The 113,671-nt window shown below is 59.2% G+C and carries 103 protein-coding genes and 1 pseudogene (2 of these 104 running past the window's edge); 42 read left to right on the forward strand and 62 right to left on the reverse strand.

What is annotated here, in order from left to right:
- From QRN38_RS09330 to QRN38_RS09340, 3 genes are all read left to right on the forward strand, one after another.
- On the forward strand, positions 1 to 173 hold the 3' portion of the coding sequence (locus QRN38_RS09330; RefSeq protein ID WP_005736521.1) for an FKBP-type peptidyl-prolyl cis-trans isomerase. 313 nt of this gene lie to the left of the window's left edge; the window shows 173 of its 486 coding nt (coding positions 314–486); its start codon lies off the left edge, out of view; its stop codon occupies positions 171 to 173.
- A 129-nt stretch (positions 174 to 302) separates the two neighbouring features.
- Positions 303 to 791: a glutathione peroxidase gene (locus tag QRN38_RS09335; protein WP_057415940.1), complete on the forward strand. Its 489-nt coding sequence runs from the start codon at positions 303 to 305 to the stop codon at positions 789 to 791.
- Between the two features lie 182 nt (positions 792 to 973).
- On the forward strand, positions 974 to 2,077 hold the full coding sequence (locus tag QRN38_RS09340; RefSeq protein WP_007244087.1) for an NADH:flavin oxidoreductase: 1,104 nt from the start codon (positions 974 to 976) through the stop codon (positions 2,075 to 2,077).
- Here the strand turns inward: QRN38_RS09340 and QRN38_RS09345 are convergent.
- Positions 2,046 to 3,257 carry a glycosyltransferase family 4 protein gene (locus tag QRN38_RS09345; RefSeq protein ID WP_054090860.1) on the reverse strand — a complete coding sequence of 404 codons (1,212 nt, stop codon included), beginning with the start codon at positions 3,255 to 3,257 and terminating at the stop codon, positions 2,046 to 2,048. The genes QRN38_RS09340 and QRN38_RS09345 overlap by 32 nt on opposite strands.
- 79 nt (positions 3,258 to 3,336) lie before the next feature.
- Entirely contained in the window at positions 3,337 to 3,636 is a 300-nt protein-coding gene (locus tag QRN38_RS09350) for a hypothetical protein (protein WP_007244085.1), read from the reverse strand.
- A 318-nt stretch (positions 3,637 to 3,954) separates the two neighbouring features.
- Between QRN38_RS09350 and QRN38_RS09355 the strand changes: the two genes are divergently transcribed.
- Positions 3,955 to 4,551, forward strand: a complete 597-nt coding sequence (locus tag QRN38_RS09355; RefSeq protein ID WP_007244084.1) for a hypothetical protein — start codon at positions 3,955 to 3,957, stop codon at positions 4,549 to 4,551.
- Between the two features lie 97 nt (positions 4,552 to 4,648).
- Here the strand turns inward: QRN38_RS09355 and QRN38_RS09360 are convergent, their stop codons facing one another.
- Positions 4,649 to 4,993 carry a hypothetical protein gene (locus QRN38_RS09360; protein WP_007244083.1) on the reverse strand — a complete coding sequence of 115 codons (345 nt, stop codon included), beginning with the start codon at positions 4,991 to 4,993 and terminating at the stop codon, positions 4,649 to 4,651.
- Between the two features lie 185 nt (positions 4,994 to 5,178).
- Positions 5,179 to 5,940 (reverse strand): sulfate transporter CysZ, encoded by a 762-nt coding sequence (gene cysZ / locus QRN38_RS09365; RefSeq protein WP_007244082.1) that lies wholly within the window; start codon positions 5,938 to 5,940, stop codon positions 5,179 to 5,181.
- Positions 5,941 to 6,297: 357 nt separating this feature from the next.
- Between cysZ and trxB the strand changes: the two genes are divergently transcribed.
- On the forward strand, positions 6,298 to 7,260 hold the full coding sequence (gene trxB / locus QRN38_RS09370) for a thioredoxin-disulfide reductase (protein ID WP_005736511.1): 963 nt from the start codon (positions 6,298 to 6,300) through the stop codon (positions 7,258 to 7,260).
- A 230-nt stretch (positions 7,261 to 7,490) separates the two neighbouring features.
- Here the strand turns inward: trxB and QRN38_RS09375 are convergent, their stop codons facing one another.
- From QRN38_RS09375 to QRN38_RS09405, 7 genes are all read right to left on the reverse strand, one after another.
- Positions 7,491 to 7,832, reverse strand: a complete 342-nt coding sequence (locus QRN38_RS09375; RefSeq protein ID WP_010203359.1) for a HopJ type III effector protein — start codon at positions 7,830 to 7,832, stop codon at positions 7,491 to 7,493.
- Positions 7,825 to 8,121: a DUF1244 domain-containing protein gene (locus tag QRN38_RS09380; RefSeq protein WP_010203361.1), complete on the reverse strand. Its 297-nt coding sequence runs from the start codon at positions 8,119 to 8,121 to the stop codon at positions 7,825 to 7,827. Before QRN38_RS09380 ends, QRN38_RS09375 begins: the two co-directional genes overlap by 8 nt.
- A gap of 43 nt (positions 8,122 to 8,164) precedes the next feature.
- Positions 8,165 to 8,536: a dihydroneopterin triphosphate 2'-epimerase gene (folX, locus tag QRN38_RS09385; RefSeq protein WP_003379302.1), complete on the reverse strand. Its 372-nt coding sequence runs from the start codon at positions 8,534 to 8,536 to the stop codon at positions 8,165 to 8,167.
- Complete coding sequence (folE, locus tag QRN38_RS09390) at positions 8,536 to 9,099, reverse strand: GTP cyclohydrolase I FolE (RefSeq protein ID WP_005768747.1); 564 nt, start codon at positions 9,097 to 9,099, stop codon at positions 8,536 to 8,538. The genes folX and folE overlap by 1 nt, the downstream gene beginning before the upstream one ends.
- A gap of 21 nt (positions 9,100 to 9,120) precedes the next feature.
- The gene (gene folM, locus QRN38_RS09395) at positions 9,121 to 9,831 is read right to left on the reverse strand and encodes a dihydromonapterin reductase (protein ID WP_005768743.1); all 711 of its coding nucleotides are present in this window, start codon (positions 9,829 to 9,831) and stop codon (positions 9,121 to 9,123) included.
- Between the two features lie 234 nt (positions 9,832 to 10,065).
- Positions 10,066 to 10,638 carry a putative antibiotic biosynthesis monooxygenase gene (locus QRN38_RS09400; RefSeq protein WP_007244080.1) on the reverse strand — a complete coding sequence of 191 codons (573 nt, stop codon included), beginning with the start codon at positions 10,636 to 10,638 and terminating at the stop codon, positions 10,066 to 10,068.
- A gap of 151 nt (positions 10,639 to 10,789) precedes the next feature.
- Entirely contained in the window at positions 10,790 to 11,395 is a 606-nt protein-coding gene (locus QRN38_RS09405; RefSeq protein WP_007244079.1) for a hypothetical protein, read from the reverse strand.
- A 187-nt stretch (positions 11,396 to 11,582) separates the two neighbouring features.
- On the opposite strand from QRN38_RS09405, the gene QRN38_RS09410 reads away from it, so the two are divergent.
- From QRN38_RS09410 to QRN38_RS09420, 3 genes are all read left to right on the forward strand, one after another.
- Entirely contained in the window at positions 11,583 to 12,035 is a 453-nt protein-coding gene (locus QRN38_RS09410; RefSeq protein WP_057419190.1) for a flavodoxin, read from the forward strand.
- 112 nt (positions 12,036 to 12,147) lie between these two features.
- The gene (locus tag QRN38_RS09415; RefSeq protein ID WP_024666609.1) at positions 12,148 to 13,059 is read left to right on the forward strand and encodes an SDR family oxidoreductase; all 912 of its coding nucleotides are present in this window, start codon (positions 12,148 to 12,150) and stop codon (positions 13,057 to 13,059) included.
- A 207-nt stretch (positions 13,060 to 13,266) separates the two neighbouring features.
- Positions 13,267 to 13,812 (forward strand): hypothetical protein, encoded by a 546-nt coding sequence (locus QRN38_RS09420; protein WP_057419189.1) that lies wholly within the window; start codon positions 13,267 to 13,269, stop codon positions 13,810 to 13,812.
- Between the two features lie 211 nt (positions 13,813 to 14,023).
- Here QRN38_RS09420 and QRN38_RS09425 read toward each other — a convergent pair whose 3' ends face one another.
- From QRN38_RS09425 to QRN38_RS09455, 7 genes are all read right to left on the reverse strand, one after another.
- Positions 14,024 to 14,827 (reverse strand): SirB1 family protein, encoded by an 804-nt coding sequence (locus QRN38_RS09425; RefSeq protein ID WP_057419188.1) that lies wholly within the window; start codon positions 14,825 to 14,827, stop codon positions 14,024 to 14,026.
- Positions 14,828 to 14,909: 82 nt separating this feature from the next.
- Entirely contained in the window at positions 14,910 to 15,782 is an 873-nt protein-coding gene (locus QRN38_RS09430; RefSeq protein ID WP_005764231.1) for an alpha-amylase family protein, read from the reverse strand.
- A gap of 31 nt (positions 15,783 to 15,813) precedes the next feature.
- Positions 15,814 to 17,778, reverse strand: a complete 1,965-nt coding sequence (locus tag QRN38_RS09435) for a bacteriophage N4 adsorption protein A (RefSeq protein WP_057419187.1) — start codon at positions 17,776 to 17,778, stop codon at positions 15,814 to 15,816.
- Positions 17,775 to 19,895 (reverse strand): glycosyl transferase family protein, encoded by a 2,121-nt coding sequence (locus tag QRN38_RS09440; protein WP_007244075.1) that lies wholly within the window; start codon positions 19,893 to 19,895, stop codon positions 17,775 to 17,777. The genes QRN38_RS09435 and QRN38_RS09440 overlap by 4 nt, the downstream gene beginning before the upstream one ends.
- Positions 19,896 to 19,907: 12 nt before the next feature.
- Positions 19,908 to 22,121, reverse strand: coding sequence for a cellulose biosynthesis cyclic di-GMP-binding regulatory protein BcsB (locus QRN38_RS09445; protein ID WP_057416324.1), 2,214 nt, complete (start codon positions 22,119 to 22,121; stop codon positions 19,908 to 19,910).
- 167 nt (positions 22,122 to 22,288) lie between these two features.
- Positions 22,289 to 23,539, reverse strand: coding sequence for a non-hydrolyzing UDP-N-acetylglucosamine 2-epimerase (gene wecB / locus QRN38_RS09450; protein WP_024666614.1), 1,251 nt, complete (start codon positions 23,537 to 23,539; stop codon positions 22,289 to 22,291).
- Positions 23,540 to 24,242: 703 nt separating this feature from the next.
- Entirely contained in the window at positions 24,243 to 24,509 is a 267-nt protein-coding gene (locus QRN38_RS09455; protein ID WP_005764221.1) for a YebG family protein, read from the reverse strand.
- Positions 24,510 to 24,936: 427 nt separating this feature from the next.
- Here QRN38_RS09455 and QRN38_RS09460 point away from each other — a divergent pair, with 427 nt between their 5' ends.
- On the forward strand, positions 24,937 to 25,425 hold the full coding sequence (locus tag QRN38_RS09460) for a phosphate-starvation-inducible protein PsiE (RefSeq protein ID WP_010437603.1): 489 nt from the start codon (positions 24,937 to 24,939) through the stop codon (positions 25,423 to 25,425).
- A 68-nt stretch (positions 25,426 to 25,493) separates the two neighbouring features.
- Here the strand turns inward: QRN38_RS09460 and QRN38_RS09465 are convergent, their stop codons facing one another.
- Both QRN38_RS09465 and QRN38_RS09470 read right to left on the reverse strand, forming a co-directional pair.
- Positions 25,494 to 25,826: a YXWGXW repeat-containing protein gene (locus tag QRN38_RS09465; protein ID WP_007244070.1), complete on the reverse strand. Its 333-nt coding sequence runs from the start codon at positions 25,824 to 25,826 to the stop codon at positions 25,494 to 25,496.
- A gap of 244 nt (positions 25,827 to 26,070) precedes the next feature.
- Positions 26,071 to 26,403 (reverse strand): DUF3509 domain-containing protein, encoded by a 333-nt coding sequence (locus QRN38_RS09470; RefSeq protein ID WP_024666616.1) that lies wholly within the window; start codon positions 26,401 to 26,403, stop codon positions 26,071 to 26,073.
- 164 nt (positions 26,404 to 26,567) lie between these two features.
- Between QRN38_RS09470 and QRN38_RS09475 the strand changes: the two genes are divergently transcribed.
- Positions 26,568 to 27,110, forward strand: coding sequence for a sigma-70 family RNA polymerase sigma factor (locus QRN38_RS09475; RefSeq protein ID WP_007244069.1), 543 nt, complete (start codon positions 26,568 to 26,570; stop codon positions 27,108 to 27,110).
- Positions 27,107 to 28,069, forward strand: coding sequence for a FecR family protein (locus tag QRN38_RS09480; protein ID WP_057419186.1), 963 nt, complete (start codon positions 27,107 to 27,109; stop codon positions 28,067 to 28,069). Before QRN38_RS09475 ends, QRN38_RS09480 begins: the two co-directional genes overlap by 4 nt.
- 91 nt (positions 28,070 to 28,160) lie before the next feature.
- On the opposite strand, the gene QRN38_RS09485 is transcribed toward QRN38_RS09480, so the two are convergent.
- Positions 28,161 to 28,589: an HPF/RaiA family ribosome-associated protein gene (locus QRN38_RS09485; protein ID WP_005764200.1), complete on the reverse strand. Its 429-nt coding sequence runs from the start codon at positions 28,587 to 28,589 to the stop codon at positions 28,161 to 28,163.
- 248 nt (positions 28,590 to 28,837) lie between these two features.
- Here QRN38_RS09485 and QRN38_RS09490 point away from each other — a divergent pair, with 248 nt between their 5' ends.
- Positions 28,838 to 31,339 (forward strand): TonB-dependent siderophore receptor, encoded by a 2,502-nt coding sequence (locus QRN38_RS09490; protein WP_057419185.1) that lies wholly within the window; start codon positions 28,838 to 28,840, stop codon positions 31,337 to 31,339.
- A 149-nt stretch (positions 31,340 to 31,488) separates the two neighbouring features.
- On the opposite strand, the gene fecA is transcribed toward QRN38_RS09490, so the two are convergent.
- The 3 genes from fecA to QRN38_RS09505 form a co-directional block, all read right to left on the reverse strand.
- Positions 31,489 to 33,837, reverse strand: a complete 2,349-nt coding sequence (gene fecA, locus QRN38_RS09495) for a TonB-dependent Fe(3+) dicitrate receptor FecA (RefSeq protein ID WP_057419184.1) — start codon at positions 33,835 to 33,837, stop codon at positions 31,489 to 31,491.
- Between the two features lie 527 nt (positions 33,838 to 34,364).
- The gene (locus QRN38_RS09500; RefSeq protein WP_054090874.1) at positions 34,365 to 35,342 is read right to left on the reverse strand and encodes a FecR domain-containing protein; all 978 of its coding nucleotides are present in this window, start codon (positions 35,340 to 35,342) and stop codon (positions 34,365 to 34,367) included.
- Entirely contained in the window at positions 35,339 to 35,842 is a 504-nt protein-coding gene (locus QRN38_RS09505; protein WP_010205787.1) for a sigma-70 family RNA polymerase sigma factor, read from the reverse strand. The genes QRN38_RS09500 and QRN38_RS09505 overlap by 4 nt, the downstream gene beginning before the upstream one ends.
- A 201-nt stretch (positions 35,843 to 36,043) precedes the next feature.
- On the opposite strand from QRN38_RS09505, the gene QRN38_RS09510 reads away from it, so the two are divergent.
- From QRN38_RS09510 to QRN38_RS09520, 3 genes are read left to right on the forward strand one after another with little or no spacing between them, the layout of a single operon-like run.
- Positions 36,044 to 36,388, forward strand: coding sequence for a DUF3649 domain-containing protein (locus QRN38_RS09510; protein ID WP_057419183.1), 345 nt, complete (start codon positions 36,044 to 36,046; stop codon positions 36,386 to 36,388).
- A 20-nt stretch (positions 36,389 to 36,408) separates the two neighbouring features.
- Complete coding sequence (locus QRN38_RS09515) at positions 36,409 to 37,950, forward strand: PepSY-associated TM helix domain-containing protein (protein WP_057419182.1); 1,542 nt, start codon at positions 36,409 to 36,411, stop codon at positions 37,948 to 37,950.
- A complete protein-coding gene (locus tag QRN38_RS09520; protein WP_057419181.1) occupies positions 37,950 to 38,282 on the forward strand; it encodes a DUF3325 domain-containing protein in 333 nt (110 codons plus the stop codon). The genes QRN38_RS09515 and QRN38_RS09520 overlap by 1 nt, the downstream gene beginning before the upstream one ends.
- Here the strand turns inward: QRN38_RS09520 and QRN38_RS09525 are convergent.
- The gene (locus QRN38_RS09525; protein WP_005764184.1) at positions 38,271 to 39,146 is read right to left on the reverse strand and encodes a helix-turn-helix domain-containing protein; all 876 of its coding nucleotides are present in this window, start codon (positions 39,144 to 39,146) and stop codon (positions 38,271 to 38,273) included. The two genes, QRN38_RS09520 and QRN38_RS09525, sit on opposite strands and share 12 nt — an antisense overlap.
- A gap of 136 nt (positions 39,147 to 39,282) precedes the next feature.
- Here QRN38_RS09525 and QRN38_RS09530 point away from each other — a divergent pair, with 136 nt between their 5' ends.
- Positions 39,283 to 40,185, forward strand: a complete 903-nt coding sequence (locus tag QRN38_RS09530) for a DMT family transporter (protein ID WP_057419180.1) — start codon at positions 39,283 to 39,285, stop codon at positions 40,183 to 40,185.
- 51 nt (positions 40,186 to 40,236) lie between these two features.
- On the opposite strand, the gene QRN38_RS09535 is transcribed toward QRN38_RS09530, so the two are convergent.
- Positions 40,237 to 41,211 (reverse strand): 2-hydroxyacid dehydrogenase, encoded by a 975-nt coding sequence (locus QRN38_RS09535; protein WP_057419179.1) that lies wholly within the window; start codon positions 41,209 to 41,211, stop codon positions 40,237 to 40,239.
- Positions 41,212 to 41,298: 87 nt separating this feature from the next.
- The gene (locus tag QRN38_RS09540) at positions 41,299 to 42,246 is read right to left on the reverse strand and encodes a LysR family transcriptional regulator (RefSeq protein ID WP_005615366.1); all 948 of its coding nucleotides are present in this window, start codon (positions 42,244 to 42,246) and stop codon (positions 41,299 to 41,301) included.
- Positions 42,247 to 42,430: 184 nt separating this feature from the next.
- On the opposite strand from QRN38_RS09540, the gene QRN38_RS09545 reads away from it, so the two are divergent.
- The 4 genes from QRN38_RS09545 to QRN38_RS09560 are packed head-to-tail and all read left to right on the forward strand — an operon-like array spanning position 42,431 to position 47,186.
- On the forward strand, positions 42,431 to 43,927 hold the full coding sequence (locus tag QRN38_RS09545; RefSeq protein WP_057419178.1) for an efflux transporter outer membrane subunit: 1,497 nt from the start codon (positions 42,431 to 42,433) through the stop codon (positions 43,925 to 43,927).
- On the forward strand, positions 43,924 to 46,110 hold the full coding sequence (locus tag QRN38_RS09550) for an FUSC family protein (protein ID WP_057419177.1): 2,187 nt from the start codon (positions 43,924 to 43,926) through the stop codon (positions 46,108 to 46,110). The genes QRN38_RS09545 and QRN38_RS09550 overlap by 4 nt, the downstream gene beginning before the upstream one ends.
- Positions 46,100 to 46,300 carry a DUF1656 domain-containing protein gene (locus QRN38_RS09555; protein ID WP_003376065.1) on the forward strand — a complete coding sequence of 67 codons (201 nt, stop codon included), beginning with the start codon at positions 46,100 to 46,102 and terminating at the stop codon, positions 46,298 to 46,300. The genes QRN38_RS09550 and QRN38_RS09555 overlap by 11 nt, the downstream gene beginning before the upstream one ends.
- Before the next feature lie 25 nt (positions 46,301 to 46,325).
- Positions 46,326 to 47,186, forward strand: a complete 861-nt coding sequence (locus tag QRN38_RS09560; RefSeq protein ID WP_057419176.1) for an efflux RND transporter periplasmic adaptor subunit — start codon at positions 46,326 to 46,328, stop codon at positions 47,184 to 47,186.
- 71 nt (positions 47,187 to 47,257) lie between these two features.
- Here QRN38_RS09560 and QRN38_RS09565 read toward each other — a convergent pair whose 3' ends face one another.
- Both QRN38_RS09565 and QRN38_RS09570 read right to left on the reverse strand, forming a co-directional pair.
- Positions 47,258 to 48,076, reverse strand: coding sequence for an SDR family oxidoreductase (locus tag QRN38_RS09565; protein ID WP_057419175.1), 819 nt, complete (start codon positions 48,074 to 48,076; stop codon positions 47,258 to 47,260).
- Between the two features lie 16 nt (positions 48,077 to 48,092).
- The gene (locus QRN38_RS09570) at positions 48,093 to 48,557 is read right to left on the reverse strand and encodes a hypothetical protein (RefSeq protein ID WP_005764169.1); all 465 of its coding nucleotides are present in this window, start codon (positions 48,555 to 48,557) and stop codon (positions 48,093 to 48,095) included.
- Positions 48,558 to 48,761: 204 nt separating this feature from the next.
- On the opposite strand from QRN38_RS09570, the gene QRN38_RS09575 reads away from it, so the two are divergent.
- The gene (locus QRN38_RS09575; RefSeq protein ID WP_057419174.1) at positions 48,762 to 51,482 is read left to right on the forward strand and encodes an RHS repeat-associated core domain-containing protein; all 2,721 of its coding nucleotides are present in this window, start codon (positions 48,762 to 48,764) and stop codon (positions 51,480 to 51,482) included.
- 68 nt (positions 51,483 to 51,550) lie between these two features.
- Here the strand turns inward: QRN38_RS09575 and QRN38_RS09580 are convergent.
- Positions 51,551 to 51,694 (reverse strand): annotated as a pseudogene (locus QRN38_RS09580) (hypothetical protein); the annotation flags it as partial.
- A 91-nt stretch (positions 51,695 to 51,785) separates the two neighbouring features.
- Here QRN38_RS09580 and QRN38_RS09585 point away from each other — a divergent pair.
- Complete coding sequence (locus QRN38_RS09585; RefSeq protein ID WP_057419173.1) at positions 51,786 to 54,554, forward strand: RHS repeat domain-containing protein; 2,769 nt, start codon at positions 51,786 to 51,788, stop codon at positions 54,552 to 54,554.
- 105 nt (positions 54,555 to 54,659) lie between these two features.
- Here the strand turns inward: QRN38_RS09585 and QRN38_RS09590 are convergent, their stop codons facing one another.
- The 13 genes from QRN38_RS09590 to yaaA all read right to left on the reverse strand — a co-directional run bounded on the left by QRN38_RS09590 (position 54,660) and on the right by yaaA (position 72,681).
- Entirely contained in the window at positions 54,660 to 56,111 is a 1,452-nt protein-coding gene (locus QRN38_RS09590; RefSeq protein WP_007244046.1) for a mannose-1-phosphate guanylyltransferase/mannose-6-phosphate isomerase, read from the reverse strand.
- 127 nt (positions 56,112 to 56,238) lie between these two features.
- Entirely contained in the window at positions 56,239 to 56,907 is a 669-nt protein-coding gene (locus QRN38_RS09595; RefSeq protein WP_003376052.1) for an alginate O-acetyltransferase AlgF, read from the reverse strand.
- A 12-nt stretch (positions 56,908 to 56,919) separates the two neighbouring features.
- On the reverse strand, positions 56,920 to 58,095 hold the full coding sequence (locus QRN38_RS09600; protein WP_057419172.1) for an alginate O-acetyltransferase: 1,176 nt from the start codon (positions 58,093 to 58,095) through the stop codon (positions 56,920 to 56,922).
- A gap of 10 nt (positions 58,096 to 58,105) precedes the next feature.
- On the reverse strand, positions 58,106 to 59,662 hold the full coding sequence (locus QRN38_RS09605; RefSeq protein ID WP_005764153.1) for an MBOAT family O-acyltransferase: 1,557 nt from the start codon (positions 59,660 to 59,662) through the stop codon (positions 58,106 to 58,108).
- Between the two features lie 186 nt (positions 59,663 to 59,848).
- Entirely contained in the window at positions 59,849 to 60,985 is a 1,137-nt protein-coding gene (locus tag QRN38_RS09610; RefSeq protein ID WP_005764151.1) for a mannuronate-specific alginate lyase, read from the reverse strand.
- Positions 60,986 to 60,993: 8 nt separating this feature from the next.
- Positions 60,994 to 62,433 carry an alginate O-acetyltransferase AlgX-related protein gene (locus QRN38_RS09615; protein WP_011103482.1) on the reverse strand — a complete coding sequence of 480 codons (1,440 nt, stop codon included), beginning with the start codon at positions 62,431 to 62,433 and terminating at the stop codon, positions 60,994 to 60,996.
- A 14-nt stretch (positions 62,434 to 62,447) separates the two neighbouring features.
- Positions 62,448 to 64,058, reverse strand: coding sequence for a mannuronan 5-epimerase AlgG (gene algG, locus QRN38_RS09620; RefSeq protein ID WP_005764147.1), 1,611 nt, complete (start codon positions 64,056 to 64,058; stop codon positions 62,448 to 62,450).
- Between the two features lie 26 nt (positions 64,059 to 64,084).
- A complete protein-coding gene (locus QRN38_RS09625) occupies positions 64,085 to 65,566 on the reverse strand; it encodes an alginate export family protein (protein ID WP_005615404.1) in 1,482 nt (493 codons plus the stop codon).
- A complete protein-coding gene (algK, locus tag QRN38_RS09630; RefSeq protein ID WP_057419171.1) occupies positions 65,563 to 66,975 on the reverse strand; it encodes an alginate biosynthesis TPR repeat lipoprotein AlgK in 1,413 nt (470 codons plus the stop codon). Before algK ends, QRN38_RS09625 begins: the two co-directional genes overlap by 4 nt.
- 2 nt (positions 66,976 to 66,977) lie before the next feature.
- Positions 66,978 to 68,150: an alginate biosynthesis protein Alg44 gene (locus tag QRN38_RS09635; RefSeq protein WP_057419170.1), complete on the reverse strand. Its 1,173-nt coding sequence runs from the start codon at positions 68,148 to 68,150 to the stop codon at positions 66,978 to 66,980.
- 40 nt (positions 68,151 to 68,190) lie between these two features.
- A complete protein-coding gene (alg8, locus tag QRN38_RS09640; protein WP_005764142.1) occupies positions 68,191 to 69,672 on the reverse strand; it encodes a mannuronan synthase in 1,482 nt (493 codons plus the stop codon).
- Between the two features lie 102 nt (positions 69,673 to 69,774).
- Positions 69,775 to 71,091 (reverse strand): nucleotide sugar dehydrogenase, encoded by a 1,317-nt coding sequence (locus QRN38_RS09645; RefSeq protein WP_005764140.1) that lies wholly within the window; start codon positions 71,089 to 71,091, stop codon positions 69,775 to 69,777.
- 810 nt (positions 71,092 to 71,901) lie between these two features.
- Positions 71,902 to 72,681 carry a peroxide stress protein YaaA gene (gene yaaA / locus QRN38_RS09650; protein ID WP_005764136.1) on the reverse strand — a complete coding sequence of 260 codons (780 nt, stop codon included), beginning with the start codon at positions 72,679 to 72,681 and terminating at the stop codon, positions 71,902 to 71,904.
- A 190-nt stretch (positions 72,682 to 72,871) separates the two neighbouring features.
- On the opposite strand from yaaA, the gene QRN38_RS09655 reads away from it, so the two are divergent.
- The 8 genes from QRN38_RS09655 to QRN38_RS09690 all read left to right on the forward strand — a co-directional run bounded on the left by QRN38_RS09655 (position 72,872) and on the right by QRN38_RS09690 (position 79,021).
- Positions 72,872 to 74,050: a polysaccharide deacetylase family protein gene (locus tag QRN38_RS09655; RefSeq protein ID WP_057419191.1), complete on the forward strand. Its 1,179-nt coding sequence runs from the start codon at positions 72,872 to 72,874 to the stop codon at positions 74,048 to 74,050.
- 294 nt (positions 74,051 to 74,344) lie between these two features.
- Positions 74,345 to 75,739 (forward strand): PhoH family protein, encoded by a 1,395-nt coding sequence (locus QRN38_RS09660; protein WP_003376021.1) that lies wholly within the window; start codon positions 74,345 to 74,347, stop codon positions 75,737 to 75,739.
- 141 nt (positions 75,740 to 75,880) lie between these two features.
- Positions 75,881 to 76,366 (forward strand): cyclic pyranopterin monophosphate synthase MoaC, encoded by a 486-nt coding sequence (moaC, locus tag QRN38_RS09665; RefSeq protein WP_005764132.1) that lies wholly within the window; start codon positions 75,881 to 75,883, stop codon positions 76,364 to 76,366.
- Positions 76,363 to 76,608, forward strand: a complete 246-nt coding sequence (moaD, locus tag QRN38_RS09670; protein WP_057416090.1) for a molybdopterin converting factor subunit 1 — start codon at positions 76,363 to 76,365, stop codon at positions 76,606 to 76,608. The genes moaC and moaD overlap by 4 nt, the downstream gene beginning before the upstream one ends.
- 2 nt (positions 76,609 to 76,610) lie before the next feature.
- Positions 76,611 to 77,057: a molybdopterin synthase catalytic subunit MoaE gene (moaE, locus tag QRN38_RS09675; RefSeq protein WP_005736458.1), complete on the forward strand. Its 447-nt coding sequence runs from the start codon at positions 76,611 to 76,613 to the stop codon at positions 77,055 to 77,057.
- Positions 77,058 to 77,312: 255 nt separating this feature from the next.
- A complete protein-coding gene (locus tag QRN38_RS09680) occupies positions 77,313 to 77,963 on the forward strand; it encodes a CsgG/HfaB family protein (RefSeq protein ID WP_020343607.1) in 651 nt (216 codons plus the stop codon).
- A gap of 27 nt (positions 77,964 to 77,990) precedes the next feature.
- Positions 77,991 to 78,362, forward strand: coding sequence for a DUF4810 domain-containing protein (locus tag QRN38_RS09685; protein WP_005764124.1), 372 nt, complete (start codon positions 77,991 to 77,993; stop codon positions 78,360 to 78,362).
- Positions 78,359 to 79,021 (forward strand): DUF799 domain-containing protein, encoded by a 663-nt coding sequence (locus tag QRN38_RS09690; RefSeq protein ID WP_044391521.1) that lies wholly within the window; start codon positions 78,359 to 78,361, stop codon positions 79,019 to 79,021. The genes QRN38_RS09685 and QRN38_RS09690 overlap by 4 nt, the downstream gene beginning before the upstream one ends.
- 80 nt (positions 79,022 to 79,101) lie before the next feature.
- Here QRN38_RS09690 and rhlB read toward each other — a convergent pair whose 3' ends face one another.
- Both rhlB and QRN38_RS09700 read right to left on the reverse strand, forming a co-directional pair.
- Positions 79,102 to 80,562, reverse strand: a complete 1,461-nt coding sequence (rhlB, locus tag QRN38_RS09695) for an ATP-dependent RNA helicase RhlB (protein WP_032621675.1) — start codon at positions 80,560 to 80,562, stop codon at positions 79,102 to 79,104.
- 115 nt (positions 80,563 to 80,677) lie between these two features.
- Positions 80,678 to 81,337: an alpha/beta hydrolase gene (locus QRN38_RS09700; protein ID WP_007244032.1), complete on the reverse strand. Its 660-nt coding sequence runs from the start codon at positions 81,335 to 81,337 to the stop codon at positions 80,678 to 80,680.
- A 484-nt stretch (positions 81,338 to 81,821) separates the two neighbouring features.
- Between QRN38_RS09700 and QRN38_RS09705 the strand changes: the two genes are divergently transcribed.
- The 8 genes from QRN38_RS09705 to QRN38_RS09740 all read left to right on the forward strand — a co-directional run bounded on the left by QRN38_RS09705 (position 81,822) and on the right by QRN38_RS09740 (position 89,255).
- Positions 81,822 to 82,850, forward strand: coding sequence for an amino acid ABC transporter substrate-binding protein (locus QRN38_RS09705; protein WP_005764116.1), 1,029 nt, complete (start codon positions 81,822 to 81,824; stop codon positions 82,848 to 82,850).
- 70 nt (positions 82,851 to 82,920) lie between these two features.
- On the forward strand, positions 82,921 to 84,102 hold the full coding sequence (locus tag QRN38_RS09710; protein WP_007244031.1) for an amino acid ABC transporter permease: 1,182 nt from the start codon (positions 82,921 to 82,923) through the stop codon (positions 84,100 to 84,102).
- Between the two features lie 10 nt (positions 84,103 to 84,112).
- Positions 84,113 to 85,210 (forward strand): amino acid ABC transporter permease, encoded by a 1,098-nt coding sequence (locus QRN38_RS09715; protein ID WP_057419169.1) that lies wholly within the window; start codon positions 84,113 to 84,115, stop codon positions 85,208 to 85,210.
- Positions 85,211 to 85,220: 10 nt separating this feature from the next.
- Positions 85,221 to 85,985 (forward strand): amino acid ABC transporter ATP-binding protein, encoded by a 765-nt coding sequence (locus tag QRN38_RS09720; RefSeq protein WP_003408905.1) that lies wholly within the window; start codon positions 85,221 to 85,223, stop codon positions 85,983 to 85,985.
- A 168-nt stretch (positions 85,986 to 86,153) separates the two neighbouring features.
- On the forward strand, positions 86,154 to 87,383 hold the full coding sequence (locus QRN38_RS09725; RefSeq protein ID WP_057419168.1) for an MFS transporter: 1,230 nt from the start codon (positions 86,154 to 86,156) through the stop codon (positions 87,381 to 87,383).
- A gap of 73 nt (positions 87,384 to 87,456) precedes the next feature.
- Positions 87,457 to 87,948 carry a nuclear transport factor 2 family protein gene (locus tag QRN38_RS09730; RefSeq protein WP_005764110.1) on the forward strand — a complete coding sequence of 164 codons (492 nt, stop codon included), beginning with the start codon at positions 87,457 to 87,459 and terminating at the stop codon, positions 87,946 to 87,948.
- A complete protein-coding gene (locus tag QRN38_RS09735; RefSeq protein WP_005764108.1) occupies positions 87,941 to 88,258 on the forward strand; it encodes a GIY-YIG nuclease family protein in 318 nt (105 codons plus the stop codon). The genes QRN38_RS09730 and QRN38_RS09735 overlap by 8 nt, the downstream gene beginning before the upstream one ends.
- Before the next feature lie 64 nt (positions 88,259 to 88,322).
- Positions 88,323 to 89,255, forward strand: coding sequence for a glutathione S-transferase family protein (locus tag QRN38_RS09740; RefSeq protein ID WP_057418847.1), 933 nt, complete (start codon positions 88,323 to 88,325; stop codon positions 89,253 to 89,255).
- Positions 89,256 to 89,437: 182 nt separating this feature from the next.
- Here QRN38_RS09740 and QRN38_RS09745 read toward each other — a convergent pair whose 3' ends face one another.
- Both QRN38_RS09745 and yejK read right to left on the reverse strand, forming a co-directional pair.
- Positions 89,438 to 89,788: a glutaredoxin family protein gene (locus tag QRN38_RS09745; protein WP_024666932.1), complete on the reverse strand. Its 351-nt coding sequence runs from the start codon at positions 89,786 to 89,788 to the stop codon at positions 89,438 to 89,440.
- 6 nt (positions 89,789 to 89,794) lie between these two features.
- A complete protein-coding gene (yejK, locus tag QRN38_RS09750; RefSeq protein ID WP_005764101.1) occupies positions 89,795 to 90,796 on the reverse strand; it encodes a nucleoid-associated protein YejK in 1,002 nt (333 codons plus the stop codon).
- A gap of 392 nt (positions 90,797 to 91,188) precedes the next feature.
- Between yejK and QRN38_RS09755 the strand changes: the two genes are divergently transcribed.
- Positions 91,189 to 91,470 (forward strand): HU family DNA-binding protein, encoded by a 282-nt coding sequence (locus QRN38_RS09755; RefSeq protein ID WP_002552279.1) that lies wholly within the window; start codon positions 91,189 to 91,191, stop codon positions 91,468 to 91,470.
- A 435-nt stretch (positions 91,471 to 91,905) separates the two neighbouring features.
- On the opposite strand, the gene rlmF is transcribed toward QRN38_RS09755, so the two are convergent.
- Together rlmF and QRN38_RS09765 are read right to left on the reverse strand one after the other, a co-directional pair.
- Positions 91,906 to 92,892: a 23S rRNA (adenine(1618)-N(6))-methyltransferase RlmF gene (rlmF, locus tag QRN38_RS09760; RefSeq protein ID WP_057418846.1), complete on the reverse strand. Its 987-nt coding sequence runs from the start codon at positions 92,890 to 92,892 to the stop codon at positions 91,906 to 91,908.
- Positions 92,893 to 92,994: 102 nt separating this feature from the next.
- Positions 92,995 to 95,841, reverse strand: a complete 2,847-nt coding sequence (locus QRN38_RS09765) for a valine--tRNA ligase (protein WP_024666931.1) — start codon at positions 95,839 to 95,841, stop codon at positions 92,995 to 92,997.
- 168 nt (positions 95,842 to 96,009) lie between these two features.
- Here QRN38_RS09765 and QRN38_RS28255 point away from each other — a divergent pair, with 168 nt between their 5' ends.
- Entirely contained in the window at positions 96,010 to 96,192 is a 183-nt protein-coding gene (locus tag QRN38_RS28255; protein WP_080395261.1) for a hypothetical protein, read from the forward strand.
- Between the two features lie 8 nt (positions 96,193 to 96,200).
- Here QRN38_RS28255 and QRN38_RS09775 read toward each other — a convergent pair whose 3' ends face one another.
- From QRN38_RS09775 to QRN38_RS09785, 3 genes are read right to left on the reverse strand one after another with little or no spacing between them, the layout of a single operon-like run.
- On the reverse strand, positions 96,201 to 96,626 hold the full coding sequence (locus QRN38_RS09775) for a hypothetical protein (protein ID WP_057415770.1): 426 nt from the start codon (positions 96,624 to 96,626) through the stop codon (positions 96,201 to 96,203).
- Positions 96,627 to 96,633: 7 nt separating this feature from the next.
- Complete coding sequence (locus tag QRN38_RS09780; protein WP_005764092.1) at positions 96,634 to 97,062, reverse strand: DNA polymerase III subunit chi; 429 nt, start codon at positions 97,060 to 97,062, stop codon at positions 96,634 to 96,636.
- Positions 97,063 to 97,119: 57 nt separating this feature from the next.
- Entirely contained in the window at positions 97,120 to 98,610 is a 1,491-nt protein-coding gene (locus tag QRN38_RS09785) for a leucyl aminopeptidase (RefSeq protein WP_011103494.1), read from the reverse strand.
- Between the two features lie 318 nt (positions 98,611 to 98,928).
- Here QRN38_RS09785 and lptF point away from each other — a divergent pair, with 318 nt between their 5' ends.
- Positions 98,929 to 100,056 (forward strand): LPS export ABC transporter permease LptF, encoded by a 1,128-nt coding sequence (lptF, locus tag QRN38_RS09790; RefSeq protein ID WP_003375972.1) that lies wholly within the window; start codon positions 98,929 to 98,931, stop codon positions 100,054 to 100,056.
- Positions 100,043 to 101,104, forward strand: a complete 1,062-nt coding sequence (gene lptG / locus QRN38_RS09795; RefSeq protein WP_005764084.1) for an LPS export ABC transporter permease LptG — start codon at positions 100,043 to 100,045, stop codon at positions 101,102 to 101,104. The genes lptF and lptG overlap by 14 nt, the downstream gene beginning before the upstream one ends.
- Before the next feature lie 126 nt (positions 101,105 to 101,230).
- Here lptG and QRN38_RS09800 read toward each other — a convergent pair whose 3' ends face one another.
- From QRN38_RS09800 to QRN38_RS09845, 10 genes are all read right to left on the reverse strand, one after another.
- On the reverse strand, positions 101,231 to 101,443 hold the full coding sequence (locus QRN38_RS09800; protein ID WP_044390967.1) for a cold-shock protein: 213 nt from the start codon (positions 101,441 to 101,443) through the stop codon (positions 101,231 to 101,233).
- Between the two features lie 403 nt (positions 101,444 to 101,846).
- Positions 101,847 to 102,971: a glycine cleavage system aminomethyltransferase GcvT gene (gene gcvT, locus QRN38_RS09805; RefSeq protein WP_285362403.1), complete on the reverse strand. Its 1,125-nt coding sequence runs from the start codon at positions 102,969 to 102,971 to the stop codon at positions 101,847 to 101,849.
- A gap of 67 nt (positions 102,972 to 103,038) precedes the next feature.
- The gene (gcvP, locus tag QRN38_RS09810; protein ID WP_057418844.1) at positions 103,039 to 105,903 is read right to left on the reverse strand and encodes an aminomethyl-transferring glycine dehydrogenase; all 2,865 of its coding nucleotides are present in this window, start codon (positions 105,901 to 105,903) and stop codon (positions 103,039 to 103,041) included.
- Between the two features lie 10 nt (positions 105,904 to 105,913).
- Positions 105,914 to 106,297 carry a glycine cleavage system protein GcvH gene (gcvH, locus tag QRN38_RS09815; protein WP_007244906.1) on the reverse strand — a complete coding sequence of 128 codons (384 nt, stop codon included), beginning with the start codon at positions 106,295 to 106,297 and terminating at the stop codon, positions 105,914 to 105,916.
- Positions 106,298 to 106,601: 304 nt separating this feature from the next.
- Entirely contained in the window at positions 106,602 to 108,719 is a 2,118-nt protein-coding gene (locus tag QRN38_RS09820; RefSeq protein WP_057418843.1) for a putative bifunctional diguanylate cyclase/phosphodiesterase, read from the reverse strand.
- 9 nt (positions 108,720 to 108,728) lie between these two features.
- Positions 108,729 to 109,118 carry a response regulator gene (locus QRN38_RS09825; protein WP_005615457.1) on the reverse strand — a complete coding sequence of 130 codons (390 nt, stop codon included), beginning with the start codon at positions 109,116 to 109,118 and terminating at the stop codon, positions 108,729 to 108,731.
- Positions 109,103 to 110,833, reverse strand: a complete 1,731-nt coding sequence (locus QRN38_RS09830; protein WP_005764071.1) for a PAS domain-containing sensor histidine kinase — start codon at positions 110,831 to 110,833, stop codon at positions 109,103 to 109,105. Before QRN38_RS09830 ends, QRN38_RS09825 begins: the two co-directional genes overlap by 16 nt.
- 171 nt (positions 110,834 to 111,004) lie before the next feature.
- Entirely contained in the window at positions 111,005 to 112,513 is a 1,509-nt protein-coding gene (gene gcsR, locus QRN38_RS09835; protein ID WP_007244904.1) for a transcriptional regulator GcsR, read from the reverse strand.
- Positions 112,514 to 112,823: 310 nt separating this feature from the next.
- Positions 112,824 to 113,180 (reverse strand): DUF5064 family protein, encoded by a 357-nt coding sequence (locus QRN38_RS09840; protein ID WP_007244903.1) that lies wholly within the window; start codon positions 113,178 to 113,180, stop codon positions 112,824 to 112,826.
- A gap of 104 nt (positions 113,181 to 113,284) precedes the next feature.
- On the reverse strand, positions 113,285 to 113,671 hold the 3' portion of the coding sequence (locus tag QRN38_RS09845) for a YbaN family protein (RefSeq protein WP_003375928.1). Its footprint extends 72 nt past the window's final position; only the last 387 of its 459 coding nucleotides appear in the window; its start codon lies beyond the right edge, outside the window; it ends in the stop codon at positions 113,285 to 113,287.

Below are 113,671 nucleotides of genomic sequence, written 5' to 3' on the forward strand. Positions count from 1 at the left end.
TGCAGATCGTGACCATCCGCGATCTGGATGGCGATGACGTGACTGTTGACGGCAACCACCCGCTCGCAGGTCAGCGCCTGAACTTCGACGTGAAAGTTGTGGCTATTCGCGACGCCAGTGAAGAAGAAATGGCTCACGGCCATGTTCACGGTGAAGGCGGTCATCAACACTGATTTGTGCTGCTAGGCTCAGGTCACTGAAAAGGCGCCCTGGCTGTTCTGCGATGACGACTTTCGTTGCGCGTTCGGTCATGGTGCCTTTTCAGGTTGTGGCCAGGGTTATTTGTTTCAAAAGGGGTTCTCATGAGTGCTTTTCACGACATCAGATTGAAAGCGCTGGGTGGTCAGGAACTGCCGCTGGCGGATTTCAAGAACAAGGTGGTTCTGGTCGTCAACGTCGCCTCCAAATGCGGGCTCACACCGCAGTACGCAGCACTTGAAAACCTGTATCAGCAATACCGGGACAAGGGGCTGGTGATATTGGGCCTGCCCTGCAACCAGTTTGCTGGCCAGGAACCCGGCACCGAGCAGGAAATCGCCGAATTCTGCCAGCTCAATTACGGCGTGACTTTCCCGTTGGGCGAAAAACTCGACGTAAACGGGCCGAACCGTCATTCGCTTTATCGCTTGCTGGCGGGCGAGGGCGCGGAGTTTCCAGGGGACATCACCTGGAATTTCGAAAAGTTTCTGGTGGGCAAAAACGGTGGGGTCAGCGCACGGTTCTCACCGCGTACTGCACCGGACGATCCTGCAGTGATCCAGGCCATCGAAAAGGCTCTGTCGCACAACTGATCGCATGGCCTGGGCAGCCTGTATCGCCTGCCCGGCTATCTTGCGCTGAACCCAACGCTTCTTGACTCAAATAAGCAGGATGAATAGTGCTGGGCTCTGACTGACGCCCGGCGATATTCTGCGCGCCTGATCTGGCGCATGTCGCCGTACAGCCATCGACCCTTTTTCCCTTGGAGTCCCGCATGTCGGCTGCAGCCTTGTTCACACCTTTTCGTCTGGGCGGTCTGGAACTGTCGTCGCGCGTGGTCATGGCACCCATGACCCGTTCGTTCTCGCCGGGTCATGTGCCCAACTCGAAAGTCATCGAGTATTACCGTCGCCGGGCGGCGGCCGGTGTAGGGCTGATCATTACCGAAGGCACGACGGTCAATCACCCGGCGTCCAACGGCTACCCCAACGTTCCGCAGTTTTTCGGCGATGCGCCGCTGGCCGGCTGGAAGAAAGTAGTGGATGCAGTGCACGCCGAGGGCGGCAAGATCGCCCCGCAGCTCTGGCATGTGGGTGCTGTCCGTCGTCTGGGCACCGAACCCGACGGCAGCATCCCGGCGTATGGCCCGATGGAGAAGGTCAAGGACGGCCAGGTGCTGGTGCACGGTATGAGCAAACAGGATATCGACGAGGTCGTCGCAGCCTTTGCCCAGGCCGCAGCCGACGCAAAGGCGATTGGCATGGACGGCGTCGAAATTCACGGGGCTCACGGTTATCTGGTCGATCAGTTCTTCTGGGAGGGCAGCAATCAGCGCAGTGACGAGTACGGTGGCAGCCTGGCCAATCGTTCACGATTTGCTATCGAACTGATCAAGGCCGTACGCGCTGCTGTTGGGCCGGACTACCCGATCATCTTCCGTTTCTCACAATGGAAACAGCAGGATTACAGCGCACGGCTGGTGCAGACGCCTGAGGCGTTGGGCGAATTTTTGCAACCGCTGTCCGATGCAGGCGTGGACATCTTTCACTGTTCTACCCGGCGTTTCTGGGAGCCTGAGTTCGAAGGCTCCGAGCTGAACCTGGCGGGCTGGACGCGCAAGCTGACCGGCAAACCGACGATCACAGTCGGCAGCGTAGGGCTGGATGGCGAGTTTCTGCAGTTCATGGTCAATACCGAAAAAGTCGCACAACCTGCCAGCCTCGAAAACCTGCTGGAGCGGCTGGGCAACGACGAATTTGATCTGGTGGCGGTAGGGCGTGCGCTGCTGGTCGACCCGGACTGGGCGGTGAAAGTCCGCGAAGGCCGTGAGCAGGACATCCTGCCTTTCAGTCGAGAGGCACTGACGACACTGGTCTGATGGTTTTGTCGTTTGTCTGCCTGAGCGTTTTGCTGCTTTCGTTCGGGCAGGCGTCACGCAACTGTCGCTCGAACTGATCGATGATAGCCGTCCAGCCTTGGCGGCTGGCGTGCTGCCTGGCGTTCAAGCGCACTCGTCGCAGGTTTTCACTGTCTTCAAGCAGCCAGCGTGCCGCATCAACAAAAGCCGTTTCGTCGCCCGGCATCGCCAGCGCGCCGTTGTGGCCATGGCGAATATGCTGGCCGGCAGCGGCTTCGTCATAAGCAACGACGCCCAGCCCTGACGCCAATGCTTCCAGCACCACATTGCCAAAGGTTTCGGTCAGGCTCGGGAACAGAAACATATCGGCCGAGGCGTAGTGCGTCGCCAGCACTTCACCGCGCAGTGTGCCGCAGAAGATCGCGTCCGGAATCTGCTGTTCAAGCTCGCTGCGCTGAGGCCCATCGCCGACGACGATCAGCTTGATGGTGCGTTGCGGATAACTGCTCTTGAGCGCCTCGAAACCAGTCTTGAGCAGCCCGAGGTTTTTTTCCGGCGCAAGGCGGCCGACATGGATGACCCCGATATCCCCTGTTTGCAGGCCCCAGCTTTCGCGTAATGCCTGCGAACACCGGGAGGGGTTGAACAGTTGGCTGTCGACGCCGCGAGACAGCAGCTCGATCCTTTCAAAGCCACGCCGCTCCAGCTCGACCTTCTGGCTGACGCTCGGCACCAGCGTGACGCGCGAACGGTTGTGAAACCAGCGCAGGTAGTGGGTCAGCAGGCGGGTGATGAACCCCATGCCGTATTGCTGCGTGTATTGCGGAAAATTGGTATGAAAGCCGCTGATCACCGCAATCCCCAAGCGCCGCGCTGCCCGCAGCGCCGACAGCCCCAGCGGGCCTTCGGTGGCGATATACAACACGTCAGGCCTGCGCCGCTGCCAGCGTCGCAAAAGCTTGTGCATCGAAGACTGACCCCACTGCAGCCCCGGATAACCCGGTATAGGCCAGCCACGGCACAGCATCAGGTCATCGGCAGCCCCGGAGTTGATCTCGTCGTTCTGGCGCGGCCGAACCAGCTCGACCCGATGCCCGCGCAACCGCAACCCGTCACAAAGCCGCCCCAGGGTATTGGCAACGCCGTTGATCTCGGGAGTAAAGGTTTCAGTGATCAGGGTGACATTAAGAATCTGGCTCATGAGAGCAGTTTCGGCGGGTAATATTTCGATTATGTGGCGGTTGTGTGAACTTCAATGGCTTCACCGCAACCGCGAAGGTTTATTTCAACCGGCGACTTTGCGGGTCGGCGATTCGCTCCATCGCCGCTGGTCTCGGAAGAAAGTCCTTGTCGTCGATGACAGAGGTGCGTTGTTCAAGGCTCATGTTGTTCATAAAAAAGGTCGAGCGCGGCAGGGCCTGTTTGCCCAGCGTTGCAGATTCGCTCGCCGTAAGGTCTCCGACCCTTTGGCTCAATATCTGAGCAAACCTGTCTGATCGAGATTGCGGGAGGGTCTCGAGACCGGCAGGTCGGGTGGTGTTGATTGCTCTGGCTGTTGCGGTATTTACGGTGTTTTCCATTGCTCTACAGCTCCTGTTGTTTAGAGGCAATAGAGCAAGCGCAATGCCAATATGGATAATTGGTTTGGTCCTACACACTTGAGTCAAGCGAGCGGGGTGCTGATTTAGTTAGCCTACAGAAACGGACTACATTACACTTTTTGAAACGCTCAACGTTTGGTTTTTAGCGGCAACGGTTTGCCGCCAGCCAGTTAGATGCTTTTTGGCTTTGATTGTAAGGCTTGGAGTTTTCTTTTGTAGGAAGCGTCTTTATGTTTGTCTTTTTTGCAGGGTTTCTGTTGGTCTGATAGTATTGGCCCCTTTTCAGAAGGACGTGAAATGTCAGGTTTAATATATGCGCCCCCGAAAGCCAGCCTGGATAAGGATGAGTCAGACAGTGGCGGCCCGGAGTTTTATGTCGTGTCGTTACAGAAGTTTTTCATTCTGTATTTTTTGACGTCGGGTTTTTTCGCGACTTACTGGTTTTATCGAAACTGGTCGCTGAACAAGAAGTTTTCGGGCAGCAATGTGTGGCCTGTTGCGCGCGTGATCTTTGCCGTTATTTACGCTTTTCCACTGTTTCTTACGGTGGATAAAAGTCTGCGGCGGCAGGGTCTTGGTCACATGGCGTACTGGGCGGTTAGCGCCTCGGTGCTGCTGGCATTGACCATTGCGGGAATCCTGCTGGCGCAGGGTGTGTCAGGGAATTTGCGATTCGAACTGGTCGGTGGCTGGCTGGTATGGGTTGTTCTGCTGGCCACTGCGCAGACGCTTAATATGATGCTGGTACAGTCGAAGATAAATGCCGCCGCGCATGACCCGGACGGGAGCACCAACTCAAGGTTGACGCTTGCCAATGGCTTGTGGATTGTTATCGGATGTGCCATGTGGTTGGTCAGTATACCGACCTATCTTTCCGCTTCTGCTTTAGGCTAGACAGTTTTGATACCAGAAGAAGTACCAGACAGCTAATCCATTAGCTGTCCGGTGCTCTTTCAGGCGTTGTCGTCACTCGGCCTGTCAATCAGAACGATCAGCCCAAGTCATTGACCAGTTGGCCGATCACTTCGCCTACCTTGGCCAGATCCGGTGCAGCCAGGCGATGTTCATCGGCATACGAATAAGCCACGGTGAACAGACCTGCGGTGCGTGTGGAGTAAGACGGAGCGTCTTTCTCAAAAACACGGTTGATTGCTTCGGCAGTCAGGGAGTTGGAGTCGATGACCATGCGTTCTTCAGGATCGTTTACGCCGTTGATGTAAACGTTATCCGGGTCGATCGACCATTCGTCCAATTCACTGACCAGGAAAGCACGGATTTTTTCTTTAGTTGTAGCGTTTTCGGCGGCAAATACAGCTGGGTTTACTGGAGTATTCATGATTTAACTTCCTTGTTAAGTTCATGTGTCGCATGTTCCATGGAAGCGGGCTTCACATGAACGGGTTGGTTGAGGCCCCATTTAACCTCGGCCGAGAGGGGCGGGTGCGGTAGATATATATAGTGAGTGATTTTTTTCGTTTTTCAGGTCTACCGGGCCGTACTGCGCGGCCCGGCATGAAAGGGTCAGTCTCTGGCGTGCGCGATCGGCAAGGCATCCGCCCCGCGCTCACGCACCCAGAACAGCGTTGCGGCGGCTACGGCGGCAGGCATCATCAGCAGGTTGACCACCGGGATCAACAAGGCAACATAGACGATGCCGCCGAAGCTCAGGCTCTGCCAGCGTTTGCTTTTCAGCCAGCCGAGCATCTCGTTCCAGCCCAGTTTATGGTTGTCGGCAGGGTAGTCTATGTACTGGATCGCCATCATCCATACCCCGAACAGCAGCCACAGGGGCGCTGCGATGATGTTGGCCACCGGAATAAAGGACAGGATGAACAGCCCGAGCATGCGTGGCAGCATGTAGCCCAGCTTGCGCGCTTCGCGGGCCAGCGTACGCGGGACCATTGCGACCAGTTCGGCCCAGCTGAAATCCGGCGATTCATCCACGCCGCGAATCACGGCTTCGACTTTTTCGGAGAGGAACCCGTTGAACGGCGCAGCGATGATATTGGCAACCACGGTGAAGGTGAAAAACACCATCAGCAGCACCAGCGCGACAAACAGTGGCCAGAGGATATAGCTGAGAAAGCTCAGCCAGTGAGGCAGGGTGGGCATGAATGTGTCGACCCACAGCTCGAACTGATGCACCGCCAGGTAGATCAGGCCGCAGAACAACACGATGTTGATGCTCAGCGGCAGCAGAACAAACAGGCGCAGGCCAGGGCTGAGGATCAGTTTCAGGCCTTCCCTCAGGTATTGCGGGCCGGTCAGGGCAGGAGCGGGCATGGCAGCCTCCGAATGCTTGAAAGGCGTGACCTTACCGGCTTTGTGATAGCCGTGAAAGGGCTGATGGATGTCAGCGTTCAGGACCGTTTGCTGCGCTCGCCAAGGCTGAGTATTGATGCGAGTACAGCGCTGTGGCTCGGTCACCTTATAGAAGTGACCTATGGGGTGGATTGTGAAACGATATTTCCTTAACCTCTGCTACCCCGATAGGCTTGGCACCAATTTCAGGACCTGTCTCAGGAGTCAGAACTTTCAGGATCCGCCGAGTAGAATGGCACTTCCCCAAGTGTTTCGGCGGTCCTTTTTTATCCAGCTGTTTCGATTGCGGCTTGAACAGTCGGTCGATAGGAGCGTGTCATGTCAGACGTACGTCATTCCCGAGTGATTATTCTCGGCTCCGGCCCTGCCGGCTACAGCGCTGCGGTCTATGCCGCCCGCGCCAACCTCAAGCCACTGTTGATCACCGGCATGCAGGCTGGCGGTCAATTGACCACGACCACCGAAGTCGACAACTGGCCCGGCGACCCTCACGGTCTGACCGGCCCGGCACTGATGGAGCGCATGCGCGAGCACGCCGAGCGTTTCGAGACTGAAATCGTTTTCGACCACATCAATTCCGTCGATCTGGCTGGCAAGCCGTTCAGCCTGCAGGGCGACAGCGCGACCTACACCTGCGACGCACTGATCATCGCCACTGGCGCCAGCGCTCGTTATCTGGGCCTGCCTTCGGAAGAAGCGTTCATGGGCAAAGGTGTTTCGGCCTGTGCGACCTGCGACGGTTTCTTCTATCGCAATCGCGAAGTTGCGGTTGTGGGTGGCGGCAATACTGCTGTGGAAGAGGCGTTGTACCTGGCCAACATCGCCAGCAAAGTGACCTTGGTTCACCGTCGCGAAACCTTCCGCGCCGAGAAGATCCTGATCGACAAGCTGCACGCACGTGTCGCTGAAGGCAAAATCGTTCTCAAGCTAAATGCCACACTGGACGAAGTGCTGGGCGACAACATGGGCGTGACCGGTGCGCGTCTGAAGAACAACGACGGCAGCAGCGACGAGCTGAAAGTCGACGGTGTGTTCATTGCGATCGGCCACACGCCGAACACTTCGCTGTTTGAAGGTCAGTTGGCGTTGAAGGACGGCTACATGGTCGTACACGGCGGCCGTGAAGGCAATGCAACTGCCACCAGCGTTGAAGGTGTATTCGCGGCCGGTGATGTGGCTGACCACGTTTACCGCCAGGCAATCACCTCGGCAGGCGCAGGCTGCATGGCTGCACTGGACGTCGAGCGCTACCTGGACGGTCTGGCAAACGCCACGTTCTGATTGGCATTATGAGCGCGGACCGGGCAATGCTTCGCCCGTCCGCGATCTTCAGAAATGTGGGAGCGGACTTGTCCGCAAGCTGCCGGGAACCGGCAGAAAAACCAGCCGCCTCGGTGTGCCAGACATAGCCGAGGTAGCCTGTTTCAGGACCGCTCCGCGGCCCATCGCAGCCGTCGTAACCTCCGAAAGCTCCCACGCCCTCCGGGCAGAAGCCCTGATTTCCAGTGCCTTCAAACCTTGCGCTTGAGTGGCTCGCCTTCGAATGTCACACCTGCCAGCCCATGCTTGATCAGCGCACGGATATTGCCGTGGTCGCTGCCTTCGGGCGCGGCTTGCACCGAGCGGTAGTGCTCGCCAAATGCCAAGAGCGCCTCTTCATCGCTCAAACCTTCCAGCAGCGCCAGGCCAAGTGTCTTGCAAGACCCTTCGTTCTGCCCGGCAGCATTGTCGACGTTGCCGTTTCTGAACGGCTGAGGCTGATAATCGTAACCGTCTGCGATAAAAGCCAGGGTGTCGGCGAACGCATGTTCGCCGCTGCGCAGGCTGGTGCGCAGGGAATTGATATCAGTCATGTTTGCTTTCCTTGACGAACGCCGCCTGTTGCTCGGCGCTGGCTTCTTTCTGGTAGTTGGCTTTCCACTCGCTGTACGGCATGCCGTAAACCACTTCGCGGGCATCATCCAGGCTGATGTCGATGTGCTTTTCATCAGCGGCGGCCTTGTACCATTTGGACAGGCAGTTGCGGCAGAAGCCGGACAGGTTCATCAGGTCGATGTTCTGGACATCCTTGCGGCTGTCCAGATGCGCGACCAGTCGGCGAAAGGCGGCGGCTTCGAGTTCGAGGCGTTCTTGCTCGGTCATGACGGGCTCTATTCAGGCAATAAGTCGCGCCATGATAAGAGTTTCAGCGTTGACCGGCGAGTGTGATCGACACCGATTCTGCGAAACGCAGCGCATGCGGCTTGTCGACTTCCACTTCGGCGTAGGTCACCGCCTCGTGGCTCATCACCAGGTCCAGCACTTCCTGGGTCAGTCGCTCCAGCAATGCAAAACGATTGCCTTCAACGTGCTGAATGATTGCCTTGGTGATGGTGCGGTAGTTGAGCGCGTGCCCGATATCGTTATCGCGAACAGCCTCCTGCGCCGGGTAGAGAATCGTCAGGTTGATCAGCACATCCTGTTTGTTGACGATCTCGTCCTCGTTGATACCGATGAAGGTGCGCAACCGCAAGTCCTTGACGCGAATGCGCGCGGTACCAGGTTCGAGTCTTGCCATTACGTTCTGCTCCGTCCGATCAATTGCAGAAACTCCATGCGGGTAGTGCTCGACTCACGAAACGCGCCCAGCATGACCGAAGTGTTCATGGTCGAATTCTGCTTTTCGACACCGCGCATCATCATGCACATGTGCTGTGCCTCGATGACCACTGCCACGCCGGCTGCGCCAGTCACCTGCTGAATCGAGTCGGCAATCTGTTTGGTCAGATTTTCCTGAATCTGCAGGCGACGGGCGAACATGTCCACGATGCGGGCGATTTTCGAAAGGCCCAGCACCTTGCCGGTCGGGATATAGGCTACGTGCGCCTTACCGATGAACGGCAGCAGGTGATGCTCGCAAAGCGAATAAAGCTCGATGTTCTGGACGATGACCATTTCATCGTTGTCAGAGGCGAACAGCGCGCCGTTGACAATTTCTTCGACGGTCTGGGTGTAGCCGTGACATAAATACTGCATCGCTTTGGAGGCGCGTTTCGGGGTGTCCAGAAGACCTTCACGCTCTGGGTTTTCACCCAGTTCGAGCAGAATGTCTCGATAGTGCTGTGGCAGGGATGAACTCATCAGAAGGGTCCTCGGGGCGGCTTACTTGACGTGCCGTCCGCCGTTTACGGTCAGTGTTGTGCCGGTGACATAGGTGCTGTCCAGAAGGTAGCGCAGGCTCTGGTAGATCACTTCTGCACCAGGCTCTATGCCCATAGCCGACTTGGCCAGGGCGTTGGCGCGGTAGGCCGCATCGTCCTTGGGTTGAAACATCAACAGCGCCGGTGCTATGCCGTTGACTTTGACAAGCGGGGCGAACCTTGCGGCGAACGACAGGGTGAGGCTTTCCAGCCCGGCCTTGGTTGCGCAATAGGCAATGTGCTTGCTGCTGCCCTTGCGGGTCACGTCATCGCTGATGTGCACGATGTCGGCGACGTCGCTGGCGTGTAACAGTGCCTCGCAATGCAGGTTGATGAGGTACGGGGCGAGCATGTGCACGCTGAACATGCGCGTGAAGTTTTCGGCTTCGTCGCCTGGCGTTTCGGCCAGCCATTCGGACGCGTTGTGCACAATGGCACGCAGGCTTGAGGTATGGGATTTCAACTGCTCGATGAACGCCATGATCGAGGCTTCGCTCGAAAAATCGCCGTGCAGGGTATGCGCACCGGCCTGGCGCAGTTGGGCCACACTGGCGTGTTCGGTTCGGTAACTGATGATGACCTGATGCCCGTGTTCAAGCAGGCGCAGCGCGCAATGCAGGCCCACGCGCTGGCTGGCGCCGGTAATCAGGATCGGTGCAGAAGATAATGCCATCGACAGCTCACGTATCAGGTGTCCGTAATGGACGAGGATTCTACGGTCGATTGTTTCTTCCGGTTTACGTGCAAAGTTATACCAGAGAATTTTTTTGTACAACCCTGGGCCACATGAAAATCGCGCCATGCCGCGTGAGCTGGCGCTTAGGGCCGATACGTTGAAGAGGTGAGCGGGTCTGAACGGGACGAAGACCTGTACCGAGTCGTCAGGGGTGTACAGGTCTTTCTGAAACTATCGCGGGGATGTCGACTGTGTCGGTCGTGCAGGAGGCGTTGCAGGCGTGGTCTGCAGCCAGGTGGCCAGCAGGCGCGTGGACAGCGGAATGAACAGGTAGACCATCAACGGGGTCAGCACCGCTGTGCTGATCATGATCCGCGGCAGCAGATCCAGAGGGTTGAGCAGCGGGCCGAGCAGAAAGTTGAAAATCAGTGACACCGGAAAGAACGCCAGCCAGATGGCCACAGCCTGCTTCCAGCGCGGCGGGCGCTGATCGATTGCGCCGAACCAGCCGTCTATGCCACTGACACGATGCTCGGAGGGTTGCGCGAATAGACCGCTGCCGCGCACCAGCCAGGAGCGTCGGGAGGCAGAATGCTCCCAGGCGTGCATGGTGTGCTCGTCGGCAAAGCGGAAAATAATCTGGAATTCATCGTCCCCGGGTGGGGGAGCCAGCACGCCTGAGCCCAGATAACCCGTAAAGTCCGTGGCCAACAGTTCGCCTTCGTGCAGCCAGGCCATCATTTCATGGTAGCGACCCTGCGCCACGCGGCGGGCAACCATCAGGGTGACGGGTGAGGTAGACATTGTGTATCTCCGGTAGAGGCGTGAGATTCCCGGGTAGGGAGGTCACATGCCGCGATCCGGGGTGATGGGTCGCGACAGCTTCACTGAGAAGCAAGCAAGGATTATTCCTGAAACAGTGCCAGACCGGTAGAAATTTGCAGCCGTTGAAGCATTACTTGTGCAGAGCAGGATGCTTGCGCCGATGCTCTTGCAGGATGTATTGCCGCAGACGCTCGGCATCGTCCTTGCCGTGTTTGCTGAAATGATAAGCGCCAAAATTGTGCTCGGTCATTCGTTCCAGCTTGCCGCGCATCGGAATCGGGGCCTGGCCTGCAGGATTGAACCAGGCTGAAAAGTTTCTCGGCAGCTTGCCTTCCTTGCGGTACTCAAGCAGCACGCCTTTGAACGACAGCTCGTGAACCCAAAGCGCAGTCAGTGTGCCTTTCTCGGTTTCGAGCGGGATCGGGTCTTCAAGCACCAATCGCCATGGACGGATGCGCGGGCCTTCTTCAAAGATGCTCGGCGCGCCCAATTCCAGGTGCAGGGCATGGAATTCGTCCTCGACCAGATGCAGCGGGAAATTCATCTGCTGATTTTCAAACTGGGCATGAATCGTGACCTGCTCATGCGCAGCCAGACGCGTCAGCAAATCCTGGATCTGAATGCCGCCATTGACCAGCAAGCTACGCGTACTGTCGCGCACATTCAGCTTGGGATTACGCTGCATGCCCTGGATAAAATCCAGCTCTGCCTGTGTGAGGAGTGAATCAGGTTGCATGACGGGACTCGGGCTAACCGGTTATTGAGAACAAAGACCATTAATTCTAAGGACTGTTCTGACCATTCATCATATTTTTGCATTTCAGTGTTTCAACTTTCCTGCGCGTCACTCAAAGGCAGGCGAAAAATCAGACGCTGTTTTGGGGCATAATGTTTCACTTTTTCAGGCTGCCACAGGAATAACCATGAAAGTCGCCATCGTGTGTGGATCGGTCTACGGATCGGCCGAAGAAGTTGCCAGACACGCAGCCACGCTGTTGCAAGCTTCAGGCCACGACACCCTCGTCAACCCCAGGCTTGCGCTGCCAGACCTGTTGGCGTTCGAGCCACAGGCACTGCTGGCGGTCACGTCGACCACCGGTATGGGCGAGCTGCCCGATAACCTCATGCCACTCTACTCACAATTGCGTGACCTGCTGCCCGCAGCCCTGCGCGGTTTGCCGGGGGGCGTAATCGCGCTGGGTGATGCCAGCTACGGCGACACCTTTTGTGCAGGTGGCGAGCAGATGCGCGAGCTGTTTGCCGAACTGGGTATTGTCGAAGTGCAGGACATGCTGCGTCTGGACGGCAGTGAAAGCGTCACCCCTGAAACCGATGCCGAGCCTTGGCTGGCGACGTTCATGACCCGACTGGGCTGAAATCATCCTGCACTTTTATCGGACATGATTCAGCACAGCGCGTGTTGATTGTGACGGACGAGGGCATGGACGACACTTATCGCAACGTTTCCCTGTATTCACGGAGCCTGCGATGAACGAGTCAGTACGTTTTGAAGATAAAGTCGTGATTGTGACGGGCGCAGGCGGCGGGCTTGGACGAGCCCACGCGCTGCTCTTCGCGAAACATGGCGCGCGGGTGGTGGTCAACGATCTGGGTGGTTCGGCGCAGGGCGAAGGGGCCAGTGCCTCTGCTGCCGATCAGGTTGTCGCCGAGATTCGCGAGGCGGGCGGCACCGCTGTGGCCAACCATGACTCGGTGACCGATGGCGGGCGAATCGTGCAACACGCGCTTGACGCCTTCGGTCGCATCGATGTGGTGGTCAACAACGCTGGCATCCTGCGCGACAAGACCTTCGCCAAAATGCAGGATGCCGACTGGGACCTCGTCTATCGCGTTCATGTAGAGGGCGCCTACAAGGTGACCCATGCCGCCTGGCCGCACCTGCGTGAGCAGAATTACGGACGGGTGATCTTCACCTCATCGACCTCCGGCATCTATGGCAACTTCGGCCAGTCCAATTACGCAGCGGCCAAGCTCGGGCTTTACGGACTGACTCGCACCCTTGCACTGGAAGGCCGCAAGAACGGAATTTTGGTCAACGCCATCGCGCCCACCGGCGGCACACGAATGACCGAGGGCCTGATCCCTGCCAGCGTGTTCGAGCTGCTCAAACCTGAACTGGTCAGCCCGCTGGTGGTGTACCTGGGCAGTGAACAGTGCCAGGACAGCGGTGCGCTGTTTGAAGTAGGCGGCGGATGGATCGGCAAAGTCCGCTGGGAGCGCAGCCTGGGTGCGTGCTTCGATCCACAGGCGGGCTTCAGCCCGGAAGACGTCGCTGCGCAGTGGCAGACGATTGGTGATTTCGACGGCGCGGCGCACCCTGCTGACAGTACCGAGGCGCTGAAGGAAATGATGGCCAATCTGCAGGGGGCTCTCAGATAAGTACACTAACAATCTGTGTACGTGTATTTAAAGCGGATTAGGTCAAATAACACAGGCATTTATAAGAGACTTTACCAATCGATGTAAGATCGGTCCTAGGACTATGTAGTTCAAGTACGGATTTTCCCCCAGCCATCAACTCAGCTCTTCCGGCTCCGATATGAAGTTTGAACACATTCATATAAGGAGTATCACGTGGGAAGAACAATGTGGGGTGACCTGCCACCGGTAACCATCGCTGCACCGCCTGAAAGGCTCAAGTTCAAGAAGGCTGCAGAGCAGGTGGGTCAGGTGTTGCAGGAGGTCGGTGAGAATGCGGTTGCGCTAAATTCGCTGGCGATGGAGAAGCGCAGGATGAAGCCGCTGTTCAAGGGGTTCAACCCCGAACAGATTACTCCCAAGGACCTCAATAGAGCCGGAATGATCCTGTTCAAGTTTGGCATGATCGACAATCTTACTGCCGAGCTCATGAGCCGAGCGGGTGATGAGTTCGACAAGAAAGGCAAACTTGTCGATCCGAGCAAGGAAATCAATGCACTGGAGTTCTTTGCCAACCGGATCATTGAAATGAAGGAAAAGGCCATGGGCGGAGACCCTTACGCCAAAGTGTTATTGCCTGATTACATCAGAACGATCCATATCATGCAGAATCTTCAGACATTTGCCGAGTCGGGCGACAGTTACGATATGCGCAAGATCAAGGATATGGAAAACAAGGGGCTGATCAAACGAACGCCGAATGCCAAGGCGTGAGAGTGCTCAGGGGATAAAAAAGGCCGCTGTGTTCATACACACGCAGCGGCCAAACAAAACGCAGGATCAAGGGAGCTTGCAAATCCACGTCGATTCAACGCGCGCAGGTTACCTGTCGTCACGACCCTGAAACATCCCTGTGCGGGATATGCAGCATTACCCTGCAGGTAACAATGCCAAGCAACAATGAACCGAAAAAATGGCCGCGCCGTCAGTGGACGCTGCGGTTCGATGGCATTTGACTCAGGCGCTCGGTGAGCCTGATGCGCTGAATCGGGTCTTCGCTGAGCAGCAACGCGTGCTCCAGGTCGAAGCGTTCGGCCTGCGGGCATTCCAGGAATTGATACAGGCTGGCGCGGGCCAGGTGATCGCTGCTGGTCGCCTGGCCCAGCTCGATGATTCGATTGGCGTCTTTGAGCGCAGCAATGTAGTCATCGTTGAGCTGATGCAGGTGGCGCAGATTGCGCGACAAGCGCTGCAGCATATGGGTCGGTGTGGCGCGCTTCATGTGTTCGACGTGCAGTTGCAGGGTCGGGCCGAACTGGCGGATCAGCAGCTCGCGGCAGTCTTTGGGGTACAGCCTGCGCCCGCCGCAAGGGTCGAGCACATGGTCGGCACCCGGCACGCGGAGCAGAAAGTGGCCGGGAAAGTTGACGCCCTCCAGTGCGATGTCCAGCCGTCGTGCGATCTCCATTGCAATCAATGCCAGGCCCAATGGCTGCCCGCGTCGTTGCTGCACGATTTTGTGCAGCAGTGCGGAGTCAGGTTTCGGAGGGTTCCAGTCATCCTGTTGAAAGCCCAGGGCGCTGAGTTGTCGCAACAGCGGTTGTGCGAGTTCGGCAGCGGGCAGGACCGGCAGGGCTGCGCCGACCTGACGCTGCAACTGGTCCATCTCGCTCATCACCTCATGGCGCGCAAAGTGCGCGTCGTGTTCTACCGATACCCACAAGGCCGCTTCAAACACCGAGGGCGGCGTCTGTTGCAGGCAGGTCAGGCAATGCTGACGTGGAGTCATTGGCCACCCCGTGCGGCTCAGGCATTCAGTACGAAGACTCTTTGTAGCCCCGCCCGGGAGTTTCGTCCAGCCCCGCTTGTTTCTACTTGTTTAACGCCTCTATCAGTTCGGGCGTCACGTAGTGCGGACCGTCGAACAGGTACAGCGGATACCCGTCAAAAGCAGCAATCTGCGGTTTCAATTCGGCAGCGGTTGCCGAGCGGAAGCCACCACCGAACTGCGGGCGAAACGCTTCGACGATGATCCTTACGCGGTCTTTGCCCAGCCGTTTGCGCAAGGCATCGGCGTAGGTTCGGGCCACTGGCGCGGTGCGTGCGTAAACGCCGACACCGTCCTGAAAGAACACGCCGATGTCGTCCGGCAGCCAGGTTTTCAGCCAGTCGGCGGTGGCGGCGGGGCCGATGTTGGCGCCGTCGTAGACGCTTATCCACAAGGGTCTTGGCAGGTTTGCCAGCAGTGCGGGCAACTCCTTGGCACGGCTCCAGCTGGGATCGACCTCGGCCGGGAAATACCAGCCGGTGACATTGAGCGGGGTTTTGACCTTGGCCATCTGCGCCGAGAGCACCGCCAATTGTTCGATGTTGTCCCGTGAGCGATTCTCGCTGAAGTAGCCGGCCAGCCCGAGGATCACCTCTTGCGCCCAGGGCTGCTGGCCGATACGCGACCAGTCGGGCAGCACCGGCACATTCGGCAGGTCGGTGCCGGGTATGAACGACTGGTCATCGACCGCCGTCCACTGCACGAGCAATTGCCGCGCGCCGAGCTTGTCCCAGTCACCGCTGATACCGACCGTGGCGTTATCCGGCTGCCAGACTATGCCGACCACTCCCGGCCCCTTGGGCTGTATCAATTGATACAGCTCGCTGGAGGCGAAGGTCAGCGCAGCCACCAGCATGGCTGCCAGCGAAGTCTTGACCAGTGTTGTCTGGCGTAGCAGTGCGGCCAAAGCCTTCAAACATTACTCCCTGGTAGATGACTCGCGGTGATCACCACGAGAATGTCATGCGTGCGAATACGCCTTCTGCGCGGTCATCGCCAAAGACTTTCTCGCGGTATTGCACCGAGAAGTCGACATACGACTGAGGCGCCTTGTACGTGTCCTCGCGGAACCAGTAGCGCACACCGGTGCCCACGCCGATGCCGCCAGCGTTGCCGGACGATGTGCTGCTGCGGCCGAGGCTATCAACTTCGCTGCGCATCTTCGAATCGTAGTCCACTGCGGCGACCACGTGAGGGAATACCACCAATCGCGGGCTGATGCTGTCCAGGCGAAAGCTGCGCCCGACCTGCCATTCAGTGTTGAAGTAGTTGCGCTTGTCCTGCAGATAACGCCCGCCTTCAGCGTACAGCTGCGAGGTCCACCAGCTGGGCACATCGACCCGCAGATCAGTGCCGATGCTTGAGCCGTAGCCCAGACGCACCAGCCAGTCGCCGTCGGCGTTGGAGTTGCCCAAGGGAAAGGTGCGCTCAAACGCACCGATGACGTTGACCGCGCTGAACGGTTTGACGCGGATACCCAGCGCGCCCTGAAGTGCGTCCGCGCCGGTGTCGGAGTCGCCATCCTTGCTCCACAGCGTGTCGGTCACCCGGCCATAAAGCTCGACGAAACGCGCATTGCGGTAGCCCAATGGCCGCCAGAACACTTCGGTGCTGTTCTGTACACTGTCGTTCGTGCTGCTCGGCGCGCCGTTAAGACCACTGCTGGTGCTGGCGCCGCGATAGGTCGTGGTGTTGGTCAGGCCCCATTCGCGAGACAGGTCGGAGACGGCGCGCCGGGTGTCGAACACCTGTTGATCGGGCATCTGCAAATCGCCGGCCTGCTGGTATTCGAGCACGCGCTTGAAGTACGTGATGGCCTGCGCGTCGTCCGATGAGCGCATGGCGCTGTAAGCCGCATCCTGAACTTCACGGGGTTTGAGCCCGCTGCTGCGGTCAACCCGTTTGAATTCGGCAAGTGCTCCGCGATCATCGCCCGCCTGGCTGAGGAAGTAGGCAATCTGCACTTCATCGCCCGGCTGCAGTTGACCGGCATCGCGGGCCTTTTGCAGACGTTGCAACGCCTCTTTCGGCTGGCCCATCGCGGCGTACAGCGAAGCCTGCTCGCGCAGCGGCAGATTACCCACAGCGAGTGCCTGAGCGAAGTCCTGACGCGCGCCGTCCTGATCGCCGAGGCGTTGGCGCAGTTGCCCGCGTTGTGCGAGCAGGGTGGCATCGTTGCCGTTGAGCGCCAGCGCCTCGGTGGCGGCAGAGCGCGCTTCGGCATATTGCCCTTGGGCGATCAAAGCGCTGACCAGCAGTTTCCGATACGCCATTTGTTTCGGGAAGCTACGCACTGCGTCACGCGCTTCGCTGACCGCGGTTTCATTGTCACCGCGCGCCAGTGCCTTGTAGCCAGCGGCAGCCTTGTTGACCGCCACCTGTTCCTGAATCGCTTGCCGACGACGAGTCAGCACTGGCTGTGGACCGACTGCCAGCTCGGCATCGTTGATCGCTACCTGTGCTTGGTCCAGACGCTGCTGACGCTGCAGCGCCTCAATCAGCATCATGCGGTAATCGAGATTTTTTGGCGCCTGTGCAATGGCTTTGCGCGCATGGTTTGCCGAGCCATCGTAATCACGCCTGGCATAAGCGCGCAGCGCCTGATTGCCTTCCACATAGCCCGGCTTTACGCGGGCCTTGGGGAACCGCTGGGGGTGGTCGCGACGGTATTTGTCGCGCTCGGCCAGGGCAATCAAATCGTGCAACTGCTCGGCATCGCCCCGCTGGCGCAACGCTTCGCGCGCCTTGGCGATGGCGAGGTCGTAGTCCTTGCGGTTGTAGGCCATGTAGGCCTCGTTGGCGATGGCATACGCAGGACCGGTCAACGGCAACGGCAGTGTTTCTGCCTGACTGAGCGGCGCAACAAGGCTCAGGCCGCTCACCAGCAGCGACAGGATGAAGGGGCGCTTCATAGTGGCTGCTCCGTTTGATCGTCAGCGTGGTAGTGGTTGTGCTGACGTGCCACAGCCTGTTCGATGGTTTCTCTGGGTAGCACGCCGATGTCGACCAGGTAGTCGCCGATCCGGCCGTGCACATGCGGGCGATAACCAAGCATGGCTTTACGGAACACTTCGCGGTCCAGCAGCCCTTGCTCGATCAGCAGGTCGCCCAACAGCGGCGTAGCGGACGGCAACGGCTGACCTTCGACCACCTGAAGCTGGCGCAACTGCGTGACGATGTCGCTTTCACGCGCAATCAGCTGCACCGGTTCGGCACCCAACTGTTCGGTAATCTGTTGCAGGCCTTCTTCCGGGAGCGGGCTGGCGACCGCTATTTCCTGGCGACCCAGTGCATTCATTTGCAGCGGCACGACACGCCAGCGCAGGCAGAACTCATCCGCCAGCGGATTACTCGCGCTACGTTTGCCGGCAATGTCGAACACCCGTGGCAGATCGTTCTGGAACGCAATGGCCTCCGCCAGGGTTTCATCGTCGAGCCAGCCGTGGCTGAGTAGAATCCGGCCCAGCGGCACTTGGCGAGTCTGTTGCTCGGCCAGTGCGGTCTGAAGTTTCTCGTCGTTGATGGCCTGCCACGAGATCAGCACGCTGCCCAGACGTCGCGGCGCGGCGGCCACCAGGTCGGTGGACGGGAAGTCGTGCATGGTCTTGTCCCAGACCAGTTTGCGATTGAGCACCTTGCCGACCAGAAACATCCGCCAGGCGCGCGCCGCAGCCATGAAGTTGACGAAGTTGCCGACCACCATGCGCGGTATGGACAGCAAGCCATGCTGCCAGCCATACAGAACCGTAGTGAAGTAGCAGCGGTGCAAAATCCGCCACAGCAATGCGATGCCGTTGGCCACCAGCAGGTACTGAATGAGGCCGTTGGTTTCAAACGGTGTCGGGAAGCTGGTGTTCCAAAGCCCGCTGGAACGCAGGACGATCAACGCCAGCAACTGCACGAGAATCAGGTAAGCAATGATGCTGACAAACGAGGTCACCACGCCTTTACGGTCGCGAAACAGCAGGTAACGGTTCGCCAGCGAACCGGTCCAGCCCATTTGCTCCCAGCCTTGCAGGCCGATGCCCAGTGTCCAGCGGGCCTTCTGGCGAAAAGCGGTGCGGAAGGTGTCCGGGAAAAATTCCCGGACACACAGTGGCATCTCCAGCGTCGACTCGTATGGCTTGCGGAACCACGATTTGCGCAGCACCCGGAACTGCACCGGAAAACGCACAAAGATCGCCTGCATGCCGTACTTCGCCAACCGCGCGCCTACGTCATAGTCTTCGGTCAGGCTTTCGGTGTTGAACGGCTGGTTCTGGTTTTCATCGGCCAGCACCATCAAGGCACGCCGCGAGAAACACGTGCCGACGCCGGCCGAGGGCACGGTGTCGGTCATGCTTTCGCGAACCACCAGGTCCTTGCCGTGCCATTCGGCGAACTCATCCATGTAGGTCCCGGCCACCCATTCGTACCAGTTGCGCTCCAGCGACACGACTGGCAACTGGATCATGTCCTTGCGCGGCAACAGGTAGTTGAACAGACGCAGCTCAAGCGGGTGCAGCACGTCTTCGCTGTCGTGCAGGATGGTTCCGGCGAACTGCACGGCATGGGTCTGCTCGTACAGGAAAATCGCCTGGATCACCCAGTTCAGACAGTCGGCCTTGCAGGTCGGGCCATTGTGCGGCACCTCCACGCGGTGCAACTGCTTGTAGCGGCGGCGCATGCGCTCCACTTCATCGATGGTGCGCTGGTCGTTGATGTAAGTGCCGACAAAAACCACGTAGTTCTGGTAGTCGAGCGTTGACACCATGTTTTCGATCATCGGCGCGATGACGTCGTATTCCAGCCACGCCGGAACCATGATCGCCAGCGGCTGCTCGTCGCGGGCAATCAACTGCTCGGCGGTAAGCGGCCGGTAGCGGCGCTCGGCGGTGAACTTGCGGTACAGCCGTCTGGCCCAGTACCAGAGGTCGATGAACAGGTCATCGATGCTCGATACCAGAATGATCAGCCCGACAATGATCGTCGCGACTTCCAGCATGCTGTAGTAATGGGCCAGCCAGTAAGGCCAATAGAGCGACGTCATTGCGGCGTCCTGTTACGAGCGATTGCGACGGGCGTTACGGCCAGCCAGCAACAGGATGAGAAACAGTACGATGCCGGCCGGAATCAGCCACAGCAGCGAAGGTTTGCGCCAGGCGTCGATGCCGGTGCTTTCCTCGTCCTCAATCATCTGGCTGCCGGTCGGATCCTTGGCGTCAAAGGTGGTGAGTGAGCCGCTGTCGGCCAATACCGTGGCATTGCCGCGCTCCAGCAGCACTGGACGCTCGAACACCGGGGCCTGACCGCCGAGGGTGCGATAGACCATGCCGTGCTGACCGCCCGCTTCGATCACTTGCAGCGAAGCCAGGTGGTTGAGGGACTTGAGGTCGAGCAGCGTCTGTTCTTTATGGTTGATCAGCAGATGGCCGTCGTTGCTGACCCTGACCGACTCGGCAGCGTCCTTGACGGGCAGCTCGAAGGCCAGAAACGCCTTGGCCGGGGTCACGGCAACGCTGGCGTCATCGCTGACGCTCAGTTGGGCGCGCAACGGCGAGACGCCGGAGGCGCTGGCGATGCGGATGACCTGCGGCAGGCTGCTGGCCGGGCGCTCAAGGTAGCCTTTAGGCACCATCACCTGAGTGTCGGTGGCGAATCGCGCCGCCATGCCCGAGAAATTCTCGTCCGGTGTCACCTTGTCCAGCACCACGTGACTGGTTGGCAGTACCGAGATCGGGAAAGCCTGCGGCGTTTCAAGGCACTGGTTGCTCACCGGCTGACGCTGGAAAGACACACGCAGGACGTTCTGCGCTGCCAGTGCGTATTGTGGGATCCGTGCTTCGATGCGCTCTTTCTTGCCATCGGCGGTCAGTTGCATCGCACCGATCAGGTAATCGTTGAGGAACAGCGTGGCCACCGGCGGCGTTCCCGACGCGCCCGGTGCAGCGGCCACGTCGATCATCGCGGTCACCGGCACACGACCGTCATAGGCCACGCTGCCCAGCGGGAAAGAAGCGCTCCAGTCGGTTTTCGCCAGCACATCCACGGTGCCAGGCTTGCCGCCCAGACGCGTCAGCGCTACACGGCCGTCTTCACTGAGCGGCATGGCGGTCTCTTCGCCAATGGTCAACTGGCGATTGCGCGCCAGTGTGTTCCACGCCGAACTGAACAGGCCGATGGCTTTGCTGGCCGACTCTGGCTTGATCATCAACAGCGCGCGATTGCCCAGCAGGGCCAGGCTCACGTCTTCGGTGCTGTTGGCGAGCGGTTGCTTGATATGCCGTGCACGCCACTGGGTCAGCGCAGCGCCGGCCGAGGCATCAAGGCCTTGTACCTGCGCCTGAAGAGCGTTCAGGGAATCATCGATGGCCTTGAGCAATGGCGCGTCGCTGAGCGCAAGGTCTGCCTGCAACGCAGGTGTCTGGCCGAGCATCAGCAATGCGCCGATCTCTGCCGGGTCGCGCAGGGTGTACTGCCCCTTGCCGTCGAGGCTGGCGAACGCCGGGATCTGCTTGAGCTCTGCCGGAATGTTCAGGTTGCTCAGGTCCACGCTGTCCTGCACGGCTGGAAACGGCAGAATGCGTGCCTGTTTACCGATCCGCTCCAGCGCCACGCCCATACGCCAGGCCGCATCGTAGCTGGCGCTGGACAAGGTGCCCGGCGCAACCAGTAAGCCAGGTTTGCCGGGCAGCGCATTCCATGCCGCACCGACATCCTGCAACTGGCTGGCGTCATAGCTGTACGTCAGGCGCGTGTGCGGGTCGATGCGCAATACATTGCCGATGGCGCGCTGGTCTTCGCAGAGCACCTTGGAGATCACCGAGGACCAGGCGATCCCCAGACGCACCGAGCCGCTTTCGCGCGCGGCCTTGTCGACGCCCAGGGTCGCGCTGGCGTTGCCCTGTTCTTCGTTGAGGCCCAGTGCACGCACCGGATAACCGTCCAGCGACAGCAGCAGCGTATTGCGGCCGGCTTCGCCATTCAGATAGCTGGCGTCAAAGTTCAGCGTCGCATCAGTCAGCGGCACATTGGCCGGCACCGGCAGGTAGAGCTCGCGGCGCGCATCTGTAGCATTGAGGATGATCGGGCGATCAATGCCCAGCTCCCTCAACTCGATCACGCGTTCCTGACGGCTGTCAGCCGTGATCCGGTTGATCGCCTGGGTCAACGGGCTCTCGGCAGCGAGGGCAAAGGCAGGCATCAGAGCCAACAGGCTCATCCCGCAGGCAAGGACATTCAACGCGCCCATGTTTACGGCAACGGAAGATTTCATCAGGCAGATCTCGGTGAGGGCTCAAGGCCATTGGGTCTTGATGCAGAGTGCCGGTGCGTTACAACGTTTTACGGGCACTCGGTTGGAACCGAGTGCCCTTGTCGCTTGCGGACTGCATCCTGCGGAATTGTTCAGGTGTTGGTGTGCGCTACCTGCGCGTTTTTTCGTTAACCGGCCATCGAGCGCATCCGGGAATGGTGCGGCTGAGGCTTGATTCGGGTGTCGCGTTGCGCGTCCATCGAATCAGGTCGGTGGCGCGGCAGTTCGGCGACAAACTCATCCACCGGGCGGCCCATCAGTGCATCGACAATGCGTGCACTGGCTTTGCCGTCGCCATAAGGGTTGGCCGAACGGGAGGCGTTCTGCCAGAGAATTTCGTCATCAAACAGAGCGTTCACGCCGTTGATGATTGCATCCGTCTCGGTGCCCACCAGGCGTACGGTGCCTGCAGCAACGGCTTCCGGACGCTCGGTGACATCGCGCATCACCAGCACCGGCTTGCCCAGCGAGGGCGCTTCTTCCTGCACGCCGCCTGAGTCAGTGAGGATGACGTGGGCACGTTGCATCAGGCGCACGAACGACAGGTAGTCCAGCGGCTTGATCAGGTGCACGTTGGGCAATTCGCCCAGGTGCTCGGTCACCGGCCCCAGCACATTGGGGTTCAGGTGTACCGGATAGACAATTTGCATATCGTCGCGTTTGGCCAGCTCGGCCAGCGCCTTGCAGATATTCAGGAAGCCATCGCCGAAATTCTCGCGACGATGCCCTGTGACCACCAGAACCTTGCGCTCAGGCACCAGAAAAGAGAACTGGCGATCAAGTGCGTGGCGCAACTGGCGGTTGCTGTCGATTCGCTCAGCGGTCAGTTGCAGCGCGTCGATCACGGTGTTGCCGGTCACAAACGACACGCCTTGCAGGCGTTCGCCCAGCACGTTGCGGCGGGACTCGGCAGTGGGTGCAAACAGGTGATCGGAGATCAGGTCGATGCAACGACGGTTCATCTCTTCAGGCCAGGGCTGACGGATGTCGCCAGTACGCAGGCCCGCTTCGACGTGGCCGATGGGTATGCGCCTGTGAAACGCCGACATGGCCGCAACCATCGCCGACGTGGTGTCACCGTGAACCAGAACCTTGTCCGGCTTCATGTCATCCAGAATCGGGTCGATGGCGGCGTAAAGCGCTGCCGTCAGGGAGTTCAGGGTCTGCTCGGGGCGCATCACGTCGAGGCTGTAATCAGCCTTGAGCTCGAACATGTCCAGCACCTGTTGCAGCATGCTCTGGTGTTGCCCGGTGATGCAGATTCTCGAATCGATACCCGGCTCTGCGGCCAGTGCTCTGACCAGAGGTGCCATCTTGATGGCTTCTGGACGAGTGCCGAAAATTGAAAGGACCTTCATTCTGGGGTGTTGACCAGCCATTTATTTCCTCCCGCGCTTTGAGCGCGCCGCACAGCAGCAAAACCAGGCTGCAACCAGCTTGGTTAGCTTGTGAGTTGATGAGTTTCTCGGGCGGGAATAATCGGAGTGGATGACTCGATGTTCACTTCAATGTGATGTAGCGAGGTGCCTTGTTACCCGGAATTGTCAGGATTATTAGCAGAAGAACTTAATAAAGCCAAATTTTTTATTAACTATTTTTCAAAGTAACAGCTTGTCGGAACTTTCATTTTTTAATACGGTCTGTAAATGGTTAAAACTTTTAAAAGTCAGGTTTTGGCCAATGAATACGGGGTGTTGAGGCCCTGATAGTAGCGCGGTTGCGACAGTTTTCATAGGCTGTACATGTGCTGTAACTGGGCGTGATGGCAAAAAGTTCCAACAAAAAAACAGCGGCGTCGGTCCGGGTCACTACAGCAGATTCCTGACGCCTGTTAAATGACAATAATAGAGAAGGGGTTCACAAAACTGGCGCTGAGATTATGACGGTGTGGAACTTTAATTATGCAATGAGTTTGCAGGAAGGGCGAGCAGGGGGTTGTTGTGAGCCGGGTTACATATGATCAAGTTGTCAGGCGCAGGCACTATCAAATCAAAGGCAATCAGGTCAAACGCAGTTGCTTGAATCAACAGGTGAGCAATCAGCGACCTCCTCGGGTGAGGAGGATCGCAGGGCAGGCCGCAATCAGCCTTCTGACTCGGCAGGCTCCGAGAGCTCGCTCAACGCTGTTGCGTTGTTTTTGAACGCCGCTGCAAACACGGCCCGATTCTTCGCCATATAGATGCTCGCATCCTCAGCATGCTTCTCCGAGAGCCCCGGTACGTTCTTGATCAGGACGTCGGTGAGAAGCTCGGCCAGCTCGAGCATTTGGTCGTGCGCATCGGCGAGTTTACGGTCCACGAAAGTAGTCTCCAGATCGCGGGTACTGCGGTAAAGGGTTTCAACAGCCATGTTGGCCTCGTCGTCTTATCCAGTGTTTAAGGGGCTAGACCCGGACGCTCAGCGCTTCACGCTCTGACCAGCGGGTTGATGCAAAAGCTGTGATCGTGCATGACCAGCATGCCGGTCAGGTATCGCGAGCGGTGCACCGCATCGGGTGCGCCACATTGAAGGCCAATCAACTCACGCACGCATCTGCGTTGCGGTGATTCTCGATTACTGTGTTTTTATACAGTAAAAGCCGTGTGCCAATCAACCCCTGCCTGACTGATGGCGTTTGAGCATCTTTTTGCCCGATAAATGTGCCTTGCGACAACCCGTCGCGCTCTCAACCATAGCCTATGGCCCTGTTCCTGCTTTAAAAAGCAGGCCACAACGAGCGTCATGAGTACCCGGCATCATCCGGTTGGCATAAACCAAGGTTCAGAGGTAAAGCGTCATGGGAAACAAATGGGCAGTAAAGATAAGGCATCGTGTGCATGCGCAGGCCGAATCACTGGGCAACCTCTGCGTCGAGAGCTTCCACTTTCTTGCGCTGTTCGCCATCGGCGCAATCACCGCCTGGGCGTCAGTGGTCGCATTCCTGGGCATGGTCGAGAAAGGCAACGTCACTGTCGATGACATTCTGTTGCTGTTCATTTACCTGGAACTGGGGGCGATGACGGGGATTTATTTCAAGACCAACCACATGCCCGTGCGCTTTTTGATCTACGTCGCGATCACGGCCCTGACTCGCTTGCTGATTTCCGACGTGTCCCACCACAACCCGCCGGACATTGGCATCATCTACCTGTGTGGCGGCATTCTGTTGCTGGCGTTCGCGATTCTGGTCGTGCGCTACGCGTCGTACAAATACCCGTCGGCGAAGATTCCCGATTCATCCAGCGCGGTCAAAGGCGCCGTGACCGAGGAGAAAGGCGAGATCTGATGCGGCAATGGCGGCATCCGGGAACGATGCCGCCATGAAGTTGCTAGACAGGCATTGCTATAAAGGTATCAGTTAGCCCAGACCCCGGCGTGCCAGTGCCAGCCATCCCCTGCGCTTTCCCAGTGCGGATGCACATAGCGATAGCCAGGCCGTTCCGCCTCCCAGTGGCCGTGAACCGGCACGTAGCGCTCACCATTCCAGTGCCAGTAACCACGCGCCCACACATAGCCGGGACGCGCAGCCGGTTCGACTTCGATCACCCGCTCGGGCGGCGCTTGCGGCGCGATGACTTCTTCGACGTATTCATGATGCGCGTGCGATCGCTCATGCACGACTCGCTCCTCGACACAACCTGACGCTATCGCAAGTGATGCGATCAATACCCCGTAACGTAAGAACATGTTGCCTCCTCGGAATTATCCGGCGGTGCAGTGGCGCTGAACGCAATGCCCAGTCGCTCGAATGTTTCTGCGCAAGGAATGTTGTAGCAGGTTGTATCTGTACTTTTGCTGAACCTGGGGGAGGGGCTGAAGCGTTCAAAATCCTGACTTCATCAACGACGCCAGGGCTTTGTGAATGGGCAGGATTGAAAATTGACAGGCTATGAAGCGGGGAGTGGCGGATCCACCCCCGAAATAAATGTCGTCAGATGGCGGCGGTTGTATTCGTCTGGCCTGAGGCCCAAAGACCATTCGCAGGCCTCGGCGCTTTCTGCAGCGTAACACCGTCGGTCATCGCCGCGAGAATCTTGATAGCGCTCTCGCCACGCTCGATGGCGATACCGAATTGCACGCTTTCGATGAGCTTGCGCAGGCGTAGCGGATCGTTACGTTGCGCGGCGCTGATCAGGCGCTTGGCAACGACCCCGCGTTCGTTGGACAAGGTCAGCATGATGCTGCCTTCCAGCCCCTGAATGCTCAGATTCACCCGATAGTCGGGGTGAAATGTGTCCGTGATCATCTGAAAAGGATTGTCCATATCATTCACCTGCTCAATGGTTCTGCATAAGTTGACCGGGTATTTGTCCTTTTGGTTCTCGATGACTGATCAGCGGTTGCTTTACTCCTGTGCTTGCTGCTGACAGATTTTGATGTCATCTTTCGCGTTAATGATAATTTTTCGTGTTTGAGAAGCTTTGACGTATGCGCGACTTTTCCGCCGTTGATGATGACGCCAGTCGTCGCCAACAAATGACCGAGCTCTACGTCGACCACCACTCGTGGTTGCAGAACTGGCTGCGGAAAAAACTGGGCTGCTCGCAGCGTGCAGCCGATCTTGCTCATGATGCTTTCGTTCGAATTCTTACCTTGACCGAGCCGCTCAACCTCAAGGAACCGCGCGCTTTTCTGGCGACCACGGCCACCCGTCTGCTGATTGACGGTGCCCGCCGCCGCAAGGTCGAACGCGCTTATCTGGATGCGTTGGCGCTGCATGCCGACGAGGCGAGCATTCCCAGCCCTGAAGCCATTCACGCCGCGCTGCAGATACTCGAGCGAATCGCCCGGTTGCTTGAAGGTCTGCCCGAAAAACCGCGGCAGGCCTTCTTGCTCCACCGTCTCGATGGTCTGACGTACAGCGAAATCGCCACTCATTTGGGGGTGTCCTCCAGCATGGTCAAACAGTACATGGCCAGCGTCATGGTGCATTGCTACAAGGCACTGCATGGTTCGGGCCATTTTGCATGAGCGACCAGCGTGAACCCTCCGAACGAATGATCACCGAGGCCGCTTCCTGGCTGGCCTTGCTTCAGGATGAGCCGGTCAGCGCGGCCGACAGACATGCATTCGAACGCTGGCGAAAGGCTGATCCGGGGCATCAGCTTGCGCTGTCGCGGATGCAGTCTCTGTGGGGCAGTTTTGACGAATTGTCCGACACTCCGGCGCGCATCGCCCTTCGTCAGACGTTCGCACCTGCGGGGTCGAAACCGACCTCGCGTACTGTTCAGGCGCTGGCCTTGGTGGGGGTGCTGGTGTGCGGCTGGATGAGTGTCGAGCGCCTGCCGGTGTGGATGGCAGACCGGCACACCGACGTGGGCGAGCGAAGCGAATTTTCCCTTGCCGATGGCAGCCAGGTGCAGCTCAACAGTGGCTCTGCGCTGGATGTTAAATTCGATGGACGGCAACGCGTGATCGAATTGTTACAAGGCGAATTGTGGGTCGAGGTGGCCAAAGATGTGCAGCGACCATTTGTGGTGCGCACAGACCAGGGCACCATCACCGCGCTGGGCACACGTTTTGTGGTTCGTCGCGGCGAGGAGGGCACCACGGTCAGCGTGCTGGAATCGGCCATTGCCGCCCAGGCCAACACGGCAGATGTGATAAATGTGGCTACCGGTCAGCAGGCGCTGCTCAAGGATGGACGCGTGCAGACGCCGCACGCATTGGGCAGTGATGACCCGGCAGACTGGACGCGCGGCGTGCTCAAGGTCGATGACCGGCCGTTGAGTGAAGTGCTGCAAACCCTGGCGACCTATCGCCACGGCCTGTTGCGCTACGATACGCAAGCGCTTGCAGGCCTGCGCGTGTCGGGCGTGTTCCGGCTGGATGACACCGATGCGGCATTGGCCACACTGGCTGACAACTTGCCGATCAAGGTCGAGCGGTTTACCGACCTGCTGGTCATCGTCAAGCCTGACGCTCGATGACACAGCGCTGATAAAAGACAAAAAGGGCGAACCGTTGCCGGTTCGCCCTTTGTTTGCAAAACGTGTCTGTTTTGCGAGATGTGTCAGATTATCAGCCCAAACGAGCGGCCTCTTTCTCCTGCTCTTTTTCCAGAAATTCTTCTTCGAGCAGCGCATCCGGGCTGATCGGGTCGTCGTCCTGCTCGGCAATAACCGGCGCAGCACTGCGTTTGCCACGCAGTTTGCCAAACAGATGCTCCAGAGCGTGATCAAGCTTCACGGCTGCGCCGTCCACCGCCTGATCGACCGTATCGGCCTTGTGGGAAACAGAAATGGGTTGGTGTCCTTTTGGCCGGGCTTCCATCTGGCATTTGATGTCATGCGGGCCGGGCTTGTCGCCGTTTTCATCGCGGATATGGACTTCCACGCGAGTCAGGTCTTCATCGTAGTGTTCGAGCGTGCTTTCAACGGTGGTACGAACCCACTCCTCCAGTCGGATACTGCTTTCGATGTGATTATCGCTATTGACCTGGATTTGCATAGTTAATCCTTATTAGGGCTTGCTCGTGCGAGGCTGGACTGCGTGATTCCTTGCGGAATCGATTTCGTTTGCGCTCATTCACAGTGTTGGCGGCAATGGCCCAACAATTCAACCCCAATATGGAAGAAATATTTCGCAGTAAAAAAATTATTCGTGATTTATTGAATGAAAATCCATCTCATTCGCTGTCTGTTTTGCGATCGTGTGCGTCATGGCTAAGGAACCCCAATCTATACCAAGGATCTGTCATGCCCCGTCCCGCCCGTTCGCTGCACCCCTTGGCACTTGCCGTACTCATGGCCTGTGCAGCGATGCCGTCGCACGCCGCCCAGCCTTCGTCGCCGAATGCAGACGTCAGTGCGGCGCGCAGTTTCTCGATACCGGCTGGGGATTTGAGCCAGGTGCTCAATACGTTTTCGGAGCAGGCGGGCCTTGCGCTGGCGTTCGACCCGGCGCTTACCCGGGGTAAACGCAGCCCCGGTTTGCAGGGGCAGTACGGCACCGACGAGGCGATTGCCCGCTTGCTGAGCGGCAGCGGTTTGCGCGCCACGGCATTGTCGGCCAACCGTTATCGCATCGAGACCGCGCCCGAGGCGGTGGAGGGGTCGCTGGAATTGCAGGCGACCACCATCAGCGGCGCGTCCCGGCTGGAGACCGCTACGGGGCCTGTAACCGGTTATGTGGCGACGCGTGGCCTCTCGGCGACCAAGACCGACACTGCGCTGATCGAAACCCCGCAGTCGATCTCGGTGGTGACCAAAGACCAGATGAAAGCCCAGGGCGCCGAGAACCTCAGCCAGATGTTGCGCTATAGCGCCGCCGTGGTGCCCGAGACACGTGGCTCGACGGCTTCGCGTCTGGACATGCTGAGCATCCGCGGTTTTTCGCCTGCGCTGTATCTGGACGGGCTGCGCATGCCGGACAACCGTGATGCCGCGCCACAGAAAGACGTGTTCGATCTGGAGCGTGTGGAAGTGCTGCGTGGTCCTGCGTCGGTGCTGTACGGTCAGGCCAGCCCCAGTGGTGTGGTGAACATGGTCAGCAAATTGCCCACCGAGACGCCGTTCCATGAGATCGGTCTGACGTATGGCACCTTCAACAAGAAGCGCACCACGTTCGATTTTGGCGGGCCGATTGATGATCAGGGTGTTTATTCCTATCGCCTGTCCGGGCTGTACGACGATGCCGACGGCCAGATCGAACACACCGAAACCCGTCGCCAGTCACTGGCCTCGGCGTTCACCTGGCGGCCCGACGAGGACACTTCGCTGACCCTGCTGGCCAATCTGCAGAGCGATCCCAAGGGGGCTTCCTACGGATCGATGCCGGCCTATGGTTCGGTGGTGAAAAGCCCGACCGGGCGGCACATCGATTTCGATTTCTATGATGGCGAGAAGAATTTCGAGAAGAGCGACCGTGAATATCACGCCGTCGGTTACCTGTTCGAGCACCATCTGAACGACGTCTGGACCTTGCGCCAGAACGCCCGCTATCTGCGCAGCGAAGGGGTTTACCGAAGCATCTACAACGGCTGGGGCACATTGCAGCCTGACTATCGCACCTCCGAACGCGCCACCATCGCCACCGATGTGAATCTGGACTCCTACACCATCGATAACCAGATGCAGGCCAATTTCGACACCGGCCCGTTGCAGCACACGCTATTGCTGGGTGCGGATTATCAGAACACCAGCACTGATACCAAAGCGGGTTACGGCATAGGGCCAACGCTGGACATTTTCGACCCGGTCTATGGCTCGCCTGTCGAGGTTCCAGCCTTTACCGAGTCGAGCACACAGCGTGATCAGCAGAAGGGCCTGTACCTGCAAGAGCAGTTGAAGTGGGACAAATGGGTGCTGTTGATGGGCGGCCGCTACGACTGGGCCGAGAGCAGCAACAGTTCTACCAACCTGACTTCAGGCACCAAGACCCGGTCTTCGGCTGACAGCGAAGCGTTCACCGGGCGTCTGGGTCTGGTTTACCTGTTTGATAACGGCCTGGCGCCTTACATCAGTTATTCGGAATCCTTCGAGCCACAAAGCGGCACGGGGCTGGGCGGTGCGTTGTTCGATCCGACCGAAGGCACCCAATACGAGCTGGGTATCAAGTATCAGCCGCCAGGCAGCAACAGCTTCATCACGGCGGCGATTTTCGACCTGCGTCGTTCCAATGTGCTGAGCCAGGACCCCAATGGCAACCTGTGCAACGGCGCGGTCTGTCAGGTGCAGACCGGTGAAGTGCAGTCGCGTGGTTTCGAGCTGGAAGGTAAGGCCAGTTTGAATGACAACCTGGACATCACTGCGGCGTACGCCTATCTCGACAACCGGGTGACCAAGTCCAGCAACGTGGTCAATGTCACGTCCGGCATCATCGGCGATGCGCCAGGTCCTGATCTGACCACCAAAGGCACCACGGCACCGGCCATTCCACGCCACACCGCCTCGGCGTGGGTGGATTACACGGTTCATGACGGGCAGTTGAAAGGCGCTGGTGTGGGTGGCGGCGCACGTTATGTGGGCGCGAGTTGGGGGGATGAAGCCAACACCCTGAAAGTGCCGGGTTATACGCTGTTCGATGCCGCCGTGCATTACGACATTCCGAACATCAGCAACGCGATGGACAACCTGCGCCTGGCGCTGAATGTCACCAATCTCGCCAACAAGGAGTACGTTGCGTCGTGCTACACCTACTCATGGTGCTGGTACGGCTCGCAACGCACCGTGCAGGCGAGTGCTACGTATCGGTGGTGAGACAGGCTGAAAAGCGTGAATCGGTCGTGCCTGACGTAGCGCACGGCCATAGATCGGTGACGCAGAGCGTCACGAACTGCATGCCGACGCAGAGCGTCGGCACGATAAGCGGGTCTGCGGACACCTCTCGTTCCTCACGCTCCCGCAAACTAGAACGCAACCGACGTCTGCACATACACCGTGCGCGGCTCGCCGACGTATTTTCCGCGATTATTGTCGTCGAACGAGCGGGTGTAGTACTGGCGGTTGAAAATGTTCTTCATCCCGACCGCTACGTTGAGGTCCGACAGTTGCGGGCCGAAATCGTAGTTGGCGCGGGTGCTGAACAGCATGTAGCCAGGGATTTTGCCGGTGCTGCCGTCGGCGCTTTCCGCTGCTGTGTTGGCGTTGTCGGCGAACTGGTCGCTCTGGAATGAACTGTCAAAATTCAGCTTCCACGGCCCTTCGGTGTAGCTGACGCCCATCGTGCCTTTATGTTTTGACGAGAACGGCACACGATTGCCCTTGTTCGGCCCGTCTTCGCGGATGGTCGCGTCAACAAACGCATACGTTGCGTAAACATCGTAACCGGCCAGTATCGGGTTCAGACCTTCCAGCGCGTAGTTGACGCTGGTCTCGATCCCTTGATGACGTGTCTCGCCGCGTGCGATCACCGTGTCGTTGGTCTGGTTGCTGTCGTACTGGTTATCGAAGTTGATCAGGAACGCGCCGATTTCAGCCCGCAGGTTGCCGTTGTCGTAGCGCGTGCCCAGCTCCCAGGTGCGTGCTTTTTCCGGTTTGACTTCATCCCCGGTGACGCGATTGGGCATCTGGCTGTATTGCACGCTGCCGAACGAACCTTCGGTGTTGGCGTACAGGTTCCAGGTGTCGGTCAGGTGATAGAGAACGTTCAACGCAGGCAGCGCAGTGCTGTAGTCACCCTGATATCTGGCATTGGTCAGGTTGTTGTTCTGCGCGGTGTCGATCATCTCGTAGCGAACGCCGGGCGTGATGGTCCACTTGCCGATGTCGATACGGTCATCGATGTAGAACGCATGGGCTTCGGTAGCACCGCGCGTGTCGCGGTCGTTGCGGCTGGCGGTGGTCGGCAGGTTGCCGGTCACTGGCTCGCGATAGCGCAGTTCGTGACCGGCCTCGTTGACGTAGCGGTAGCCGACGCCCACTTCATGCCAGGTTTCGCCCAGGGCAAAGCCTTGTGAAAAGCGTGTTTCCAGGCCGCGCACCCAGTATTCGCGCGGCGACAGGGAAACGAAGCTGCCCTGGTCGAGATAACCGCTGCGCAAGGTCTTGGTAAAGAACGTGTTGGCGGTGAATACGCGCGCATCCTCTTCATAGCGATAGCCGAAGTTGAACAGGGTGCGGCGGCCCCAGAACTTGTCCTTCAGGCGCGTCGACTGATACGGATCGGCATCGTAATCCTTGACGCTCAGGCCGCCGGGCATCTGTGCTTCGCCCTCGTAATACTGCGCCGTTGCATTAAGGCTGTTGGCCTCGTCGATCTGGTATTTGCCCTTGAGAATCAAGTCGTCGATCTGGGTGTCGCTGTGCTCGCGCCAGTCACCGCCGCGCACGCCGGAATACAGAATCGCGCCGCCCAGACCGTTATCCGCAGTGCCGCCTGCCAGCAGGTTGCCGGTGGTCTTGAAGCCATCGTGGCTGGACGATGGACTGGTTTCGGTCTGTATGCCGCCTTTGAGGGTTGGCGCGTCAGGGATGGCGCGGGTCACGAAGTTGACGATACCGCCCACGTTCTGCGGGCCATAACGCACGGCGCCGCCGCCACGTACCACGTCCACTGCGTCCATGTTGCCCATACTGATCGGCGCGAAAGACAGCTGCGGCTGGCCATAAGGCGCAAACGGCACCGGGATGCCGTCCATCAATACCGTGGAGCGTGACGCCAGACGCGGGTTGAGGCCACGAATGCCGAAGTTCAGCGCCATGTCATGGCTGCCCGTTCCGTTGTTGTCCGGAGCGTTGACGCCGGGGATACGATTGAGCACTTCACGCGCCGAGGTTGCGCCGACCCGCTCGAATTCTTCGCGACGAATCACGTCACGTGCGCCGGGGTGCTCGAAGACATTGGTCTGCTGCGCTTCACCCAGCCAGTCACCGACCACCGTGGATGCGCCCAGCTCGATCGGTGCGCCAGCGGCACTGGCCGATTGCAGGGTGAAACCGTTATTACCGTCGGCCATCGCCTGCAAGCCCGTACCTTCGAGCAAGGCATTGAGGCCCTGCTCGGGCGTGTATTGCCCTTCCAGCCCACGGCTTTTCAGACCGCTGGTGATCTGCGAACCGTAGGAAATCAGCACGCCGGACTCTCGACCGAACTGGCTCAGCGCCGCTTCAAGCTCGCTCGGCGCGATGTGATACACCTTGGGTGCCACGTCGGCAGCATAAGCCATCGAAAGGCTGCCGACCGAAAGGCTGGCGCCGAAAATGACATGGCGCAACGTGCGCACCAGCGGTGAGAGTTGGGTAGGGCGGGCTGACATGCAGGAGTCCTTTGACCGGAAGGTTGAGAGATGCTTTCCCTGTCTGTCACGTGAGCGGCAGAAAACGGCTCACGTTTTTTGAAATTATTTTCCGAGGGCCGCCCATTTTTCTGCAGGCCCTTAATGGGAATGCTCTTTGTGACGCTCCGCGTCAAATTCTTGCTGCAGCGCAACGTCATGCCTGGCCCGCAATCACTGCACATAAACGAAAGCGCTCTTTTATCGCGATGGTACTGACGACGCAGAGTGCGACGTAAGTGACAGGGCGAAGGAACCCGACGAAGTCGGGCCGGAAACGGAGCTGGGATTTTGGTTACTTTGATCCTTCAAAGTCACTCGCCGAGGGGCGAAAAGGTGCCTTGAGCCTTAACCGAACATCACTGACATCGCAAAACCGCTGTGTGACGCAGAGCGTCACGAAATGCATTACCACGCGGAGCGTGGGAACGATCATCAGCGTAGTTTCAGTACCGTATTCCGGGCTTTTCAGGACGTGGATAACGCTACGTGCTTGAGCATGGGGACAGTCAAACCCGTGCCTGCACGTTCACCCAGTACCGGGTGAAGCGCTGCACGCGCACGGGAAGGGCGAGCTGGAGCATGTCGAGGATGCGCTCGCTGTCGGCCAGCGGGTAGCTGCCGGAAATCAGCAGGTCGGCCACGTTCGCGTCGCAGTTCAGACGGCCGCGTCGATAACGCCCCAGCTCTGCCAGAAAGTCGGACAGCTTCATGCGCGACGCCACCAGCATGCCGTCGGCCCACGCGCCGCTGCTCGCATCCACCGTGCGCACGCTGTCCCAGGCATCACGGCTGAACGTGACCTGCTGGCTGGCGCGCAGCATCAAGCCGGGTCCGCTTTTGTTCGCCGGTGCGACTTCGATGGCGCCGGCAAACACGGCCAGTTGCGTGCGCCCGTCCAGTTGGCGCAGGTTGAAGCGGCTGCTGCCTGTCGACGCCCTGACAGTCCCCTGGGCGCTCAACAGGTTCAGCGGGCGAGCGTCTGCCGAGGCGCTCATGAGCAGTTCGCCCTGTAGCAGCTTGATCAAACGCTGCTGCGCATCGAAGCGCACATCCACGGCACTGGCGGTATTCAACTGCACCCGACTGCCATCGCTCAACGCCACGTTGCGTTGTTCGCCCACGCCGCTGTTGTAGTCAGCCAGCAACGGTTGCAGGGCAATCTGCTCGCGCAGGCTCCAGCCCGCCATCGAGCCTGCACCCAGCAGCAACAGCAGTTTCAAGGCATGCCGACGCCCGGCGGATTTCGGTGCGCCGAGCGCCGCATGGGCCAGCGGCGAGGACAGGCCGCTGAGGCGCTGATTGACCCGCTGCATATGCGCCCAGGCCCGCTGATGCTCGGAATTGCCATTAAGCCATGACTGCCACGCGTGCTGGCGGCGGGCGTCCAGCGCGCCCTCCTGCATTTCCAGCAGCCAGCCGACCGCTTGCTGCGCCACGGCAGGCGAAATGTCGGATTTGTTCAGGGAATCGTTGCTCAGGTTCATAAGGCGAAGTAGCAGCGCAGCGCGGCCTTGTTCAGGTGGCGTTTGACCGTCGCGATGGAAATATCCAGCTCGGCGGCGATCTGGCCGTGGCTCAGGCCATCGACCTGCGACATCAGAAACGCACGTTTGACCAGCGCTGGCAGGCCGTCCAGCAACTGATCCAGCTCCACCAGCGTTTCAAGAATGATCGCCCGCTCTTCTTCCGAAGGCGCTGCACACTCGGGCAGCTCTGCCAGTGCCTGATAGTACGCACGCTCCAGGTCCTGACGCCGGTAGTGGTTGCACAACACGCGTTTGGCGATGGTCGTCAGAAAGGCGCGAGGCTCGATGATCTGCGCGGTATCGCGTGCGCCCAGCACTTTGACGAAGGTGTCCTGCGCCAGGTCCGCTGCGCTGTGGGGGCAGCCGAGCCTGCGCCGCAACCAGGTCGTCAGCCAGACGTTATGCGCCCGATACAGGCCTTCGACAGTGTGATTGGGAGCGGAGTGGGCGATGTGCATCACGGAGAACAATCCACGGGGACTCATTGATGGCGTGGATTCTGGCAGACTCTTTTGCGTATGAGAATATTTATCATTAATATTGCGCTTTATTCGTTCTGACAGGGACGAGCGGCTGGTCCTGCAGGGATTTATCACAACGTTTGCCATTGCGTTGTGATCCTGCCCCTTTGGTTTTAATCACCCAGTGAATATTTTCTGATGGACGTCACCACCGCAGGCAGGGCTGTGCCAGAAAAGCGCGCGCCGAAAACTACAGGCAAAAGGCTTACGGTCGCTTATCGGCTGGCCGTCACCTCGCGTTCGCTGGCGGCGATCCTTGGCGGCTACCTGCTGGCGTCGGTGGCCAGTATTTGCATCGCGCAGTGGTTGCCGGTTCCGCGCGCCGAAGCGGTGGTGACGGGCATGATGCTGTCGTTCCTCTTTTATCTGGTCGCGGTGCTCTGGTGTTTTGCCTGCCGCACGGCACTACAGGCCTGGGTTGGTGTGCTCACGCCGTGTGCATTGCTCGGGGCCGCATACGCTGGCGTTCGGTGGCTGCTGTGAAGGACGGTTTCCGTCAGGCAATGGCCTGGCTGCACACGTGGGTCGGGCTGCTGTTTGGCTGGCTGCTGTTCGCGATTTTTCTGACGGGCACGCTTTCCTACTTCAAGGATGAGATCACCCAGTGGATGCAGCCGGAGATCCCGCTGCGCGCCCTTGATGCCGGTGCCAGCGTGCAACGGGCTCAGGATTACCTGCAAAACCATGCCGCCGGGGCGACGCGCTGGTTCATCAGCCTGCCTGACGAACGCACGCCGGGCCTGACGGTTGGCTGGTTGCCGGAGGGCAAGACCGGGCAACGCAACAACTTCGTGCGCAAACTGCTTGATCCGCAAACCGGCAGCGAAGTGCAGGCGCGCGAAACCCGTGGCGGCGACTTCTTTTATCGATTTCATTACCAGCTGCAGATGCCACATCCCTGGGGCCGCTGGCTAGCGACCATTGCCGCGATGGTGATGTTTGTCGCACTCATCAGCGGGATCATCATTCACAAGAAAGTCTTCAAGGAATTTTTTACCTTCCGCCCGCGCAAGGGCCAGCGTTCGTGGCTGGACGGGCATAACGCGCTGGGCATCCTGGTGCTGCCGTTTCACCTGATGATCACCTACAGCAGCCTGGTAATTTTCATGTCGATGGTTATGCCTGCGAGCATTCTGAGCCAGTACGACACCGTTCAGGCGTTCTATCGCGAAGCCTTTCCGTCCCCTGAAACGGTCAAGCCAGCGGGTGAACCTGCGCCGCTGGTAGCACTCGCGCCGTTGGTCAGCGCGGCGAACGCGAACTGGGACAGCGGTCAGGTGGGCCGGGTGATCGTCAATAACCCGGGGGACAGCACAGCGGTCGTGCTGCTCACGCGTGACGACAAAGGCAGCATCGTGCCGGACCGTGGCGGTGCGCTGACCTTCAACGGTGTCAGCGGCGAGCTGCAGAATGAGGTGCCGCAGCGTCCGACTGCTTTATTAATAGCGAGCGGGATGTACGGCCTGCATGTGGGCCATTTTGCCGAGCCGCTGTTGCGCTGGCTGTATTTCATCTTTGGCGTTGCCGGAACCGCAATGATCGGCACCGGGCTGGTGATGTGGCTGGGCAAGCGTCAGCTCAAGCACGCAAAAACCGGTGTACTGCCGCTGGAGTTGCGCTTGGTGCAAGTGCTGAACATCGCCAGCATGTCCGGGCTGATGATCGCCGTGGCGGGCTTCTTCTGTGCCAACCGTTTGCTGCCCTCGGGCTTCTCCGGGCGCGCCGACTGGGAAATCAGCGTGTTTTTCACTCTCTGGGCCTTGTCAGTCGTGCATGCACTTATGCGCAAAGGGCGTAATGCATGGCGAGAACAACTGACGCTGGGTGCGCTGCTGTTTGCCGGGCTGCCGCTGCTCGATCTGCTGACCAGCGGCCGCTATCTGCTCGATTCGCTGTTGGCAGGCCGTTGGGTGCACGCCGCCTTTGACCTGACGGCGCTGATCACTGGCGTATTTCTTGGTTGGGTGGCGCTGAAGTTCAAGGCTGTACCTGTCGCTGAAACAGCCCGCGTTGCCGTGCAGGCCACCCCTCAGGAGACTCACTGATGCTGTTGGCGGCCTTGCTGTGTTATGTGGGGTTCACCTGCCTGTGCCTGTCGATGGCGCGCCATTACAGCGAACTGCTCAAAGGCTCGCTGACCGGGCGTCGCCGCCGGGCGCTCAAATTGATCGGCTGGAGCGCATTGGTGCTGTCGTCGTGGGCGGCGGTCGATGCCGATGGCTGGATGATGGGGGTTGTGCACTGGTTTGCCATCTTGATGAGCAGCGCGGTGTTGCTGGTTGCGCTGCTGCCTTTTCGGCCGCTTTGGGTGCTTGCACTGGCGGGATGCGGCGCGCTGCTCAGCCCGTTTGCCGCCATGAGCCAATTATTGGCCTAGCGCCAGACGATATTCGCCCGGTGTGGCGCCCACGGCCTGGCGAAACCGGTTGCTGAAATGGCTCGCGCTGGCAAAGCCGCAGGCCAGGGCGATCTCGCCCAGCGGTGTGGTTGTCTGGCGCAGCAACCGGCGGGCCTGGTCGATGCGTCGTGCCAACAGGTATTGATGCGGCGGCAGGCCGAAACTTTCGCGGAACATGCGTGCGAAGTGGTATTCCGACAGCGCACACAGCCCCGCCAGTTGGCCAAGGCTCAGCGGGTCGGCCAGGTGCATTTCGATGAAGTCCACCAGATGACGCCGCAAGTGCGGAGCCAGTCCGCCTTTCAGGCGTAAACCCTCGCGCAACCCTACCTGACTGAGCATCGCATGGCTGACCATCTCGTGCGCCAGGCTGCTGGTCAGCAAGCGCTCGCCGGGCTCTGCCCAGTTCATGTGGATCAACTGCTGGAATCGCCTGGCCTGAACCTCGTCGTCGAGGAACGTGTGCTCGCGCAACTGCATCTCGCGAGGCTCGCGATCCAGCAGGGTCACGCAGCCCAGCGCGAAGTGTTCCTGGCTGAAATACAAATGTGCCAGACGGATCTCGCCATTCACCACCCAGGCCGACTCGTGGCCTGCGGGCAGCACGCAGAGTTTGCCCGGAGAGCCTTTCTGATCAGGCTGGCCGCGCCGGAACGTACCGGTGCCGTCGGCGATGTAACACGACAACGTGTGATGAGTCGGCGCGTGATATTCCTGCGAGTCGTGCCGATTGTTCCACTGCGCGGCCATCAAGCCGTCGCCCAGCGGCGCGCTTTGCTCAAGGCGGGCATGGGGTGAGCTGCTCAAGGCCTGAAAGACCTGAATGGAGTCGATGGCTGACATAGTGATTCCTCTAGGCTTCGTATCCTACCCGCAGCCCATGCCGTTGCCATTAGCTGTTCAATCAAAAGCGCAAGATTATGCAAACGGCGCGCGCGCCGGACGCAGCAGACTGATGGCTCATTGAGGAGCCTGCACCATGAACATTTCGCTTTATCTGCTGACTGTGCTGATCTGGGGCACGACCTGGATCGCCCTGAAACTTCAACTCGGCGATGTCGCTATTCCAGTCTCCATCGTGTATCGCTTCGCATTGGCGGCCCTGGTGCTGTTCGGTTTTTTGTTGCTGAGCAAACGCCTGCAACCGGTCAATCGTCGCGGCCAGTTGATCTGTCTGGCGCAGGGCGTGTGCCTGTTCTGCGTCAACTTCATGTGTTTCTACACCGCCAGCCAATGGATACCCAGCGGCCTGATCGCCGTGGTGTTCTCGACCTCGACGTTATGGAATGCGCTGAATGCGCGGGTGTTCTTTCGCCAGAAAATCGCCGGCAACGTCATGGCCGGTGGCGCGATGGGCTTGCTGGGGCTGGCGTGTCTGTTCTGGCCCGAGCTGTCCGGGCACAGCGCCAGCCGCGAGACCCTGATCGGCCTGGGCCTGGCCCTGCTCGGCACACTGTGCTTCTCGGCGGGCAACATGCTGTCGAGCCTGCAACAAAAAGCCGGCCTGCGCCCGCTGACCACCAATGCCTGGGGGATGTTCTACGGCGCAAGCATTCTTGGCATTTACTGCCTGCTCAGCGGCAAACCGTTCACGTTTGAGTGGAACACGCGCTACGTCGGTTCGCTGTTTTACCTGGTGATACCCGGCTCGGTGATCGCCTTTACCGCCTACCTGACCCTGGTCGGGCGCATGGGCCCGGAGCGCGCGGCTTACTGCACCGTGCTGTTCCCGATTGTGGCGCTGAACATCTCGACATGGGTTGAGGGCTACCAGTGGACCTTTGCCGCCTTGCTTGGGCTGGTGCTGGTGATGGCGGGGAATGTGCTGGTGTTCAGAAAAGCCAGGCCGGTTGCCGTTGTGGTGAACGGCAAGCTGGCTTGAGCCAGTGTCGATCGTTCCTCATGCAAGGAACGATCAACAGCGGTATGACACTCAGCCCTTCCACACCTGCGGATTGACCAGATCCTGCGGACGCTCGCCCAGCAGTGCACTGCGCAGGTTGTTGTAGGCGCGGTCGGCCATCGCCTGGCGGGTTTCCGTGGTGGCCGAGCCGACGTGGGGCAGGGTGACGGCATTCTTGAGCTGGAACAGTGGCGATTCGCTCAGCGGTTCTTTTTCGTAGACGTCCAGACCAGCGCCGCGAATAGTGCCGTTCTGCAGGGCTTCGATCAGTGCCGGTTCATCGACAATCGGCCCGCGGGCGATGTTGACCAGAATGGCGCCAGGCTTCATCAGGCTCAGCTCGCGACGGCCGATCAGGTGTTTGGTCTTTTCGCTCAACGGCACCACCAGGCAGACGAAATCTGCCTCGGCCAGCAGTTGGTCCAGGCTGCGAAACTGTGCGCCCAACTCCTGTTCCAGTTCAGTCTTGCGGCTGTTGCCGCTGTACAGAATCGGCATGTTGAAGCCCAGACGACCACGGCGGGCAATGGCTGCGCCGATATTGCCCATGCCGACGATACCGAGCGTCTTGCCATGCACATCGGTGCCGAAATGGGGCGGTTCGATGCTGCGCGTCCACTGTCCGGCCTTGGTGTAGGCGTCCAGTTCGGCAACTCGGCGGGCGCTGCTCATGATCAGCGAGAAGCCCAGGTCGGCGGTGCTTTCAGTCAGTACATCCGGCGTGTTGGTCAGCAGAATGCCGCGCTCGCTCAGGTAGTCGACATCGTAGTTGTCGTAGCCCACCGAAATACTGGAAACCACTTCCAGTTGGGTAGCGTTGTGCAGCTGTTCGCGACCCAGCTTGCGGCCTGCGCCGATCAACCCGTGGGAGTGCGGCAGGGCTTCGTCAAACTGGGCGTTGATATCGCCCTGTTTGGGATTGGGCACGATAACGTTGAAATCCTGCGCCAGGCGCTCGGCCATTTCGGGGGAAACACGGCTGAAGGCGAGTACGGTTTTTTTCATCGGGCAGTCACTCTTGAGCGATTGAATGAGTAGCACGCTAACATTCCTGCCCGCCCTTTGGCAGCCGCTTTTTGCAGTTGTACGATGTCAGCAGGACGCTTTGAGTGCCTGTACGTGCAAGTCGGCTTCATCGGCCGCGAGGATTTCCGGCAGCGAGCCGCGCAGGTATTCGACCCAGGTCCTGATCTTTGCGTCCAGGTACTGGCGCGACGGGTAGATGGCGTACAGGTTCAGCTCTTGCGAGCGATAGTCGGACAGTACGCGCACCAGCGTGCCGTTGCGCAAGCCTTCGATGGCCGAGTAGATCGGCAGGATACCGATGCCCATGCCGCTGGAAATCGCGGTCTTCATGGCGTCCGCCGAGTTGACCAGCAACGGCGAGCTGTTGATGGTGACCATCTCCTGGCCTTCCGGGCCGTCGAACAGCCATTTGTCCAGCGGGAACACCGGGCTCACCAGGCGCAGGCACGCATGGTTCAAAAGGTCTGCGGGCTTGTGCGCCATGCCGAAGGTTTTGACGTACTCGGGGGATGCACACACGATGCTGTAGGTAATGCCCAGGCGTTGCGACACAAAGCCCGAATCGGCCAGTTCGCTGGCCAGCACGATCGACACGTCGAAGCCTTCTTCCAGCAAGTCTGGCACCCGGTGGGTCATGGTCAGGTCGAAGGCGACGTCCGGGTGGTTGCGCCGATAGCGGGCAATGGCATCGATCACATAGTGCTGACCGACACCCGGCATCGAATGCACCTTGAGCTGCCCGGCGGGCCTTGCATGGGCGTCGCTCGCTTCGGCCTCGGCTTCCTCGACCGAGGCCAGAATCTGCTCGCAGCGCAACAGGTAACGCTTGCCCGCTTCGGTGAGAGCAATGCGTCGTGTGGTGCGGTTGAGCAGCCGGGTCTGCAGGTGCGCTTCAAGGTTGGACACAGCGCGCGAGACGTTGGCGGTCGTGGTGTCCAGCACGGCAGCGGCGGCGGTGAAGCTGCCCGCCTGTGCCACGCTGCTGAAAGCGCGCATGTTTTGCAGGGTGTCCATGAGTACATCTCTGAATAGATGGCAAATTGTGACATGAAGTAACGATTGCATGTCAGCCAGACCAAAGCATTATCGCCGTTTCAGTAACAAAGATTCACATATATCCCCGCTTATCGCCGTGTCGAGTGCCGCCTAGAATCGCCGCCATTCAAGGTGCATTACCTTCGCTCGGGAACTCGCAGCTGTGCCGCGTCGCATTATCAGAGGGCTCTGGCCCGTAGGTCTTCTGGCTTTTACGCTGGTCCTCAGCGGCTGTATCGGAACACATGGAATCACACCGCAGGGCAGTGTTCTGCACGCTGACAGCCTGGCCACCGATCAGGCGATTCAGAGCGCTTCCCTCGACGCCCATTGGCCCGCAGTGCAATGGTGGCGCGCCTACGGCGACTCGCAACTGGACCGATGGGTCGACATGGCGACGCTGGGCAGCCCGAGTCTGGCACTTGCCGCTGCTCGTGTGCGCCAGGCAAAGGCGATGGCGCAGGTGGCCGAGTCCGCCGAGTCTGTGCAAGTGCAAGGCAACGCCAGCCTGATGCGTCACGACTGGCCCGAGGATCAGTTTTATGGCCCCGGCGCGCTGGCCGATACTCACACCTGGGACAACAATGCGTCGCTGGGCTTGAGCTACGCACTGGACCTGTGGGGACGTGAACGCAACGCCAGCGAGCAAGCCGTTGATCTGGCGCACATGAGTGCTGCCGAGCAGCGTCAGGCGCAGCTCGAATTGCAGGAAAACGTGGTCCGCGCCTACATCCGGCTGTCCCTCGACTACGCCCGACTGGATATCGCCGAGGCGGCACTGGCCCAGCAGCAACAGATACTCGACCTGGCGCAGCGTCGCCTCAAGGGCGGGATCGGTACGCACTTCGACGTCAGTCAGGCCGAAACCCCGCTGCCTGAGGCACATCGGCAGATCAACGCGCTGCAAGAGGCCATCGCGTTGAGTCGCAACCAACTGGCCGCGCTGGCAGGCAAGGGACCGGGGCAGGGCGCAGCGTTGCAGCGGCCTGCGCTGTCGTTGCACACCGCACTGACATTGCCCTCGGCATTGCCCGCCGAACTGCTTGGTCAGCGACCTGACGTGGTGGCTGCGCGCTGGCAGGTGGCGGCGCAGGCACGCGGTATCGACGTTGTGCATGCGGACTTTTATCCCAACGTCAATCTGGTCGGCAGCCTGAGCTACATGGCCACGGGCGGTGGCTTACTCGAGTTTCTGAACGGCAGCAAGCTGGGTTACAAGGTCGGGCCGGCCATCAGCCTGCCGATTTTCGACGCTGGACGTTTGCGGGCGGAGCTGGGGCGGGCGTCCGCTGCTTATGATCAGGCCGTGGCGCATTACAACCAGACGCTGGTGATGGCGCTGAAAAGTGTTTCCGACCAGTTGATTCGGCGCGCCTCTATGGACAAGCAGCAGGCACTCGCCGCCGAGTCGGTGGCGTCGGCGCAAAAGACCTACGACATTGCTCTGATCGCCTGGCAGCGCGGCCTGACCGATTACCTGAACGTGCTCAATGCGCGCACGCAGTTGTTTCGCCAGCAGAAGGTTCAGCAACAGGTCGAGGCCGCGCGACTGGAAGCCTACGCCGGGCTGATGGTGGCGCTGGGCGGTTACGCTGACGGGAATCGCAAAGGCAATGGTCATTGCGCACACACCGTCGCCGAGTCTGAGGGCGGGCAATGATCGCCTCGCTACAGCGCATCACCGACCTGCCGTGGCGTCGCGAATTGTATAGCTGGGCGCGCAGTGACGGGGTGACCTGGGTTTACATCTTCAAGGTGCTGCTCGCCGCATTCCTCACCTACTGGCTGGCGCTGCGTCTGGAACTGCCGCAGCCGCACACGGCTATGATCACCGTATTCATCGTCATGCAGCCACAGAGCGGGCAGGTGTTCGCCAAGAGTTTTTATCGCCTGCTGGGGACGCTGGCCGGGTCGGCGATGATGGTGCTGTTGATGGCCCTGTTTGCGCAGAGTCCGCTGCCGTTTCTCGGCAGTCTCGCGCTCTGGGTCGGCCTGTGTTCGGCCGGCGCGGCGCGCTATCGCAACTTTCGCGCGTATGGCTTTGTGCTGGCCGGGTATACCGCAGCCATGGTCGGGCTGCCTGCGCTGGCGCATCCGGAAGGTTCGTTTATGTCGGCGGTGTGGCGGGTAGTGGAAATTAGCCTGGGCATCCTGTGTTCCACGGCCATCAGTGCAGCGGTGCTGCCGCAGAGTTCCAGCGCTGCGATGCGCAACGCGCTGTATCTGCGCTTTGGCGGGTTCGCGCGCTTCGTGGTCAACGGCCTGCGCGGCGACATTTCACGCACTGAATTTGAAACCGGCAACGTACGTTTTGTGGCCGAGGCCATCGGCCTTGAAGGGCTACGCAGCGTCACGGTGTTCGAAGACCCGCATATGCGTCGCCGTAACGGTCGACTCAACCGCTTGAACAGCGAATTTATGGCGGTCACCACGCGCTTCAATGCGCTGCACCAATTGCTCGCGCGTCTGCGCCTCGAGCAGGCCGATCAGGTGTTGAAGCATATCGATCCCGGCCTTGAAAACCTTGCGCAACTGCTCGACGGATTCGCCGACCGCGCCTTGACCAACGATGACGCGGCGCTGCTGGTCACTCGTCTGGAGTCGTGCAGGGCGTACTTTCCCGAGCGCGTCAGAGGCCTGCGCACCGAGCTTGAGCGCACCCTGCCCAGCGACGCCGAACGATTGGACTTTCACACCTCGTTCGAGCTGCTGTACCGCCTGCTCAGCGAGTTGCTCGACTACGCACGAACCCATGCATCGCTGGCCGACCACACGCATGAGCGTGAACAGTGGAAGGGCTCGTTCGTACCGCGTACCCACTGGATGACCGCGCTGGCAGCCGGCGCACGGGCGACCTGCGTGGTCGGCCTGATGAGTGTGTATTGGGTGCTGACGGCGTGGCCCAGCGGCGCGAGCATGGTCCTGGCCTCGGCGGCCACCGTTGCGCTCTCGTCGACCACCCACAATCCCAGGCGCATGTCGCTGCAGATGGCCGGCGGTACATTGCTCGGTGCGCTGTCGGGTTTTATCGAAACGTTTTTTCTGTTCCCGCACATCGACGGTTTTCCGTTGCTGTGCCTGCTGTTGGCCCCGGTGTTTGTGCTCGGCGCGTACCTGGGGTCACGTCCGCATTGGACGGGTTACGGCCTGGGGCTGCTGATCTTTTTCAGCCTGGGCTCGGTGCCGGACAACCTCACGGTTTACAACCCTTACACCTTCATCAACGATTACATCGCGATGGTCGTGGGCATGCTGATCTGCGCCGCTGCCGGGGCAATCATCCTGCCGCCCAACAGCCGCTGGATGTGGCAACGCCTGGAACAGGCCTTGCGCAATCAGGTGGTGTTTGCGATCAGCGCACCACTCAAGCGTCTGGGCTCAAGCTTCGAAAGCCAGGCCCGCGACCTGATGCACCAGGCGTACGGCCTGGCGATTGGCAAACCGCTGGTTCAGCGCGAGTTGTTGCGCTGGATGTTCGTGGTGCTGGAAATCGGCCACGCCATTATCGAGCTGCGCCATGAACAGGCGCTTCTGCCGATTCACCCTGCCTACGCCGGATACCAGCCCTGGCGCATCGCGTTGCGAGTCATGGGGCGCGCCTTGGTGCGGCTGTTCATCCAGCCTGATGCGGTCAATCTGCAGCGCTGCCTGGCGGCAGTCGATCAGGCCATCAAGCGGGTGCAGGAGGCCGATGAACCCTTCGCTTCGCATTTCGATACGTCGGTGCTGCGCCGAGTAAAAAGCTACCTGCACTTTATCCGCTCGTCGCTACTGGACCCGCAATCGCCGCTGGCCGCCTATGCCGTCGAGCAGAACGCCTCGGGAGTGGTTCATGCCGCGTGAAATAGCGTTTCACGGTCTGTACATGCCGACCCTGACCCTGATGTTTCTGATCGCCGTGGTGCTGGCCTGGGCGCTGGATCGCTTGCTGGCCGGTTTCGATCTGTACCGTTATTTCTGGCACCCGGCCTTGCTGCGCATGAGCCTGTTCATGTGTCTGTTTGGCGCGTTGGCGCTGCCCCTTTATCGTTGACGCCTGAGTCGGGAAAAATCTCTGGATGAAAAAGTTCTTCAGTCTGTTTGCCACGTTGCTGGTGCTGGCAATCGCGCTCTGGATCGGTCGCACGCTGTGGGTCGACTACATGGATAGCCCATGGACCCGCGATGGCCGTGTACGCGCCGATATCATCAACGTGGCCGCCGATGTGTCCGGCACCGTGGTCGACGTCCCGGTGCATGACAACCAGTGGGTAAAACGTGGCGATCTGCTGATGCAGATCGACCCGGAGCATTACCGGATCGCCGTCAAACAGGCGCAGGCACTGCTGGCGTCACGCAAGGCGACCTGGGAGATGCGCAAACTGAATGCCAGGCGGCGTGCCGACATGGATGAACTGGTGATCTCGGCGGAAAATCGTGACGACGCGAGTAACGTAGCCACCTCGGCCCTTGCCGATTACCAGTTGGCCCAGGCGCAACTGGAGGCAGCCGAGCTTAACCTGGCACGCACGCGGGTACTGGCGGCGGTGGACGGTTACGTCACCAACCTCAATGTTCATCGCGGCGACTATGCGCGCATCGGTGAGGCGAAGATGGCCGTGGTCGACATGAACTCGTTCTGGGTCTACGGCTTCTTCGAGGAAACCAAGTTGCCGCACCTGAACGTGGGTGATCCTGCGGACCTGCAACTGATGAGCGGCGAGGTGCTCAAGGGGCATGTCGAAAGCATCGCACGCGGCATCTACGACCGTGACAACCCGCAAAGCCGCGAATTGATCGCCGACGTGAACCCGACCTTCAACTGGGTGCGTCTGGCCCAGCGCGTGCCGGTGCGTATCCACCTCGATCAAGTACCGCAGGATGTATTGCTGGCGGCGGGGATGACCTGCACGGTGATTGTCAGGCCAGTAGACGGCTGATGCTTGAGGACGCAGAGCGTCCAGAACGGCATGCCAACGCGGAACATGGGCACGATAGTTACAAGACTCGGCTACAGATCAGCGTTCAGTCCAAAGCGTTTTCTCAGGCCCATATCCAGCAGCCCTTTGGGCAGCAACCACGCCATCAGTGGCAGCAGGCTTGAGCCGTTGCCCAGTCGCAGCAGGCGTGGCGGATGGGTGTGTTGCACGGCCTTGAGCAGGTCGCGAGCGAATTCCGTGGCCGGTGTAGGGTTGTCCAGAGAAGCCCTGGCGCGTGCACGAATGCTTTCGCGAATCGGCCACCAGGGCGATTGTTCGCTGATCAGTTGCTCGGCTTCGTGGCTGGCATTCTTCGCGAAGCTCGACGCAATCGCGCCGGGCTGAACCTCCATCACCTGTACGCCGAACGGCGCCAGCTCGAGACGCAGCGCATCACTGAGCGCATGCACCGCCGCCTTGGATGCGCAATAAGCCCCCGCGAACGGCGTGACCAGCACACCGGATACGCTGCCGATGTTCACCACCAGCCCCTTGTTACGCCGCAGTGCCGGAAACAGCGCCCGAGTCACCCCGACGACGGAAAACACATTGGTTTCGAACTGCCGCTGCAAGGCCTGCACACCGCCGTCGAGCAGGGGACCCATCGCGCCATAGCCAGCATTATTGATCAACACATCCAGGCCGCTGTGTTCCAGACCGGCGGCCAGTTGCTCCAACGCCAGTTTGTCGTTGACGTCCAGTTGCACGGCGATGAAACCCGCTGCACTGAGTGCCGCGACATCGTCGGCCTTGCGTGCAGTGGCCCAGACTTCATAGCCAGTGGCCTTGAACGCGTCGGCCAGAGCACGGCCGATTCCGCTTGAACAGCCTGTAATCAAAGCAATGGGCATGTGGGGATCCTTGTCGTCAGTCCGAGAAACTGCCTTGTAGATGTTCTGCGCGAAATGCCAGGGTTTGCGGGCGGTAGCCATTACGTAACGCAGGCAACGGCACACAATCCTGCCACGCTGCCTTTGACTGAAGCTGGCCGGGGCCGCGATAGCGTGCAGAAGTGTAGGTGTTGTCCACCAGATTCACGGTGTCGCCCGGCGCGTAGGCCGCGATCCGCCAGTGCAGCTCCAGCAGGGCAGCCTGATTGTCGTTGGTTATCGAAACGCGCAGCGGCCGGTCTGCCGGGCAGCCTTGCGGGTCGTAACCAAGCTGGATGTCCAGACGTTCCAGCTGGCGCGTTTCCTGACTTTCCTGCCAGATCACGATGGCCGCCACGATGCCCAGCCCCGCCGCCGCTGCGAGCGACACTGGCAAGGCCTTGGCCGGATAGCGCAGCAACAGGATCAGCCAGGTCAGGATTAACAAAATGCCGATCAACATGCGGCGGGTCTCCAGCCGGGGGCAGTGCTGCACATCCTACAGACATTGCAGACGGGTTGACCAATGGGCAGATACCAGGCCGGTAGAGGACCTGGCGGGGGCGACACCTGTCATAAGTGCCAGTAGGCGCCATCGGTTCATTCATCTAGATTGTGGGCAGCAAGGAATATTCCGGGTTCTCTGGGCTAGCTACAGGTCCCTGTCATGGTCGAAAGCTCATTCATTCTGCATCAGCACACGCCTGCGCTACAGTCAGTGGACCCGCGCGGGTTGTCTGTGGCGTCGATTCTGCTGTGTCGTTCGAGCATCGACCACGAGCCGGAAATGCGCATCAGCCAGGCGTCATTGGACGTTGCCGGTCGACTGGTCAGCCGTTGGGACCCGCGCCTGTGGGCTGATCGGGCGCCCGCTAATCTCAGCGTCATTCATTCGCTCAGCGGTCAGGTGCTGGCCAGTGACAGCGTCGATGCTGGCTGGCGAGTGTCGTTGGCGGGTGAGGCCGGGCAGGTGCTGGAGGCCTGGGATGCTCGGGGCGTTGCGCGACGTACTGGGTACGACGCGTTGCTCAGGTCGACGGAGGTTTTTGAAGATGTACACTGCGTCGAGCGTCTGCTTTATGGCGGCCCTGATTCGACCGCGTATAACCAGTGCGGTCAGCTGATTCGTCATGATGATCCGGCAGGCACGCTGCTTGATGAAGCGTTCGGTCTTTCCGGAAGTGTGATCAGGCAAACGCGGCGCTTTCTGCACTCTGCCAATGAGCCTGACTGGCCCGAGTCGCTGACCGGGCGTGATGCCTTGCTGGAGCCCGGCGACGGCGCAACCACGTGCTGGCAATACAGCCCGTTGAACGAGAGCACTCAGCAGACCGATGGGCAGGGCAATGTTCGGTTTCTGGGTTACACCGTTGCAGGGCAATTGAAAGACAGTCGTTTACAGCTCAACGGTCAGGCCGAACAGGTTCTGGTCAGTGCCATTCAGTATGACGCGCAGGGGCGGGTGGTGTCGGAAACGGCTGGCAATAGTGTGATCAGCACGGCGCGGTATGACACTGAAGACGGTCGCCTGAAGGAATTGAATGTCACGCGTAGTAATGGGCAGGTGTTGCAGGATTTGCGTTACGGCTATGACCCGGTCGGTAATGTAATCCGTGTCGAGGACCGCGCTCAGCCAACTGTCTTTAAAGGCAATCAGCGCATCGACTCTGTTTCAACCTATCACTACGACACGCTTTACCAATTAATCGAAGCCACAGGCAGGGAATCGGCAGTCGTCAATTACGGTCCGGTGTTTCCTGGTTTTCAAAGTCCTGCGGATCCAACGCGATTGGCTAACTACACGCGGACTTATCGCTACGACGCGGGTGGCAACCTGCAACAGCTTACCCACACAGGCGCGCAGTCCCATTCGCGAACGCTGGTGACTGCGCGTTACAGCAATCGCAGTCTGCCGGTGATCAATGACCATATACCCGATGAAGCAGAAATCGCTGCTGCCTTCGACGCCAATGGAAATTTGCTCGCCCTGCAAGCCGGGCAAGATCTGAGCTGGGACCGACGCAACCAGTTGCAGCAGGTGCGGCCAGTGGTTCGCGATAACGCTGCGGACGACAGCGAACGCTATATATACGACGCCAGCGGCCAGCGCCTGCGCAAGGTGCGCACCACGCAGGCCAAAGCCGTTACCCACATCGCCGACGTGCGCTACTTGCCAGGGCTGGAAGTGCGCACCGATAGCGCCACTGGCGAAACCCTGCACGTTGTTGTGGCCCAAGCCGGGCGCAATAACTTGCGCGTGCTGCATTGGGCGTCTGGAAAGCCCGACGCGCTTGAAAATGATCAGACTCGTTACACCCTGAACGACCACCTGGGGTCCGGCACGCTGGAACTGGATGGACAGGCGCAGCGTGTCAGTCAGGAACGTTATTACCCGTTCGGCGGCACGTCATGGTGGGCGGGGCGCAATGCGATTGAGGCGAGTTACAAGACCGTGCGTTACTCGGGCAAGGAACGCGATGCGACAGGGCTTTATTATTACGGTTTGCGGTATTACGCGCCGTGGTTACAGCGCTGGATCAATCCGGACCCGGCGGGTGCGGTGGACGGGTTGAATATGTACCGAATGGTCAGAAATAATCCGGTATCCATGACTGATGTCGAGGGACTCGCTCCGTTATTTGGATTTGAGAAGGAGGTAGATGATGCTCGCCTCGAAGCGATAAGGGCGTTGGAAAAAACGAAAGCGCTGCTTGACGTTGAAGCCAATGAAGATGTGCCAATAGTCATAAAGCGTTTCTTTGGAGTTGACAGTGTCGAATTTAAGGCTCGCTGGAAAGATGACATTGATAAGGTGTTACGAGTGGCCCGAGAAACCTCTATGCGTAACGTCGATATCTTGGATTCAGATAAACCAGAGGATACCGTCACTGCGTTACTTGATATGGAGCGCTATAAAGGGTTCTCTCATTACCTGGCTGCGACTGAACGAGTGACACGTCAAAGTGCTTCCCCGAAAGAGTTGAACAGAGAGATGACACAGCTTCGCAAAAATTATAGGGATCAACGCGACGAAAAATTTTTGAGGATTAACAGGAAAACCTGGGGAGAAGCCAAAAAGGCTACCGGGAAAAGTTTTATTGCCCAGGTGTTGATTCACGAATTTTCCCACGCTGCGTTGAATACCATGGATTATGTATACGGTAAGGCCAAGGAGGGCCAGGACCCTACGCCTTTGCTAGATCTGGCTGCGGGCAAGGTCGATAAGAATTCAGCAACTTTAGGTAAGCACTATCGGAACGATACAAACAAAACATTCGCGGAGTTGGCATATGGTAATGCTGATTCATTTGCGAGTGCTGTTATGTATGTAAAGCGGTCGGCTTCAAAGAAAGCATCCGAGTTTGCTTTGTACAAACAGTTTTTTTGAGGCCCGCTAGTTGCAGTAGATATGAAAAAATTCCCCGGCCCGCTGCCGGGAGTAGTAACTTAACAGCTTCAGCGTGCGATAGTCTGTGTTTTCACACTCGCCTCCAGCGCTTGCAAACAACCGTAGCTATCTTCGAAACGCCCGATATCGTTTTCGTCCAGGTAGCTACCCGATTGCACGTCGATGATTTCCAACGGGATCTTGCCCGGGTTATGAGTCTATGTGCCAAGTAAATCGCGATGGTTTCGAGCTGAAAAGTATTCAATGCGCTATTTGGCAAGGCGGATCAAGGACGACTGAACCATGAATACTACGAGCGCTGTACTGCACCGTTACACCCCGCATCTACAGGTGGTAGACCCGCGTCGGCTGTTGACCGATTCAGTCGTTTTCTGCCGTCTGAAGCCTGCTGAAGAACCGCAGGCCAGGCAAAGTCATACGGCCTTTGATGTCGCGGGTCGTCCGTCGATGAGCTGGGATCCGCGCCTGTGGGCTGATCGGGCGCCCGCCAATCTCAGCGTTATTCATTCGCTCAGCGGTCAGGTGCTGGCCAGTGACAGCGTCGATGCTGGCTGGCGAGTGTCGTTAGCGGGGGAGGCCGGGCAGGCGCTGGTGGTCTGGGACGCTCGGTGCGTTGTGCGACGCATCGGGTACGACGCGTTGCTCAGGCCCACCGAGGTTTTTGAAGATGAGCACTGCGTTGAGCGCCTTCTCTATGGCGGCCCTGATTCGACTGATCACAACCAGTGTGGTCAGTTGATTCGTCATGACGATCCGGCAGGTACGCGGCTTGACGATGAGTTCGGTGTTTCCGGAAGTGTGATCAGTCAAACGCGGCGCTTCCTGCAAAACCTCGACGAGCCTGACTGGCCCGAGTCACTCACCGGGCGCGATGCCTTGCTGGAGCCTGGCGAAGGGGCGACTACTCGCTGGCGCTACAACTCCGTGAACGAAACTCTCCGGCAGACTGATGCGCAGGGCAATGTTCAGTTTCTGGATTACACCGTCGCTGGGCTGTTGAAAAGCAGTCGTTTGCAAATGAATGGTCAAGCCGAACAGGTTCTGGTCAGTGCCATTCAATACGATGCACAGGAGCGGGTGGTGTCGGAAACGGCGGGCAACGGAGTAATGAGCACTGCGCGGTATGACACTGAAGACGGCCGTTTGCTGGCGTTGAATGCCACGCGTAGTAATGGGCAGTTGTTGCAGGATTTGCGCTACGACTATGACCTGGTCGGTAATGTGATCCGTGTCGATGATCGTGCTCTGCCAGCCATCTCCAAAGGTCAGCGCATCGACTCGATTTCGACCTATCAATACGACACGCTTTATCAACTGATCGAAGCCTCGGGCAGGGAATGGGCAGTCGTTAATCACGGCCCGGTGCTGCCTGGTTTCCAGAGTCCTGCCGATCCTTCGACGCTGGCTGATTACACGCAGACGTATCGCTACGATGCCGGCGGTAACCTGCAGCATCTTACCCATACAGGCACGCAATCCCATTCGCGCACGCTGGTCACCGCACGTTGCAGCAACCGCAGTCTGCCGGTGATCAATGGCCACACACCTGACGAAGCAGAAATTGCTGCTGCCTTCGACGCCAACGGTAATCTGCTTGCGCTGCAAGCCGGACAAAACCTGAGCTGGGACCGACGCAACCAGTTGCAGCACGTGCGCCCCGTTATTCGTGAAAATGGCATGGACGACAGCGAACGCTACAGCTACGACGCCAGCGGCCAGCGCCTGCGCAAGGTGCGCACCACGCAGGCCAAAACCATTACCCATACGGCCGATGTACGTTACCTGCCCGGTCTTGAAATCCGTACCGATACGGCCACTGGCGAAACCCTGCACGTTGTTGTGGCACAGGCAGGGCGCAATAACGTGCGCGTACTGCATTGGGCGTCTGGCAAGCCCGACGCGCTTGAAAATGATCAGACTCGCTACACATTGAACGACCACCTGGGATCCGGCACGCTGGAACTGGATGGACAGGCGCAGCGTATCAGCCAGGAAAGTTATTACCCGTTCGGCGGCACGTCATGGTGGGCGGGGCGCAATGCCATCGAAGCGAATTACAAGACCGTGCGTTACTCGGGCAAGGAGCGGGATGCGACGGGGCTTTATTACTACGGGTTGCGGTATTACGCACCGTGGTTACAGCGTTGGATCAATCCGGACCCGGCGGGGGCGGTGGATGGGTTGAACGTGTATCTGTTTGTCCGTAATGATCCTTGCGGAGGCAGTGACGATGGTGGACTGGTTTATCGAGGAATGAATGATCGTATTGATCGACATTATGATAAGACGCACACGATCAAATACCGAGGGGTCTCAGATATGCGGCGGGCCGACGAGCATAAACTGGTGTACACATTGGATCTCGCGCTAGAGGAAAGCGTGGCCGTTATGACGCGTGAAGTAGAGAAGCTGAAGGCGGGTGATACTGATGATCTTTATGCCTTTCTCGGTATGAAAAAAAACGATCAAAAGGACTCATCCAGTCGGCTCGTAAAAACAGTTATAAACGGCTATGAAAAGCTCATTAAGTCTGTTGCTCGTTATCAGGACGGGGGAGATTTGCGCGACCAGCTAGTCTCTGTTGAAGGGCATCCGGAAACTCCGAATATGACAGCATTTTTTGTAAAGAGCGATCCCCATAGGCGTTTGTTTTTTACTGACTATGCGAGAACATTAAATGTGGTGTCCAGTGTGCAGACTCTCATTCATGAAGTGTCTCATTTGGAGCTTGATACGAATGACGATTTCTACTACTTGGGCTTTGACCTTAAGGCCACGTTTTCCCCCTATTTTGCAGGAGGTCTTTTAATCGGTAGTGTCAAAGAAGCCGTTCAGAAGAATGTGGACTTAAGAGCGAGCTATAAGCCGTGGCGTCATGGGTTCAAAAAATTTGAAACGTGGTTGTCTCAGGTGGCTGACTTTTGGGGAGGCTTCGCCGTCGCTCAGATCAGCCCAAAGAGAAGCCTGGCATTGCATAAACTGTCAATTGATCGCTTTGAGGCGAGAGGGGCTGGCCGCCATGCCTCAAACCAGCAGCGTAAAAGCACATGAACGAATATAAGCAACTCTCACAGCAAAAGCCCCCGGCAATAATGTGCGCATGACACTACGCAAAGAATTACCGGGGGCTGTCTCACTTGCAGCTAAAAGCGTCTGTCAGCGAGCAATCGTCTGTGTCTTAACACCCGCTTCCAGCGCATTCGAGCGACCGTAGATATCTTCGAAACGCTCGATATCGTCCTCGCCCAGGTAGCTGCCCGATTGCACTTCGATGATTTCCAACGGGATCTTGCCTGGGTTGCGCAGGCGATGGACCGAGGCGATCGGGATGTAGGTGGACTGGTTTTCGGTGAGCAGGAACACGTTCTCGTCGCAGGTCACCTGCGCTGTGCCGGATACCACGATCCAGTGTTCGGCGCGGTGGTGGTGCATTTGCAGCGACAGGCACGCGCCCGGCTTGACCGAGATGCGCTTGACCTGGAAGCGGCCGCCCATGTCCACCGAATCGTAAGAGCCCCACGGACGGTACACTTCAAGGTGGTTCTGAGTCTCGGTGCGGCCCTGTTCATTCAGAGTGGCGACCATCTGCTTGACGCCCTGAACCTTGTCCTTGTGGGCAATCATCATCGCGTCTTTGGTTTCGACGACCACGATGTTGTCCAGACCGATCACCGACACCAGTTTGCCGTTGCCGTGGATCATGCAGTTGCGGCTGTCCTGAATGACCACGTCGCCCTTGGTGACGTTGCCGTGGGCATCCTTGGCGTTGACTTCCCACAGCGACGACCAGCAGCCGACATCGCTCCAGCCAGCCGATAGCGGAACAACGCAGGCGCGCTGGGTTTTTTCCATGACCGCGTAGTCGATGGAGTTGTCCGGGCAGCAGGCGAAGGTAGAGGCGTCGATTTCAAGCGCGTCGCCGTCCTGCACGCTGCGCTCAAGGGTCAGCAGGCAGGTGTCATAGATGTCCGGGTCGTGCTTTTTCAGTTCTTCCAGGAAGCGGCTGGCGCGGAACAGGAACATGCCGCTGTTCCAGTAGTAACCACCGGCTTCGACGAACTCTTTGGCGCGTTTTTCGTCAGGCTTTTCGACGAACTGCGACACGCGGCTGACGCCTTCCGGCAGCAGGGCATCGGCGGTCGATTTGATGTAGCCATAGCCGGTTTCAGGCTTGTTGGCCGGCACGCCGAACAGCACCATTTCGCCACGTTCGGCAGTGACGGTTGCCAGCGCCAGTGCGCGTTGCAGGGCTTTCTGGTCTTCGATGACGTGGTCGGCAGGCAGCACCAGCATCAGGCCGTCATTGCCTTCATTGACCAGTTTCATAGCGGTCAGCGCGACGGCCGGCGCGGTGTTGCGGCCGAACGGCTCCATCAGGATGGCCTGGGTTTCCAGGTTCAGCGCAGCCAGTTGCTCGTTGACGATGAAACGGTGGTCCTTGTTGCAGACCACGATAGGCTCCTGCATGCCCTCGAACACCAGACGTTGCAGCGTTTGCTGAAACAGGGTGTGCTCGCCGGTCAGTGCCAGGAACTGTTTAGGGAATTGTTTACGCGAAAGCGGCCAGAGTCGCGAACCGCTACCGCCTGACAAGATCACTGGAATCATTTTGTTTCTCCAATAGCATTCAATTTGGGCTGTACGAGATGTCTGTCGTTTCTGTCGTTTCTGTCTTTTTCTTGTTCCGCGTCGATCGGCTCACGGCAACTGCCGCGAACCGACCGGCATAATCCGTTTAGCGGGTTGCGACCGGTGGCTTGACCCACACTGGCGAGAGGCTGCTGCCGCTGCCGGTGATGTAGAGCACGGCGGCTTCGCCACGCTCCAGCGCCACAGGTTTCACATCGGTGACTTTCTTGTCGCCGTCGTACAGCGCCAGGCTGACTTTTACCGGGTTGATTTCACGCTCGCCGGTGCCTTTGGCCGCTACGGTGTTGACCACTTCGGTCTTGCCGTCTGCAGTTTTCAGGGTCAGTGACTTGTCGCTGAGGTTCTGAACGCGAACCAGGGATTTTTGCTTGTTCTTGAAGGGTGGCTCTTCAACCAGTTGCGGTTTGCCGCTGGCGTTGTTGACCAGGGTGTAATAGTGATCGCTGGCCAGTTTCACCGGCACGCTCTGGCTGCCCAGCTTGGCGGTGTAGTCGCCTTGCGGCATGAAGCTGAACGCAGTGCTGCCCAGTGGTGCGACTTCGTTGAGGTTGGTGTTGCCAACGCTGGCGCTGATTTCTGCGCTGCTGGCGTTGTAAACGCGCACGAAGGTCGAGCCTTTCGGTGCAGTCGGGCCGTACAGGGCGGAGTCACCGGCGAACGCTGGCAGCGACATCAGGCCCAGGCCTGCAGCCAGTGCGCAGGTTTTGAACAGGCGTTTGGTGGCCGAACGGTGTGCAGTGTTGTTGGAAGTCATGAGTCAGTCCTCTCAGTTTTGCGCCCGGTTGGGCGACTCGGATGGTTTGGCGTTGAGTGCCACGTTTTCTTGGGTGTCACGCGATTTCTTCAGCTCGGCGATCCACTTGGGATCGAACTCGCCAAGGTCGTTGTGTGCCGGCAGGTAGCGCTCCGGGAATTCCCAGATGACCACTTGCGGCGGGGTGTTCTTGAAGGCGTCGGTCTGCAGGTACTTGAGCATCGGCAGGATCGGGCCGTGGCCGTCTTCGGCGTAGTTGACGACGTCACTGCGCAGCGCCTGTTTCAGGGCACCGACGAAGTTCCAGTTGGGGTTGGCGCTGTAGCTGGTGCCCACCAGGCCGACCGCCACGTCGCTGTCGGCGAACAGGGCATCGCCGCCTGCCGCTTCGCCTGCTACCGGGTCAGTGCTGCGTTTCTGCAGCTCGTCAGGCTTGGGCAGCAGATTGCTGAACAGCGGGTCGAGTGGCAGGAACGTGGTCAGGTCACCTTTGTAAGGAGCGGTTTCGATAGCCTGGGTGACGAACTGTTCAGGTTCGCCTTCCAGCGGGGCTTTCTGGGCAATGGCGGCGCCCAGTCGCTGCGCGGCCACTTCGGCGCCCATCGGCGTCCAGTGCGTGTCGGTGCGCAGGAAAACCTGGCCCTGTTGCTTGGCGGCTTGCAGCGGTGCCAGCAGGTCCGGTGCAAAGATGCCGGCTTTGGCAACCTGAGCGTGAAACTGCTGATACAGGTCGGCGTGCAGACTGGCCGGCTTGTTGTCACCGATGTGCTCCGGGTACAGACGGGTTTTTGCCGGAACGATGGCCAGAACCAGTTTGCTGCCCTGTTTTTCCAGGGCGTCGCGCACGCCCTGAATCAGCGCCAGGTTGTCGGCTTCGTTCTGCTCGCCATTGGCAACCGCATCGAACTCTTCATCGGTGTACAACCACTGGTCCTTGCCGAGCACCACGCCGGGCCGACCTTCGTTGAACAGTTTGAAGTCCAGCGCCGCCCACAGGTTGGTGCCCAGGCGTTTGATCGGAAACTCATCGTCGTAATGGGTTTCCGCAGCCTTGGTCCATTTACCGTTGAGCACGGTGGTCTCGGCCGAGGTCGAGAAGTTGCTGAAACTGCGCAGCGACCAGGCTCCGAGGATCAGCAGAATGCCCAGGAAGATGGCGATGTAGAGGATTCGTAATGAACGGGTCATGTCAGGCTCCTCAAAACTGGAAGTAAAGGAACGGCGAGAAGCTTTGCGCCGAGAGTTTGAGAATCGATGCCACGAACAGCAGCAGGATCAGTGCGCGCATGGCGTAACGTGGCCAGTCGGCGACCCAGTAGGCCGGTTGCACCTGAGCTTCGCTGCCCACGGTGTAGCCGGGCAGGTGCAGGCTGCCAGGTGCGTCGCCGGGTACGGCCTTGATGGTGCCCGGTTGCTCGGTCGCAGGACCGTCGGCCCTGGCGCTCTTGCCGCTGTCTTTTTCACGGTTCTGGTAAAAGTCACGCAGGCCGAAGAACGCCAGGGTCGCGTAAGCCACTACCAGCGTTGCCACTTGCAGGCCGGTCAGGCTGGCGCGGTTGAGTTCGGACAACTGCCAGTCGCCGAAGCTGAACATGGCACCGTACATACGGCCGGCCACGTGCAGGTTTTCAGAGCGGAAGATCACCCAGCCGATCACGACCAGCAGGAAGGTCAGAGCCCAGCGGATCACATTGAAGCTGTAAGGCTTGGTGTTGATGCCGACCGCTTTCTCGATGGCCAGCCACATGCCGTGCCAGGCACCCCAGATGATGTAGGTGACGTTGGCACCGTGCCACAGACCGCCCAGCAGCATGGTCAGGAACAGGTTGCGATAGGTCGCGACCTTGCCGCCACGGTTGCCGCCCAGGGTGATGTACAGGTAGTCACGCAGCCAGGTGGACAGGCTGATGTGCCAGCGACGCCAGAACTCGGTGATCGACTGGCTGATGTAAGGCTGTTTGAAGTTTTCCATGAAGCGGAAACCCATCATCAGGCCCAGGCCAATCGCCATGTCGCTGTAACCGGAGAAGTCGAAATACAGCTGCGCGGTGTAGGCCAGCGCACCGAGCCAGGCATCACCCGTGGTCGGGTTCTGCAGGGCGAAGCAGTGGTCGGCGACAATGGCCAGGGTGTCGGCGATGAACACTTTCTTGATGAAGCCCTGCATGAATCGCGTGGCGCCCTCGGAGAACTTGTCCAGCGTGTGGGTCCGGTTGTTGAACTGATCGGCCAGATCACGGAAACGCAGCACGGGCCCGGCAATCAGGTGCGGGAAGATCGCAACGAATGCCGCGAAGTCGATCAGGTTGCGAGTGGCCGGGGTATCGCCGCGGTACACGTCGATGATGTAGCTGATGGACTCGAAGACATAGAACGAGATCCCGATCGGCAGCAGCACGTGGGTCAGGATGAACGGTTCCAGGCCCATCGAGGTCATGGCCGCATTGATGCTGTCCACGCCGAAGTTGGCGTATTTGAAGTAGCCCAGAATGCACAGGTCTACGATTACGCCGAGCAGCAGCCAGCGCTGTGCCGGTTTGGTCCGCACACCTGCTGCGCCCACTTTGAGGCCGATCCAGTAGTTCCAGACGGTCACGCCGATGAACAGCGCCAGGAAGTCCACACGCCACCAGGCGTAGAAGATATAGCTGGCAATCAGCAGCAGCAGATTGCGATAGCGTTGCCCGCTCAGGTAGTACAAGCCGAGGAAGATCGGCAGGAACATGAACAGGAACACGTTGGATGAGAAAACCATCCTGATCTCTCCGTTTGTCCAACAGTCAAGGGCTCAAAGCCCCCCCAAACCCCCCGTTGAAACAGGGGGGTAAATCGCTTCACAGCTTCTCGGCGAAGCTGGCCAGGCGAGATCCGTCTTTATGGATGCATCGCCTGGGCAGATGTCTTCGCGGACAAGCCCGCTCCTACAGATAACGACGGTGAATCAGGAGCCGTCGTTGTCGCCCTTGTCGCCTTTTTCATGGGTCGGGTCGTAGACCTTGGTCAGGTCACCGCCCAGGCGGAAGGTTTTGAACGGCTGCTTTTCGTGTTTCTCTTCCAGCACATCCGGGCTGCAGGTGTAGAGCGAGCAGTACGGTTCGAGCCAGGCAAATTTCGGATCTTTCTTGAGGTCCGTCATGTCCTGTTTTTCACCGTTGTGCTCCGCAAACGATGCAGGGTCTTTGACTCCGGCCAGCACACGGTCACCCAGACGCTTCAACGCACCATTGTTTTCCGGACGCAGATCAACACCATTGGCCTGAGCGAAGCTTGCGATCATCGCGAGCGGCGGCAGGGCGTAGTTGTGATACGACAGCGCACGTTGACGGCGCTTCATCTCGTTAGGCAGGTAGCCGTCCTTGTCCACCTGATTGGCGGCGACCTTGAATTCCTTCACCGCCCAATCGAACAGGTCCTTGCGGTTGGTCACGACAGCGGTGGACATCACCGACCATGCAGCCCAGTACGAGTGGTTATTGATTTTTTCCAGCGGCAGATTGCTCCAGTCGCTGACCACCTGATCGGCCAGCTTGCTGAACCAGGCCTCGATGATCTGCGCGTCCTGCTGGCGATTGGCCAACGGGTGCGAATCGGAGAACTTCAAGCGCAGGTAAGCAGAGGACATGCTGCCCAGTGCCCATTTGCGCATGGACTTGCCGGTGTGGTTGAACTCGCGGGATTCCAGCGCATCGGCTTTTGCCCACGTGGTCATCATGTTCAGCGCGCAATCGAGCTGTTCCGGGCGACCGTCACGCATGTACTGCATGACGACTTTGCTGACGCCACGCTCAAGGGTGGTGATGTCCTTGGTCGCGTCACGAAAAGCTTCTTCGGACACTGCATTGAGTGTCGCGCGCGCCTTGTCCGAACCTTCGTACTTGCTGCGGAAAACCAGCTTGTCGGTGTAAGGCTTGGGAATGGCTTCACAGGTGAAATTGTGATCGCCGGTCTTCATCTTTTCGATCGGGGCATCGTAGCCCTTGGGTGGAACCAGTGCGGCGGACGCACCCGTAGCCCAGGCCATCGATGACACAATTGCCATCGACAGCAGGGTAGGGCGTATCAGTTTCGGAGTCTGCATAAGTCACCTCATAGTCCAGCTTGAGCGGTGTGTTTCGCAGCGCTCGGGAACACGTTGCGTTTGCATACTTTGGCAGCCACTTTCTGCGGTGCCGTGCCTGCTTCCGGTCCCTGGATTTCGAGTGCCAGCAGTTGCTGGTCGGCCCAATCCTCGTCTTCGCGCAATTCAAAGGCGAAGCGTCCGTCGGTATCGGAAGTTTCCGGCTTCTCGATTTTCAGGTCCTCGTGGCGACCGTTCATGTACCAGAGTCTGGCCTGGAGGGTTTTCACCGACGTGTCGTCAAAGCGGATATCGATCTGGTTGCTGCCATTGCGAATATCCTTGATGCCGTTCTTGCCGTTGACCAGCACTTCGTTGTTGCCCGGCTTCAAGGTAGTGCTGGCGCTCATGACCGCAGGCTTGCCTTCGCAGCCGTTGTCGAGCAGCGCCATCATCTGGCGATAGATGGTCTCCTGGTCCAGGCGATACAGCGGCGAGAATTCCCAGATGAGAATCTTCGGCGGACGTTTCTGGAAGTCTTCGCTGCCCAGGTACTGCAGCATCGAACCTTCCAGACCACCACCCGGGAACGCCACGTTCAACACGTCGGCGCCCATGTATTCCTGCAAAAAGCCCGCAAAGTTGTAGTTCTTGCCGCTGTGGCTGGTGCCGACCAGGGTGATTTCCGGGTTGCCGGCGTCACCGAACAGGTCGCCGTCGCCAGCCTCGCCCTTGGGCTCGGTAGTGAACTGGTCCATGTACTGCACCGCGTAGCTGGTGCCGCACAATTGCCCGGCCATATTGTGCAAAGTGCCTGTCTTGCCCATGCGTCCTGAAATATGGCTTTCAAATTCACGTTTCGGAATGCTGCTGTAGCCCGGTACTTTTTTAACGGTCTCGGCAACGATTTTCGCGGTGCGTTGTGCGCCGTATGGCGTCCAGTGCTGGTCGCCGCGGAAGTAGAAGTCGTGTGCCTGCTGTTCGTTGGTCAACGGCGACAGGTCCGGCACCCAGTAACCCATCTTGCTGAAGCGACCGAGCATGGCCTGATAGTTTTTCAGCGCCTTGTCGTAGTCGAACTTGTCGCGTTCGGCCGGGAACAGCTTGTTACGATCAACCAGGCCACGGGTCGGCTGATAAACCACGACCAGCTCGACGCCCTTGCTCTTGAACGCATCGTGCAGTTCTTTCATGCGGCGGTAGCCGCCCGGCGTGGTGTCGAACTCGGTGCGCAGGTCTTCCTGCGTCCGGAACAGCCAGTCGCCCTGAGCCTGTACCAGCGTGGTGAAGTTCTGCTGGTAGCGGGTGGTGTAGTTTTTTGCGTCGTGTGCGGCCGGGCACAGGCTGCAGCAAGGCTCGGCCTTGAACGTCGGCGCTTGTGCGTCGTCTGCCCGAGCGACACCGGCGGCGGCCATCAAGGCGGCGGTGAGGCTGGACAGGCTCAACAGCTTGATCAGATGTGCGTGCATAACAATACCCTTCCTCATTCCCGCAGCTCGGTCTGGCTTTCGACGGGGTCGATCAATACGGCTTTTTTCTGGCGAACCAGCAGGTCGAGAATTTCGTCCTGACGCTCACCGAGGATACCGTTGAGGCTGATACCGACCTCTTTGGTGGGCATCAGCATCGAGACGCGATACAGCTCGACGCTCAATGGCGAGTCGATGGACAGCGGACCGGAGCCATTGCTGGACAGTTCGCCACCGACCATGATCAGCGACACCTGAGCGTCGAACGGGTCGAGCTCGATGTCGCGGTCGGTATCGTTCAAGTCCTTGATGTGGCCGTAGACGCCCATCAGGCCGTTGGCCATGGCCACGTTCTCGTACAGTTTGATGTTCACACTGTTGCGCACGCGGATACCGTGACGGCGGTTGGCAATCACACGGTTGCCCCACAGCAGGTTGTTGCCGCTTTCGTAAAGAGTGATGCCGTCGGTGTGGTTCTGATAGATCTCGTTGTAGGCGACGATGTTGCCGACGCTGTTACGGTCCAGAACCACGCCGGACAATTTGTTGTTGTGGCTTTTGTTGCGGAAGATGAAGCTGTTGTCCACTTCCCGGGAAATAATGATCCCGTGCTTTTTCTTGGTTCCGTAAACGTCGTTTTCGGCGATGATCAGGCCGTGGGAGCGGTCATGCGGGTCAATGCCGTACACGATGTTGTCGCGGTAGGTATTGCCCTTGACCACGAAGTCACGTGTTTCGTAGCAGTAAAAGCCGTACCACATGTCCGCGAATTCGGAGTCGATGATCCAGCCGGTCGGCTCGCCACGCTTGAGAACCTTCGCGGTGTTGGGCGTGTACTGGGAAATACTGACGCCGTAGGACTTGCTCTGGTTGTAACCCATGCTCGCCATTTTGGTCTTGGCGATCCACGTTTCCGAACCGCCCCAGGTCAGTACGAACGGGCGAAACTCGTCGGGGGTGCGGTAGGCCGCCAGACCGTTGCGGGTTTCACTCCAGGCGTTGACCGAGGTGTTGGTGATCAGCATCTTGCCTTCGCTGACGATGAACGAGCCCTTTTCCTGAGACAGACGCAATTCCTTGGTCTTGCTGTCGATCTCGAAGATCCCGGTCTCCTTGACCAGGATCGGCAGGCGCGCCACGTAGACACCGGGCGACACTTCACTCAGAAACTGCTTGGGAACCTTTTTCACCAGATCCTGCAGGTTCACGTAGCCGTCGGAAATCATGATTGCCTGCGGAATGCCCTTCTGACGGACCACCCATTCAGCCATCTTGTTGTCACCGCCGATGAATTCCTTCAGGCCGGTTTCTTCCATCATCCGCGCGACGGTGATCTTGCCGGGCTTGTTGCGCGCAATCTTTTTCAGCGCCGCCTCGGTGGTGTAACCGCTCAAGTCGGGGAGCACCGGCTTGGCCATTTCCAGCGGCCCGGTCGGCGGGCTGGTGATGGTGTAGGTCTTGGCCTGGTGCAACTCTTTAACCAGTGCCTTCGGTGCTTCGGGTACGGCAGGCGCGTTGGCCAGCGCGACGCTGCTGGCCATCAGCAGAGCGCTGGTCAGCAGGGCACTTTCGAGCAGAGCGTGCGGCCAGTTGCGGCTACGCCCGTTGCTTGCATGGCTGTTCATCTCTGGCACTCCTTTGGCGGTTCGCATCAGAAGCGCCAGATGACGTCGACAACAGCGCGGTGCATGTATTCATCCACGCCGTTGTGATACGCGTCGCCGGGCTTGAAGACACCTGCGCGCAAGCGCACCAGTGCCGAAGGTTCGTCGAAAGACTGGCTGAGCGAGGCGGGCAGCAGGCCTTGCTTGAAGTACTTGGTCACGACCAGGTCCATTTCCTGACCCAGGTCCTTGCGCCCGTCTTCCAGCGGCAGCGAGCTGAACGTGTTGCTGTCGCCGTTTTCACGCACTGCGTTGATGCCCGAACCGCCGATACCGGTGTTGCCATCGACACGACGGAACTTGTGGTAGATCAGCGACGCGTCGTATTCCTCGTTCATCTGCCAGGAAGCGAACAGCGAGCCGGTTTCCACGTTGGCCATTTCGCCCTGGAACGCCTCGCCGAAGCGATGGATGCGCGAACGGGTGCCGGTCCAGTTCGAGCGGTTGCTCTCCAGACCGTTCTGAATGTAGTCCTTGCTGGCGCGCGAGTAGGCGGCGCCGACTTGCCATTGCGGGTCGAGACGCAGGCGCAGGCCCAGGTCGGTGGCCCAGCCATTCATGTCACGGCTGTTTTTCTCGCCGGCAAAAAACTGGTCATTGGCAGCCGAGGTCACGCCGATTTCGTCGCGTGTGCCGTTCAGCCAGGTCAGGCTGCCCCAGTAGTTGAGCGGGGTGGTGTTGCGATAATTGTAAGCATCGCTGTCAGCCTGCAGACCCAGCCACGTCAGGTTGCCGTTGGAGGTCTTGTCCAGATCGTCCAGCTGCTCGCCCTGCGACTTGAGTTTGCCGTCGTCATGACTGTAGTGAGCGCGCACACCGGCCCAGTGGCCAGGTGTCCACTGGTAGCTGGCCGAACCGAACAGATGCTTGCGATCTTCATCGTCGGGCGCCAGTTCGGTCAGGTCGGTGCGGTACTCGCTGAAACGCTGGGCAGCACCCAGTTCGGCACGCAGCAGGGTGGTGTCGAAGTTCCAGTTGATGGCTTCGATGTTGGTGTCGTGCCATTGGCCGTCGTCATTGCGCAGGCGCTGGCGACCGACTTTGAGGATCTCGCCCGGATAAGGCGTGAAGCCGCTGTAACCGATCCAGAATTCTCGCAGTGCCGCGTAGGATTTTTCGACTTCGCGCTCGCTGGCCGTGCCACGCGAGGTTTGCGTGCCGCTGCCGTCGCTGTTGCTCTGCTCCAGAGGGTCGGTCTGAATGGTGTCGGTGGCGGTGACCACCTGGCCCATGGCGTAGCCGCTCCAGTCGCCGCGCTCACCGTAGACCCAAGGGCGCAGGTCCAGGCCCACACCGTTGACGTCGCCGCCCGAACGGGTGCCCAGATCGCGATCATCCTCGGCCTGCGCCGTGGCTTTGATTTCGATACCGAAATTCTGTTGTTCGGTCAGCGCTGCCAGCGTCGGGCAGGCCCAGAACAGGGTGAAGCCAAGGCCCATGCCGGCGGCCATCAAAGGATTCAACTTCATAGTGCTTCCTCACCGTCTTTTTCTTCTTGCAGGGCCTGCATCGCCATCGCGTTCTGAGTGGCGGAAGCGCCCCGGACTTTTTGCTCGCGTGCCAACAGGTCTTTGGCAGTGGCGAGCTTTTCAGGCGGCAGTTGGGTACTCATTGCCTGGGCAAGCTCAGTGGCTTGCGGGGTTTCACTGGCCAGCGACAACTGGGCGAAGACCCAGGCGTTGACCGGGTCGGGCAGCGTGCCCTTGCCCTGCGAGAACAGTTGCGCAAGCGCGAAATCGGCGCTGTTCTGGCCACCACGTGCGGCGGTCAGCAGCTCGTCCACGGCTTTTTGCGGGTAAACCTGGCCCAGGTAGCCACGACGGTAGATCTGCCCCAGGTAGTAATGGGCAGAGATTTCCGTTGCGGTGGCTTTTTTCAGGTGTTCTTCGGCCTTGACCGCGTCTGCCGGAACCCATTTGCCCTCGTAATAGAGACGGCCCAGCAGCAGTTCTGCGCGTGGCTGATCGGCCGCGCGACCATTGTTCAGGTATTCCATCATCTTGTTGACGTCACCCAGTTCGGGGAAGTCGTACAACAGTTTGGCCAGCGTGACCCAGGAAATCGGGTAACCCGGCGCAACCTCTTCGAGCAATTGCTGAGCCGTCTTTTCGTCAGGCGTTCGGATAGTGGAATCGCCCAGTACGCGGGCGACGCTGTCGACTCGCTGAGCGTTGACGCGACCGGCAGCGTGTGCGCTTCTCAGTTGCGCGATCAGTGCCGCCTGTTGCTCGGTCTGGCCGCGAGTCTGGTAGACCGTGGCGAGTTCGACGTAGCAGATATCGGTGGCCGACAACGCCTGTTTGCAGATGCTTTCGACTTCATCCAGATGCTCGGCGTAGGTGCCCTGAGTGCGGTACAGCAGCACTTGCGCCAGACCGGCTTCTGGATAGCCGGCAGCGCGCCACTGGCTGATTTTCTGCTGCGCATTCACTTCGGGAAAGGTATGCGGGTATTGCAGATACAGCATGGCCAGCGGTATCAGCGTGCCCGACTCACCGTTGGCGAAGGCTTTTTTCAGCAGCTCTTCGGCTTCGCGATGCTCGGCCTCAGTGGCATCGGGCTTGACCGCCAGCAGGCGACCGAGGCGCGACTGTGCCCGTGGCGAAGTCTGTGCGGCGGCGCGGTAAGTGGCCTCGGCCTGCTTGAGCAGCGCCGGGTCGCGGGTATTCACCTGAATATCGGCCAGGCCGACTTGCGCGTCGCTGTAGCCCAGGTCCGCCAGCTGCCGATAGTTCTGCTCCGCCAATGCAGTGTCGCCGTTTTTCAGGGCTTCATTGGCAAGGCGTTGATCAGGCAGGCCGGCACAGCCGCTGAGGCCGAGCGCGACAGCGAGGCTCAATAGCGTGGGGGTCGACAGGCGTCGTAGTGGGCTGTTCATGGTTACAGACCCGCAGCCATTGCTTTGTCGAGCAACCAGTTCACGGACGGACCGCGATCACTGACCACTTCGACAGGGCGACCGGCAAGCGAGCTGCTCAGGCTTTCGTCTGGCTTGATCTGCACGCGAATGTCGGTGGACAGGTCGGTGTCGCTCAGGTTGGTGCTGCTGACGATCTGACCGGTGCGCAGTTTGTCTTCGCCGGCGATCTGGAAGCTGACACGGGTGCCTGGCTTGACGTCGTTGAACTGGCGATAGGTAAAGCGTGCTTCAACCGTGGCCGGCGCATTGCGTGGCACCAGTTGGAAGATCACCTGACCTTTGGACGCGAACTGACCGTCAGCAACCAGTTGGCGAGCTACGACGCAATCGCACGGGCTGGTCATGGTGCCGCTCATTTGCTTGCCATACAGCTCTTCGATCTTGGCCGGCTGCAGGTCTTCACCGGTCAGGCTGCCCTTGAGCATTTCCAGCATGCTGGTGTTGAAGGTCGCCAGTGGCGCGCCTTTGCTGGCTTCGCCGTTCTGGGCGACCAGGCTTTGCAAGGTGCCTTCACGCGGCATGGTCACGTCCATGCTCGGTATCGAGACCAGACCCGCCGACGCATGGCTGACAAAGTACAGGCCGTAGACCGTCTTGAAGATGAAGCCGAACGCTGCCAGGCCGACAATAAAGATGCCGAGGCTGAACGTGACCGCACGCAAACGACCCAGTGCGCTCATGCCGCTGTCGCTGCCTTTGACCTTGCGTGCCTTGGTGAAATTGTCGCGCTGCAAGGTGGCGAGCACTTCACCCAGGCTGACGATTTCGCCAGACAGGTGCGAGGTGATCAAGTGGCGCAGGGTGGCAATGTCCTGAGCTTCCAGGTTCTGGAACTGGCAGCCAACACGGCCGCTGGCGGTATCCACCGAGCGCACCTGCATTTCTACATCCATGGCCAGACCAAGGTTGTCGATCAGAAATTGCAGGCGGCCCTTGATGACCTCACCGGTGGTGTAGGCAAGCCCCGCTGGAGCCACAAAGCTCAAGCCGCCGGCCGACAGGTCTTCGATACGCACCAGCGGCGCGTTCGGCTTGTCGTTCAGCAGGCGCAGCTTGGCAGGGATCTTGATCCGGGCGTGTTGGCGCTGGGCTTCGGATTCATGTACGACGTTCGCATTCACGGCTGTATTCATGGCTAGTTTTCCTACTTAAGCGATTAATCCGTTGGTCTGGTCAAACCATCGTCAACAGCACGGCGACGAAGATGGTGCCAGCCGAGAAAGTCATGGTTCGGGACGACCACGTGTTGAACCAGCCTTGAAAGCTGGCCATGTCGCGGCTGAGTTTGGTGTCCTGGCGCGTCCAGGACTGGCGGTCCAGGCGGAAGAAGACGTAGATCTTCATCAGGGCGCCGACGATCTGGTTGTAATAGAGAATCATCGGGTAGGCAGGCCCGATCCTGTGCCCTGACAAGGACAGCAGCAGGGTGAGGATCAGGCGGGTCATACCGATCCACAGCAGGTACATCAGCAGGAACGCGCCGCCGTACTTGAAGCTGGCGATGATGGCGACGGTCAGGCCGAGAATCGAGGTCCACATCGACACTCGCTGGTCGAACAGCACGATGCTGGTGAAAATCCCCAGGCGACGAACGCCCAGCCCCAGTGCACGCGAGTTCTGACGCAGGTTGTTGCCGTACCAGCGATACATCAGCTTGCGGCTGGCCTTCAGGAAGCTCTTTTCCGGCGGGTGCTCCACGGTGTTGATCGCCGCATCCGGGACGTAGAACGTGTCGTAACCCAGACGCATCAGGCTGAACCAGCTGGACTTGTCATCACCGGTCAGGAACCGGAAAGTGCCCAGCCGCCAGTGGTTGAGCGAGTCGCTTTCCACGTCGGCAATAAACTCGGGGTCGGTCACGACTTTTGCGCGAAACACCGACATCCGGCCGGTCATGGTCAGCACGCGCTTGGACAAGGCCATCGAGCACATGTTGATGTGACGCTGAGCGAAACGCAGCTTGTGCCACTCGCTCATGATGTAGCCGCCACGCACTTCGCAGAACTCGTTGGTGGTCAGGCCGCCGACGTTGTCGAACAGCTGGAACCACGGCACGGTCTTGGCAACCACACCTTCGTTGAGCACGGTGTCACCGTCGATCACGGCCACCACGGCACGGTCATCGGGCATGTGCCGCGAGATGGCACGAAAGCCATAAGCCAGACCATCACGTTTACCGGTACCCGGAATACGCACGAAGTCCAGTTTGACGCGATCTGGCGGGTTCGCCTTGGCCCACATGCTCTTGACCAGCAGCTCGTCGGACATTTCCACCAGCGAACAGACCACGGTGGTTGGAAGACCGCATTCGATGGCCTCGCGGATGACCGAGCTGTACACCTGTGCGGTGGTCAGTGCATCAATGCGAAAACTGGTAACCATCAGAAACACATGGGATGGGTCTGCAGCGCTGCCCAGCTTGCGAACCTTGCGGCGCAAATGCGGGTAGACGATGTAGAGGAAGATCATCCCGCGCACGAAGTGCGTGATCCCCATCGAGTAGCGCCAGATACCGACAGCGCCAATCAGGAAGATAAAGTTCTTCGACTGCGAGTCGAAGATACTGGTGGGCAATGCCGCAGCAAGGCCCATTAACAAACTGAGATAAAACAGCCAACCGGCGGCCTGTAAAAGGCCGTGCTTGAGCCTTTGCATAATCTGTATCCCTAAGTCAGTTGCGAGCCTCAAGCCCCAGGCTGCAAGCTCATTGTTTGAGCTTGGTGGCCTGGAGCCTGGCGCTTGTGGCTTGCGGCTGATTTACCAGCAGATACCTTCGGCACGACCGTCTTCGGTGGTGGCATTGGTCATGAAGCCCACCAGGTCGATAACGCGCTTGCCTTCAGGCGTCTTGTTGGCGAGGGAGCGGAAACGCTCGTCGCGGTTGCCAAGGATGATCACGTCGGAGTCGTTGATGACCTGATCGAAGTCGGAATTGAGCAGCGAGGAAACGTGCGGAATCTTCGATTCGATGTAGTCCTTGTTGGCACCGTGAACACGGGCGTATTCGACGTTGCTGTCGAAGATGCTCAGGTCGAAGCCCTTGCCGATCAGCATTTCAGCCAGCTCTACCAGCGGGCTTTCACGCAGATCGTCGGTGCCGGCCTTGAAGCTCAGACCCAGCAGTGCAACCTTGCGGGTGTCGTAGCTGGCAACCATGTCGAAAGCGTTCTGCACTTGCGAGGTGTTGCTGCGCATCAGCGAGTTGAGCAGCGGTGCGTCGACATCCAGGCTACCGGCGCGGTAGGTCAGGGCGCGGACGTCTTTAGGCAGGCACGAACCGCCGAAGGCGAAGCCTGGGCGCATGTAGTACTGGGACAGGTTCAATGCCTTGTCCTGGCAGACCACGTCCATCACTTCACGGCCATCAACGCCGACTGCTTTGGCAATGTTGCCGATTTCGTTGGCGAAGGTCACTTTGGTGGCGTGCCACACGTTGCAGGTGTACTTGATCATTTCGGCAACGGCGATGTCCTTGCGGATGATCGGTGCGTCAAGTTCTTCGTACAGCGATTGCAGAACGTCACCCGAGGCCTTGTCGAACTCGCCGATCACGGTCATTGGCGGCAGGTCGTAGTCTTTGATTGCGGTACTTTCACGCAGGAACTCTGGGTTTACGGCAACGCCGAAGTCAACGCCGGCTTTCTTGCCGGAGCAGTCTTCCAGGATCGGGATAACCACGTTGGCGACGGTGCCAGGCAGTACGGTGCTGCGAACCACGATAGTGTGGCGAGTGTTCTTGTCACGCAGGACATAACCGATTTCACGGCACACTGATTCGATGTAGTCCAGTTCCAGGTCGCCGTTCTTCTTGCTTGGCGTACCCACGCAGATCATCGACAGGTCAGTGGCGCGAATGGCTTCGGCGAAGTCGGTAGTGCCGCGCAGTTTGCCGGTGGCCAGACCTTTTTGCAGCAGCTCTTCCAGGCCCGGTTCAACGATAGGCGACTTGCCATTGTTGATCAGGTCGATCTTGGTGCTGGAGATGTCCACACCCACTACGTCGTGGCCGCGGGCAGAGAGGCAACCGGCACAGACTGCACCGACATAACCCAAACCAAATATGCTGATACGCATCATCATTCTCCTAGATTTTCACGCCATAAAGTGGCTGGATATTAATTTTGGCCAGCAGATGTCACGCGTCAGTTGTCACGGTTAACAGAACCGTAGAACTAACGCAGGCATATTGAATGAGTGAGTGCCCAAACAAGCGAGGCGAACTCAAATGACACTAAGTGCAAGCGGCAAGTGACCTGTCCGGTGGGCAGGGCCCTGCTCTCCTTGGATGCAGTAAACTACTCCTGTCTGACGATTGACGGCGGACCTCGGTCGGAAAGCCTCTGGCCGGAGCCATTGCTGCCTTTGCTCGAGTCCTGCGCGTCGCACCTGGCCGGTGCTTCGTCTGTCTACAACATCAACTAGTGATGTGAGTTTAATCCTGTACCAGACCTCCGAATCCCGTGGACCCGGCTTAGCGGTTGGTAACTTCCCGTTTCCTGTTCTGCGTGTAAGTGATCGCTTACACATTCGCCCAGAATTGTTACGGGATGTAGGAGCGTACAAATTCGCATTTAGTTCCGGGCCGCTCGTCCTGATTTGAGAAAATCGGTGTATCCAGTTTGTGACAATGGCAGTTGCAAAATAATGGCCTGTTTCTTAAAAGCCTTAGTGTGCGGGGATAAAAGCCGGGTGGATATGAAAGTGCTACTACAGCAAATAGCCAAAAGGCCACTACTTAAAAAGATGGATTTTTTTTCATGAAAAAAATCGACGTGAACGAGTCGTCGGCAAGTTGACGTTTATCTGACGTCACTAAGTTGTCATTTGGGGGCGGATCGGAGGGGGCGTCGTGTAACAGCGGTGCGTTACACGACGATTACAGCGTCAATCTTCAGCTGAGTTACGCAGAAACACTAACTTGTCAGGCGTTGACTGCTCGCTGTTGTAACGGTAGCCCTGTACATCGAACTGCTTTAACGCTTCGGGACTGTTGATGCGCTCTTCGATGACGAAGCGGCTCATCATGCCGCGTGCCTTTTTCGCATAGAAGCTGATGATCTTGTAGTGCCCGTTTTTCAAGTCCTTGAACTCGGTGTCGATGATTCGCGCCTTGAGCGCCGAACGTTTGACGGCCGAGAAGTACTCGGTAGAGGCAAGGTTGAGCAGCAGGTCATCGCCCTGATCGGCTAGCGCCTCGTTCAGCCATTCGCTGATTCGGGTGCCCCAGAACGCATAAAGGTCCTTGCCGCGGGCGTTGGCCAGCCGGGTGCCCATTTCCAGGCGATAAGGTTGCATCAGGTCCAGCGGGCGCAACAGCCCGTAGAGGCCGGACAGCATGCGCAAATGGTCCTGGGCGTAGTCGAGTTGTGCGTCGCTGAGGGTTTCTGCTTGCAGGCCGGTGTAGACATCGCCCTTGAACGCCAGTAATGCCTGCTTGGCATTGTCGAGCGTGAACGCCGGGTCCCAACTGCCGAAGCGCGCGGCATTGAGCCCGGCCAGTTTATCGGAAAGGTGCATCAGCTCGCTGATCTGCGCCGGGGTCAGCTCCCGCAACTGGGTGATCAGTTCCTGGGAGTGATCCAGGTACTGCGGCCGGGTGAAGCGCGCGGTGGTGGGCGGCGTCTCGAAATCGAGGGTTTTCGCTGGGGAAATCACCATCAGCATGAAGTCGTCTCCTTTGATCGTCCGGGGATTCTAGGGGCTGATGGCCCTCGACTCCAGCTATGGTGGCGATAGAGGCCTCAGCGCTTTGATGTCAGGCTTTGTATGCGTGCCGACATAAGAAGGCCGGCGCATATCAGCTATAGTGGCGCGCTGGTCATGACGTTCATGGTTGATCGAGAGGGCATCGGGTTTGCGTATTGTTTTAGCAGTGTGTGCAGGTCTGTTCTGGCTTCAGGCCCAGGCGGCAGCGCCGGTCATCGCCACCATCGACCGCAGCGTATGGCCCGAGCGCCTTGAAACGCCGGCCTTGTTCGACGTGGCGTCGCGTGCGGAGATCCTCGCCTTCGCCCATGAACTGTCGCTCAGTGAGAAACTGGGCGAGGAGGGGCTCAAGCAGCGCCTCGGCCTGCGTTTCGTCAATGTGCCGTCATTGAACGTGGTCCGTCATCGCCTGTGGCTGCGCTTGCTGGAAAACTACCAGAACGCCCAAAAAAGCTGCGAGGAGGACGCCAACTTCTGCGTGCTGGTCGAGGACATGGAGCAGTTGCGCCAGCGTGCCGATGAGTACCAGGTGTCGAACGACTCCTTCTACGCCGGTTGGGCCAGGCCCAGCGCGGTGTTTCATCAGCGCTACTTGAACGAACTGCTGTTCATGGCGGCATTGTTCCCGCAGACCAGCAGCGAGATCGAGCGTTACAACTCCGATGAGATGAGCGGCGACGAGATGCCCGATCGCACCTTCATGCTCAACTTCGAAAGCGGGCCCAGCCCGGCCGACGGCGGCACTGACTGGCTGGCCGACTTCATGCGTCAGCAAAAGATGACCGCCACGTTCTTTGTGCTGGGCAAAAGCCTTCAGGAGCGTCTGGACAGCACCTCGGTGGCAAACCTGCAGGCGTTGTACCGCCAGCAGTGTGTCGGCATTCAGGGCTGGGAGTATCGTTCGCACAGCCAGTGGCTGGACTGGCAGGATTCGGTGCAACGCAGTGCGACGCTGGTTCAGCACGTACTGGCGGATAATTTCGTGCCGCTGTTTCGTCCCCCCTACGGTCATCGACGGGCCGACAGCGGTGATTTCTTCCGCGCCCAGCATTTGCGCGTGTCGTTGTGGAACATTGATGCCGAGGACGACAACGGACGGCTCACGGCAGAGCAAATCCAGGACCGGGTGCTTACCCTCATGCTGCTCTGGCGCAAAGGCACGGTGGCGTTTCACGACGTGGCCAACAAGGCGCAGTCTGCGCTGCCATTGCTGCTGGCCAACACTGCGCAAAGCGAGTTGATCTGGGAAGATTGCCGAAATATCTCTGAAGCGCCCGTGGAACAAGGGCTCGAGAGCAGTGAAGAGGCTGCGCCGGAGGGGGAATGAAGGCAGATTCGGCGTGGGCGGACTTCCGACTTTAAACGTGCCGGCTACGTCCGCCAAGTCCTATTCGTCACCCTGTGAAATAAACCTCAAAAAACCATCAAAGCGCTTTTTTCTGTCATCCCTTTTGCTGTATTACGAATACAGACCGCCGAAACCTGCAACACAGGTGGCGTCTTCCAAGACCCACCTTGAGCGACATTTCTCCCCTGCCTGAAGGGAAGAATCCGGCGGCCTTTTCGTGGCGCAGCACTGTCGTGGTTCTGCGTCGCCTGGCATCTACAAAGGTGAGCGAGTATGGATGATCACGGACGCACCCCTTCCACCAACCAGCCAATCCTTTACGTGCTCGATACCAACGTACTGATTCACGATCCAAACGCGTTGTTGAATTTCGAAGAACACCATGTCGCCATTCCCATGACGGTTCTGGAGGAACTGGACAAACTCAAGGCCGGTAAACATTCGGTGGCCGCCGAATGCCGTCAGGCCATCCGTCTGATCGACAAGACTCTGGGAGAAGCCAGCCCCGAAGAAGTCGAAAAGGGCGTGCCTATTGATCGCGGGACTGGTGTGTTCAAAGGTTTCCTGTCCATTCTGATGAGCAAGCGCGAGGAACCCAACAGCCTGCTGCCCGAGCACTTGAACGACAACATCATCATCAACCAATTGATCGACCTGCACGCGCGCAACAAGGACTTGAGCGTCGTACTGGTGACCAAAGACATCAACATGCGCCTTAAGGCGCGTGCCTGTGGCATCGACGCCGAGGATTACAGTACCGACCAGCTGGTGGACGACGTTTCACTGCTGTCGCGTGGCTACCATGACATGACCGGCTCGTTCTGGGACCGCGTCAACAAGGTCGATACCCGCCAGGAGCGTGGCCGTACCTGGCACCGCGTTCAACTCAATGAAATGCTTCCGGCCGTCCATATCAACGAGTTCATTGTCGACGAACAAGGTTTTGTGGGCTGGATCAAGGGCGTCAAGAACGACGAGTTGCTGATCCTCGACATGCATCAGGAGCCCTTGCTGCATCAGGAAGCCTGGGGCTTGAAGCCGCGGGATATCTATCAGGGCCTGGCATTGTTCGCCTTGCTCGACCCGGATATTCATCTGGTCAACCTGTCGGGGCCTGCGGGCTCGGGTAAAACCATCCTGGCGCTGGCCGCTGCCATCGAGCAGACCATGGTCACCAAACGCTACCGTCGCATCATCGCGACCCGCAGCGTTCAGGGGCTGGATCAGGAAATCGGCTTTCTGCCCGGCACCGAGGCGGAAAAGATGGAGCCGTGGCTTGGCGCGATCACCGATAACCTCGAAGCCCTGCACATGGATGATGAAAACACTCACGGCAGTGTCGATTACATCCTCAGCAAAGTGCCATTGCAGTTCAAATCCCTTAACTACATTCGAGGTCGCAGCTTCCAGCAAAGCCTGATTCTGATCGATGAATGCCAGAACCTGACCCCGCACCAGATGAAAACCATCATCACCCGTGCCGGTGCCGGTTCCAAAGTGGTCTGTCTGGGCAACCTGGCGCAGATCGATACCCCTTACCTGTCAGCCACCAGTTCTGGTCTGACCTACCTGACGGAGCGCTTCAAAGACTTCCCGAACGGCGTGCACCTCACCCTGCAAGGCGTGCCACGCTCCATTCTGGCCGAATACGCAGAGAGTCATCTTTAGCTGAAAAGCAGCTTCAAGCGTTTAGCTGCAAGCTACAAGCGGGGAACTTCGGTGTATGAAGGCCCTCGCTTGCAGCTCATGGCTTATAGCTTGTATCTGCCCCACCCTCTACACTTCTTGCATCTGCCAAGGAGTAACGTTGTGCTCACTCATCTCGATTCCCAGGGTCGCGCCAATATGGTCGACGTCACTGATAAAGCCGTGACGTCCCGTGAGGCTGTGGCTGAAGCGTTGGTGCGGATGTTGCCCGCCACGCTGCAAATGATTGTCAGCGGTGGCCATCCCAAAGGGGATGTGTTTGCTGTCGCGCGCATTGCCGGTATTCAGGCCGCCAAGAAAACCAGCGATCTGATTCCGCTGTGCCATCCGCTGATGCTGACCAGCATCAAGGTTCACCTGGCTGCCGAGGGCGACAACGCAGTGCGCATCACGGCAAGCTGCAAACTGTCCGGGCAAACCGGCGTTGAGATGGAAGCCCTGACGGCGGCCAGTATTGCGGCGCTGACTATTTACGACATGTGTAAGGCAGTGGATCGCGGCATGGTTATCGAGTCGGTTCGCCTGCTGGAGAAGCTTGGCGGCAAGAGCGGTCATTTCATTGCAGATGATGCGCAGGTTGCCCCATGAAGATTGAGGTCCAGTACTTTGCCCGTTATCGCGAAACGTTGGGCATAGACAGCGAGTCTGTCGAAGGCGAGTTCGTCACGCTGGAGGTGTTGCGTCAGCATCTGTCGCAACGTGGCGAAGCGTGGCAGGTTCTGGCCGAACAGAACCTGATGTGTGCGCGCAATCAGGAGCTCTGCAAGCTTGACGAGCCCCTGCTTGATGGCGACGAAGTCGCGTTCTTTCCGCCTGTGACCGGAGGCTGAGCATGACGATTCGTGTGCAAGCAGCAGCATTCGATCCCGGCACTGAAGTCAACGCGCTGCACGCTGCCAACCTGGGCATCGGTGCGGTGGTGAGTTTTGTCGGTTACGTGCGTGACTTCAACGAAGGGCGCGAGGTATCGGGCATGTTTCTGGAGCATTACCCGGGCATGACCGAAAAGGCCTTGGCGAAGATTGTTGAAGAAGCCGAGCAGCGCTGGCCGTTGCTCAGGCTCGACGTGTTGCATCGGGTGGGCGCGCTCGAGCCGGGTGAGCCTATCGTGTTTGTGGGCGTTGCCAGCGCTCATCGGCAGGCGGCGTTCGAGGCCTGCGATTTCGTCATGGACTACCTCAAGACCCGTGCGCCGTTCTGGAAGAAGGAAAATACTTCTCAGGGGCCGCAGTGGGTCGAGGGTCGCGATAGCGATCAGGCAGCCGCCCGGCGCTGGTAGCCGGTAGCTGCGTCCATGCGTTTTTCCTGAACGCGTGGTCTCTCGCTGTTTGTATCGTCTATTTGTATCTTCTTGGTACAAAGGGATGGCTTCGGGCTATCATGCCGGCCCGGAAACGGCGTCTCATCGGCTTCGGCCAACTTATTCAATAACTGTCCGAGCGTGATTGCCCTTGCGGCCGCCACGTTGCGGGCAGGTTTTCGTCAACGTTCGGAGCAGAATGTGAAGAAACTTCAGCAGTTTTTGGTTTCAGGGATGACAACAGCGGCGTTAGTGCTGATGGCTGGTTGTGCAACGGAAAGCTCGCGGGCGCTGCCTGTGGCAAAGGTTGAAAGCGCTGGTGTTGCTTATGCCGGCAAGCGTTATCCAGTGGCGGTCGGCAAGTTCGATAACCGCTCCAGCTACATGCGCGGGATCTTTTCCGATGGTGTGGATCGGCTTGGCGGTCAGGCCAAGACCATCCTGATCACCCATATGCAGCAAACCAACCGGTTCAGTGTGCTGGACCGCGACAACATGGAGGAGATCAAGCAGGAAGCCTCCATCAAATCCACCGCCCAGCACCTGAAAGGCGCTGATTACGTGGTGACTGGCGACGTGACCGAGTTTGGTCGCAAGGAAGTCGGCGATCAGCAACTGTTCGGTCTGCTGGGCCGTGGCAAATCGCAGATTGCCTACGCAAAAGTCGCGCTGAACATCGTCAATATCAGCACCTCGGAAGTGGTGTACTCCACTCAGGGTGCGGGCGAGTACGAGCTTTCCAACCGGGAAGTCATCGGCTTTGGTGGCACCGCCAGTTATGACTCGACACTCAACGGCAAGGTTCTGGACCTGGCCATGCGCGAAGCCGTCAACAACATGGTGCGTGCGCTCGACAGCGGTGCCTGGAAACCAACTGCCAACTGATGTTTTAAAAGGGAATTTGTGGTGTTCATGAACATGAATAATAGTTCGTTGCGCAGTGCCGCAATGTTGCTGGTGGCAGGCGTCTGCGTCACGGGTTGCGCTCCGCAGCCGAAAACCCTGTACCAGTGGGGCAGTTATCAGCCCGAAGTGTATGAGTATTTCAAAGGCGAACCCAAAGAAGTCCAGGTCGCCAAACTTGAAGAAGACCTGCAGAAAATCCGCTCTGCCAACGCAACGCCGCCACCGGGCTACCACGCTCAGTTGGGCATGCTCTACGGCGGCCTGGGCAAGGATGACCAGATGGTTCAGGAGTTGCGCACGGAAAAAGCACTGTTTCCCGAGTCGGCCACCTACATGGACTTCCTGCTCAAGAACGCCCACGCAGGAGTCGCCAAATGAACCTCGCTTATCTGAAAGTGGCTGTCAGCCTGTTTGCCGTCGCCCTGTTGTCGGGTTGCGTTACTCCGCCGCCGACGGTGGACTACTCGGCCTTCAAGGAAAGCAAGCCGCGTTCGATTCTGGTGCTGCCGCCGGTCAACGAATCGCCTGACGTCAAAGCGACGTACAGCACCTTCGCGCAGGTGACCTATCCGCTGGCCGAGTCAGGTTACTACGTGTTGCCGGTGGCGCTGGTTGACGAGACGTTTCGCAACAACGGTCTGACCAACGCCAACGATATTCAGGCCACATCGCCTGCCAAGCTGCGCGAGATCTTCGGCGCCGATGCCGCGCTGTACATCACGGTCAAGCAATACGGCACCAGTTACGTGGTCATCAGCAGCCAGACCGTCGTGACGGTCACGGCAAAACTGGTTGATCTGCGCACCGGAACTGCGTTGTGGACAGGCGCCGCTTCCGCTTCCAGTGAAGAGGGAGGCAACAATAGCGGCGGCGGTCTGGTGGGCATGCTGATCACCGCAGCGGTCAAGCAGATCATCAACAGCGCTACCGATGCCGGTCACCCCATTGCCGGGATAGCCAGCAACCGACTGCTTACAGCGGGTCGGCCGGCGGGTTTGCTGTACGGCCCGCGTTCGCCGAAGTACGGCAGTGACTGACCCTCACACTGTCGATGTCTGACAGGCACAAAAAAAGCGCAGCCCCGTAAAAGGCTGCGCTTTTTTGTTGGCTGGATCGATCAGGTGGTTTGTCGCACGACTGCTCTGAGCAGATGAGTCGGCGGTGTTTCACAGCTGATTTTGCGGCCCAGCTTCTCTTCGATGGCGGGCAACTGGTAGGAGTCGTCTTCCCCGGCGAAGCTGATCGAGACGCCATCGGCCCCTGCGCGACCGGTACGGCCGATGCGGTGCACGTAGTCGTCCGGAACTTCCGGCAGGGTGAAGTTGATCACGTGGCTGATGCCGTCGATGTGAATCCCGCGACCGGCCACATCGGTGGCGACCAGTACGCGGATCTTGCCTTCGCGGAAACCTTCAAGGGTCTTGATGCGCTTGTGCTGCGGCACATCGCCTGACAGTTGCGCGGCGTTGACGCCATCGCGTACCAGACGCTCTTCGATGCGGCGCACTTCATCCTTGCGGTTGGCAAAGACCATGACCCGTTCCCAGCCGTTGTCGGTGACCAGGTTGTAGAGCAACTTGTATTTGTCGGCACCGGCGACGGCATAGATATGCTGTTCGACGTTGTCGCTGGCGACATTCAAGGATTCGATCTCGACGATGGAAGGATCGGTCGTCCACTGCTTGGCAAGGTTCATCACGTCTTCGGTGAAGGTCGCGGAGAACAGCAGGGTCTGGCGTTCGCCCTTGTGCGGGGTCTGGCGAATGATCTGCCGGACCTGCGGGATGAAGCCCATGTCGAGCATGCGGTCGGCTTCATCGAGCACCATCACCTCGACCATGTCCAGGTGCACTTCGCCGCGCTGGTTGAAGTCCAGCAGGCGACCCGGCGTGGCGACCAGAATGTCACAGTGCCGCGCTTCAAGCTGCTTGAGCTGTTTGTCGAAGTCCATGCCACCGACAAACGTCATGACGTTGAGGTTGGTGTATTTGGTCAGGTCGGCGGCGTCCTTGGCGATCTGCACCACCAGTTCGCGGGTCGGCGCGATGATCAGTGCGCGGGGTTCGCCCATGTAGCGCTCTGCCGGCGGCGGTGTCTGGGTCAGTTGCTCGATGATCGAGATCAGGAAGGCAGCGGTCTTGCCGGTGCCTGTCTGGGCGCGGCCGATGGCGTCCTTGCCCTTGAGGGTGAAACCCAGCACACCCGCCTGGATCGGCGTGCAATAGGGAAAACCAAGGTCCTGAATCGCGTGCATCAGTTCGGGGGCCAGGTTGAAGTCATGAAAGCGAGTCTTGCCTTCCTGTGGCTCCACGGCGAAATCTTCGAGGTTCCATAGTGGCGCGGGCGGTTTTGCTGCGCGCTCACGGCGCGGGCGCTCGGCTTTTGGCTTGTCGGCGCGGGGTGCCGGGGCTATGGCGGGCTCGCTGGCAATATCCAGCACCTGGGGCTGGGCAGCATGATCCGGTTGGTCGCCGATGGCCGGCGCGGGAGAGGCGGGGAGGAAGGCTGTCGGGCCAGGCGCGCGCTGCTCAGCCTCGCTTTTACCGAACATCTTTTTAAGTGCTTTGAGCACGGTCATCTCATCAATTGATTAAGGAATGTACGCCGAGCAGTGTAAAGCAAGAACCGTGCTCGGCGTAGTGCCATCCGTGGCGAGCTACAAAAGCGCTCTGTGACAGGGGTTACAGACCCCTTCAGCGGAGCTTTTCAGCCAGCCAGACGCCGATGTCGTGGATTTCCTGCGGTAACACTTGATGCCCCATTGGGTACTCTTGCCAGTCAACGGTTACACCCTGAGCCTTGAGATGGTCGTAAACGGCCCGGCCCATCGGATAATGGACCACTTCGTCGTGCTGGCCGTGCAGGCAATACGCCGGAATACGCTGCTGGCTGGCAGACAGGGTCATATCCTTGTTGAATGTCGGTGCATAAGTGGACAGCGCGAGCAGGCCGCCCAGTGGGCCCTGCCAGCGTCGATAGCCGACGTGCAGAACCACCGCGCCACCCTGGGAAAAGCCTGCCAGAAAGATCCGCGCCGGATCGATACCGCTGTCGCGCTGTTGCTCGATCAGGCTGATCACCTGCAGCGCCGAGGCTTCCATCTGGTCATGATCAATGGCGCGGGCCTCGGAACTCATGGCTTTGATGTCATACCAGCTCGGCATTTCATAGCCGCCGTTGACGGTCACGGCGCGTGTCGGGGCCTGAGGCAGGACGAAGCGGGCAGTGGTCAGCGACGCCTGCAGCGCTTCGGCAACCGGCAAAAAGTCATAACGGTCGGCACCCAGCCCATGCAGCCAGATGACGCAGGCATCGACTGTGCCGGAAGGTTGGATGATCAAAGGTTCGCTCATGACTGCTCCATTTGCGTGCACCGGCTCGTTAAGAGCGCATTAATAGGGTGCGCGGGGTAGATTAAAAATGAAAGAAGATGTCGCAAGGTTACAAGTTTTTGACTTGACCTGTCGCTAATTCGACATAGCCAGCATGCTGGTACGGGCTTTGCTACAGCAGGACTGGAGTCGAGGCGCTCACATCGTTCGGTAACACTATAAGGCTACTATTTATAGCGATCGAAAAGCAGCTCGGGAGTCCATGCGTCAGGATTCGCGGCACGATTCAAGCTGTACCGAACAGGTTCGGGAAAATCATGGGTTTTCAGTCCACGGGGCCGATTCTGAATGATGATGGCGATGACGGGATGATCCCGCAGGCCATTCACCCTTCATGCCCAGCGTCGCATGACCCAAAAATAAGCCAGCACGGGTCATTAGCGCCTCACAAAGGTGCGACGCGACTGAAACGCCTACACAACAAAGAGCAAACTGGAGGTTTTGAATGAAGATGTTGAAATCCACCCTGGCTATCGTCACCGCCTTGGCTGCATTTGGTGTGACCGGGGCTGCCAACGCAGGCGCCACCCTTGACGCTATCGTCAAGAAAGGGTTTGTTCAGTGCGGCGTCAGCGATGGCCTGCCAGGGTTTTCCGTTCCAGACTCCACCGGCAAGATCACCGGTATCGATGCTGACGTCTGCCGCGCAGTCGCCGCCGCAGTATTTGGCGACGCCACCAAGGTCAAGTTCAGCCAGTTGAACGCCAAAGAGCGTTTCACTGCACTGCAATCGGGCGAGATCGACATCCTTTCGCGTAACACCACCTGGACCAGCTCCCGCGATTCGGCCATGGGCCTGATGTTTGCCGGCGTGACTTACTACGACGGCATCGGCTTTCTGGTAAACAAAAAACTGGGCGTCAACAGTGCCAAGGAACTGGACGGTGCAACTATCTGTATCCAGGCCGGTACCACCACCGAGCTGAACGTCTCCGACTACTTCCGCTCCAACAACCTGAAATACACGCCGATCACTTTCGACACCTCCGATGAAAGCGCCAAGTCGCTGGAAGGCGGCCGTTGCGACGTGTTGACTTCCGACCAGTCGCAGCTCTACGCACAGCGCAGCAAGCTGGCCAAACCGGACGACTACGTCGTTCTGCCGGAAGTGATCTCCAAAGAGCCTCTGGGCCCTGTCGTGCGCAAAAACGATCCGGAGTGGTTCGCGATCGTCAAGTGGACCCTGTTCGCCATGCTCAACGCCGAGGAAGCCAAAATCACTTCCAAGAACGTCGAAGCTGAAGCCAAGGCGACCAAAAACCCTGACGTAGCCCGTATGCTCGGCGCAGACGGTACTTACGGCAAGGACCTGAACCTGCCGAAGGACTGGGTCGTGCAGATCGTCAAGCAAGTCGGTAACTACGGCGAAGTGTTCGAACGCAACCTGGGCGAAGGCACCCCGCTGAAAATCAAGCGTGGCCAGAACGCTCTGTGGAATGCCGGCGGCATCCAGTACGCACCACCTATTCGTTGATTGACCCGGCGCCCGACAGGCTTCCCAGCCTGTCGGGCGTTGTTCTGTTGGATTTTTCCTGGGGCATTTCATGGAAAAGCAAATCGTCGCACCCAAGCAAAAGCTCTCTCTGAGCGATCCGAAAGTGCGCGCGTGGTTATTTCAGATCATCACTGTCGTGGCGGTGATCGCGTTTGGCTGGTTCATTTTCGACAACACCCAGACCAATCTGCAACACCGTGGTATTACCTCGGGTTTCGGTTTTCTTGAAAACAGTGCCGGCTTCGGCATTGCTCAACACCTGATCGACTACAGCGAATCGGACACTTATGCTCGCGTGTTCGTCATCGGTTTGCTGAACACCTTGCTGGTATCGGTTATCGGTATTGTCCTGGCGACCTTGCTGGGCTTTGTCATTGGTGTCGCTCGCCTGTCTCCGAACTGGATGATCAGCAAGCTGGCAACCGTGTATGTCGAAGTCTTCCGCAACATTCCGCCATTGCTGCAAATCCTGTTCTGGTACACCGCCGTATTCCTCACGCTGCCCGGTCCGCGTCAGGCACATGGTTATCTGGACATGTTCTACGTCAGCAGTCGTGGGCTCAACATGCCCGGAGCACTGCCTGCCGAAGGCGCATGGGCGTTTCTGATCAGCATCGTGGTCGCGGTGATCGCGGTTGTGATGATGGTGCGTTGGGCCAACAAGCGTTTCGAGGCGACCGGCCAGCCGTTTCACAAGTTCTGGGTCGGCCTGGCGTTGTTGCTGGCGATTCCCGGCCTGAGCATGCTGATCTTCGGCAGCCCGGTGCACTGGGAGCTGCCGCAGCTCAAGGGCTTCAACTTCACCGGCGGCTGGGTGCTGATTCCCGAGTTGATCTCCCTGACCCTGGCACTGACGATCTACACCGCAGCCTTCATTGCTGAAATCGTGCGCTCCGGCATCAAGTCGGTCAGCCATGGTCAGACCGAAGCCGCCCGTTCGCTGGGTCTGCGTCCCGGGCCGACGCTGCGCAAGGTCATCATTCCGCAGGCGCTGCGAGTGATCATCCCGCCGTTGACCAGTCAGTTCCTGAACCTGGCGAAAAACTCGTCGCTGGCAGCAGCCATCGGTTATCCGGAAATGGTTTCCCTGTTTGCCGGTACGGTGCTCAACCAGACCGGGCAGGCCATTGAAGTCATTGCCATCACCATGAGTGTGTACCTGGCGATCAGTATCAGCATTTCCATGCTGATGAACTGGTACAACAAGCGCATTGCGCTGATCGAGCGGTGAGGAAACGCGCATGACAACCCATACTTTCAAACCTGATATGCCACCACCGGGCAAAGTGTTCGGTCCGGTCGCGTGGATGCGGCAGAACCTGTTCTCCAGCTGGATCAACACCCTGCTGACCCTGTTTTCGCTGTATCTGATCTACCTGATCGTTCCGCCGATTCTCAGTTGGGCCCTGCTGGACGCCAACTGGATCGGTACGACCAAGGAAGACTGCACCAAGGCGGGCGCCTGTTGGGTGTTCATCGAGCAGCGCTTCGGTCAGTTCATGTACGGCTACTTTCCTAATGAACTGCGCTGGAGGGTCGATCTGACCGCAATCCTGGCGATTATCGGCGCTGCGCCGCTATTCATTTCGAAGTTTCCGCGCAAGGCTGTGTACGGCATCTGCTTTTTGCTGATCTACCCGGTCGTTGCGTTCTACCTGCTGCACGGCGGCGCGTTTGGTCTGACCAATGTACCGACCAGCCAGTGGGGCGGTCTGATGCTGACCCTGGTGATTGCCACCGTGGGTATCGTCGGTGCCTTGCCGCTGGGTATTTTGCTGGCGCTCGGCCGTCGCTCCAACATGCCGGCCGTGCGTGTGGTGTGCGTGACGTTCATCGAGTTCTGGCGTGGCGTGCCGTTGATCACCGTACTGTTTATGTCGTCTGTGATGCTGCCGCTGTTCATGCCGGAAGGGATGAACTTCGACAAGCTGCTGCGGGCGCTGATCGGCGTGATTCTGTTCCAGTCGGCGTACATCGCCGAAGTGGTGCGCGGCGGGATGCAGGCCATTCCCAAGGGGCAGTACGAAGCGGCCTCGGCGATGGGCCTGGGTTACTGGCGCGCCATGGGCCTGGTGATTTTGCCGCAGGCGTTGAAGATGGTCATCCCCGGCATCGTCAACACCTTCATTGCCTTGTTCAAAGACACCAGCCTGGTGATCATTATCGGCCTGTTCGACCTGCTTAACAGCGTCAAACAAGCTACCGCCGACCCGGCATGGCTGGGTATGGCCACCGAAGGCTACGTCTTCGCGGCCCTGGTGTTCTGGATCTTCTGTTTCGGTATGTCCCGCTATTCCATGCATTTGGAACATAAGCTGGACACAGGCCACAAGCGTTAGGAGTTTTGTGATGAGTGAAGTTATCAATAAGCCCCTGGGCGCTGAAGGCATGATCCGCATGGAGGGCGTCCACAAGTGGTACGGCCAGTTCCATGTGCTCAAGGACATCAACCTGAATGTGCGCCAGGGCGAACGTATCGTGCTGTGCGGCCCGTCTGGCTCGGGCAAGTCGACCACCATTCGCTGCCTCAACCGTCTGGAAGAGCACCAGCAGGGCCGTATCATCGTTGATGGCACCGAACTGACTTCCGACCTGAAGCAGATCGAAACCATCCGCCGTGAAGTCGGCATGGTGTTTCAGCACTTCAACCTGTTCCCGCACCTGACCATCCTGCAGAACTGCACGCTGGCACCGATGTGGGTACGCAAGATGCCGAAGAAGAAAGCCGAAGAAATCGCCATGCACTACCTTGAGCGTGTGCGCATTCCAGAGCAGGCCCACAAGTTTCCGGGTCAGCTTTCCGGTGGTCAGCAGCAGCGTGTGGCGATTGCCCGTGCCTTGTGCATGAAGCCGAAAATCATGCTGTTCGACGAGCCGACCTCGGCGCTTGACCCGGAAATGGTCAAGGAAGTACTCGACACCATGGTCGGCCTGGCGGAAGAGGGCATGACCATGCTCTGCGTGACTCACGAGATGGGCTTTGCCCGCACCGTGGCGAACCGCGTGATCTTCATGGACAAGGGCGAAATCGTCGAACAGGCTGCACCGAACGACTTCTTCGACAACCCGCAAAGCGACCGCACCAAGCTGTTTCTCAGTCAGATCATTCACTGAGTCGGTAGCGGCTGCACAGAAAACCGGGCCTTGCGCCCGGTTTTTTTGCGGCCTTTTTTTGCCGCCTTTTCTGTATGCAATTTCAGCTGAACCTTGTATTCAAGATGATTCTCCAACAGGATACTGCCCCCCTGAAACGGGTCGACATACCTGATTACCGAGAAACCGATGACTGCCAAGGCTCAACCCAGCCCCCAACCGACTGCCGATCCAACTCACCCTGCTCTGAAGCGCCCGTGGCTTTTGCTGCTGGGGCTGGTGCTCGTTGCCCTCAACCTGCGCCCTGCGTTGTCCAGCATCGCGCCACTGCTCAACGAAGTGTCCGAGAGCCTGGGCATGTCGGCTGCCGACGCTGGTTTGCTGACCACGCTGCCTGTGCTGTGCCTGGGCCTGTTCGCGCCGCTGGCACCGATTCTTGCGCGCCGTTTCGGCAGTGAGCGGGTGGTGCTGGTGATTTTGCTGAGCCTGGCTGCCGGCATGGCCCTGCGCAGTCTTTTCGGTGAAGTCGGCCTGTTCAGCGGCAGCCTGCTGGCGGGCGCGAGTATCGGCATCATCGGGGTGCTGTTGCCCGGTATCGTCAAGCGCGATTTTCCGCGTCAGGCGGGTGCCATGACGGGCGTATATACCATGGCGCTGTGCCTGGGGGCGGCAATAGCCGCTGGCTCGACCGTGCCGCTGAGTCAGTATTTTGGTGGCAGTTGGGCAATAGGTCTGGGTTTCTGGCTGGTTCCGGCCTTGATCGCTGCGTTGTTCTGGTTCCCGCAGGCCCGCGAGGTGCACAGCACGCATCGCGATGTCTATCGGGTGCACGGCCTGTTGCGTGATCGACTGGCGTGGCAAGTCACGCTGTACATGGGGCTGCAATCTTCACTGTCGTACATCGTCTTTGGCTGGTTGCCGTCCATCCTCATAGGGCGCGGCATGACCCCGACCGAAGCGGGGCTGTTGTTGTCCGGTTCGATCATCGTGCAGGTCATCAGCGCCTTGAGTGCGCCTTGGCTGGCAACCCGCGGCAAGGACCAGCGACTGGCGATCATGCTGGTCATGTCACTGACCCTGACCGGCCTGTTCGGTTGTCTGTACGCGCCCATCGAAGGGCTGTGGGGCTGGGCGATTCTGCTCGGGCTGGGGCAGGGCGGTACGTTCAGCCTGGCACTGGCGCTGATCGTTCTGCGCTCACGCGATTCTCACGTGGCCTCCAACCTGTCCAGCATGGCGCAAGGCTTCGGTTACACCATCGCGTCAATGGGGCCGTTCGCCGTGGGCGTCGTGCACGACGTGACGGGTAGTTGGGACGCGATTGGCTGGATCTTCGCCGTGCTGGGCGTGGGCGCCATGATCGCGGGCATGGGCGCGGGGCGTGCGCTGTATGTTCAGGTGAGCAGCGAGAAGGTGTGAGGCCATCAAGCACTCGCCATTTTCCGCTGCGCCGCTTATCGTGCACGGATCATTCGCCAAGGGATTTGCATGCATGAGCTACGAAGAACAAAGCCAGGCCAACAGCGCCCTCATCACCCGCTTTTATGGGGCATTCGCTCAGCTGGATGCCGAGGCGATGAGCGCCTGCTACAGCGACGATGTGCTGTTCAGCGATCCGGCGTTCGGTGAGTTGCGTGGCCCTCAGGTGGGCGACATGTGGCGCATGCTGACTTCTCGGGCGAAGCACTTTTCGGTGGTCTTCGATCAGGTGCGTGCCGATGACCGCACGGGCAGCGCGCACTGGGTGGCGACCTATCTGTTCAGTCAGACCGGGCGCACGGTGGTCAACGATATCCAGGCCCGTTTCGTGTTTCGCGATGGCAAGATCTGCGAACACCACGACCATTTCGATATGTGGCGTTGGTCGCGTCAGGCGCTGGGTGCAAAAGGCCTGTTGCTCGGCTGGACACCGCTGGTGCGTAACGCGGTTCGCGTCCAGGCGCTCAAGGGCCTGAAAGCCTTCACCGAGAGCCGCCGTGCCTGAGGCTCTGGAAACTTCGCTCGGCAAGCCCTGGTTTGTGTACTTGGTGCGCGCGGCCAATGGCGCGTTGTACTGCGGCATCAGCGACAACCCGCAACGACGCTTTGCCGCGCATCAGAGCGGCAAGGGCGCACGTTTTTTCTGCTCCAGCCCGGCGCTGGCACTGGTCTACGTCGAGCAATGGCCCAGCAAGGGCGATGCGTTGCGTCACGAGCGGCTGATCAAGAAACTCAGAAAAAGCGCCAAAGAGGCGCTGGCGGCTAGCTACCTGAACGTACCGATCCATGAGGGTGATGTCGCCTCATCAGTTTGAGCCTGTGTGCGGGCAGGGTACTGCGGGTTAATCTGTCGGCTTCCCATGTGCGCAGAGGCTGAACATGTCCGAGTTGATTCTTCACCACTACCCCACGTCGCTGTTTGCCGAAAAAGCCCGTTTGATGCTGGGCTTCAAGGGCGTTAACTGGCGTTCGGTGACCATTCCTTCGATCATGCCCAAGCCTGACCTGACCGCGCTGACCGGTGGCTATCGCAAAACGCCGGTGTTGCAGATCGGCGCAGATATCTACTGTGACACGGCGCTGATGGCCCGGCGTCTGGAGCAGGAAAAAGCCTCGCCGGCCTTCTACCCGCAAGGCCATGAGTTTGCCGTGGCCGGCCTGGCCGCCTGGGCCGACTCGGTGCTGTTTCTGCATGCAGTGAGCCTGGTGTTTCAGCCTGAATCGATGGCCGTGCGCTTTGCCAAAGTACCGCCTGACGCCGCCAAGGCATTCATTGCTGACCGCTCCATGCTGTTCAACGGTGGCACCGCTTCGCGCCCGCCCGTCGAGCAGGTCAAACACCAATGGCCAACGTTCATGTCACGTCTTGAGTCGCAACTGTCGCACGGCGGTGACTTCCTGTTCGGTGCGCCTTCAATTGCCGATTTCTCGGTCGCCCACACGCTGTGGTTCCTCAAACAGACGCCAGTGACGGCGCCGTTTGTCGATGATTACCCAAGTGTCAGCGTCTGGCTGGATCGCGTACTGGGATTTGGCCACGGCAGCTTGAGCGACCTGAGTTCCGCCGCTGCCATCGAAATCGCCAGCAACGCCACGCCCGCGCCTTTGCCCGATGAAACCTTCATTGACCCGAACGGCTTCAAGGCGGGCGATAAAGTCGCCATCGCCGCGGTCGACTACGGCGTTGAAGCGGTTGAAGGCGAGCTGATGTTTACCGGACGCGAAGAACTGATCCTGCGCCGCGAAGACAATCGCGCCGGTGTGGTACACGTGCACTTCCCGCGACTGGGTTTTCGGGTCGAGAAACGCTGAAGTCGAAGGGCAAGTGGGAGCGAGCTTGCTCGCGAAGACGGACTGACAGGGGCGTCAATATTCGGCGGTCATACGGGCCTCTTTGTGAGCAAGCCTGCTCACAGGCGCGAAGTGCTCTGAGACGCGACATAACAATTGGGAGCTTTCTCGCGAGCCCGCTGCAATCGACAGCGGGTGAGGCTTCACTTCAACGCCGCCAATATCTCATCCGGTGCGAAGCCCCGGATCAGGGTGCCGTTGACATCGATCAGCGGGATGCCACGTCCACCCAGCGCTTCATAGGCCTTGCGGCCTTCGTCTGACTTCTCGATGTCGAACTCCTGATACGCGATCCCTTTGCTGTCCAGAAAACGTCGCGTCTGTTTGCAGTAGCCGCACCAGTCGGTGGCGTACATCACCACTTTTGCCTGGCTGTAGCGCTGGGCAACGCTCGCTGGCGGTGGGTTGATGAAGTTTTCGATCCTGCCCCAGTTCTGGTAAATGACCACCACCAGCATGATCAGCGCAAACTTCTTGAGGGTGCGTATCAGCATGGCGGATTACCGTCGTTTCAGCTGATCGGTCAGTTGGGTCGGCAGCCCCTTGATAATCAGGGTGCCTGCGGTTTCGTCGTACTCGATCTTGTCGCCCAGCAAGTGAGCTTCGAAGCTGATCGACAGGCCCTCGGCACGGCCTGTGAAGCGGCGGAACTGGTTGAGGGTGCGTTTATCCGCCGGGATTTCCGGGGACAGGCCGTAGTCCTTGTTGCGGATGTGGTCGTAAAACGCCCTTGGCTGATTTTCGTCGATCAGCTCGGACAGCGCTTCAAGGCCCATTGGTTCGCCCATCTTGCTCTGGCTGCTGGCGTAGTCGATCAGGGTCTTGGTCTTCTCGCGTGCCGACTCTTCCGGCAGGTCTTCACTTTCGACAAAGTCACTGAAGGCTTTGAGCAACGTGCGGGTTTCGCCGGGGCCGTCCACGCCTTCCTGGCAGCCGATGAAGTCGCGGAAATACTCGGAGACCTTCTTGCCGTTCTTGCCCTTGATGAAGGAAATGTACTGTTTGGACTGTTTGTTGTTCTGCCACTCGGAAATATTGATGCGAGCGGCAAGGTGCAACTGGCCCAGATCCAGATGGCGAGAAGGGGTCACGTCCAGTTCGGCATTCACCGCCACACCGTCGCTGTGGTGCAACAGAGCGATGGCCAGGTAGTCGGTCATGCCTTGCTGGTAATGGGCGAACAACACATGGCCGCCGACGGACAGGTTGGATTCTTCCATGAGCTTCTGCAGGTGCTCGACTGACACTCGGGAGAACGCCGTGAAGTCTTTGCCGCCGTCCAGATACTCTTTCAGCCAGCCGCTGAAAGGGTGCGCGCCGGACTCGGGATGGAACAGGCCCCATGCCTTGCCTTGTTTGGCGTTATAGCTCTCGTTGAGGTCGGCCAGCATGTTTTCGATGGCCTGGGACTCAGCGAGTTCGGAGTCGCGTGCATGGAGAACAGCGGGCGTACCGTCGGGTTTTTTTTCGATCAGGTGGACGATGCAATGACGGATCGGCATGGGCTTCTCGGCTGAAAAAGGTGAAGAGCGTGCAGCTCGTTGCAAGGCGCCAAGTGTAACGCACGCATGTGCCTGTTGGCCCGAGCTAGCTGGTTTTCGCTGGCAGCGGGTGTTTACTGGATGTTTTTTGCGCAATTACCATTAAAACCTGACCAAAAGGATAGGTAGGGGCGGATATTTGCCCGGCTCTGTGCTAGTTTTGCGCGGTCTTGCGCACTTAGCGCGTCAAGCATGCAGTTAGCGCACACGTGGGTCGAACCATTGCCCGGTTTCAGTATCTACACTTTCGCGATTAATCGTGGCTGCTAGCGGGTGGCCAGGTTCATTGCCTGGCCACGGGCCGACGTTGCGCTCTGCAATCCAAATGAATTTGATAGGGAAGGAACACCACCATGGCTCTTACTAAAGACCAATTGATCGCCGATATCGCTGAAGCTATCGACGCGCCAAAAACCACCGCGCGTAATGCTCTTGAGCAATTGGGCCAAATTGTTGCCGACCAATTGGAAAACGGCGTTGAAATCACTTTGCCGGGTATCGGCAAGCTGAAAGTTGCAGAGCGTCCAGCTCGCACCGGCCGCAACCCTTCGACTGGCGCTGCCATCGAAATCGCTGCCAAGAAAGTTATCAAGTTCGTACCAGCCAAAGTGCTGACCGACTCGATCAACAAGTAAGCACCCGCTTGCTGTAAAAAGCCGTGCACCGGTTCACCGGGCGCGGCTTTTTTGTGGGCGTCTGATCAGGCAACTCTCGCCAGGGCGTTGCACGACAGTTGAGATTATCGTTCCCTACGCTCCAGTGGGAATGCACTGCGTGAAGCTCTGCGTCACAAATCTGTGCCGCACTGCACACTCAATAGAGGACGCAGAGCGTCCAGAACGGCATGCGACGCAGAGCGTCGCACGATAGTCGAGATTACGGCCTGCCGGCGTGGGGTCGCACGATAGTCGAGATTACGGCCTGCCGGCGTGGGGGCGCACGATAGTTGAGATTATCGTTCCCTACGCTCCAGCGTGGGAATGCACTGCGTGAAGCTCTGCGTCACGAATCTGTGCCGCACTGCACACTCAAGAGAGGACGCAGAGCGTCGCACGATAGCCAGAGTCGAGTCAGCCTGGTGTACGCTGTGCCTTGTCGAGGAAGGTCCAGGCCACGAAGCGGCTTTGTTTCTGGCCCTGGCCCATCTCCACGACCTTCACTTCAAGCGCGCCGGCTTTTTTCAGGACGCTCTGGATCGGCGGCAGGTTGCTTGCTTTGGACACCAGGGTGCTGAACCACACCACCAGGCCGGGTAACCTGGCGCTTTCCTGGATCAGTTGCGTCACGAAGCCGATTTCGCCGCCCTCGCACCACAGTTCCTGTGACTGCCCGCCGAAGTTGAGCACCGGCAGCTTGCGCTTGGGGTCGGCCTTGCCCAGTGCGCGCCATTTTCGCTGGCTACCGCGTTGTGCTTCGTCCAGTGACGCATGGAAGGGCGGGTTGCAGAGGCTCACGTCGAAGCGTTCGTTGCTGTCGCATAGCCCAAGCAGGATTTGCTTGCGATTGCCCTGCAGGCGCACGCTGATGGCTTTGTGCAAACCGTTGGCCTTGACGATGGCCGTCGCGGCGGCGACTGCGGTGCTGTCGATGTCCGAACCGACAAACTGCCAGCCATAGTCGCTATGCCCCAGCAGCGGGTAAATGCAGTTGGCACCCGTTCCGATATCCAGCGCCTTGACCGATGCCCCGCGCGGGATCACGCCTTCGTGGTCTTCAGCGAGCACGTCGGCGAGAAAGTGCAGGTAGTCCGCGCGCCCCGGAATGGGCGGACACAGATAATCCGCCGGAATGTCCCAGTGCGCGATGCCATAGAACGCCTTGAGCAGCGCGCGATTGAACACCCGCACTGCCTGTGGGTTGGCGAAGTCGATGCTTTCCTTGCCGTAGGGGTTGAGGATCACGAACGCGGCCAGCTCAGGACTGGATTTGATCAGCTTCGGAAAATCGTAATGCCCCTGATGACGATTGCGCGGGTGCAAGGTGGCTTTCTCACGCGGCGCAGCGGGCTTGGCCGGTCGCTGAGGCTTCTTGCGCGGAGGTTTCGGGGTATCGGTCATGGATTCGATTTCGGCTGCGAGTAGGTCAATACAGGACCTGGGGATAACAAAGGCCAGATAACAAAAAGCCAGCCCACGTATGGGCTGGCTTCTCTGACCACCTTACAGGCTGGCGATGCGCGCGTGTTGCTCGGCCAGTTTGCCCAGTGCCTGTTCAGCCTCGGTCAGCTTGGCGCGTTCCTTGGCGATGACGTCAGGCGGCGCTTTGTCAACGAATGCTGCGTTGGACAGCTTGCCGCCCACACGTTGCACTTCGCCTTGCAGGCGCTGGATTTCCTTGTCCAGGCGCGCGAGTTCCGCCCCTTTGTCGATCAACCCGGCCATCGGCACCAGCACTTCCATGTCGCCCACCAGCGCGGTGGCAGACAGCGGCGCTTCGGCACCGTCGGTCAACACCGTCATTGACTCAAGCTTGGCCAGCTTCCTGAGCAGGTAGTCGTTTTCGCTCAGGCGACGCTGGTCTTCGGCACTGACGTTCTTGAGGAACAGTTGCAGCGGCTTGCCCGGACCGATGTTCATTTCGCCACGGATGTTACGCACGGCAAGCATCAGGCCCTTGAGCCATTCGATGTCGTCTTCGGCAGCCTGATCGATGCGTGCTTCGTTGGCCACGGGCCAGGGTTGCAGCATGATGGTCTTGCCTTCCACACCGGCCAGCGGCGCAAGGCGCTGCCAGATTTCTTCTGTGATGAACGGCATGAATGGATGCGCCAGACGCAGCGCGACTTCCAGCACGCGAACCAGCGTGCGACGTGTGCCGCGCTGACGTTCGATTGATGCGGTTTCGTCCCACAGCACAGGCTTGGACAGCTCCAGATACCAGTCGCAATACTGGTTCCAGATGAACTCGTACAACGCCTGCGCGGCGAGGTCGAAACGGAACTGGTCCAGTTGGCGGGTCACTTCGGCTTCAGTGCGTTGCAATTGCGAGATGATCCAGCGATCCGCCAGCGACAGTTCGACGGCTTCGCCGTTCTGGCCGCAGTCTTCGCCCTTGTCCAGCACGTAACGTGCGGCGTTCCAGATCTTGTTGCAGAAGTTGCGATAGCCCTCGACGCGGCCCATGTCGAACTTGATGTCGCGACCGGTAGACGCCAGCGAACAGAAGGTGAAGCGCAGGGCGTCGGTGCCATAGCTGGCGATGCCATCGGCGAATTCCTGACGGGTCTGCTTCTCGATCTTCTTCGCCAGTTGCGGTTGCATCAGGCCACTGGTGCGTTTCTCTACCAGCGTTTCGAGGTCGATACCGTCAACGATGTCCAGCGGGTCCAGAACGTTGCCCTTGGACTTGGACATCTTCTGGCCTTGGCCATCACGCACCAGGCCGTGCACATACACCGTCTTGAACGGGACTTGCGGCGTGCCGTCTTCGTTCTTCACCAAATGCAGGGTGAGCATGATCATCCGGGCGACCCAGAAGAAAATGATGTCGAAGCCGGTGACCAGCACGTCCGTGGAGTGGAAAGTCTCCAGTGCCTTGGTCTTTTCCGGCCATCCGAGCGTGGAGAAGGTCCACAGTCCCGAACTGAACCAGGTGTCGAGTACGTCGTTGTCCTGCTGCAGCGCGATTTCCGGGCCCAGGTTGTTCTTGGCGCGAACTTCGGCTTCGTCACGACCTACATAGACTTTGCCGGACTCGTCGTACCAGGCCGGGATGCGGTGGCCCCACCAGAGCTGGCGGCTGATGCACCAGTCCTGGATGTCACGCATCCACGAGAAGTACATGTTTTCGTATTGCTTGGGCACGAAGGCGATGCGACCGTCTTCGACCGCAGCGATTGCAGGCTCGGCCAGCGGCTTGGTGGACACGTACCACTGGTCGGTCAGCCATGGCTCGATGATGGTGCCGGAGCGGTCGCCTTTCGGCACCTTCAGGGCGTGATCATCTACGCTGACCAGCAGGCCGGCGGCATCGAATGCAGCGACGATCTGCTTGCGCGCTTCAAAACGGTCCAGCCCGGCGTAGGCCGCGGGCAGGGTGCCGTCAACGCTTTCGTTCAGCGTGCCGTCGAGGTTGAACACCTGGGCGGCAGGCAACACATTGGCATTCTTGTCGAAAATGTTCAGCAGCGGCAGGTTGTGGCGCTTGCCGACTTCATAGTCGTTGAAATCGTGGGCCGGGGTGATTTTCACGCAGCCGGTGCCGAATTCAGGGTCGCAGTAATCATCGGCAATGATCGGGATGCGGCGGCCAACCAGCGGCAGCTCGACGAACTTGCCAATCAGCGCCTTGTAGCGCTCGTCCTGCGGGTTCACGGCAACAGCAGCGTCACCGAGCATGGTTTCCGGGCGGGTGGTGGCAACGATCAGGTAATCCAGGCCCTCGGCGGTTTTTGCGCCGTCCGCCAGCGGGTAGCGCAGGTTCCACAGATGGCCTTTTTCGTCGTGATTTTCCACTTCGAGGTCGGAGATCGCGGTGTGCAGCTTGGTGTCCCAGTTGACCAGGCGCTTGCCACGGTAGATCAGACCGTCTTCATGCAGGCGCACGAAGGCTTCTTTCACGGCATCGGACAAGCCGTCGTCCATGGTGAAGCGCTCACGGCTCCAGTCGACGGACGAACCCAGGCGGCGGATCTGACGGCTGATATTGCCGCCGGACTCGGCTTTCCATTCCCAGATCTTGTCGAGAAACTTCTCGCGACCCAGCTCGTGACGGCTTACGCCTTGCGCTTCGAGGCGACGCTCGACAAGCATCTGCGTGGCGATACCGGCGTGGTCGGTGCCCGGTTGCCACAGCGTGTTGCGACCCTGCATGCGCCGGAAACGGATCAGCGCGTCCATGATCGCGTTGTTGAAACCGTGACCCATGTGCAGGCTGCCCGTGACATTCGGCGGCGGGATCATGATGGTGTACGAGTCACCCGCGCCCTGCGGAGCGAAATAGTTCTCGGACTCCCAGGTCTGATACCAGGAAGTTTCGATGGCGTGAGGCTGGTAAGTCTTGTCCATGCGCGGCGGGAACCTGTGGCCTTGATTCGGAAACCGGTAAGTATAGACCTGTGGGCAAGCGACAAGCCATAAGCGCGGGGCCACAAGCTGGTAGTTCTGTCAGTAGGCGGCGGGTGGTCAAGGGGGCATGATCGGTATTCAGACTTTACTTGCAGGGCGGACGCCGCCATGGACGACAGACCTGAAGCCAGACGCGTACTGTGTCGATATCGCTATGACGCGCTGGATCGTATTGCCGTCGTCGATCCCGAGGCGCAGGAGGCGGAAAATGATGCGGCGCATAGCCGAGATCCGCACCGCATTGAACTCTCCCTGACAGAATCTCTACGCGCGTGTGTTCCGGGTTCCTGACCACCCCCTCACTTCTGCTGCTGCGCCAAGAGCCGCTCCAGCCTGGCCTCCAGCCGTCGCTTGATTTCAGTCTCGATATGCGGTGCAAAGTCATCAATCACGTCTTGCATGATCAGTTGCGCGGCGGCACGCAGTTCGGTGTCCAGGTGCAGCAACGCATCGGGGTTGGGCAGCGCTTGAGCCTGCTGAACCTGTTGCAACTGCTCGACCGGCGCATCAGCCGTCAACGTCGGGATATCGTCTTCGTCCAGGTTTTCCGGGTGTGCCGAGTCAGGCCGGCTACCAACCACATCGAACAGCAGGGGGATCTGGCCCTCGCGGTGGACGGTGTCGGTCAGTAACGGAGGTTGTGCGGAGTCATCGCCGAGCAGTTGGCGGATCGATTCCAGATCGTCCAGCAAATGCGCGGATTCAGCTTTTTTTGAAGTGTCCATCGTGTCCTCAAAGACGCTGCAGTCGGTGATCTTGCGGAGGATAGCCCTGTTCGCGGTAGGAACGGAAACTCTCGCGTGCGGCAAGGCGTATGGCCGGGTCTTCGACAACCACTTCCGCGACACGGGCGAAGCGCTTGAAGAAGGCCGGAATGCTCAGGTCGAGGTTGACCAGCAGGTCCTGATGCGTGCCCGAGTCATCGCCCAGGCCCAGCACCACGGGTGCATCGTGATCGCTCTCGGCGTCGCCGTGGGGCAGAAACACTTCGCCCCGGAAGCGCCAGAGCCGTGCGTCCAGGTCTTCACGCTGTGCTGCATCGCTGCAGTGCAGGTAAACCTTGTGGCCCAGGCGCCAGGCCTTTTCCGTGAGTTTGCAGGCAAAGTCCAGGCGGGCCGCAGGGTCAGCGCTGGGCAGGATGTAGAAGTCGACTTGGGTCATACAGGTTCCAGAACCAATGGCGTATCGACCGTAAAGCCGACACGCCAGGGTTTCTTTTTATACGCCGGCGCGGTCGAGCAGGTACTGGGTCAGCAGCGGAACCGGACGCCCGGTGGCGCCTTTGTCCTTGCCGCCGCTCAGCCATGCAGTGCCGGCGATGTCCAGGTGGGCCCATTCATAAGCCTTGGTGAAGCGCGACAGGAAGCAGGCTGCGGTGATAGTGCCGCCTTTCGGGCCGCCGATATTGGCGATGTCGGCGAACGGGCTGTCGAGTTGCTCCTGGTACTCATCGAACAACGGCAACTGCCAGGCGCGGTCATCAGCCAGTTTGCCCGCGTCGAGCAACTGATTGATCAGCGCGTCGTTGTTGCCCAGCAGGCCGGAGGTATGGCCGCCCAAGGCAACGACGCAGGCGCCGGTCAGGGTCGCGATATCGATCACGGCCTGTGGCTTGAAACGTTCGGCGTAGGTCAGGGCATCGCACAGCACCAGACGGCCTTCGGCGTCGGTGTTGAGGATTTCGACCGTCTGGCCGCTCATGGTAGTGACGATGTCGCCCGGGCGCGTCGCGGTGCCGCTCGGCATGTTCTCGGCGCAGGCCAGAATGCACACCACATTGATCGGCAGTTTCAGTTCGAGTACGGCGCGCAGGGTGCCGAACACGCTGGCAGCACCACACATGTCGAATTTCATTTCGTCCATGCCGGCAGCCGGCTTGATGCTGATGCCGCCCGTATCGAAGGTGATGCCTTTGCCGACCAGCACAAATGGCTTGTCGCCTTTCTTGCCGCCCTGATAGTTCATGACGATCAGACGCGGCGGCTGGGCGCTGCCCTGTGCCACAGCGAGGAAAGAACCCATGCCCAGTTCGGCGAGTTTCTTCTCGTCGTGAATCTCTACTTTCAGGTTTTTGTGTGCCTTGCCCAGCGCCTTGGCTTCTTCGCCCAGGTAGGTCGGGTGGCAGATGTTCGGCGGCAGGTTGCCCAGGTCACGGGTCAGTGCCATGCCGGTGGCGATGGCCTGCGCGTGGTTAGCAGCGCGCTCGACATCGGCCACGCTGACCTTGTCAGTCAGCAGGGTGATTTTCTTCAGGGGGCGAACTTCGGCTTTCTGGGTCTTGAAGCGGTCGAAGACGTATTCGCCATCTGCCAGAGCTTCTACAAACAGGCGAGCCTTGCCGTACGTGTCGCGATTTTTCACGGACAGGTCATCAAGTGCAATCACCGCATCGCTGCCGCCCAGGCCTTTGAGGCTGGACAGCACGCTGCCGGCGATTTTCTTCAGTTGGCGGTCAGACAGCTCGCCGTCCTTGCCGATGCCGACCAGCAACACGCGCTCGGCCTTGATGTTTTGCAGGTTGGTCAGCAGCAGTGTCTGGCCGGACTTGCCCGCCAGATCACCGCGCTCGAGGACCGCCGAGATGGCCCCGCCGCTCTTGATGTCGACCAACTGGGCTGCGCCGATCAGCACACGGCTTTCATTAATGGTGACGACCAGTGTTGCGGTTTTCAAGGTTTCTGGGCTTACGCTTTTAACAACCAATTCCATGTGGGGTCCCCGAATAGACGATGAGAGTCGCAATATGAATAATGAATGCGGCATGGCCTGGATGTATTCAGGGATGATGCACGCGGTAAGCCTTGCAGTTTGACCCCGCTGCACGACTGCTGACAACCCCGCAGAGCGGCCTGCTTCGCCTCTATGTGAGAACTATCCCCGGTGCGCAGTGACAGAAACGCACAATCACAGGATAATGCCGCATATTTTTTGATGCCCACGCCTTTTGCCGGCGTGAATCTCTGGTTGCCGTAGCTCACAATTTTCCCTGTTTGGCTGCCTGAGCCTGACAACTCTGGAGTGTCTGGTTTGATTGTCTTCCGTTATCTGTCCCGAGAAGTGCTGCTTACCCTGAGTGCGGTCAGCGCCGTGCTGCTGGTGTTCATCATGAGCGGGCGCTTCATCAAGTACCTGGCGCAGGCTGCGTCCGGCGCGCTTGATCCTGGCGTGCTGTTCCTGATCATGGGCTTTCGCCTGCCGGGTTTTTTGCAGGTGATCCTGCCGCTGGGCCTGTTCCTCGGCATCCTCATGGCGTACGGGCGCCTGTATCTGGAGAGTGAAATGACCGTGCTGGCCGCGACCGGCATGAGCCAGCAGCGTCTGCTTGCTATCACCATGGGCCCGGCAGCGTTGGTCGGGTTGCTGGTCGCCTGGCTGAGTTTCAGCCTGGCTCCCCAGGGCGCTGCGCAGTTTTCGCAACTGATCAACCAGCAGGACGCCATGACCGAGTTCGACACGCTGGTGCCGGGACGTTTCCAGGCATTGCGTGACGGTACGCGTATCACCTACACCAAAGAGCTGTCGGAAGATCGCTCGCAGCTGGCGGGCGTGTTCATCTCTGAAAAGCGCATGTCCAACGACAAGAGCAAGGACAACGGCATAACCGTGCTGGTGGCCGAGAAGGGGCACCAGGAGGTCCAGCCCAATGGCAGTCGCTTCCTGATCCTCGAAAACGGCTACCGCTACGATGGCAATCCGGGTGCCGCTGACTACCGCGTGGTCAAGTACGACACGTATGGGGCGGCGTTGCCCAAGCCGGAAATCAGCGAAGAAATCACTGACCGCGAAGCCATTCCGACCAGCGAGCTGTTCGGCAACCCTGCACCGCGTTCCGTTGCTGAATTGCAGTGGCGCATTTCGCTGCCGCTGTCGGTGTTCATCGTCACCTTGATGGCCATCCCGCTGTCACGGGTCAATCCGCGTCAGGGCCGTTACCTGAAGCTGCTGCCGGCGATCCTTCTGTACATGTCTTACCTGGCCATTCTGATTTCGGTGCGCAGTTCGCTTGAGAAAGGCAAGCTGCCCCTCAGCCTCGGCATGTGGTGGGTTCATGGCATTTATCTGGGCATCGGTCTGGTGCTGTTTTACTGGGAACCTCTGCGTCTGAAGATGGCGAGTCGTCGCAGCGTCACGGAGGTGACTCGTGGTCAAGCTTGATCGTTACATCGGTAAAAGCGTATTCCTGGCGATTCTTGCGGTATTGGGGATCATTCTGGGGCTGGTTTCGCTGTTCGCCTTCATCGACGAGATGGCCGATATCAATGACACCTACACGCTTGTGGATGCCCTCAGTTACGTGATGATGACCGCGCCGCGGCGCGTTTACGACACGCTGCCGATGGCCGCATTGATCGGCTGCCTGATCGGGCTGGGCACGCTGGCCAGCAGCAGCGAACTGACCATCATGCGCGCCGCCGGTGTGTCCATCGGGCGCATCGTCTGGTCGGTCATGAAGCCCATGCTGCTGTTGATGGTGGCCGGTGTGCTGGTCGGCGAATACGTTGCGCCTTACGCCGAGAACCAGGCGCAGGCGGCTCGCTCGCTGGCCCAGGGGTCGGGTGATGCACAAAGTGCCCGGCATGGCCTGTGGCACCGTCAGGGCGACGAGTTCATTCACATCAACACTGTGCAGCCCAACGGGTTGATGCTGGGTGTGACACGCTATCGTTTCGACGACCAGCGCCATATGCTGACCTCAAGCTTCGCCAAAGAGGCTCACTTCAAGACCGATTACTGGGAATTGAAGGACGTCAGCACCACGCATTTCAAGGAAGGCCGCACGGAAGTCGTCAATGCGCCGGACGAGCGTTGGGACGTATCACTGAGCCCGCAACTGCTGAGCACGGTGATCATGCCGCCCGAGTCGCTGTCGATCAGCGGCTTGTGGAGCTACGCGCATTACCTGGCTGATCAGGGGCTGAGCAACGGCCGCTACTGGCTGGCGTTCTGGACCAAGGTATTGCAACCGGCCGTCACAGTGGCGCTGGTACTGATGGCCATCTCGTTCATCTTCGGTCCGTTGCGCTCGGTGACTTTGGGGCAGCGCGTGTTTACCGGGGTTGTGGTCGGCTTCACCTTCCGCATCATCCAGGACCTGCTGGGCCCGTCGAGCTTGCTGTTTGGCTTCCCGCCGTTGCTGGCGGTGCTGATACCTGCAGCAGCCTGTGCGTTTGCGGGGTTGTATCTGTTACGCCGCGCCGGATAACGGCACGTAGATTCACCGAAAAAGCCGACCCTGAGTCGGCTTTTTCATGGGCGACTGTCTTTCACCCGTAAAAAAGCCCCTGGTAGCGATACCAGGGGCTTTTGCGTAGTCGCGCTGCGTAGCGGCTTAGCCTTCGGCGTTTACTTCGTCAGCCTGCAGACCCTTCTGACCCTGCACAGCAATGAAGGTCACTTTCTGGCCTTCTTTCAGGCTCTTGAAGCCGTTGCCTTGAATGGCGCGAAAGTGCACGAACAGGTCTGGACCGCTCTCCGGAGTGATAAAACCAAAACCTTTTTCGTCGTTGAACCACTTGACGGTGCCGCTCTGACGTTCAGCCATTTTCTTATTTCCTTTGACGCTTGAATTAATGACAGCCTCTTTCTCATGAAAGAGTACTGGGCTGGTTGCAGGAAGTAAGAAACGTAGAGCGGGTTGTAGCAAACCTAGAGCTACTGCCCAGGTCCCGATTCAGCGACCTATGCAAACACAGTTCAGAAACTCTACGCCAACTCTCGTGATAAATACAAGCCCCTTGCATCGCCCCTGTTTACGGGGCTTTAGCGGTATATGGGCGTGTTCCTGCGTGGGGCGCGGTGTTCAAGCGTTCATAATATTTTGCACTTTAGAGGTGCATTCTTTGCATATAGAACAGGGTGTTCCCCTCTCGAAACATCATTGGGGAACAGTGCCTGCACCTGCACGGGTTATTGCTGTTTTTTTGACGCCGCTATTTAGCCGCTCATTAGCCACGGAAGTAACGTTGCGCAACAAAAGGCATTTTGGTAACGAGCATGGGCACTTTCTTGCCGCGCACCATTGCCCAGACAGGTGTATCGAGCGCGGTGTAATCGCTGTGCAGATAACCCATCGCCAGCGGGCCGCCCAGGCTTGGGCCGAAACCGCCGCTGCACACCGTACCGATGACAACGTCCTGGTCATTGACGATCTGTGTGCCTTCACGCACCGGCGTACGCTCCTGAGGCAGCAGGCCTGCACGCTTTTTGTCCACGCCGTTACCTTGCTGGGCGAAAACAGACTCGGCTCCCGGAAAACCACCGGCACGCGCACCATCGGCGCGACGCACCTTCGAAATGGCCCACAGCAGGCTGGCCTGAATCGGCGAGGTTTGCGTGTCCATGTCATGACCGTACAGGCAGAGCCCGGCTTCCAGGCGCAGCGAGTCCCGTGCGCCGAGGCCGATCGGGGCCACTTCGGGTTCTTCCAGCAAGCGGCGCGCCAGGGCTTCTGCCTGTTCGGCCGGTACTGAGATCTCGTAACCGTCTTCGCCGGTATAGCCCGAGCGGCTGACGTAGCACTGAGCGCCCGGCAGCGTGACGCGAGTGAACTGCATGAAGGTCATGTGCGCCACTTCTGGCGCGAGGCGGGCCAATACGGTCACCGCCGCCGGGCCTTGCAGCGCGAGCAGCGCGCGTTGTTCAAACAGCGGTTCGATCTCGCAACGCCCCGCCAGGTGCTTGCGCAGGTGGGCCAGGTCCTGATCCTTGCAGGCGGCGTTGACTACCAGCATCAGCTCATTGTTGCCGAGATTGGCAACCATCAGGTCATCGAGAATGCCGCCGGTTTCGTTGGTGAACATCGCATAGCGCTGCATGCCGACCGGCAAATCGATGATGTCCACGGGCACCAGGGTTTCCAGTGCCTTGGCGGCATCGGCACCGCTGAGGCGAATCTGGCCCATGTGCGAAACATCGAACAGTCCGGCCTGAGCGCGGGTGTGCAGGTGTTCTTTCATTACGCCAGCCGGGTATTGCACCGGCATGTCGTAACCGGCAAAGGGCACCATCTTCGCGCCGAGTTCGCGGTGAAGGGCGTGCAGGGGGGGCTTCAGCAGGGTTTCTGTGGACATGTTCAATTCCTTGTTGGCGAGCCATGCGTCTGCGCCTTTACGAAGGGCGCAGGCAAGCAACGGGCGATCAGGCTTCCTGATAGCTCTCGATGGAAGGGCAGGCACAGACCAGATTGCGGTCACCGAATACGTTGTCGACGCGTCCGACCGGAGGCCAGTACTTGTTCTCGATCAGCGAATCGACCGGGTACACCGCCTGCTCGCGGCTGTAAGGATGGCTCCACTGGCCGACGATTTCCGCCGCGGTGTGCGGGGCGTTTTTCAACGGGTTGTCGTCTTTGTCCAGGGTGCCGTCTTCGACCGCGCGGATTTCTTCGCGGATCTTGATCATGGCGTCGCAGAAACGGTCCAGTTCTTCGCGGGATTCGCTTTCGGTCGGCTCGATCATCAACGTTCCAGCGACCGGGAACGACATGGTCGGGGCATGGAAGCCGAAGTCGATCAGGCGTTTGGCCACGTCATCGACGCTGATGCCGCTGCTGTCTTTGATCGGGCGCAGGTCAAGGATGCATTCGTGGGCTACCAGCCCGTTGGTGCCGGTGTACAGCACCGGGTAGTGCTCTTCCAGGCGACGCGAAATGTAGTTGGCGTTGAGGATCGCCAATTGCGAAGCGCGTTTCAGACCTTCGCCGCCCATCATGCGGATGTACATCCAGGTGATCGGCAGGATGCTGGCGCTGCCGAACGGCGCTGCGCAGACCGCGCCTTCCTTGCGTTGCATGCGTGCGTGGCCAGGCATGAACGGTGCAAGGTGCGATTTAACGCCGATCGGACCCACGCCCGGCCCGCCGCCGCCGTGAGGAATGCAGAAGGTCTTGTGCAGGTTGAGGTGCGACACGTCGCCGCCGAACTTGCCCGGAGCGCAAAGGCCAACCATCGCGTTCATGTTGGCACCGTCGATGTAGACCTGGCCGCCGTTGTCATGAACGATGCCGCAGATTTCGCGAATGCTCTCTTCGAACACGCCGTGGGTCGACGGGTAGGTGATCATGATCGCCGCAAGCTGCTCGCGGTGTTGAAGTGCCTTGGCCCGCAAGTCTTCGATGTCGACGTTGCCGCGCGCATCGCAGGCTGTCACCACCACGCGCATGCCGGCCATGTTAGCGGTCGCCGGGTTGGTGCCGTGGGCCGACGAAGGGATCAGGCAGATGTCGCGGTGTTCATCGCCACGGCTCTGGTGGTAGGCGCGAATGGCCAGCAGGCCGGCGTATTCACCCTGCGAACCGGCGTTGGGTTGCAGCGAAATGGCGTCATAGCCGGTGGCGGCGCAGAGCATGGCCTCCAACTCGTCGGTCAGTTGCTGATAACCGGCGCTTTGCTCGGCGGGGGCGAACGGGTGCAGGTTGCCGAACTCGGCCCAGGTTACCGGGATCATTTCGCTGGCCGCATTGAGCTTCATGGTGCACGAGCCGAGCGGGATCATGGTGCGGTCCAGCGCCAGGTCCTTGTCGGCCAGTTTGCGCAGGTAGCGCATCAGCTCGGTTTCCGAGTGATAGCGGTTGAACACCGGGTGGCTGAGGATCGCCGACTGGCGCAGCAAGGCTGCTGGCAGGCGCGACTTGACGCTGGCGGCCAATGCGGTGAAGTCCGGCAGAGTCTGGCCCGTGCTGGCGAAAATGTCCCATAGCACTTCTACCGCTGACTGCGAGGTGGTTTCGTCAAGCGACAGGCCCAGACGCTGGTCGTCGATTTCGCGCAGGTTGATGTGGCGGGCGCGGGCGGCAGCGTGCAGCGCGGCGGTCCGGCCGCCAGTGTGCAAAGTCAGGCTGTCGAAGAAATAGGCCTGCTCGGCGTTGAGGCCCAACTGGCTCAAGCCTTCGGCCAGGATCGCGGTCAGGTGGTGCACACGATTGGCGATCTGTGTCAGGCCGCGCGGGCCGTGATACACGGCGTACATGCTGGCGATGTTGGCCAGCAGCACTTGCGCGGTGCAGATGTTGCTGGTGGCCTTTTCGCGACGAATGTGTTGTTCGCGGGTCTGCATGGCGAGGCGCAGAGCCTGTTTGCCGTGGCGATCCACCGACACGCCAACCAGACGGCCCGGCATGTCACGCTTGAACGCATCGCGCGTCGAGAAATAGGCCGCGTGCGGGCCACCAAAGCCCAGCGGTACGCCAAAGCGTTGCGCGCTGCCGATGGCCACGTCGGCACCGAATTCACCCGGCGGGGTCAGCAGGGTCAGGGCCAGCAGGTCGGCGGCGACCGCCACCAGTGCGTTGGCCCCGTGAAAGCGCTCGACCAGTTCGCGGTAGTCGAATACGTCGCCATTACTGGCCGGGTACTGCAGCAGCGCACCAAAGTAGTCGCTGACATCGCCCAGTTCGGTTTCATCGGCCACCACAACGGTGATGCCCAGCGGCTCGGCGCGAGTGCGCAGCACATCGAGTGTTTGCGGGTGGCAGTGGCTGGAGGCGAAGAACTGCTGGCTGCCTTTGTTCTTGCTCAGGCGCTTGCAGAACGTCATCGCTTCGGCAGCGGCAGTGGCTTCGTCGAGCAGCGAGGCGTTGGCAATCGGCAGGCCGGTCAGGTCGCTGATCAGGGTCTGGAAATTGAGCAGCGACTCCAGACGGCCTTGGGAAATCTCAGGCTGGTAGGGCGTGTAGGCGGTGTACCAGGCCGGGTTTTCCAGCAGGTTGCGCAGAATCGGGGCGGGTGTGTGGGTGTTGTAGTAACCCTGACCGATGTAGGTCTTGAACAGCTGGTTCTTGCTGGCGATGGCCTTGATGGAGGCCAGTGCATCGGCTTCGCTCTGCCCGGCAGGCAGGTTCAGCACGCTGGTACCCTTGATGCTTTCCGGGATCACGCTGTCGCTGAGTGCTTCAATGGAGTCAAAACCCAAGGTGTGCAGCATGGCCTGCTCGTCAGCGGCACGCGGGCCAATGTGGCGGGCAATGAATTCGTTGGCGGTGGTCAGTTCAATGCGGTCAGTCATGGTTCGCTCCTCAGGCTTGGGCGTTGGCTTTGATCAGACGGTCGTAGGCGTCCTGATCCAGCAGGCCGTGAATGGCATCGGCGTCTTGCGGAATGAAACGAAAGAACCAGCCGGCGCCGAGGGCGTCTTCGTTGACCCGTTCCGGGGTGGCATCGAGCACAGCGTTGACCTCGACCACTTCGCCGTCCAGTGGCATGTTGATGCTGCTGGCGGCTTTGACCGATTCAACCACTGACACTTCGGCGTGTTGAGCGTAGGCCTGTAATTCCGGGAGTTGCACAAAGACCACGTCACCCAGCGATTCCTGGGCGTAAGGCGTGATGCCGACCGTGACACTGCCGTCTGCTTCGGCACGTAGCCACTCGTGGTCAACGGTGAATCGCAACTCGCTCATACAAACTCCTCGGATGATGGGGTGCGCGCAGGGCGCAAAACACGATGGGTTTGACTTAGCAATTTTACGGCCATCTTTTATTTATTGTTTTAAATCATGGACTTAGGTTTGAAATCGAGAGTTTTAGTGATTTGAGCTGTAGCGAAATCGCTACGGTCGATGGGCGCTGGAAAATGCTTGCTTGATCAAGGCCTTGAAACGAGCGGGATGACGCAGGCTGTAATGTAATCGTTACGGTGGAACGATTTCGTTTCGCGCGTGAGGTGCCTGGTCGGCAAAATCACCGACCAGCCTGTTGAGACCTTTACCCGAACTGTCGCTCTGGCGTGCTTAAAAATGTTTCAAGCTCTGCCAGCGGCAGCGGCTTGCTGATCAGGTAACCCTGAATCTGATCGCATTGATTGTCCCGCAAAAACGCCAGTTGCTCAGGCGTTTCCACGCCTTCGGCTATGACTTTCAGGCCCAGGCTGTGTGCCAGTTCGATGATTGCTCGGGCAATCGCCGCGTCTTGTGGGTTGCTGGTCACTTCGCGAATGAAGGCGATGTCGATTTTAAGCTTGTCGATAGGGAATCGGCGCAGGTACGCCAGACTTGAATAGCCAGTGCCGAAATCGTCGATGGAAATACTGACCCCGTTGGCCTTCAGGGTTTCCAGGGTCGCGATGGTGTGAGAAGTGTTTTCCATCAATGAGCTTTCGGTCAGTTCGACCTCCAGCCACTGGGGGGCGACCCGATGATTGGTCAGCGCCTGGCGGATGTCGGCGACCAGGCTGCTGTTGGAAATCTGCTGGCCAGAGACGTTGACCGCCACCTGAAACAGCCCCAGCCCCGTGCGTTGCCAGTGCGCAATCTGGGCGCAGACGCGATCGACGACCCAGTTGCCGACTTCGCCGATCAGACCCAGGCTTTCCAGCACCGGAACGAACACCGCAGGCGATACGCCTTGCTGGCCTGGGCGCGGCCAGCGCAGCAAGGCTTCCAGCCCGCATATCCGGCCGGTGACGAGGCTCAGCTTGGGCTGGTAGACGATCTCGAACGCTTGTTTTTCCACCGCGTCGCGCAAGGCGGCTTCGAGGTCCAGGCGCGCCGAAACGTCTGCGTTCATTTGTGCGGTATAAAACCGATACGTGTCCGGGCCGATCTTTTTCGCACTGTTCATCGCGGTGTACGCATGCCTGACCAGCTCGCGTGCGTCTTCGCCGTCTTCAGGGTAAAGAGCGATGCCGATACTGGCGGTCATGACGATGCTTTGACCTTCGACCATAAAAGGCACCCGCAAGGCTTTGCGAATGCGCTCCAGTGTCTGGCGGGTATCGGGCAGGCCTACGCGGATCATCAGAATCAATGCAAACTGATCACCGTCCACGCGGCCGAGGGTGTCGCTGGCATTGATGCATTCCGACAGGCGATGGCTGACTTCCAGCAGCACCTGGTCGCCGAGCACATGGCCCCAGGTTTCGTTGATGTTCTTGAAACCGTCGAGGTTGACCGTCAATGTCGCCAGTTTCCAGCGGCTGACCGCTGCCTGAGTCAGGCCCATCTGCAGGCTGGTGAAAAACAGGTCACGGTTGGGCAGGCCGGTCAGTGTGTCGTAATGGGCCATGGTCAGCAGGCGCTGATCGCTTTCCTTGCGCTGGGTGATGTCACGCACGATGCCGACAATGACCCAGTCCTCGCCGGTCTGATACGCCTGGCGATGAATTTCGACTTCGACGTCCCGCCCGCTCTTGTCGCGAATCTGGGTTTCGAGGGGTTCGCTGGGGCCTTTGCCGGCAATGATCTGGTCATACACCACTTCCAGATTTTCCATCGATGTCTCGCCCAGCTCGGCGGGGGTCTTGTGCGCCAGTTCTTCAGCGGTGTAGCCCAGCAACTGGCAGGCCCTGCGGTTGAATTCGATCAGACTCATGGTGTTGCGGTTGATCAGGAAGATCGCGTCTTCGGAAGCATCCATCACCGTGCGAAAGCGCTCCAGGTCGATGGTGCGTTGCTGCAATTGGTCTTCGAGGATCATGCTGTGGCTTTTCAGGTAATCGCCAAATGCCTTGAGGCGCAGCAGGTTGCGCACGCGCAGCCACAGTTCGGCGCTTTCCACCGGTTTGCTGAGGTACTCCTCGGCACCGGCCTCCAGCCCGGACAAGCGCGCACCCTGCTCATCAAGCGCCGAGAGCATGATGATCGGAATGTTGGCGGTGCCTTTTCCGGCCTTGAGCACGCTGGCGACTTCGTAGCCGTCCATGCCCGGCATCATGATGTCCAGCAGAATAAGGTCCGGTGCCCGCGCATCGACCATGGCCAGCGCCTGTTCGCCAGACTCCGCAGTCAGCGTCTCGTAACCCTGATTTTGCAATAGGACTTCAAGCAGGTCCCGGACATGGACATCATCATCGACAATCAGGATGGTTGCGGCAGGCTGGGTCATGACGAATGCTCAGTTGATTGGCCGTTGAGGCGGACTGTTTTCCAACAGGGTGTCGATGACCCGGTACAGCTCCTGATAGCGCAGGGGCTTGATGATGTAGGCGTTACAGCCTGCGCGCCGGATTTTTTCTTCGTCTTCTTTCATGGCCATAGCGGTGAGCGCGACGACCGGTATTGCGGCGGTTTGTGCATCGTTCTTGAGCAGCGACGTCGCGCTCAGGCCATCCATTTTTGGCAACTGGATGTCCATCAGAATCAGGTCGGGCTGGCGCTCGCGGGCCATTTTCAGGCCTGTTTCCGCATCTGATGCGCAGAGCACGCCGTAACCTGCGCTGTTGAGCAGCAATTCGGCCAGGCGCATGTTGGCGGCGTTGTCTTCGATAATCAGGATTTGGGCCATTGCGCCTCCTCGGTTGCCGGGGTGCGAATGGGCAGCCAGACCACAAAGCGTGCGCCCAGGTCCTTGACGCTGGCGACCGCCACGCAGCCGCCGTGCAGTTCAGTCAGCTGCTTGACCATCGCCAGCCCCAGCCCGGTGCCCTCGAATTTACGCGCCAGGCTGCTGTCGATCTGGCTGAACGCCTTGAACAGCTTGTTCATATCGCTTTGCGCGATGCCGATTCCGGTGTCGCTGACACTCACTTGCAGAAAATGCTCATAGTCACTGGGGGGCAGCGAGAAGCTGTGTACTGGCCAGTCGCCATCCAGAATGCCCACCTGTGCACGCGACACCTGACGCACTGCGAGGGTTACCCAGCCGCCGGGTTCGCTGAACTTCACCGCATTGGCCAGCAGGTTGTAGACAATCTGCTTGGTCTTGCGCCTATCCAGTTCAAGCACGCCGAAGTCGGCCTCGGTTTCCAGCTTCAACTGGATGCGTTGCAGTGCGGCCTGCTCGCGGACGATCAGCAGGCTGTTGCTCAGCAACTCGTCCAGATCGACGGCCTCAAGCTCCAGCAGCATCATTCCGGCTTCGACCTTGGACAGGTCGAGGATGTCATTGATCAACGACAGCAGGTGCTGGCCGCTGTTGAAAATGTCACCGATGTACCGGCGCTGGGCGTCGGTCATGTCACCGACCATGCCGTCTTTGAGCGCCTCCGAAAAGCCGATGACGGCATTGAGCGGGGTGCGCAGCTCGTGGGACATGGTGGCGAGAAACTCGGACTTCATGTGGCTGGCGTGTTCCAGCTCGATGTTCTTCTCTTCCAGCGTGCGCTCGAAACGTTTGCGCTCGGTCACATCCCTGGCCGCGGCGAACACGCCCTTGAGCTTGCGGTCGCGATCATGAAAAGTTGCCGCGTTGTAGGAAACCACGGTTTCGGTGCCATCGTAGGCGCGCACGGTAAGCTCGTAGTCGCTGACCTTGTGCTCACTGAGCACCCGCTTGATCGCGGCGTCGGCACTCGCAGGGTCAGTGAAGAAGTTCTTGCAGGGCGCACCGATCAGTTCGTCGCGGGTTCGCCCGGTCAGTGCCATCATCTGTTTGTTGACGTCGGAGATGATGCCTTGCGGGTCGGTCATCATTAGCGCATCGATGTTCGACTCGATCAGCGAGCGGGTATAGAACTGCTGATCCCGCAGCCGCTGGTCCAGCAACGCCTGGGTTTCTTCCTCTTGCTTGCGTGCAGTGTTGTCAGTGCCAATCAGCAGGTAACCGATGATGGTTTCGGCACTGTCACGCAACGAAGTCACCGACACCATCGCCGACAGGCGGCTGCCATCCTTGCGGATGTAGGTCAGTTCGTAGATATCTTCGATGCCGCGCGAGGCCTTGAACACCAAGGCTTCAAAGCCTGGCGTGATGGGCGTATTCAGCTCATGGCTCAACGCCGCTGCACGGATGATCAGCTCGGCCGGGTCGGAAATATCTGCCGGGGTGATCTTGTCGACCACGTCTTCCGAGTGATACCCGAGCATGCGTTCGGCACCGACGTTGAAAATCTGGATAACGCCGTGTTCATCCGTAGCGATGCTGGAAAAATAGGCGCTGTTGAAAATGGCGTCCTGGAGGGCACCGGTCTTGAGCAACGTTTTCTGCCGACGAGACTCGACGATTTTCTCGGCGCGTGATTGCGTCTCGGTGGTGGGATGGTCGACTGGCGGGTTTGGCATTGGACTTCCCGGTATTACGTGACGCTGTCTGCCGTAACGGCCGTAACGCACACTTACGGACACCCATTCAAATGAGTGATAAGAGGTTTGTGGACCATACCAGAACGTTATCGGCTAATTGGTTATTAAATTAACCTTTTAAAATATATTTTGACCGCCGGTTTCAATCCACTAGCGCTTGCCGGGTATTCCATACTTTCGCAAGCGGTGCGCAATGGCGGTGTGCGAGGTGTGCAGGCGTGCAGCTAACTGGCGTGTGGACGGATAGTCTGCGTAGAGTTTTTCCAGTAAATCCTTTTCAAATGTTTCGACGGCATTTTCTAGGCTGTCGATCGCGCTGTCGTTCTGACGTGCGACGGCAGTGCCTGCAATGTCCAGATCGCCTATATCCACTTGAGTGTTTTCACAGATCGCGGCAGCGCGGAAGATGACGTTCTGCAACTGCCGTACATTGCCCGGCCAGCGGTTGCCCAGCAGGGCAGGGTAGGTGCCGTGGGCCAACCTGCAGACCGGCCGCTGAATCTGTGCGCAGGCCTGCTCCATGAAGTAACGGGCCAGCAGCAGGATGTCCTGACCACGCTCGCGCAGCGGCGGTACATCCAGGTTGAGGACGTTGAGGCGATAGAAAAGGTCTTCGCGGAAGGTGCCTTCGCTGACCATTTTTTCCAGGTCACGGTGAGTGGCGCTGAGAATACGCACATTGACCCTGACTTCGCGGTCCCCGCCAACGCGGCGGAAGCTGCCATCGTTGAGAAAACGTAACAGTTTGGCCTGTAGGTAGGGTGACATTTCGCCGATCTCATCGAGAAACACCGTGCCCTGGTTGGCCAGCTCCATCAGCCCCGGCTTGCCGCCGCGCTGCGCACCGGTAAAGGCACCGGGGGCGTAACCAAACAGTTCGCTTTCGGCCAGGTTTTCCGGCAGCGCGGCGCAGTTCAAGGCCAAAAACGGTTCGCCGTGGCGCGCGCTGCTGGCATGACAGGCGCGCGCGACCAGCTCTTTACCGGTGCCGGTCTCGCCCTGAATCAACAGCGGTGCGTCCAGCACCGCCACCCGTTGCGCGCGCGCCTTGAGCGTGCGGATGGCGGCTGAATCGCCCAGCAGTGCATCGAAACCCTCGGCGTGATCGTGGTGCAGCGCCGACAGCCTTTCGCCGATGCGGCTGGGCAGGTACAGGGTAATCAGCGCGCCCGCTTCGGTGATCGGTGTGGCATCGAGCAATAGCGCCTCACCGTTGAGGGTGATTTCGCGCAGCGGCAGACGAAAACCGTTTTCCAGCAGCGCGGCCTGCAGGCCGGGGTCGGCGAACAGTTCAGCGATGGGTTCGCCTGCAGGTTCACGGCCGATCAGGGCTATTAGCGCAGGATTGGCCAGCAGCACATGCCCTGCGCTGTCCAGTGCCAGTACCGGGTCGGTCATTGCCGCCAGCAGCGCATCCAGTTGCAGATGGCGACGCTGGCCGGGGAGGATATCGACCACCGTAATGGCTTCTACGCCACGCACCCGAAACAGGGCATCCTTGAGTTCTTCGAGCATCTGATGGCTTAGGGTCGGCGCATCAATGTAGACATTGGGCGGCACCATCTCCACGGCATCCAGATTCAGATTGCGCCCACCCAGGATGGCCAGCACTTCCTGGGTGATACCAACGCGGTCGATGAAGCTGACGTGGATACGCATGGGGCATTGACGGTTCGCGACACAGAGGCCGGCAAGTATGCCTTGTGGTGAAGGGTTTGGTGAAATTCGGCAGTGAGCGTGTGTACGATGACACGCTTACCCATACGTCGCGACGCACATTCAAGACCGGACACGGAGCGTCCAGAACTGCATTCCCACGCTGTGGAACGTGAGGAACGCCAACATCGTGCGACGCTCCGCGTCGTTATGCCGTTTTGGACGCTCTGCGTCCTCTTGCGACCCAGAGCGTGTGCACGACCATCTCGGCTTGAAGCTTGAAGCTTGAAGCTTGAAGCTTGAAGCCCCAGCCCTATTCCAGATGCTCAGGCTTCACCGGGTCGCCTGGTTTGGCGTGGAGCTTGTCACGAATGTCCGCGAATATCCGGTCGTAGTCCTTGTGCTGGGCGATGGGCAACGAGGCCGAGTTGGGCAGGCCGTGCCTGATGGCGATGCGGCTCGCGTCGTGGGCGAAGTTGAACGCCAGGTCGCGCGTCAACTGGAATTGCTCTTCAAACGTTTTGTCGTTGATCTGGCCCTGCATGGTGAAATGCATGCTGGTGCCTTCTTTCGGGTCTTCGTTCACTTCGTAGCGCAAGTGGATGTCATAGCTGACTTCCGAGGGTTGCAGCGCCACGTGGGTGATGTGCAGATGGCCTGGCTCGTACATGGAGGTGCTCCATCAAACGATGAGTGTGATCGATCAGACACTGGCTGTGCCTGCGCGGTTCAGCCTGATGCGCAAGGGTCTTGTTGCCGCGTACGCCTTGCTCTTCAATCTGCTTTTTTAGCCGGCTCCGGTCTTGACCATATCCACAGGTTGCCCATCGCCATGCCCGTGAGCGCCAGGTAAAGCCACCATGCATGGCCGATCAGGCTGAGCATCACCACGGCACACACCAGCATGCTGATGGTGGCGCTGATCTTGGCCTTGCGGGCAACCAGCCGGCCGTTACGCCAGTTGTACAGGATCGGGCCGAACACGCGGTGGTTTTCCAGCCAGGCGTTCAGTCTTGGCGAACTGCGCGTCGCAGCCCAGGCCGCCAGCAGGATGAATTCGGTGGTCGGCAAACCGGGAATGAAGATCGCAATAATGCCTATGCCAAGAGCGACATAGGCAAGGATGCCGTATAGAAGGCGTGAGAGTCTTGAGCCGGGTGG

This window comes from Pseudomonas sp. CFBP2511 (genome assembly GCF_030209255.1).
In the GTDB taxonomy this organism is placed as follows: Bacteria; Pseudomonadota; Gammaproteobacteria; order Pseudomonadales; family Pseudomonadaceae; genus Aquipseudomonas; species Aquipseudomonas avellanae.

Bases quoted from the DNA above. Each gene is read 5' to 3' on its own strand.
- QRN38_RS09335 (WP_057415940.1), top strand. From the start codon at position 303: ATGAGTGCTTTTCACGACATCAGATTGAAAGCGCTGGGTGGTCAGGAA.
- QRN38_RS09340 (WP_007244087.1), top strand. From the start codon at position 974: ATGTCGGCTGCAGCCTTGTTCACACCTTTTCGTCTGGGCGGTCTGGAA.
- QRN38_RS09345 (WP_054090860.1), bottom strand. From the start codon at position 3,257: ATGAGCCAGATTCTTAATGTCACCCTGATCACTGAAACCTTTACTCCC.
- QRN38_RS09350 (WP_007244085.1), bottom strand. From the start codon at position 3,636: ATGGAAAACACCGTAAATACCGCAACAGCCAGAGCAATCAACACCACC.
- QRN38_RS09355 (WP_007244084.1), top strand. From the start codon at position 3,955: ATGTCAGGTTTAATATATGCGCCCCCGAAAGCCAGCCTGGATAAGGAT.
- QRN38_RS09360 (WP_007244083.1), bottom strand. From the start codon at position 4,993: ATGAATACTCCAGTAAACCCAGCTGTATTTGCCGCCGAAAACGCTACA.
- cysZ (WP_007244082.1), bottom strand. From the start codon at position 5,940: ATGCCCGCTCCTGCCCTGACCGGCCCGCAATACCTGAGGGAAGGCCTG.
- trxB (WP_005736511.1), top strand. From the start codon at position 6,298: ATGTCAGACGTACGTCATTCCCGAGTGATTATTCTCGGCTCCGGCCCT.
- QRN38_RS09375 (WP_010203359.1), bottom strand. From the start codon at position 7,832: ATGACTGATATCAATTCCCTGCGCACCAGCCTGCGCAGCGGCGAACAT.
- QRN38_RS09380 (WP_010203361.1), bottom strand. From the start codon at position 8,121: ATGACCGAGCAAGAACGCCTCGAACTCGAAGCCGCCGCCTTTCGCCGA.
- folX (WP_003379302.1), bottom strand. From the start codon at position 8,536: ATGGCAAGACTCGAACCTGGTACCGCGCGCATTCGCGTCAAGGACTTG.
- folE (WP_005768747.1), bottom strand. From the start codon at position 9,099: ATGAGTTCATCCCTGCCACAGCACTATCGAGACATTCTGCTCGAACTG.
- folM (WP_005768743.1), bottom strand. From the start codon at position 9,831: ATGGCATTATCTTCTGCACCGATCCTGATTACCGGCGCCAGCCAGCGC.
- QRN38_RS09400 (WP_007244080.1), bottom strand. From the start codon at position 10,638: ATGTCTACCTCACCCGTCACCCTGATGGTTGCCCGCCGCGTGGCGCAG.
- QRN38_RS09405 (WP_007244079.1), bottom strand. From the start codon at position 11,395: ATGCAACCTGATTCACTCCTCACACAGGCAGAGCTGGATTTTATCCAG.
- QRN38_RS09410 (WP_057419190.1), top strand. From the start codon at position 11,583: ATGAAAGTCGCCATCGTGTGTGGATCGGTCTACGGATCGGCCGAAGAA.
- QRN38_RS09415 (WP_024666609.1), top strand. From the start codon at position 12,148: ATGAACGAGTCAGTACGTTTTGAAGATAAAGTCGTGATTGTGACGGGC.
- QRN38_RS09420 (WP_057419189.1), top strand. From the start codon at position 13,267: ATGTGGGGTGACCTGCCACCGGTAACCATCGCTGCACCGCCTGAAAGG.
- QRN38_RS09425 (WP_057419188.1), bottom strand. From the start codon at position 14,827: ATGACTCCACGTCAGCATTGCCTGACCTGCCTGCAACAGACGCCGCCC.
- QRN38_RS09435 (WP_057419187.1), bottom strand. From the start codon at position 17,778: ATGAAGCGCCCCTTCATCCTGTCGCTGCTGGTGAGCGGCCTGAGCCTT.
- QRN38_RS09440 (WP_007244075.1), bottom strand. From the start codon at position 19,895: ATGACGTCGCTCTATTGGCCTTACTGGCTGGCCCATTACTACAGCATG.
- QRN38_RS09445 (WP_057416324.1), bottom strand. From the start codon at position 22,121: ATGAAATCTTCCGTTGCCGTAAACATGGGCGCGTTGAATGTCCTTGCC.
- wecB (WP_024666614.1), bottom strand. From the start codon at position 23,539: ATGGCTGGTCAACACCCCAGAATGAAGGTCCTTTCAATTTTCGGCACT.
- QRN38_RS09455 (WP_005764221.1), bottom strand. From the start codon at position 24,509: ATGGCTGTTGAAACCCTTTACCGCAGTACCCGCGATCTGGAGACTACT.
- QRN38_RS09460 (WP_010437603.1), top strand. From the start codon at position 24,937: ATGGGAAACAAATGGGCAGTAAAGATAAGGCATCGTGTGCATGCGCAG.
- QRN38_RS09465 (WP_007244070.1), bottom strand. From the start codon at position 25,826: ATGTTCTTACGTTACGGGGTATTGATCGCATCACTTGCGATAGCGTCA.
- QRN38_RS09470 (WP_024666616.1), bottom strand. From the start codon at position 26,403: ATGGACAATCCTTTTCAGATGATCACGGACACATTTCACCCCGACTAT.
- QRN38_RS09475 (WP_007244069.1), top strand. From the start codon at position 26,568: ATGCGCGACTTTTCCGCCGTTGATGATGACGCCAGTCGTCGCCAACAA.
- QRN38_RS09480 (WP_057419186.1), top strand. From the start codon at position 27,107: ATGAGCGACCAGCGTGAACCCTCCGAACGAATGATCACCGAGGCCGCT.
- QRN38_RS09485 (WP_005764200.1), bottom strand. From the start codon at position 28,589: ATGCAAATCCAGGTCAATAGCGATAATCACATCGAAAGCAGTATCCGA.
- QRN38_RS09490 (WP_057419185.1), top strand. From the start codon at position 28,838: ATGCCCCGTCCCGCCCGTTCGCTGCACCCCTTGGCACTTGCCGTACTC.
- fecA (WP_057419184.1), bottom strand. From the start codon at position 33,837: ATGTCAGCCCGCCCTACCCAACTCTCACCGCTGGTGCGCACGTTGCGC.
- QRN38_RS09500 (WP_054090874.1), bottom strand. From the start codon at position 35,342: ATGAACCTGAGCAACGATTCCCTGAACAAATCCGACATTTCGCCTGCC.
- QRN38_RS09505 (WP_010205787.1), bottom strand. From the start codon at position 35,842: ATGCACATCGCCCACTCCGCTCCCAATCACACTGTCGAAGGCCTGTAT.
- QRN38_RS09510 (WP_057419183.1), top strand. From the start codon at position 36,044: ATGGACGTCACCACCGCAGGCAGGGCTGTGCCAGAAAAGCGCGCGCCG.
- QRN38_RS09515 (WP_057419182.1), top strand. From the start codon at position 36,409: ATGGCCTGGCTGCACACGTGGGTCGGGCTGCTGTTTGGCTGGCTGCTG.
- QRN38_RS09520 (WP_057419181.1), top strand. From the start codon at position 37,950: ATGCTGTTGGCGGCCTTGCTGTGTTATGTGGGGTTCACCTGCCTGTGC.
- QRN38_RS09525 (WP_005764184.1), bottom strand. From the start codon at position 39,146: ATGTCAGCCATCGACTCCATTCAGGTCTTTCAGGCCTTGAGCAGCTCA.
- QRN38_RS09530 (WP_057419180.1), top strand. From the start codon at position 39,283: ATGAACATTTCGCTTTATCTGCTGACTGTGCTGATCTGGGGCACGACC.
- QRN38_RS09535 (WP_057419179.1), bottom strand. From the start codon at position 41,211: ATGAAAAAAACCGTACTCGCCTTCAGCCGTGTTTCCCCCGAAATGGCC.
- QRN38_RS09540 (WP_005615366.1), bottom strand. From the start codon at position 42,246: ATGGACACCCTGCAAAACATGCGCGCTTTCAGCAGCGTGGCACAGGCG.
- QRN38_RS09550 (WP_057419177.1), top strand. From the start codon at position 43,924: ATGATCGCCTCGCTACAGCGCATCACCGACCTGCCGTGGCGTCGCGAA.
- QRN38_RS09555 (WP_003376065.1), top strand. From the start codon at position 46,100: ATGCCGCGTGAAATAGCGTTTCACGGTCTGTACATGCCGACCCTGACC.
- QRN38_RS09560 (WP_057419176.1), top strand. From the start codon at position 46,326: ATGAAAAAGTTCTTCAGTCTGTTTGCCACGTTGCTGGTGCTGGCAATC.
- QRN38_RS09565 (WP_057419175.1), bottom strand. From the start codon at position 48,076: ATGCCCATTGCTTTGATTACAGGCTGTTCAAGCGGAATCGGCCGTGCT.
- QRN38_RS09570 (WP_005764169.1), bottom strand. From the start codon at position 48,557: ATGTTGATCGGCATTTTGTTAATCCTGACCTGGCTGATCCTGTTGCTG.
- QRN38_RS09575 (WP_057419174.1), top strand. From the start codon at position 48,762: ATGGTCGAAAGCTCATTCATTCTGCATCAGCACACGCCTGCGCTACAG.
- QRN38_RS09585 (WP_057419173.1), top strand. From the start codon at position 51,786: ATGAATACTACGAGCGCTGTACTGCACCGTTACACCCCGCATCTACAG.
- QRN38_RS09590 (WP_007244046.1), bottom strand. From the start codon at position 56,111: ATGATTCCAGTGATCTTGTCAGGCGGTAGCGGTTCGCGACTCTGGCCG.
- QRN38_RS09595 (WP_003376052.1), bottom strand. From the start codon at position 56,907: ATGACTTCCAACAACACTGCACACCGTTCGGCCACCAAACGCCTGTTC.
- QRN38_RS09600 (WP_057419172.1), bottom strand. From the start codon at position 58,095: ATGACCCGTTCATTACGAATCCTCTACATCGCCATCTTCCTGGGCATT.
- QRN38_RS09605 (WP_005764153.1), bottom strand. From the start codon at position 59,662: ATGGTTTTCTCATCCAACGTGTTCCTGTTCATGTTCCTGCCGATCTTC.
- QRN38_RS09610 (WP_005764151.1), bottom strand. From the start codon at position 60,985: ATGCAGACTCCGAAACTGATACGCCCTACCCTGCTGTCGATGGCAATT.
- QRN38_RS09615 (WP_011103482.1), bottom strand. From the start codon at position 62,433: ATGCACGCACATCTGATCAAGCTGTTGAGCCTGTCCAGCCTCACCGCC.
- algG (WP_005764147.1), bottom strand. From the start codon at position 64,058: ATGAACAGCCATGCAAGCAACGGGCGTAGCCGCAACTGGCCGCACGCT.
- QRN38_RS09625 (WP_005615404.1), bottom strand. From the start codon at position 65,566: ATGAAGTTGAATCCTTTGATGGCCGCCGGCATGGGCCTTGGCTTCACC.
- algK (WP_057419171.1), bottom strand. From the start codon at position 66,975: ATGAACAGCCCACTACGACGCCTGTCGACCCCCACGCTATTGAGCCTC.
- QRN38_RS09635 (WP_057419170.1), bottom strand. From the start codon at position 68,150: ATGAATACAGCCGTGAATGCGAACGTCGTACATGAATCCGAAGCCCAG.
- alg8 (WP_005764142.1), bottom strand. From the start codon at position 69,672: ATGCAAAGGCTCAAGCACGGCCTTTTACAGGCCGCCGGTTGGCTGTTT.
- QRN38_RS09645 (WP_005764140.1), bottom strand. From the start codon at position 71,091: ATGCGTATCAGCATATTTGGTTTGGGTTATGTCGGTGCAGTCTGTGCC.
- yaaA (WP_005764136.1), bottom strand. From the start codon at position 72,681: ATGCTGATGGTGATTTCCCCAGCGAAAACCCTCGATTTCGAGACGCCG.
- QRN38_RS09660 (WP_003376021.1), top strand. From the start codon at position 74,345: ATGGATGATCACGGACGCACCCCTTCCACCAACCAGCCAATCCTTTAC.
- moaD (WP_057416090.1), top strand. From the start codon at position 76,363: ATGAAGATTGAGGTCCAGTACTTTGCCCGTTATCGCGAAACGTTGGGC.
- moaE (WP_005736458.1), top strand. From the start codon at position 76,611: ATGACGATTCGTGTGCAAGCAGCAGCATTCGATCCCGGCACTGAAGTC.
- QRN38_RS09680 (WP_020343607.1), top strand. From the start codon at position 77,313: ATGACAACAGCGGCGTTAGTGCTGATGGCTGGTTGTGCAACGGAAAGC.
- QRN38_RS09685 (WP_005764124.1), top strand. From the start codon at position 77,991: ATGAACATGAATAATAGTTCGTTGCGCAGTGCCGCAATGTTGCTGGTG.
- QRN38_RS09690 (WP_044391521.1), top strand. From the start codon at position 78,359: ATGAACCTCGCTTATCTGAAAGTGGCTGTCAGCCTGTTTGCCGTCGCC.
- rhlB (WP_032621675.1), bottom strand. From the start codon at position 80,562: ATGACCGTGCTCAAAGCACTTAAAAAGATGTTCGGTAAAAGCGAGGCT.
- QRN38_RS09700 (WP_007244032.1), bottom strand. From the start codon at position 81,337: ATGAGCGAACCTTTGATCATCCAACCTTCCGGCACAGTCGATGCCTGC.
- QRN38_RS09705 (WP_005764116.1), top strand. From the start codon at position 81,822: ATGAAGATGTTGAAATCCACCCTGGCTATCGTCACCGCCTTGGCTGCA.
- QRN38_RS09710 (WP_007244031.1), top strand. From the start codon at position 82,921: ATGGAAAAGCAAATCGTCGCACCCAAGCAAAAGCTCTCTCTGAGCGAT.
- QRN38_RS09715 (WP_057419169.1), top strand. From the start codon at position 84,113: ATGACAACCCATACTTTCAAACCTGATATGCCACCACCGGGCAAAGTG.
- QRN38_RS09720 (WP_003408905.1), top strand. From the start codon at position 85,221: ATGAGTGAAGTTATCAATAAGCCCCTGGGCGCTGAAGGCATGATCCGC.
- QRN38_RS09725 (WP_057419168.1), top strand. From the start codon at position 86,154: ATGACTGCCAAGGCTCAACCCAGCCCCCAACCGACTGCCGATCCAACT.
- QRN38_RS09730 (WP_005764110.1), top strand. From the start codon at position 87,457: ATGAGCTACGAAGAACAAAGCCAGGCCAACAGCGCCCTCATCACCCGC.
- QRN38_RS09740 (WP_057418847.1), top strand. From the start codon at position 88,323: ATGTCCGAGTTGATTCTTCACCACTACCCCACGTCGCTGTTTGCCGAA.
- QRN38_RS09745 (WP_024666932.1), bottom strand. From the start codon at position 89,788: ATGCTGATACGCACCCTCAAGAAGTTTGCGCTGATCATGCTGGTGGTG.
- yejK (WP_005764101.1), bottom strand. From the start codon at position 90,796: ATGCCGATCCGTCATTGCATCGTCCACCTGATCGAAAAAAAACCCGAC.
- QRN38_RS09755 (WP_002552279.1), top strand. From the start codon at position 91,189: ATGGCTCTTACTAAAGACCAATTGATCGCCGATATCGCTGAAGCTATC.
- rlmF (WP_057418846.1), bottom strand. From the start codon at position 92,892: ATGACCGATACCCCGAAACCTCCGCGCAAGAAGCCTCAGCGACCGGCC.
- QRN38_RS09765 (WP_024666931.1), bottom strand. From the start codon at position 95,841: ATGGACAAGACTTACCAGCCTCACGCCATCGAAACTTCCTGGTATCAG.
- QRN38_RS28255 (WP_080395261.1), top strand. From the start codon at position 96,010: ATGGACGACAGACCTGAAGCCAGACGCGTACTGTGTCGATATCGCTAT.
- QRN38_RS09775 (WP_057415770.1), bottom strand. From the start codon at position 96,626: ATGGACACTTCAAAAAAAGCTGAATCCGCGCATTTGCTGGACGATCTG.
- QRN38_RS09780 (WP_005764092.1), bottom strand. From the start codon at position 97,062: ATGACCCAAGTCGACTTCTACATCCTGCCCAGCGCTGACCCTGCGGCC.
- QRN38_RS09785 (WP_011103494.1), bottom strand. From the start codon at position 98,610: ATGGAATTGGTTGTTAAAAGCGTAAGCCCAGAAACCTTGAAAACCGCA.
- QRN38_RS09800 (WP_044390967.1), bottom strand. From the start codon at position 101,443: ATGGCTGAACGTCAGAGCGGCACCGTCAAGTGGTTCAACGACGAAAAA.
- gcvT (WP_285362403.1), bottom strand. From the start codon at position 102,971: ATGTCCACAGAAACCCTGCTGAAGCCCCCCCTGCACGCCCTTCACCGC.
- gcvP (WP_057418844.1), bottom strand. From the start codon at position 105,903: ATGACTGACCGCATTGAACTGACCACCGCCAACGAATTCATTGCCCGC.
- gcvH (WP_007244906.1), bottom strand. From the start codon at position 106,297: ATGAGCGAGTTGCGATTCACCGTTGACCACGAGTGGCTACGTGCCGAA.
- QRN38_RS09820 (WP_057418843.1), bottom strand. From the start codon at position 108,719: ATGACCCAGCCTGCCGCAACCATCCTGATTGTCGATGATGATGTCCAT.
- QRN38_RS09825 (WP_005615457.1), bottom strand. From the start codon at position 109,118: ATGGCCCAAATCCTGATTATCGAAGACAACGCCGCCAACATGCGCCTG.
- QRN38_RS09830 (WP_005764071.1), bottom strand. From the start codon at position 110,833: ATGCCAAACCCGCCAGTCGACCATCCCACCACCGAGACGCAATCACGC.
- gcsR (WP_007244904.1), bottom strand. From the start codon at position 112,513: ATGCGTATCCACGTCAGCTTCATCGACCGCGTTGGTATCACCCAGGAA.
- QRN38_RS09840 (WP_007244903.1), bottom strand. From the start codon at position 113,180: ATGTACGAGCCAGGCCATCTGCACATCACCCACGTGGCGCTGCAACCC.